We start from the raw sequence: 115,052 nt of genomic DNA on the forward strand, positions 1-115,052 counted from the left end.
GTTGTCAAGAAATCTTGACAGCCTCTTTTTATTTGTGTATTTTATTGCCTAAGGAGTTATTTATGATTGGAATTATCGGTGCCATGCAGGTGGAAATTGAGCAGCTGCTGCCTAAAATGAAAGGTATTACCAGCCATAAAATCAGCGGGGTTGTGTACCATCACGGCCGCCTGGCCGGCGTGGAATGTGTTTTGGCACAGTGCGGCATCGGCAAAGTAGCCGCCGCAGTCTGCGCACAGACCATGTTTTTGCGCTATCACCCGCAGGCCGTTTTGTGCGAGGGGGTTGCAGGTGGAATCGGAAAATCCATCCGCATCGGCGACCAGGTTGTTGCCTCTGCATTGGTTCAGCACGATATGGATACCTCTGCCGTGGGCGATCCGGTTGGCTATATCAGCGGTTTAGGGCAAATTGAGATGAATACTTCGAAAGAAATCTCTGATTTACTCTGTCGTTGTGCAGAAAAAGCACACCCCGGCCATGTACACCGCGGCGTTATTGCAACCGGCGACCAGTTTATCGCCGATCCGGCGCGCTTAAAGCAGCTGTCGCAAAAATTCGGCGCAGTTTCATGTGAAATGGAGGGCGGCGCGATTGCGCAGGTGTGCTGCATGGCGGGCATTCCATTTGCAGTGCTACGCTCTATTTCGGATAATGCCGATGACGATGCAAAAGTTGCGTATACTTCTTTCGTAAAAGTCGCAGCCCATCAAAATACCGAGGTGCTCTTGGCGGCGCTTCCTGGTTTGGCAGAGTGGGAGAAAACGCATGAAACTCATTGATATTACAAAAGAATTGTTCAGTACGCCGGTTTATCCGGGCGACCCGGAGGCCCGCCTGCATTTTGTGCGGCAGCTAAAAACCGGCGGCGACTGCAATTTGAGTGAGCTTTCTGCCGGTAGCCACAACGGTACGCACATGGATGCGCCGCTGCATTTTATTCCGGACGGTGCGGATATCAGTCAGGTCGCATTAGAACGCTGTCTTGGGCCGTGTGTCGTTGTACGCGAAGAGGGAATCCTCAGCCTGCAGCGTATGCAGGAAATCCTGCGCCAGGCGGGCAGCCCGGAGCGCCTGCTTTTGGCGGGGAAAGTTTTCCTTTCACGCGAAGCAGCTGTTGCTGCCGTAACGGGTGGCGTCAAACTGGTCGGTACGCAGCAGAGCAGTATTGCGCCGATGTCTGACCCCGCGGGACCGCACTGTGCGTTGCTTTCCGCGTCGGTCGCCGTGCTCGAAAATTTGGATTTGGAAACCGTACAGCCCGGAAAGTATTGGCTGTGTGCACTACCGCTGAAAAACCGCGGAGAAGAAGCGTCTATGGTACGTGCAGTGTTGATACAAAAATAAAGAACAGGAATGGCTGCTTTTACGCGCGCGTGCCATTTCTGTTCTTTATTTTTTAATAGCCGCGGTACAAAGCAACCACTTTGCCAAGAATGATGACTTCGCTGCTGTAAATAGGCGAAAACGCTGGGTTTTCCGGCTGCAGACGGACACGGTCCGCCTCTCGGAAAAAGCGCTTGACGGTCGCTTCGCCGTCAATCATGGCAATGACAATTTCGCCGTTTTCTGCTTCCGGCGTCTGCCGTGCAATGACAATGTCATCGTTGAGAATGCCGGCGTCTTTCATGCTTTCCCCATGTACATGCAGGGCAAAGTAGACAGCGTCTTCGCTGCGGCGGGGCGGGCAGTAGGGGACGTGCCCCTCAGTTTCCTCCACTGCAAGAATCGGCTGACCGGCGGCTACACGCCCAACAACCGGCACCTGCAGGATTGGGGCGGAATGGCCGCCGTCAGGCACAGTTAAGTGGATTGCACGGTTTAAGCCGGCATCACGGGTAATGTATCCCTCGCGCTCCAGCGTCTTTAGGTGCGCATGGACACTGGAGGTGGACTTTAGGCCTGTTGCAGCGCAGATTTCGCGCACAGTAGGGGGCAGGCCGGTTTGCAGGCGGCTTTTCAGGTAGTCGTAGACTTTCTGCTGGCTGGCGGTCAGCATGGCGGAATTCCCCCTTTTATCAGTTACCTGTAGTATACCATAAAGTCTTATAGAAAGCAAACGTTTGTTTGTAATTGCTTTTATTTATAAAAATTCATATACTATTAACAATTTTTAGGCTAATATGCTGTATACTATACGAGTAATCAAGTTCAGCGGAGCCGCACCGTTCACTTGATGTATGTTCTACCCTCCTCAATATACCCCTCAAGCTATTGAAAAAAACCGGGTGCCGCAGCCCGGTTTTTTTCTGTTTATTTTTCCAGTGCTGTGTATATTTTCCTGCCGCGCCGACCATACTATGGCTGGAGGTGGCAGGATTGAGCAGTGAAAATTATACCCCAAATGACGAACCGGAAAATGAAACCCAAACCGAATATACCCCGCGCAAAAAGCGCTCTGGTGCCGGGAAAGGGCCCTCTTCCGGAAAAAAGGGCTTTTACATTGCGCTGTCTATCTGTTTGGCAGCAGTCGCTGTGGCCGGCTGGACAACCTATGGCAGCCTGCACAAATATCAGCGGACAGCGATGGATACCCTGGAAAGCATTACAGAGAGCATAGCGCCCCAGTCAGAGAGCGGCTTTGCCGCGGCATCCTCTTCGCAGGCAGAAGTGCTGCAGAGCAGCCTGTCTGAAAAGAAGCCCGTGTCTTCCGCTTCCAGTAAAGCGGAAAGCAAGGCTGCAGCCGCCGCGGCAGCAAAGCCGCAGAACAGCCGCGCTACAGCAGTGGCAAAGCTGCGCAGCCCAGCGGCCGGCGCTGCAGTGCAGGCTGCTTTCAGTGAAACGCCGGTCTACTCAAAAACCATGCACGACTGGCGTGCCCACGCGGGAGTAGACCTGCGCGCGGAAAAGGGAACCGCTGTTACAGCTGCCGCAGATGGCACCGTAATTGCCGTCTCAAAAGCGGAAAACTTTGGCACCACCGTTCAGCTTTCTCATACGGGCGGGCTGGTCACTTGGTACTGCGGTTTGTCAGATGTGACTTTGCAGAAAGGGGATACCGTAAAAACCGGCCAAACGCTTGGCAAGGTAGGCGAGGTTCCCTGTGAAGCGGACGAAGCTTCGCATTTGCACTTTGCTGTACAAAAAGCCGGCGCGTTTATCGACCCAGCCCCATTCCTTAAATAAAAAGAATAGGATTCCTGCAAGTAGCAGCCCCAGGGTGCCCCGCCCTGCGGCTGCTTTTCTATTTGTTTGTGTTCTGCGGGCAGGTATGGTATACTATAGACGAAGAGAGTCATAATCAACAAAATCATACAAGAAATCACACGGCTGTTTGTTTACAAAATATACACTTTCCGTTTGAATTGCTGTTTCATTTGCATGGTATTTTATAAAAGGCCTTTGATTGAAAGAACTCTTTTAAGGCTTCAAGGAAGGAGTCCTGTGTTTTGGCAAGAAAGAAATCGGTACTTGTATGCGTCACCAATCAGCATGACTGCGACCGGCTGATTCGTACGGGAAAATACATTTCGCGCAAACTCGGGGTGGAGCTGCAGGTCTTGAGTGTGCAGTCGGCCAAAAGAGGCGGCACCCGTGAAAATTGTGAAGAGCTGGAGTATCTGCGGCAGGTCTCAAATGAGGCAAACGCAGAAATGACCGTATATTTTAATGACGAGGCTGCCTATACGGCGGCTGCATTTGCACAGCAGGCGGGCGCTGTGCATATTGTCACCGGTATGGCAGAGGACGGCGCAAATGGGTTTATCGATGTGCTGCACAGCCTGCTGCCCAAGATACCGATTTCCATGGTTACAAGAGACTGCAAGGTGCACAATATCTGTCCGGAAAATACAGAATGTGCACCGCGTGTGATTTATTTATAAAATATTAAAAAAGGAAGCGAAGGGCGCGCAAGCCCTTCGCTTTTTTGCTGCTTAACAGAAAATACGGCAAGGCAGAAGAAAGACCGCACTGCTTCCCCCCAAAAAAGCTGGTGCTAGTAGAACGGCAGTGCAGCCCTTTGCAGAGAAGCAGCTCATGCGCTGCCCTGTCAGCCAGCCGACTTCATCTTTTGCTGATTCAGCCTCGCATATTTTGCCTTTGTGGCTTGACCGCCGCGGATGTGCCGCTGCGCCTTGTTGACAGCCAAAACTTTCTGTACTTTTTGGTAGAGCTGCCGGTCGATCTGCTCTAAACGCTTTGTAACATCTTTATGTACGGTGCTTTTGCTAACGCCAAACTTTTTAGCAGCGGCACGGACAGTCGCTTTGTGCAAAACAATGTATTCCCCAAGCTCAACAGCTCTTTGTTCGACGATGCCTTTCATAAAACGCACCCTCCCGCTTTTCGTTATTGGATACTATGCGGGAATGGCGCCGTTTATGAAAGGCAGAGCCTGTGGCTGCATTCAAACGAGCCATGTATGCTTAAGAATCATTTCTGGCGTTGACAATATTTTTATTTTGAAGCAATGATACCAGAAGGATCGTGCGGCGTTTGGCGAACTGCTGCCAGAGCAGGGGATGCCGAACATTGTTCGCAGGAAGAACAGGGCAGTTACACTTTGCCCTGTTTCACGCGCTGTATCACATCAAAGAAATTAATCTGTTCCAGCATGGAAATTACTTCGCTAATAGATTTTTTATTGAATTTTTTTAAGATACTGTGAATCTGCGTTTTTACGGTGGTAAGTTCCACATGGCGAATGCTGCAGATTTCTGCTCGCGTTTTACCCTGCTGGGAAAGATAAAGAATATCCATCTCTGTATTGGTCAGTTGTGACGAAATTTGTAGAGTCATAATCAAGCTCACTTCGGAATTCTTGACGCGCTTAAATTCCCTGCGAATTTTATTGGCAATCATTGGGCGTATCGGGGAGCGGCCGTGATATGCGTCTATTACAGCATCGACGACCTCTGTGCTGGAGGCGTCTTTCAGCAGGTAATCCACCACACCCAGCTGAAACGCCTTGAAGACCGTGCTGTCGTCCGAGGAAACAGTCAGGATAATCATTTTTGTATTTGGCAGTTCCTGCAGGATTTCCTGCGTAGCATCCAGCCCGGCCCACTTGCTCTCCATTTCGATGTCCATTAAAATGACGTCCGGGTGAGAAACAGCTGCCATCATGACGGATTCATAGCCGTTTCCCGCACAGCCCACCACTGTGATACGCTCGTCTTTTGTCAGGCATTTGCAATAGCGCCGCTGTAAAGGCTCCATATCGTCTACAATCAATACCCTGATCTGTTCGCTCATGCTGCTCCTCACTTTGCTCTTAAAAATTTCTCAGCTTTCCGAAAATCCGACTTTGCAAAAAGACTTTCTCTCTCAGAAACCGCTGGAAGCAATATCGTAAATGCTGTACCTTCCCCTGGTGTGCTGCTCACGCTGATGCGCCCGGAATGTGCCATGATAATCTTGTGGCATAGGGAAAGGCCAATGCCCCAGTTCTTTGAAGCATTCTTTGTAGAATAATACGGTGTAAAGATTTTGCCAAGGTGTTCTTTGGCAATGCCGGTGCCATAGTCGCGCACAGTGATGACCGACCAGTGGGAATGACTTTCCACCGTGATGTCAAAGCGCTTTCGCTCAGCTGGCGCTGAAAACATGGCTTCGGCACCATTGGTCAGCAGATTGATGATGACCTGTGAAAAATAGTCGGCGTCAATCATGGCTTTGGGGCACGGCGACGGGATCTCCAGATGTACCACGAAAGGTTTCAGGTAGTCGGCAGTGTCAGACAGTGCCTTGCGGATGGGTACATCGACCGCGAGCGGCTTTAAACAAAGACGGTCATTTTCCACCAAGACGTGCATTTGGTCTATATGTTTTAAAATCTTTCGGCAGTCCCCGCTGATGTCCGTGAGTGCTTCGGCTTCTTCGCCGGGGCCGCCTACGGCGTCTTTTACATCGTCCAGCTGTGCCATGATGGAAATAATCTGATTTTTAATGTAATGGCTGAAAACGCTGGTGGCAATCGTGGCGGCATTGATTTCTTTAGAAATAGATTTGTTTATCGTTGTTACATGCTGCTGGTACGCCGCGTAGCGGCATATGCCAAACGTGATGACTGCCAAAGTACACAGCAGAACGTACGGGAAAAGATGATAAATCAGTGGGCTGCTCAAAAGACTGACTGTCAGGTAATCCGTAAAGTGCGCAATTTTAGAGACCTTTACAAGCAGCGCCGGTGCCCAGAGCAGCAGCAGCGAATAGTTGATGATAATGGAGAGAAAACTCGCAACAATCAGAAACATGTAGTGCTTAATCAGCTTGATTTGCTTTAACTTTAGATAGCTGTAACAGAGAATTGCCGCACTGAAGACAAGATAAAAAGCATTGACCGCGTGTGTTGCCTGCGACAGCACCCCGTAAAAAAGGTCGATCGCATCGGCCGAAACATAGTTGGGGTAGAGCACAAGATACGCCCACTGGTAAAAATCCGGGTCGTAAAGGACAGGCTGCAGAATCAGCGGCATCGCCAAAGCTGCCAACAGCTTTCCGCTGATCTTTTTCGGGGAAAAAGAGCCCGAAAAGACAACGCAGAAATAGAGAAACATCATACTGGAAAAGTTGATGATGCGGATAATCCAGTCCTGACTAAACGGTGCCAGCGCAAAATAATCCCATAAACGGCGCGAAACACCAAAATAATTTTGTATAACATTATAATAATAATTATCCCGCCCCAGATAGAGCATGAATGCGAGAATATCTGCCAAAAACGCAAAAAGGAGAATGGCAAGGTACCTGATGGACTTGCTCTTTTTGCTGACGGAAAAAAGAAATGCAGTCAGCAGGAACAGAAAGGGCAGAAACAGCAGCATCAGCGAACCTCTCTTTTCTAATTCTATAATATCCGTTTTGATGGCCCATATAGAAAGGGCTTTTCTTTTTGTACTGCAGTAATTAATAATTTTATTGTAACTTGTTAAAAAAAGCACCCGTTGTGCAGCATTCTTATTAATATCTGCACAAGTATAACATACCAAACTGAAAAAGACAAACCGCTCATCGGAGGAAATCAACCGGCATATCCCGCCATTTTTGGCGCAGAGGATGATATTCTTTCAACCTCTAAAAGCGGTATACGGCCTCAAAAAGGAGAAACGCCCACCGGATTTTGAAAAGCAGTCGAAGAAATACACAAATTTTATTACGAAGCAGAAGAAATATTTGGCCGAAAATTTATCAGCCTATGCAGATAGCATGGGATATGCTATGCTTTTAGCAGTTCCCGGGAAACACGGCGCGGAAAGCCGCGCAGAAAAACGGATGATTGGAATCCATTAACAGGAGGAAATGTTTATGAAACGGTTTTTGTCCGCTGTACTGGCTGCGGCAATGCTGATGACTGCCGCGGGGTGCGGAGCATCATCGTCATCGGGAGGGAACGCTTCCGGCAGCGTGCAGGGAAAGGTGACGTTAAATTATTATACTTGGAGTGATGAAAAGACTTATATCCCCCAAGAAGTGGCCGCCTTTGAAAAAGAAAACCCAAATATCAAAATCAACACCATTGTCATACCCAGCAGCGACTACGACCAAAAGATGCAGGTGCTGCTTTCTGGCGGCACTAACGTCGACCTTTTAGACGTGCGGACGATTCAGAAGTTGAGCGACTACTCAAAGGGAAACTCGATTGTGAATATGTCAGAGTTAATCAGCCGCGACAAGTTTGACACCAGCCCCTACGGCACGCTGTTTCAAAAGTACACACTCAACAATACCCATTATGGCCTGCCGGTGCGCGGCTCGTGCTGGATGCTGCTTTACAACAAAGATGTTTTTGACAAAGAGAAAATCGCTTACCCGGGGCAGATGACCTGGACGGAGTTTGAGGCGCTGGCGAAAAAAATGACACACGGCAGCGGCACCAGCAAGCAGTATGGCACCTACATGACGACCTGGGTGTACAACCAAATGGCTATACAAAAGGGCGTTTCTCTGCTCGACGACAACCCGGTCAGCGCCTTGTCGTATTCGCTCAAGGTGTTTAACCAAGTGTTCAATGTTGACAAATCCGCTATGGACGTGGCACAGCAGAAAGCCGTCAACGCCGACGCCGACGCCGAGTTTGAGTCTGGCAAGTACGCGATGATGATTAACGGCGACTGGACTTTCTCTATGCTGGACGCCGACATCAAGGCCGGCAAAGCCAAGCTGAACTATGATGCGGCCCCGCTGCCGGTGCCAGAGGGCGTGCAGGCGGGCACTTCGCACGGAACCGACTCCTTCGTTTCCATTGCCGCCAGCTCCAAAAACAAAGAGGCATGCTGGAAATACGCAAAGTTTCTGTGCGGCGAAAAAGGTGCGACAATTATGGCCCAGACCAAAAACTTCCCCGCTTATCACAGCGACGCGGTAAGAAATACCTATATTAAGGCCGTGGGCAAAGCAGGCGCAAAAACGGTATTTGACTCGAAAATGGTACAGGAAGCGCCGGCCAATTCACACCTTTCGGATATTACAGAGGCCTACAACGAGCAAGCAGAGCTCTATCTTCTCGGTGAAAAGTCATTGGATGACGCCATGAATACTTTTATAAAAAAGCGCAGCAGCATTCTGAATAAATCATAACCATCTTTTCATAGAGAGAGAAAGGGACAGGCTGCAAACCTGTCCCTTTCTGATATAAGCCAAACGCTACTTGTGTACGTAAGAAAGGAAACGAATATGAAGATATCTCAGATGACTTCCACACAGAAGCGGGAGTGGCGCAGCGGCATCTTCTTCCTGCTGCCAAACATCGGCTTCTTTTTCCTCTTTACATTTATTCCGATTATTGTCGGATTGATTCTCAGCTTTACAAACTACAATGGATTCAACCTGCAGACGATGAAGTTTGTCGGTCTGCGCAACTTTATCGAGCTTTTTCAGGATGACTATTTCCTGGTTGCTTTGCGGAACACGCTGGTTTACACCTTGGTCAGCGTACCGCTGACACTGCTTTGTGCGCTGCTGCTTGCGCTTGCGCTGACGGCACCCTTGCCAGGAAAAGGTATGTTTAAGACGGTGTTTTACTTTCCCTCTATCACCGCTATGGTCGCGGTGGCCATTGTGTGGGGAATGATGTTTAACCCGACCGGCGGGCCAATCAATAATTTTTTAACCTCCATCGGGGTACAGAATCCTCCCGGGTGGATCGTCTCTACAAAATGGTCGATGTTTTCGGTCGTAATCGTTTCTGTCTGGAAAAACGCCGGCTATTACATGATTATGATTCTCTCTGGTTTGCTGAGCATTCCCTCTGACTGCTACGAGGCGGCGAAGATCGACGGCGCCCACGGGTGGAAAAAGTTTTGGTACATCACCTGGCCACTGCTGTCGCCCACCATGTTTATGGTGACAATTTTGGCTGTCATCAGTTCTTTCCAAGTGTTTGATCTAGTGTATGTCATGACGCAGGGCGGTCCGGGCGACTCCACAAGCGTGTTGGTCTACCGCATTTATCAGGAGGGCTTTAAAAACATGAATATGGGCTATGCCTCTGCTATGGCGTACTTCTTGTTCCTCATTATTTTGATTTTTACATTAATTCAATTCAGAAGCCAAAAACAGACAGCGTCTGCACAGTAAAGGGGGGTGAAAAGGATGACAAGTTATACAAGAAGCAATACGCTGGGTAAGGCCAAAAAAACGGCCTCAAAGACTTTGATCTTTATTTTTCTGATGATTATGTTGATTATTATGGTGGTGCCGTTTTTGTGGATGCTTTCCGCATCCCTAAAATACAACCAAGAAATTTTCAGCAGCACCTCTTGGATTCCGCAGCACGCCCGCTGGTCGAACTACAAGGACGTCTGGACACAGATCAACTTCCCGGTCTATTACTTAAATACCATTAAACTTTCCGTTGTCATTACGACACTGCAGCTTTTCACCTGTTCCTGTGCGGCATATGCATTTTCCCGGCTGCATTTTCCCGGGCGTGACAAGCTCTTTCTAGTCTATCTTGCCACCATGATGGTTCCGTGGCAGGCGATTATGATTCCACAGTTTGTCATTATTAAATCCATGGGCCTTTACAATACACACTGGTCGCTGATCCTAGTGAACGCTTTCAGCGTTTTTGGCGCGTTTCTGCTGCGCCAGTTTATGCTTGGCCTGCCGACAGAGCTTTCGGAAGCGGCAAGAATCGACGGCTGCAACGAGTTCCAAATTTACTGGCGCATTATTATGCCGTTGACAAAACCATCTTTGGCGACGCTGACTGTTTTCACCTTTACCTTTGTGTGGAACGACTACTTGGCACCGATGATTTATCTCAGCGATGACAACCTGAAGACCATCCAGCTTGGCTTAACCTTTTTTCGCAGCACCTACAGCGCAGAATACGGTTTGATTATGGCCGGCACAGTCTGTTCCCTCATTCCGATTATTGCTATTTACGCGTTTGCACAGAAGTACCTTGTAAAAGGGGTCGCGTTTACCGGACTAAAAGGCTGAGACCCTCAGCACAGGAAAATGCGCTCTGGAAAGGAAATCAATATGGGCTTTCAGAAAAATTTTGTATGGGGCGCGGCAACTTCCGCATACCAGGTAGAGGGTGCTTTTCAGGAAAATGGAAAAGGGCTGTCCATTTGGGATGAATTCTGCAAAATCCCGGGTAGAATCCAAGGCGGGCAGACGGGACAAGTCGCGTGCGACCACTATCATCGCTTTAAACAGGACATTACCCTGATGAAAGAAATTGGAATCAAGGCCTACCGTTTCTCCATTTCGTGGACGCGTGTTTTGCCGCACGGCACTGGGGAAGTTAACGAGGCCGGATTGCAGTTTTATGAGGAATTGGTGGATGAACTGCTGGCAAACGGCATTATGCCCTATGCAACGCTTTTTCATTGGGATTACCCAGCGGAGCTGCAGCAAAAAGGCGGCTGGCTCAACCCGGAAAGTCCAGAGTGGTTTGAAAACTATGTGACGATTCTGGCCAAACGCTTCCGCGGGAAAATCAAGCACTACTTTACCATCAATGAACCTCAGTGCTTCATCGGGCTGGGGTACTCTAAAGGTGAACTGGCGCCCGGCCTGCGCTGCTCGGACAGCAACGTGCTCGCTATGGTGCACCATGTGCTGCTTGCTCACGGGCTGGCGGTGCGAGCCCTGCGCAAATACGGCGGGGACGGGCTGCAGATTGGCACCGCGCAGTGCGGGAAAAATTATGTGCCGGTTTCAGAAAGCGACGAAGATATCCGGGCAGCAAGACAGGCCACCTTTGCCGTGCCAAATACCATAGATGACCTTTTATTCAGTGTTTCCCTGTGGAGTGACCCGATTTTTAAGGGAGATTATCCACAGGCATATTATGAAAAATACGCAGATATCCTACCACTCATCAAAAGCGGAGATCTGGAGCTGATTCATCAGCCAATCGATTTTTACGGGCAGAATCTCTACTCTGCAACACTGGTGCAGGCGGAAAAAGACAGCTTCCGTTTCGCCGAGTTTCCCGCCGGAACGCCGCGAAATTCTGTAGGCTGGGCAGTTGTTCCAAGCGGGCCGTTTTGGTGCGCCAAATTTCTGTATGAAAGATACGGTAAGCCAATCTTTATCAGTGAAAACGGTATGGCGGCACACGATACGGTTTCTCTGGATGGCAGAGTGCATGACCCGAACCGCATTGATTACCTGCACCGGCATTTGCTGTCGCTGCAGAGGGCCGTCAAAGAGGGCATTGACGTTACGGGCTATTTCCAGTGGTCTCTGATGGACAACTTTGAGTGGACCAATGGCTATGCGGTTCGTTTTGGCATGGTCTATGTGGATTACAAGACGCAGCAGCGAATTTTAAAGGACAGTGCGCAGTGGTACAGTGATGTCATTGTGTGCAATGGTCAGAATTTGTGATCTAGGAATTTTTTGAACAAGCAGGGCGTCTCTGGAATTAAAATCGCCGGCAAATCCGAAGAAAGACTCGGCGTATACGCGACTTTTAATCTCTCTATTTTGAAATGAAAATGTCATCGATTTCGTGTATTTTTCTTCCATGTTAATACCATGATTTTCTCCGCCATCCTGTTAGTAGCTCCTGCAGAAAACGGCCCTGCCGTTGATGTCGGTTGCTTTTGTAATGGTGCGGTTTTTTAGTAAATGTTCCCGCAAAAACTGCAGTGCAGTTTCACACATGAGCGGAATGTCAATGTGAAAGTCAGTTGCACCAATAAAACCAATACAATACTATGATAGCCTTTGCTGACAAAATAATTGACCATTTGCGTAAGAATGGAATCAAGGTTTGGGCGCACCGCGTCAAAGGTGCTTTCATCCGGAGAAGTGCCGATGCAAATGCCGCTTTTCGTAATTTTTTTTAATGTTTCGAGTTCCTTGTGATTTATCCAGCCAATGACTAAGAAAGCCTGTATATCTTTGCTTACGGTTTGGATGCCGTCGCTTCGGGTATCCTTTGTCAGCTGAACATTATACTTTGGCGCTTGCTTTTCAATTTTCTGCAGCAGCGTCTGATAATAAACATCCTCCAGTTCTTCCTGTATTTTCGGCCAGCAGAGCAGCGCTGTATGGTCGATTTTCGGGAAGAACTGCTTTTTTATAGTGCAGTTCTTCTGCGGCAGTGCATTTAATATTTGGCTGCTGAAATCTTACATGGACGGTGTTTCTAAGGAGCTGGACGAGGCAGTATTTTGAGATGATTTTGTTGAAATGTCTTTCGGTAATCAAAATAGTAACTGGTATGGCATTGCTTCGCGGTGTAATCTGTTCTATCGGCACGGTGAGTTTGAGATGGTGAAAGACGCAATGGGGAAACTGCTGATAGAGTACAATAAAGTTTGCAATTTCGCGAAAGCATAGAGAAGCCACGGGCTCTAATGTTTGTCTATTGCATTTCACCTTCGTTGAAAAAATGATCGAACTTGACAAAAGCCAAGAGAAAAGTGAGAAGATTTTGCACAGCCGGTGGCGCAAGCCTAAAATTTATCCTCTTTCAAATAAATATTCTCCGTTCCTCAACGACCAGCTGACGAGTATGATAGATACCAGAAACAGCGTAATAACCATAGTACAGACAAAGATGCAAAGGCGCATATCCACTTTACCGGTGGATGTGCGCCTTTTGTTTTGGCTGTGGATGGATATTATAAAAAAATGATTTATTGTGGAGGTAAAAAGTTATGATGCACGGAGATATTACATCCAGCCCGGATACCCTTGGTTTGGCAGTTGTAAATTGGAAAATGCCGCGGCTGCACACCAAAGAGGGCATTCTGGAAAACTGCCATAAGATTAAGGACTATATCAAGGGACTCAAGACCGGCATCCCGGGACTGGACCTGATTGTGTTCCCAGAGTACAGCACACATGGCATTATGTACGATTTCGATGAAATGATGAAGCTGGCTGCGACCGATGATGGCGAAGAAGTGGAAATCTTTAAGCAGGCCTGCATTGAGAACAAGGTTTGGGGCGTGTTTTCTTTGACGGGTGAGCGCCACGAAGAGCACCCGAACAAGGTGCCCTACAATACACTGGTAATGATTAACGACAAAGGTGAAATTGTGCAGAAGTATCGGAAGATGCTGCCTTGGACACCGATTGAGGGCTGGTACCCGGGCAGCGGAACCTTTGTTTCCGAAGGACCAAAAGGAATGAAGATCAGTCTGATTATCTGCGATGATGGCAATTATCCGGAAATTTGGCGTGACTGCGCTATGCGCGGGGCGGAACTGGTCATTCGCTGCCAAGGCTATATGTACCCGGCCGAGCAGGAAGAAGTAAATGTGGTGCCGGTCATGGCGTGGTGCAACAATGTTTATGCGGCCGTTTCCAATGCGACCGGTTATGATGGCGTTTATTCCTACTTTGGCCACTCTTCTATCTGTGGCTTTGACGGACATATTTTGGGTATGTGCGGCGCGGAGGAAAACAGCTACCAGTATGCACAGCTTTCAGTCAGTGCCATACGGGATGCACGAGCAAACTGGCAGTCTCAGAACCATCTTTACAAGCTGTTGCACAGAGGCTATACCGGTACGCTGAACTCCAAGGAAAATCGCTTTGGCGAGCCGGAATGCCAGTTCGAATTCTACAGGAACTGGGTCAATGACCCGCTGGGTACACAGAAGAAAGTGGAAAGCATGACCCGTAAATTCCCTGGGGTCAAGTGGGCACCCATAGAGGGCATTCCGCACGAAGAATAAGGCCGGCCATACAAAACACATAGAAAACAGGAGATGATTGCAGTGAAGAAGGGTAGAAGATTGATTGCACTGGCGCTTGCGGCTGCGCTGGTTGCCATGCCGCTTTCCGCCTGCAGTGACAATGACAGTGACCACGCAGGAAGCAGCGGCAATACCATTAAAGTAGGAATTTTGTTTTCGGAAAGCGGCTCGACCGCACTGGTCGAAAAGACCATGACCAATGCGTGCAAAATGGCGTTTGATGAAATCAACAAGTCCGGCGGTATCAACGGGAAAAAAATTGAGTACATCCATGAGGACTATGCCTCGGATCCCTCCAAGGCTACTGAAAAAATGAAAACACTGATTGAAGAGGACAAGGTGGTAGCCACGGTTGGCTGCTACACCTCTGCCAGTCGTCAGGCAACGCTTCCCACTCTGAAAGAAGACAACTCTCTGCTTATTTATCCGACCTATACAGAGGGAGAAGAGGTACACCCCAATGTCATTTACGTGGGCTGTATGCCCAACCAGCAGGCAACGGAGTTTGTTCCCTATCTGCTGAAGAAATTAGGGAAAAAGGTTTACCTAGTCGGTTCTGACTATGTTTTCCCCAAAACCTGCAACAAGCAGGCACGTGCGCTGGTGAACATGTACGGCGGTTCCGTGGTGGGTGAATCCTATGTGCCGCTGGGCGGAACGGATTTTTCCACTGTCTGCGAAAAGATTAAGAAGTCCGGTGCCGACTTTGTGTATTCGGCAGTAATTGGTGACTCTAACACGGCGTTTTTCAAAGCTTTCAAGCAATATGGACTAGATGCTGCCAAGACGCCGATTTGTTCGATTGGCATTGACGAAAGCAATTTGCAGGCCATTGGCGCGGACTATGCGGAAGGGCACTATGCTTCTATGCCGTACTTTTCGTCACTGAATACTGCGGCATCCAAAAAATTTGTTCAGTCTTACAACAGCCTGTACAAGGATGGCACAAAAGTGACCGTGCTGACAGAGTCGGCTTATTCCAGCTGCTATCTGCTGGCCGCCGCGCTGAAGAAAACCAGCGATCCGTCAGACACTAACGCACTGATCAAATCTTTCAGCGGCATTACCTTTGATGCACCGCAGGGGCAGATTAAGGTAGACAAAGCAAATCACTCTACATGGGTTTTCTCACGCTTTGCCAAGATTCACAATGGGAATTTTGACATTCTCTATTCTTCTAAGAGCGCAGCCCGTCCCGAGCCGTGGCCGTCTATTTTGTATCCGCAGTATAAGAGCAGCAACTTCATGCCTAGCTGGAGCGACCCCAAGTGCTATCCGCAGTAAGTCAATAACAAAGTGCTGCAAAGCAGGCCCGCCTCTTTGCTTACTGTAAAAGCTGTGTCAGCTGTAAGCAGAAGCAAAGCGCAGAGCGCTTGCTTGCAGCATTTTTATATGGAGGGATGATGAATATGTCTGTTTTCCTGTCCCAACTAAGTAACGGCTTGAATCAGTCAGCCGTTCTTCTCATTGCAACACTGGGTTTGCTGATCATTTTTGGAATGATGGGCGTTATCAATATGGCACATGGGCAGATGATTATGATTGGCGGATTTTGTGCGTTCATCTTTACCAAGATGTTTCGGGCACCGTTCCTGCTGGCAGTTCTGCTTTCCTTTTGCTTTGCGGCAGCGCTGGGGGCAGCCATAGAGTTGACCGTTATCAAACGGCTGTACGAAAAACCAACCGAAACCATTTTGGCAACCTACGCAATTTCGGTCATTATTACAGAAGGTGCCAGAATGATATGGCCGCTGTCCCAAAACGTAGCAATGCCGCTGCCCGGTGTGCTGAAGTTGGGCACTGTGTCCATTCCTATTTATAACATCTTCATGGTGGCCATGGCGGTAGTGCTGCTGGTTATGACAGTGATGCTGTTTAAGAAAACAAAAATCGGCAGAAAAATCAGTGCCATTACACAGAATCGGGAAATGACCGAGTGCCTTGGCATCAACACCTCTGCAATCGATACGTTTACATTTTCCTACGGTGCTGGTTTGGCAGGCATTGCGGGCTGTGTGTTGGCACCGATGGTGGGCGTGTCCTACAATATGGGTTCGTCCTACCTGACAGACTCGTTTCTGACAGTGGTTTTGGGAGGTGTACAGTCTATGGTGGGTGCGGCGTTGTCCTCTGTACTGATTGGCGAAGGAAGAACGCTGCTGGCAGGGATCCTGAACGATACCTGGGGCATGATTCTGGTGTACTTTGCCATTATTGTCCTAGTACGATTCCGACCGGAAGGACTGTTTGCGAAAGAAAGGAGGTAGTGGAACATGATGCGTTCTGTTGCAGCTCGTCGATCTGACCGCCCGAAAAAGGTGCCGGTCAATCGCTTCATCGACTTAGTCTTGGTTGTGTTTCTGGCGCTGTTTCCGCTGTTTGCAAAAACTTTTCAGGTAGAGATGATGGGCAGATACATTGCATTGTCTATTTTTGCAGTTTCTTTGGACCTGTTGTGGGGATATATGGGCTTGCTCAGTCTGGGCCATGCAGTTTTCTTTGGCATCGGTGGCTATATGATTGGGCTCTGTTACCAGATCCAGCATGGGCTGCCGTCCTTTATGACCCGCGAAAAAATCACCCAGTTGCCGTGGTTCTACCTGCCGTTGAAAAATCCGGCGCTGGCGGTAATTCTCGGTATCGCCATCGCAGCGCTGATGGGTGCGCTGCTTGGATTCTTTGTGTTTTCCAGCAAAATTAAGGGCGTGTTTTTTACAATCATTACGTTGGCGCTGGCAACCATGTTTTATCAGTTCATTATTACAGAGCAAAAATACACCAATGGTTTCAACGGCCTGCAAAATATCCGGCGCTTTGCAGTGGGCAGTGGTGCCCCGCTGACGAAAAGACAATATTATTATGTAATTCTGGCCGTTGGCGTTGCGGTGTTTCTTTTCTGCATTTGGTTTACGAAGAGCCGTGTTGGAAAAGTGGCGGTGTCCATTCGTGAAAATGAGGAGCGCCTGCGCTATTTTGGCTACAAAACTTCACACTACAAAATTTTAATTCTCACCATTTCCTGTGCAATGGCAGGTTTAGCTGGCGCGCTATATGCACCGGCGACCAGTTCCATTACACCGGTCGATATTGGTGTTTCCGCGTCGACTGCCGTGGTCGTCTGGATTGCTGTGGGCGGCAGGGGAAACCTGACCGGTGCAGTGATCGGTACGCTGCTCATCAACTGGGCGCAGAGCTTGTTGTCGGACAAGTTCGCCAACGTGTGGCAGCTGATTCTGGGCGTGGTGCTGCTGCTCATCATTTTCTTTATTCCAGATGGTATCATTGGCCAACTTGTGAAACTGCAGAAACGCTGTGGAAAGCAGACACCCCATACAGAAAAAGTTGCACTACAAGAGAGCAGCACAGCGGAAAGCGAGGTGTTGTCGTAATGGAAGACGCTTTGCTGGATATTCGAAACCTTAGCATTTCTTTTTCCGGCTTTCACGCGGTTAGCGATGTCAGTATGCGGGTGAAGCAGGGCAGTGTCCATGTGGTTATAGGTCCCAACGGTGCCGGAAAAAGCACCTTAATGGATATGATTACGGGAAAATCTAAACCCACGGCCGGCCAAATTCTGTTTCACGGAAAAGACATTGCGGGTATGGATCCCGGCGTGATTGCGGCAAAGTATAAAATCGGGCGAAAGTTTCAGGGCCCCAATGTGTTTGACAACATGACCGTATATGAAAATGTTGAAATTGCACTGGCAGGGTACACCACAATTGCAAAAGCGTTTCGATACCGAAGAAATGCCGCGGTGAAGCAGGAAATTCAAAGAATTTTGCAGCTTGTCTGTCTGGAAACAGAGCAGGACAGGGTGGCTTCTGAACTTTCCCACGGGCAGCGGCAGTGGCTGGAAATTGGCATGGTGATGATACAATCGCCGGAGCTGATTGCGCTGGATGAGCCCGCTGCCGGCATGACCGATGATGAAACCTTTAAGACAGGTGAACTGATTAAGAAATTGGCAGGAAAGCACACGCTGCTGGTTATTGAGCATGACATGGATTTTGTGCAGCAGATTGCCGACTGTGTGACAGTCCTGAACCAGGGCAAGGTGCTTGCCGAAGGTACTTTTTGCGAGGTAAAGGAGAACCCGCAAGTCATTAAAGCGTATCTCCAAAATGATGAAGGCGAGGGGTACTGAGTGGACATTCAAGAGATTTATGTGAATTACGGAAAAAGCAGAGTGATCAACGGTATTTCCGCTACGGTGACCTGCGGGGACAAGTTGACAATTTTGGGGCGTAACGGCGTGGGAAAGACCACCTTTCTGAAGTCACTGATTGGTATCCTTCCGCTGGAATCCGGCAGCATTTCTCTGGATGGCCGCGACATTTCGAGGCAGCCGCCGCACCGCCGCTCTCGGCTGGGGATTGCTTATGTTCCTCAAGGACGTGAAATTATTTCGGACTTGACGGTGGAGGAAAACTTGGATTTGGGCGGTTACGCACACGTCAAAGACTTGGAAGCGCAAAAGAAAAAGGTACTTGCCTTTTTTCCAGCGCTGCAGGTACACCTCAAGCGAAAAGGCGGCGTCCTTTCCGGTGGGCAGCAGCAGCAGCTTGCCATTGCCCGTGCGCTGATGTCTAACCCGAAGCTTTTGCTTTTAGATGAGCCGACAGAGGGCATTCAACCTAATATTGTTGCAGAGCTGGCATCTATATTGGATCGTGTTCATGACGAAATGGGTGTGACCTTGGTTGTTGTGGAGCAGAACCTGAAGTTCGCCAGAAGGATTGCGGAGCATTACTTAATCATTCAAAAGGGCAAAGTGGTGTCTGCCGGTAAGATGAGCGGCCTGCAGGAGGAAACCGTGAAGAAGTACTTGGCGGTTTAAAGCAATCGAGAGGAGGTACATGATGGGAAAAGTCATTACGGTAACGCGTGAGTTTGGCAGTATGGGACGCAAGATTGCCATGGCTACGGCGGAAAAGCTGGGCTTTCGGTATTACGACAGGGACATTATAGAAATGACCGTGAAGGAACTGCACGGAAACCTGCAGGAACTTTCAGCAATGGAAGAGAAAGGAACGCCGCTGTTTTCCAGAATGGTATATCCGCTGGGTATTGGCAGCTCATCAATGCAGAACCAGCTGTACGAAATGGAGAAAAGCGTTATTATCGATTTGGCGGCAGCTGACGACTGCGTCATTGTTGGCAGATGCTCTGACTACATCCTGCGCGAGTGTAAGCATCCCAATATGCTGAATGTCTTTATCTATGCTCCTTATGATAAGCGTGTAGCATTTTCCGAAAATGAACTGAACTTAAGCTATGATCAGGCTAAGGCTTACATTGCTAAGGTTGACAAGGCAAGACGCGACTTTTACAAAATGCACACTGGTGTTTCGTTTCACTCAACCAAATACCGGCACATGATGCTGGACAGTTCCATTACCTCACATGGCAACTGTGCAGAAATCATCTGTGCAGCTGCCCGCGAAAAATTCGGTTTATAGTCGGTGAAATAAGAAAGAATGATGCACTGTGACGTTTCACCTAAGTTGGGGCACAAGGAAACAAATCTCATAAGGAAATAAATGAAAAAGAGCGGGCAAAACTGCCTGCTTATTTTTTCGTAGAAGGAATGATTCGCACAGGTAAAAGAGCAGAAAAATACTGCCGTCAAGTGGAGAATGCTTATGAGAAATCTACCACTTCACAAATTGTACTTTTTCATGTATGATAGAGGAAAGTAACACAAGGGTGTGTATATTAGGCAGAAATGCTTGGTGTACATACCCTTTTTATATGAAATTCTGCTGTAAAAAGGAGGCGGCACCATGCATAAGGTTATGCTGGTAGATGATTTCGAAATCTTCAGAAGTCAACTGAAACAGCAGGAAAGCTGGAAAAACCAGTCACAATTTTGTATTGCCGGGGAAGCGGACAATGGAGTGGAAGCACTGGAATATTTGCGGGGCCACCCAGTGGATATTTTAGTAACGGATATCAAGATGCCCAAAATGGACGGCATTGAACTTTTGCAGGCAGTGAAGGAGGAACGCCTGTGCGAATGTGTGATCCTTTTAAGTGAGTACGCAGACTTTGAGTATGCACGTGAAGGTATTGTTTTGGGTGCATTTGATTATTTGATCAAGCCAGTAAGTGATGGTACATTTTTGAATGCACTGAAACGAGCAGCAGATTTTTTAAGGCAATCCGCTGCCCGGCCGGAACTGCAGGATGCACTGTATGACGAGCGAAATGCCGTGATAAAAAGTATTCTGCAGGGCTCTGACCATTTTCAGGAAGCTGTAGCCCGGCTGTCGGAAAAATGTTACAGCATGGCAGACCAGGACTTCATCAAAAGCGGTGCTTTTTTGGCAAAAACCATTAAAAAAATTTATGCGGTGTTGGTGCAGGAAAGAAGCTGGCTGCCGCTTTTGGTGCCGGAGGTGGAGCACGTTTGCAGCGAAATTTTGCAGTGTGACACCATGTACATGGCACTGTCTATTTTTGAGGAATATATGCGCGAAGTTTATACCATCGTACATCTTTATGGTCCCCCGAATCTTCCAGAACTGTCTGCCAAAGTGGTCGCCTATGTGCTGTCTCATCCTTACGACAAACTTACGCTGGCACAAACGGCTGAAAAATGCTTTGTAAACAAAGCTTACCTGAGCCATAGGTTTAAAATAGATGTTGGAAAATCATTTGTAGAATATGTCGGATGTGTAAAAATGCAGATTGCCCGCAAGCTGCTGGATGAAGCAGACGTGACGATAGCTGAAGTTGCCGACCAGCTGCACTACGAGGATCCCAAATACATGAGCCGTTTATTTAAAAATTATTTCGGTATGGCACCGTCAGACTACAAAAAAACGCGGGAGAATTGTGAAAAGGAGTGAAAGAAATGCGGCTGCTGCGAAAAGTGCTTTCCATGATTCTGTGTTTCGGTTTGCTGATTGTCACATCAGGGTGCGGCAGCCAGAGAGCGGCCCAGTCGCTGCGGGGACAAGCAGGGGACAGTGTGGTCCGCGTGGGCATCTTGTTTTCCACAACCGGTTCTTCGGCTGTAACAGAAAAATCAATGATAGATGCGGCGTATTTGGCGTTTGATGAAATCAATAAGGCCGGCGGCATTCACGGAAAACGTGTGCAGTACATTCAGGACGACTATTGCTCCGATCCCTCTATGGCAGCCAAAAAAGCGGAAGAGTTAATCGTGCAGTACAAAGTGGCCGCCATTATTGGCTGTTACACCTCTGCCAGCCGTAAAGCGGTTTTACCGATTCTGTCAAAATATAATTGCCTGTTGATTTATCCTACCTATACTGAGGGCGAGGAGAGCGACTGGCATGTGATATACACCGGCGCGATGCCCAATCAGCAGGCGACGCAGTATCTGCCTTGGCTGATGAAGAAGCTTGGAAAAACGGTGTACCTGGTGGGTAACGACTACGTCTTCCCGGTAACCTGTAACAAGCAGGCAAAACGCTTGATTGAGAGAAACGGAGGTGTAATTTGCGGCGAAGAATATGTGAAAGCGGGTTGTTCTGATTTTACAGCAATTTTAAATGACATTAAGCGGAAAAAGCCGGACTTTATCTATTGCGATTTGGTTGGTGACTCGGTGATTTCTTTTTATAAGCAATATCAACGTTTTGGTCTGAACCCGGCGCAGTGTCCGATTGCTGCGATTACAGCGGATGAAATGAGCCTGCAGGAAATGGGGGCGGCGTGCGCGGAGGGGCACTATGCTTCTATGAATTATTTTTCGACACTGAATACATCTGCCAGTAAAAAATTTGTACAGAAATACAACGCTTATGCACACGACGGTTCTGTCATTACCAGTTTGGCAGAAACAACCTACGACAGCTGTTTCCTGCTTGCGAAAGCGGCCATGAAGGTGAAGAATCCGTATGATACAGATTCCCTGATACGCGCTTTTTCTGGGTTGGAGTTTGATGCCCCGCAGGGGAAAATCAAGGTGGACAAAAGCAATCACTGTACTTGGCTGTATTCCTGCTTTGCCAGTGTACACAATGGTACATTCCAGATTATCTATCGCTCTGCACAGGCCATTCAGCCGGAACCGTGGCCAGCTATTCTGTACGGCAGTTCCTTCTCCGGGAATCAGGTGAAACCATGAAATGCTGGAGCCGGGGAAAAATATGTATTTCCATAGCCTTGGGACTGCTGTGCTATGTGTTGTCTTATGCACCGGTAAAAATAGACTCGGCATATGACTTATACTTGCTGCCGGGTTTGCTGCTGCCGGCTGCGGTTGCGCTTGGGTTTGGCATGAAATATGCCTTTCTTTGCTGTGTGCCGGGTTTGGCAATGTTTTGTCCTATGGTTACGGTGCCTGCGGATGGGTGGGGCAGCTTTGTCACCAGTATGTTTCTGCTTCTGTGGGCGGTGGGATTGGGGTACTGCCGAGATAGAGTACAGAAAGGATTGCCGTTCCTTTCTATATATCTCTATCAGGCGGGTTTCACGGTCCTGTATTTGCAGCTCAATCGACCGCTGGTGAAGCAGGTGGTACCTTACAATCCGCCATTTTGGTACACCAGCTACGCATTTTCTTATTTGCCAGACAACTTAATTAACGCAAATGCTGTGATAATAGCGGAAACCTGTTTCATTTGTATAGCTGTGATGAACAGCGTAGTGGAACTGCCTAGAGTGAAACAGCTGTTGGGCGTGGAACGGAACGGCTTTGAAAAGAACAACACAGTAGTAGTGCTGCTGACGGGTGCGGCTGCACTGGCAGCGGCACTGCTGTCTACAGACGGCATTACAAACGGCATGATGTCCATTACTTTTACAGTCAACGTTTATCAAAGTACGATTGGCACGACGCAGTTTGCTTTGCTGAAGGCGGCAGCCGTGCTGACAGCAGGTGACTGCCTGCGGCATTATTTGGAGTACCACACAGCACAGGAGCAGAGGCAACAGCGGCTTGCCTTCAGCTTACAGGCGGTTTTTGAAGCAAGTGAAAAGCTGATTTGGTTTATTGATGTTCGTACAGAGAAAATATTGGTATGCAACACGAATGGAAGCGAATATTATGCGTCCAAATCGTGTGATGTCAGCGGGCAGCTGTTTTTTGATATGTTTTCGGATGAAGATGCCGTTTTGTGGCATGATTTTTTTGATACCGCGCAGAAAGAAGGACAGGCGGATGTCGAATACTATGACATGGCCGTGCGGCAGTACTACCGTGTGCAAATTTATTGCCTGAAATTAAGCGAAGGAAAATATGACTTTGCTGTTTTCGCAAAGAATATTACAGAAGAGATTCAGATGGAAGAGCATACACAAAAGCTAAACGAAGAGCTGGAAATCAAGGTGTTGGAACGTACACAAGAAATGCGGAGCGCTTACAACGAAATGGAAAAAATGTGCTACGTAATTGCACATGAGTTTAAGTCACCGGTTCGGGCCATTCACCTGTACAATGATGCAATTCTTCAAGAAATGGCCGGTGCCCTTACGCCAAAGGCACAAGAAGCTGCTGAAAAGATTAAAATGTACTGTGAAAAGAGCCTTGATATGATTAGTGAGTTTTTGCAGTACTCAAAGATCAAATCCAGTCGGCTCAAATTGGTGCGCGTCAGTATGAACAAACTCGTAGAAAATGTAATGACAGAACTTTGCATGGTGAACAGTGGACAGGATATACGACTGCAAATGCAGCGCCTGCCAAATGTTATGGGTGATGAGGTCTTGCTTCGCTGCTGCATTTACAATATCCTTTCCAATGCCATCAAATATTCATCGAAAAACACGTATACAGAAATTACTGTTTCCTATGCAGACCGCAAAGACGATTTTGTCTTTTATTTTCGGGACAACGGTGCTGGATTTGATATGAAATATGCCCAGAATATTTTTAAAATGTTTGGTCGTATGCACAAAGACTCCGAATTTGAAGGAAATGGAGTTGGCCTTGTAGCGGTGAAAAATATCATAGAAAAGCATGGAGGCCATCTTGCAATTACGGCTGAGGTGGACGCCGGGTGTATGGTTTCTTTTACATTGCCGAAATAGTAAGGATGCTTTTTGCTGTATTGACTTGATGATAATCCAAACTCGTTTTAGTTTACGCTCACCTTATGTATGGCCCTTTTGCAAACACTAAATCTTTCCTGTCGGTTTATTACGGAATTTTATAAAATTAAAATCTTTTGGTTATATGATTGTTCCTAGAATTACAATTTGTCCGTTTCAAAGAGAGGTGCAGGGGCTGGAATTCCTGTACCTCTCTTTTTTGCAGCTGCAAAGAGAGAAAGCAATGGAACAAACAACAGGTTTTTACGCAAAAATCTTAAAACCTGAATTTTTGATAGATAAGTAGGTTTTGTGGTACTTCATTTTTGCTATGATGAAAGCAGTCCTAAAATGAATTGCCAGCGGGAGGCTTGAATTTTGCGCGTCATCGTTGCAGACTTTGATTTAGCAAAGAATACACCCAAAAGAAAAGCAGGGACATTCCCCCAACAAATGAGGAGGATTTGTCCCTGCTTTTTTTACTGAATTTCAATGCGAAAGGTTTCGCTTACGCGGTTTCCTGCTCCCGGTTTCTATGCCTTTTTGCAGAGCGTGCAGCGCGGTGTTCCGCACGTTCTGCTTCTAGAATGGGCTGAAATCTCTTTACCTCGCTGACAATAACATTGCTCAGCAGAAGCATGCAGATTAAGTTCGGAATGGCCATGAGCGCATTCATAATATCTGAAAAGTTCCATACGATGTCGAGTGTCTGTGTTGCGCCGATGTAAACGACCAGAGAGAAGATAACGCGGTAGATAATGTTGTACTTCTGGTCTTTCGCAAGGTATTCAAAGGCTTTTTCACCGTGATATTCCCAGCCGATAATGGTTGAAAAAGCGAATAATATAATTCCAATCGATACCAGATACTTGCCAAATGGGCCAAGCACGCTTGAAAAAGCTGCCATAGTCAGAGCAATGCCTTTCAGCGGGGCTCCGTCTGCGCCCACGGAGCCAAGCACACCGGAAGATGCGATGGCAAGGCCTGTGATTGAGCAGACAACAATGGTGTCAAAGAAAGTGCCGGTCATGTTGATGTAGCCTTGACGTACGGGGTCGTCTGTCGTCGCGGCGGCTGCAGTAATGGCGGCGGAGCCAAGCCCCGCTTCATTTGAAAAGACACCGCGCGCAACGCCGTACCGAATGGCGTTCATGACAGATACCGTAATCGTACCGAGCATCCCGCCGGCCACGGCTTTTGGCGAAAAAGCCATGGTAAAGATCAGATATAAGCCGTGCGGCAGATTTTTCACATTCAGTAAAATAACTACGATTCCCGCAATGACATAAAAGACTGCCATGCATGGAACAATGACGGAGGAAATTTTTGAAATCCGCTTAATACCGCCGACGACGATTAAAAACACAAGCGCGGTGATTACAATGCCGGTGGCCATGGTCGGAATATTAAAGGTTTCCTGCAGCGCACCGGAAATGGAGTTGCCCTGCGTCATGTTGCCGATTCCGAAAGAGGCGAGCACCGCAAACAGCGCAAAGAGAAACCCCAGTGTTTTGCCGAATGTTTTGTTTTTAAAGGCATTTCTCATTGTGTACATTGGGCCGCCGGACATTTCACCTTTTGAGTTCGTTTCGCGGTACTTGATCGCCAGCATACATTCGCTGAATTTTGTAGTCAGGCCGAAAGCAGCTGAAATCCACATCCATACCAGGGCGCCCGGGCCGCCCGAAAACATGGCAGTTGCCACGCCGATGATGTTGCCGGTGCCAATCGTGGCGGCCAGTGCTGTCATTAAAGCGGAGAAAGGGGATACGTCACCGTGGCCGCGTTTGGTGGTGCGTGCCTCTTTGCTTAGCACGCTGTGTAAAGCATAGCCGAGATTGCGCCAGGGCATGAACTTTAATTTAATCGTTAAAAAAATTCCTGTTCCAACTAACAGGACCAGCATTACAGGCCCCCATACGAACGAATCAACGGAATCAATGATACTGCCGATTATTTTTTCCATGCGCATTCACTCCTCAGGGTAATTAATAGAACTTGCCGGATTCTTACAGAAAAATTCAAAATAAGAATTTGGGGAATAAAAATGACGCTGAAGTCGATTGACTTTTAAGCCAATCGACTTCAGCGTCGTCCTTATTGCAAAATTGTAAACTTTCATTCCATAAATGTCAATATGAAAATTTAATAAGATTTTCTGTGCACAGCGGATTGTACTGCAGGAATATTTCTGAAAAGCGGAAAAGGCAGACAGCGCAGGTTGGGAAGGAAGCGGCGGATATCCTCTTAGCAGGTTTGCCCAATGCTTAAAAAGTTTCACGCTGCCGGATGTGCACTGTATTTTAAGTTCAGCAGTGCATAAAAAAATTGGGTGCACCCAGTCAATCTGTATAGTTTAGAAACACGGGCCTTTACCGCCTCATTCAGCAATTTTACTTTATAACAGAATTTGCAGTGATATGGCTGTCACTCCTTTTGATATTTAGAAATCTTTTGGAAATAGGACTAAGAAAAGATAAGTAAAGATGGACTTCAATTACAATATGTGGTAAAAATGAATTAAATAGGAGGAACTGTTTTGGCTTTTTTTTGTTTTTTAATATGGGTAGTACTTACCATTATTGCGTGTAAATGCGCTAAAAATAGAGGTAGGAGTGCTGGAAAATGGTTAGTGTTTTGCTTATTTTTATCCCCCGTAATTGCGCTTGTGGCTATCTTCTGCTTAAAAGATTTGGAAAAGGAAGCTAAGGAAGAAGAACAACGAGCTATGCAGAATCAAATTAGTTCTCGCAGCTTTGTGCATTCTATGAATAACCTAGTTGTTTTACTTCAGCAGGGAATGATAAATGAACGTGAATTTTCAGATAAAAAGCTGAATTTGATGAGAGATCTTTTCTATATAATAGGCTCTTCTGAAAGTCCTGATGAATTTTTAGTTGCTTTAATTCCTTTTCTAAAAAATGAAATCATTACGCAAGATGAAATGGATATGTCATTCTGGGCATCAACACGGAAGGAAAAAAGGAGGTTCTGTCAATCACTGTAGGCGATAATGAAAGCTCCAAATACTGGCTGTCCGTATTAAATGAACTGAAGAATCGTGGGGTAAAGGATATCCTGATTATCTGTGCTGACAGTCTTAGCGGTATCAAAGAGGCAATCGCAGCTGCATTCCCGAAAACAGAGTATCAGAGATGCATTGTGCATCAGGTAAGAAACACTCTGAAATACGTTCCGGATAAGGACAGAAAAGCATTTGCTGCCGACTTAAAAACGATTTACCATGCTTCCGATGAAGAAAAAGCCAGACAGGCTCTGGATTGCGTCACCGAGAAATGGACCACAAAATACCCGAATTCCATGAAACGCTGGTATGATAACTGGGATGCAATAACGCCGATTTTCAAGTTCTCTCCGGATGTCAGAAAGGTCATTTACACGACCAATGCTATTGGAAGTCTGAATTCCACCTACCGGAAACTCAACCGTCAGAGAAGCGTATTTCCAAGTGACACAGCTCTCCTCAAAGCCCTGTATCTGGCAACTTTCGAAGTTACCACAAGATGGACTATGAGCATTCGAAACTGGGGACAGGTCTACGGCGAGCTTAGTATTATGTACGAGGGAAGACTCCCGGAATAATAGAATCTGTTAGCATGACGAGAAGGACGTTTTTGACGTCCGCTCTTGACATGCCCGAAATCATGTCGTATATATAATTTAAGAGCTGGAAACTTAATTTTAGCGCTTCCAGCTCAAGTATTAGCATAGAAGATTATTATTTACAGACTTTTTTCATAGCCTCATGGATGATGAAACTCGAAAGAGCATTTTGCAGACAAAACGAAAGAAGCCTCCTGTCGTAGGATATCACTACGACAGGAGGCTTCTTGATACACAGGTGTGCCAAACCTACCACAAAGTATTATAAATTCAATCTTTATTTTCCTTATCGTTTTCCTCTTCCCATTGCTTCTTTTTACGGTCATAACGCAAGCCTATGATAAGTGCAATCACTCCGGAAACGATAATTGTGCCAAGTAGTAATAAATCTGAGCTGGGTGTTGCCAGAAAATAATAAAAACTTACAAGAAAAGTTGGGATTCCTATAATGAATTGCGTAACAAATGACATATTCGGATGCTCTGAATCATGTTCGTCTTTTTTATAATGAAATGCTCCGATAGCTCCCATGCAAATAAGAAAGATTGAAAAACATACTAAAGGTAAATCTCTCATAAATCCCCCCCAGCGTCTCGAATAATTAGCACAGCCTAACTTCCGGCACCATTAAGTGAATGAAATTTTAGAATCAACCCCTGTTTTCTCTGACTATTTTCTTCCGAATTTACGGCGTTTTTCCGAAGATGACTGCCAAAAAAAATACAGCGACCAGCAAAACAGTTATAATATATTTATAGATCTTGTAAGCCTTGCTCGTCCTATCAGTAAACCATGTTATACCAATCGCACCAGAAAACATAACTGCAATCAAAGCTACCATTTGAGGACGTGACATGTTCCATATATGAAAATTTGCAACACATAAAAGTGTCAGACAAATGAGAATGACAATTCGACAGATAAATATTATAACTTTTTTCCACTTTTTCATAACTTTTCCACTTTTTCATTGATTTTTAATATGTAGTGACTGCCGTCACTGAATGGTCAATCCTGTAAACATATCGCATTCCCACTCTAGTCCTGTAGTATTTTACGGTTTGTACGGTTAGCCTCAAACCATGATTTGAATCATTTGGGATAAACAAAGTGGTGCCTCCTACAATCGTACTAATTGTGCCAATCACTCCACCGGCCAATTGAGCTCCTGGAATTCTTGCCACGATTAAACCAACAAGTCCTCCTACAGTAGCTGTTGTACCTATAGTATCTCTGATTTCGGCATAAGAGATGTACTCAGTACTATAAGAAGTTTCAGAATTTGTTGAGATCCCTCCGCTGTTCTTACTATTGTTTAGATGAACTGTTTGTCCCGTAAAAGATGAATAAATTGTATTGGTCAATTTATCATATCTTAAATAATTTTTCTCGCCTGTTTTTGTGTTTTGAATTGTGACCGTTTTTGCACTACCATTTTCCACAACGGTAACAAGTTCTGATGTTCCATTAGATTCTACCAATACCGAAGTATCACCAATCTTCTTAACAGAACAACTTACTTCCGACCGGCTTCCCGCTTCTTGAACGGAATTTACACTGGAACTTTCTGCTGCAAATGCAGGACTTCCAAGGGAAAATACCATTACAAACGCCAACACAAAGTTGCCTATCTTTCGGAATATCTTTGCCTTAATAAAGTTTAACTCCTTTCGTCAATCACAACAACTTCTCGAACGGTTCGCCACAACTAACTAATGCTATTATAGCATAATTGAGATGCCTATTCAACTGCATTTTTTCTGTTTTCTTACAATACTTTCTCTTCCGACGTCCGCCCGGCAGTCAATCCCAAGTTGATTCTTTTTGCATTAAGCGGCAGCAGCATGATAACAGAAGCGGAAAAGATAGGCCTGAGGACAGTGAGCGAGGTCTTTGCAGACAGAGCGTACGAAAATGACGGCACGCTTGTTGCACGGACAAAACCGGGTGCTGTGATTACGGATTCCGATGCTGGTATTTACATTCCAGTATGGAGAGATTAAAAGGGGCGGCTTTTTTATTTCAGTTTGACCTCGATTTGTTTGGTGGTTTCTAAATGACTTGCTGATTCATCAAGAAGGTATACCTTGAATCCTACTTTTTTAACATCATCTGGCTTTGTACTGTTCTTCCCGAAAAATGCGCCTGCACCGCTTTTACCGGGAAGGATTGTGAGTGGTACACCACTGCCAGTGGGCATCATTGTGTTGTCAATATACACATCTGTCAGTGCAACTGTAATACTCTTTGCTGATTTGTTCTTTACATTAAGTCCGATAAACAGTTCGCCATCCAGTCCCGCCTGATTAGACAGTCCTCCAAAACTAACATCCATTGTATTGTCCGAGTATACACCTTTTGATGTTGCTTTGTCAGAAGTGGTAGAAGATTTAACTTCATCTACACTGGATTTTGCAGCAGATGACGCGGAAACAGATGCCGTTGGCGTGTCCATTATTGTAGTGACGACTCCTACAATAAATATGGCTGCAACCAAACCACCTACTATTCCGCCAATAATTTTCCCCACAGATTTCTTCTTTGACTGCTCGTTTTTCATAAAAAATTCCCCTCTCATAGATTGACAAAATTAGCCAACCAACTATAATAATATTTGGGGATAGGCTCGCAAAATTATCCTTTTTACAAGTCCTTCGGTGTTACCGGCACTGGAGGACTTATTCTTTTTTACATCATAAATTAGTAGTAACCTGTTTTGCTACTCCAATTATTTGTTTACATTCCAGTATGGAGAGATTAAAAGGAACGATTGAAGCAGTTGCCGATGGCAACTATACCTATTTACATTCCAGTATGGAGAGATTAAAAGAGAGTGTATTTAGTGTCGCGGCGCGGCGCATTTTTGTATTTACATTCCAGTATGGAGAGATTAAAAGATTTTGCTTGCGGATTTATTAGCATACCCGGCTGTATTTACATTCCAGTATGGAGAGATTAAAAGCGTAAAGCTGGATTGTGTAATACACGTGCCATTACAATTTACATTCCAGTATGGAGAGATTAAAAGATTTTGCTTGCGGATTTATTAGCATACCCGGCTGTATTTACATTCCAGTATGGAGAGATTAAAAGCGTATACGCCGACCCCCCATGGAGTTATCATGACAAAATTTACATTCCAGTATGGAGAGATTAAAAGGCGTAACAGCGAGACAGTCAAGCGCTATAAAGTTGAGATTTACATTCCAGTATGGAGAGATTAAAAGCGACCTCATGAACGGGCTTGTTAATGGCATACGGTCATTTACATTCCAGTATGGAGAGATTAAAAGGCTTTTCCTCTAGTGCCTGCGTACTCTGCTTTAGGATTTACATTCCAGTATGGAGAGATTAAAAGCGCGTGCTACAAGTGCAATAGCATCTTTTAGCAACGATTTACATTCCAGTATGGAGAGATTAAAAGCGCGTGCTACAAGTGCAATAGCATCTTTTAGCAACGATTTACATTCCAGTATGGAGAGATTAAAAGACACACTATGCTCCGAAAGACCCAGTGCCCTTGCAAATTTACATTCCAGTATGGAGAGATTAAAAGGGGCTATCACTATAGTAGCTGCCCGGCGTTTGTCTCGATTTACATTCCAGTATGGAGAGATTAAAAGGGGGCACCGGGAAGTTATCCAGCCGGTGCATGATTGATTTACATTCCAGTATGGAGAGATTAAAAGAGTATGAGCTTGACCGCACGGCGCAGGGCGATTTCAATTTACATTCCAGTATGGAGAGATTAAAAGCGTTAGTATCACCGAAAGTATGAGTATCTGACATCATTTACATTCCAGTATGGAGAGATTAAAAGAATCATGCAGGGCGGCGAAATCCCCGGCTGGAAAATTTACATTCCAGTATGGAGAGATTAAAAGGCAAAGCGAGAGCGGAAAAGCAGAGCTGACGGTCTCATTTACATTCCAGTATGGAGAGATTAAAAGAACCAGTCGAATATAATTAAGCTGATTTTGCATGACATTTACATTCCAGTATGGAGAGATTAAAAGTTCTTCCATTTCTTCATATTCCTGCGTTCCATATTCATTTACATTCCAGTATGGAGAGATTAAAAGCTTAAGCTTTTATTATCAGCGTAGCCTTCACTGTCATATTTACATTCCAGTATGGAGAGATTAAAAGGCAGATAATAGACGATTTGCAAGCGAGCAAAGAGAGATTTACATTCCAGTATGGAGAGATTAAAAGGCTGTTTTGTTAACATCCTTAAGAGCCGTAGTTAGATTTACATTCCAGTATGGAGAGATTAAAAGTGTATTTGTTTAGATTTGTGCATGCTGACAAATTGTAATTTACATTCCAGTATGGAGAGATTAAAAGTGCTGGTCTTGAGTCGCGTCAATTACAACTTCGTCAATTTACATTCCAGTATGGAGAGATTAAAAGACCTGATTATCGCGTACTCAACATTTTCTTGATACTCATTTACATTCCAGTATGGAGAGATTAAAAGGACCCACAAAACAAGGCCAAAATTGATTCCGCAGTCAATTTACATTCCAGTATGGAGAGATTAAAAGTTGTAAAAAATGACGAAATTGTTTCAACCGGGTACAAATTTACATTCCAGTATGGAGAGATTAAAAGAATACACGTCACAACTCCCATCATGGAATGTCAGAAAATTTACATTCCAGTATGGAGAGATTAAAAGCGCCCACACAGTCAATTAGATTAAGCTTGTCTTTACCATTTACATTCCAGTATGGAGAGATTAAAAGAAAAATCCGCAGCATACAGCAGTCAGTACTGCGCAGATTTACATTCCAGTATGGAGAGATTAAAAGCAAAGCCGCGGGCATTTCTGCCCCGGACACTACAGGATTTACATTCCAGTATGGAGAGATTAAAAGGCGTGGCGGATTGTACGTGTAAAATACTACAAACTGATTTACATTCCAGTATGGAGAGATTAAAAGTGTGGCAGACCGTTTTTTTAGGCGTCCCTCATATGCGATTTACATTCCAGTATGGAGAGATTAAAAGCCGGATATCCAGCTTTAAAATCGCCCTGCGCTGTGATTTACATTCCAGTATGGAGAGATTAAAAGAAAAGATTTTTTGTTTCCATCTATGCTGCTGGTGCTATTTACATTCCAGTATGGAGAGATTAAAAGGGTTTGCTCCGGCCGCGAGTTCTGTCGATATCAACATTTACATTCCAGTATGGAGAGATTAAAAGGCGGCTGGGTTGACGACAAAACAAAAACAATTTACCGATTTACATTCCAGTATGGAGAGATTAAAAGTACTTTACCATTTTCGTAATCATTCAAAATTTCTGATTTACATTCCAGTATGGAGAGATTAAAAGTTTTTTTGCTTCTCACAAAACAGTTTTCAGTTACAATTTACATTCCAGTATGGAGAGATTAAAAGGACTCTCCCAAGCGAGGATGACGAAATAACGTTGTCATTTACATTCCAGTATGGAGAGATTAAAAGACTCTCCCAAGCGAAGCTGACGAAACAACGTTGTCATTTACATTCCAGTATGGAGAGATTAAAAGGCGTCCCAATCTGATTCTTCCCCGCTTCCTGCGATGATTTACATTCCAGTATGGAGAGATTAAAAGAAGCGTTTGGGAAGCGGTCAATCAGCTTTTGCCATGATTTACATTCCAGTATGGAGAGATTAAAAGCATTTGCTTGCTAACGTTAACAAGTTCCTTTACGGAATTTACATTCCAGTATGGAGAGATTAAAAGGTGCAAATTATGCTTGACCAGCTGCGAATTATTTAATTTACATTCCAGTATGGAGAGATTAAAAGGCCGTCCCTGTAATTTGACTGTCATCCATGCCTTTTTATTTACATTCCAGTATGGAGAGATTAAAAGGCAGATTTTTCAGATTTCCTGCCACATCCCCGGAAAATTTACATTCCAGTATGGAGAGATTAAAAGATGGTAGTAATCCATTATCCGGCTCGCACTCAAACATTTACATTCCAGTATGGAGAGATTAAAAGTGCGTGACTGGTCAGTTGACGCTAAGCAGCGCTTTAATTTACATTCCAGTATGGAGAGATTAAAAGGTCAGAAAATTCCTGCATAGATAACTGCGGGGGCAGTATTTACATTCCAGTATGGAGAGATTAAAAGTCAATTCAATACGCTTCTGCACTGTGTCCAGTTCTGATTTACATTCCAGTATGGAGAGATTAAAAGTTTCCACTTTTTTCGTCACCATCGAATGCTATTTCATTTACATTCCAGTATGGAGAGATTAAAAGGTCAATCAAATCCGCACGCGGATATATTAAATATCTGATTTACATTCCAGTATGGAGAGATTAAAAGGGTGTTACCGGCGCCGCTGGTGGCTTTTTTAGTTTCATTTACATTCCAGTATGGAGAGATTAAAAGACATTATCACCGTTACGGTTAACATATTGCCCAACATTTACATTCCAGTATGGAGAGATTAAAAGGAGTAGCATCCAACGATTCTAGCTGACCAGCCTCGATTTACATTCCAGTATGGAGAGATTAAAAGACATCAAAAATTGTGGACATACGTTTTACAAGCTCGCATTTACATTCCAGTATGGAGAGATTAAAAGTCAATCAAGGTCGCACATGGCTACATCAAATACTTGATTTACATTCCAGTATGGAGAGATTAAAAGCCTGAATGCCCATCCGTGTCTGCCTCGCTGTTTCGGATTTACATTCCAGTATGGAGAGATTAAAAGCTTCTCATAAATGTTCATTTTTGGTTTTTCCTCCTATTTACATTCCAGTATGGAGAGATTAAAAGCAGACTTAAAGCAGCAGAGTTGCTGGCAAAGAGATTATTTACATTCCAGTATGGAGAGATTAAAAGGCGCAGCAATGGCTAAAACTACAAGCCCAATCGTATTTACATTCCAGTATGGAGAGATTAAAAGCTGTGCTGTCTAATTCCTTCTGCGACTTTTTGAGCATTTACATTCCAGTATGGAGAGATTAAAAGTAGTTGAGGCTGAGCAACTTAAAGCTGTCAACGAGGATTTACATTCCAGTATGGAGAGATTAAAAGTGAAGTCAAGGGTTTGGACAAACTGCTGAAAAAGCATTTACATTCCAGTATGGAGAGATTAAAAGACATATAGCCCGACCGGACAGCAGATTGTTTTTCGATTTACATTCCAGTATGGAGAGATTAAAAGGCTGTCAACGAGGACGCTTACAAGCATGAGTACATATTTACATTCCAGTATGGAGAGATTAAAAGTGACCCAGCCGAGATAGCTAGCAAGCAGCGCCTGCAATTTACATTCCAGTATGGAGAGATTAAAAGTGTCTAACTACGGAATTGCTTTCCGCACAAACGCATTTACATTCCAGTATGGAGAGATTAAAAGATGCTATAATGCAGACTCCCGTCTGCATCGTAATAATTTACATTCCAGTATGGAGAGATTAAAAGCGCGGGTTGTCGCAGTCGAGCGAGATTGTAGTTGAATTTACATTCCAGTATGGAGAGATTAAAAGTTGACTATATCCCGCGTCACAGGTACGGGCTTGATATTTACATTCCAGTATGGAGAGATTAAAAGGCAAGAGTGCGTGCTGAGTGGTCATTTTTGATTGAATTTACATTCCAGTATGGAGAGATTAAAAGGAGCCTTAATAATCGTCCCAAAGGGGAATAGCTCACATTTACATTCCAGTATGGAGAGATTAAAAGCCTTGTCAGCGCCGCGGAAAAAAACTTGTTGACCTGTATTTACATTCCAGTATGGAGAGATTAAAAGAGCCAATTTGGGCAGAATACAATGATAAACGTGTAAACTATTTACAAATTATTCATATTATAGTACTTCCTGATTCATAATGCAAGCTATTCCTAGTGCTTTCTGCTGTCGTGCCCTTATCACTTTTTCCCGACCGGGGTTCGACAGATTTGTTATAAAAAATTTGACGTAACAGCAGATTCATCTTTTCCATAAAACTCTTTTGTTAGCCAACGTTCTTCTCGGCTTTTAAAGACAATCACCGAATCTAGATTTTTATCTGTCCACCGCAGCAGTTCTTGTTTCATACATTCCAGATGCGGCGGCGTAATATCTCCCTCAAAAACAGAGTCCTGTATATGTGTAAGATACTTTTTACAGATTTTAAAAATATTACGTTGCCTTTTTGCGCCATTTTTTTCTTCTGCAATATCGTAAACTAAAATAACATACAAATTTTTTCACCACCAGATTACAAAGGGTTTGTACAGCTTTTCTCCCATAATGTCTTTGATTAGTTTATAACATTCTAAGCGCATTAGGTACTGGTAAGAAACTCCTTTTTTAAGTTCACGGTGTCGAATGGTCGTTTTCAATCTGGCATCGAGCGCCTGCGCAATGATTTGCGAAGCTTTTTTCTTTAGATGCAAGCAGTTTAATTCTCGGGTGAAATCCTGCTCTGTTATTTGATTCTTATTTATTAAGGAAAAAAGCAGTCTGTCGCCTATCAATGGCTTAAAAATCTCAGAAATATCTAGGCTTAAAGAAAAACGCCGAATACCAGGTTCATGTAAAAAACTAACAGTCGGGTTTAACTGTGTGCGGTAGATTTCGCCCAAGCACCTGGCATATATCATCCCATTGATGAAAGAAAGCATGGTATTCATCATATTATCCGGTGGATGGCGTACTCGCTTTTTAAACTCTGCTTTGCTGCCGGTAATCTTTTCAAAGGCAGAATAATACAGTGTATGTATTTTTCCCTCATATCCCATAAGCTCAAGAATGTTGGCGGCACAGTCGGTCTGATCACGAAATATCTGCATCGCATTCATCGTTTCCTGCAAAGCAAGACCGCGGTTGTTATAGTATCGTAAGTTTCGCAAAATATTGTCAGTTGCTCCCTGCACAAAACCGCGTGCTAACCTCAATCTGTGGGTTTCATCCAGATAAGCTTGAACCTGCTGTACCAATACATTCCCGGCCAACAGATTTTCTTTAGGAAAATATGTTCCCACATAATTTGTATAATAATCAAAGAAATGAATCAAGACCCCATATTTAGAGATCAATTGAAGCATTTTGGTGTTGAAGTTCATTTCGGTCATCAGGTAAATGTCTGAAACTTCAGCAATTGGCAGACTCTTTTTTGTACCATCATAGGCTATGAATTCAAGGGTATTGTCATTTCTATGCAGTTCCCCGTTTGTGTAAATATAGATACTTCTTTTCATTTTACTTTACCTCATATAAAGCAAAGGTCATAGTATGCACATTTTTTACAGAATTTTTTGCCTTCGTATGCGGGTGGCAATTTTAGTGTCTGTATTTTTTTGATTTCCTGAATGGCGCAAGCTAAATTCTTTTCGTCATCTTCAGTAAGTTTAACCATCTCTGTGCGTTTAAGCAGGGGATAATCTATTTCGCCAGTCAGCTTTTCCACGCCGCGCTGTTTGAAACACCAAAGATAGTACTTTAGCTGCCAAATTCCGGCTTCTTCAATCGACCGGCTTTTTTTGACTTCATGTAAAATGCAACTTTTTTCGATATAGTCAACGGATATCAGGTTATCGAGCGTAATATGTTTTTCTGCTCTGCTGTAGGCTGTTTCATCAAGCAGCTTTCCAAGTTCGACATTTTCGTTGTTCTGCTCCATGTGCAGATTCTTACAGAAATAATACAGCTTGCGCTTACACACGAAGTAGTAGTAAACCATCATGCCGCTGATACGGCCATACATTTCACCGTTCTCTTCAATAGAATTCGGCATATTCCTCTTTCCCTTTTTTGTCCTTATATTTTGAGATTAGTCCTGCTCCGCTCTCAGTAGATTCATCAAAATCGTAGTTGCCATTATAAAGGCCGATTCGATTGTGCAAGAAAAAGTGGTCATTGCTTGCAGGCTCAATGTCCAGCCCCATATTGGGCACAGATACGGTATAATCCATGACCTTTTCGCGAGCCTTAATTTTTTCAGCTTTGCTTCCGTGCTGTATTTGTTTCTCGCATGCTGCCAAGACACCGTTTTTCTGCAGCTGTGCATAAATCTTTTTAGGCATAACTGTTGTTGAAGTTATATCGCGAAAATGTATATCTTCCTTAACGATAGCATACATTCTGTTTTCCTGAAGATACGTGTAAGTCTTTATAATCTTTTTACAGTAATCTGATTCTTTAATTTCAGGATTTTTCGTTTCATCATAAACAAGGTCAATCATATCGGCTTTATCGTCCTGCTGGTCGGTTTCCCGTAGCAGGCAGCCGTCATATTTTTGTACAGCAGCCAATGTGTACGCATACAGTTTTTCATCGATAATACAATGCGATGCTGAGCCGATATCTTTATTTGCAAGTATATACACGTTGGGTTCTTCCCCCAGGTCATACTTCCTATCGCGATATACGCGGCCCATACGCTGAAGTAAGGAATCAACGGTACACAGTTCTGTATACAGTACATCAAAATCAAGGTCCAGAGATGCTTCTACTACCTGCGTTGATACCCAGACACTGCAGGCTGGTTTTCTTTTGCTGTCATTCGGTGCAAATGCCTGTATCTTCTTTTCCAGTATTTTTCTGTGTTTGCGCAGATAACGGCTGTGCAGAATATTCACTTTGGCTCCCAGTTCATGCAGCTGTTCTCCGACTTCCTGCGCTTTTTTAACTCGATTGACCAGTACTAGAACACGCTTTGTTTTTGCCTGACTGCATATTTCCTCTAACGGAAAGTCGCTGCCTTTTAGCAGCTTAATGCGGTGGCGGTAGGGAACCGCTCCATGGAAATTTGGCAGTTCCGCTTTAGTTGGGCACGGAATTTTGTATCTTCTCATTAAGGTTATTAATATTTTAGGGAATGTAGCTGTCATGATACAAAAGTGTCCACCCAGGTCGCTGATGAAATGCAGCGCATACAGAATAGAAGCGATCAGTTCTGGCGAATACATTTGAATTTCATCGATTACCAAGTTTCCGCAGGCAAGCGCCGCGGCAGCAATTTCTGTGCCATTTGCCTTGTATACAAACCGAAACAGCTGGTCAATCGTGCAGACTGTCAGCGGCGCCGTAAAGAGACTGGCAAGCTGGTATTTTTCCAATGCCTGTTCATCATTTTGATTTTCGCTTTTATTCCCGCCTGCTGTTTGTTCCAGATAAACCGCCCGGGCATCTCCATGCAACACAGCAGCTTTGCTGTAACCTATATTCCGGGTGTTAGTTATTCTTTCGTAAATGGCATTGATGCTTGCTTTGAGCGGCAGGGTGTAAAAGCCTTTTTGGCCGTCAAGCCATAAAAGGGCCCCTTCGGTTTTGCCGCAGCCGGTGCTTGCCTGTACAATGACATTTTGTCCCTTGTGTTCTTTCAGGTATTTTTGTACAGGGTGAAGCGAAAAGCCATGTCCTTTCATAAATGCAACTGTCTTCTCAGAATACAGCCTGCCGTCCTGATCATTGATTCTTTCTTCCACCGGTATGCCTGCACTTGCGCAGTAGTCGATTCGGTTCAGCATTCCTTTCAGTTTGATAAACTGTTCCTGCTTTTTGTCCTCCAGCCACTCGTCGCTGACAAAGTCGATAGATGAAATAAATTCTGTTTGCAGTTCCTTTGTTAAACCGTTAATCTTTTGGATATGGTTTGCCGCCTGCACATCGCGCCAGCGCTTGGCCAGAACTTTTTCAATATAATTGGAAAGAATGCTTTTATAGTTCCCGATAACAGCTTCCCGCGCATGGTGGTAGAAGACTATCTTTATCAGCAACTCCATTTCATCTTTGTTAAAAAGGAGATCATCCATAAAATAATCAATATCCAAAAAAGCAGGACTTAAATAATTGTGCGGGAACTCAGTACCCTGTTCGGCGATTGCAGGTTTACCAACTGCTTTTAAAATTTTATTTTGAAAATGCGCATCCATTTTTCCCATATCATGGAATACAACTGCCCAGTATAAAATTCTCCATTCCCTTTTAGAAAGCTTATCCTGATAAATCCTTTTCAAATCCTGATAGCATGTTAGACAGTTGCTGATGTGTTCCTGCAGAGTTTGCTTTTCTGCACTTTTCGCATAGATTACCAAAAAATTCCTCCTTCAAAAAAGATAAACGCTATCCACCTTTTCAGCAGATAGCGCTCTCTTTACGCCGGAAACACCGGAATAACTTCTCTGCCGGCATACGGCATATTTTTGATTGTAATCGGCCTTCTGTCAGTAAGCAGGCGCCCACCTTTTCCAATGACGGTTTGTCGCCCCGCATAGCGTGCAGAAACGGTTTCGTGCCAATTACGTAGATTTAAATTGGATATGGTATAGGCTTTATGCAGCCGGTAAATTGTACCACTAGGAGTAAATGAAAGACGAACCGTTTGCTGCAGCGTCTTTTCAATTTTTTCGGGTATCCATGCGGAGCAGTCAAGCTGAATTCTGTCTTCTTTTACTGTCTCCTCCTGCAAATCCGTTATCTGCACATCGTCTATATGCAGCAAATCTTCCCAGCGGCCGAGATTCAAGTAATTTTTCGGATAAGTCAAACCGTGCGCAATAGTTTCACACAGTGCGTCTTCTTCCGGAATAATGTGCAGAATCAGTTTTACATCAGTGAGCAGCTCTACACTGCCAAGTCCGCGTGTCATGCCATAGTTGTGGCCATCCTTTTGCATTAGGACATTCTGTCTGCCTTTTTCATATAGCATTTTGCTGCTGAATTCATAGCGCGTGTACTGGTCCTGCACGCTGCTCGCAAAGTCTCCCTGAATGCTGACTTTCATAGGCTTGTACTCGGTGAATCCGCAGGCAGCATGTACCATGCCGATAGCTGTGGAGTAAGGCGGGAGTGGGTAGCTCTCTTTAATCATCAGGCTCTGTGGCATCCGGTAGGATACCATGTTTTGTTCGGCCAGCACTCTAACAGCCCGCATAATCATCCTCCACCTGTTTTTTAAGCTTGTTAAAGAATTCTGCAATACTGATAGGTGCAAGTTCTTGCTTAATTTCTTCGCTGTTGCTAAATGTTCCGTCAATGTAGCCGACCAAAGTCGGCTCATTTACAGCCTCTCTTGTTTCGGCCAGCACGGGAATTTCCAGTTTGCTGCCGGTAAGTTTCAGGCGGTTTTCAAAAAATGGCGATTTGCGCTCGTACACGCCGCCAATGGCAAACACTGGTGCAAGGTTTTCTCTGCGGCCTTTAATATCCCTGTAAAGAAATTCCACACAGTCGAGAAACTCTTTTACACGCTTGCAGCGCTCTTCATTTGGCAGGTTGGTGTCATCATTTTTGTCAACCCCCACACGGTCAAGGTCGATCGTAATGGTATAAGCGTAAAAGGAATGGTGAATTTCGCTTTGCGCAATCGAATTGTCTGCATCCACACGTTTGGAAAGCCCCATGTTAGTAAGGAAATCCATATCTGCAGCATACGGTTCTAAAGAGACAGCATTGCTCAGCCGAACAACCGCAGGGCGCGTATTGGCATTGCTACCCTTTATTGTTTTCATGTAGCCAAAAAGGTCCACTTCCGGATAATCTTTGACAGAAGAAGCTGGCTGAAACTGAACAACTGTTTTTTCTCCGCTGCCAGAGGCTACAACCGGTGTTGTGCCCCACTGCAGTTGCTGAATCATACTGTAGCGCAGTGCCTGACGGGAAATATATGTGTAGTTTTTTCCGCCTGCACGTGTCATGTGCTTGAGGGAAGAAATATTGCCAGCGCCCTCCCCATAGTTTCCGCTTTCTGCCTCGAAAATCATGCTTAAAGTAAGTCCGCCCTTTTTCATTTATTTGTCCTCGCTTTCATTTTCTGTGTTTGTATCGGTTTTACTGTTTTCTTCTGGTTTAGCACTGCTGTTAAGGCCCTGTATAAAGGCATGACCAATAACTGGGAATAATTCTGTGTCTTGAATTGCATTGCAGAATACTTTTGGAATCGTCAGTCCAAGGGAGATATACTGCCTTGTCATGGTATCCATGAAAAGTTTATAGTCATCGCTCTGCAGTGCATTCAGCAGACGGTAAGTAACCCCAACTAAGCGCTTTTCGTTTGCTCTTGTTTTTCCACTGTTCGGATTCACAGCCTGAACGGTTTTTCTAAGAGCTTGACCCGCTTTGTAGGCTGTCCATTTGTAACTCTTTTCCATTCTCACGGTCTCCTTATCCTTATTTCTTCCAAACATTTCTATTTGTATATCGAGTACCCAGCTGTAAATGCCGAAACCGTAGCCGTTTTTCAGGGATTCGCGATAACCGCTCAGCATCATTCCGTAAAGCTCCTGGTTGTTGAGTACACGCTCCAGCGTTCTGTGGAATAAATGGGAATTTGCTTTTAACAACTTCTCAAAAGTCAAATTTAAGTTCTGAAAGGCAATGAGCATGTCAGCTGTCAGGTTGTTGACTGTGTAATGGGCATTGGAGCAGCGTACGACCTGAATATTTTGCACCTGATTCTTTGCTTCTTTTTCCTCTGCTGTTAGGGTGAATCGATTGATAACAACTGCAAAGGGATCGTCTTTTAGCTCTTCGCTGACATCTTTAAAGTTGTTTGCACTTTTTAGTGCCTTAATGCTGCGGCAGTCATTGACAAACACGCCCTCGTGTGCAAAAGTTGAAAAGCCAAGCGGTACGCAGGCGTAAACCAGCATACAATACGGGCACATCATAATATCCGGTTTATAATTCCAAAAGCTGTCTGTTTTCCGCTTGACATCTGGCACGGTTTCGTTTACCCATGCAGTTGACGATGCACCAGACTGCAGTGTCCTTCCGCATTGAAAACAGTCTATTGACTTCTTACCTTTTTTAGTCTTATACTTTTGAATAGCATCAAGAAAATAATCGTTAAAGGCTTGCTCAAATGGCTCTTTGTTTTTTTGCTTGTGTAGAAAAGAAACGCCTGTCCAATACTCCTGTACACGGGTATAGATAATATCTTTTAAAAGGAGTACATATCTGACATCTTTATTTTTGAGCTGTTCGTCAATCTCTTTCAGCTTAGACAGCTGCTTTTGCGGGTCTGCTTCATTTTTAATGCTTTTTGCAGTTGCTAAAAAGTCATAATTTATGCCATAGTGCGTTTTAAGGATTTCAAATCCGGCCTGATAGGAATTTCGTTTCAGTTTTGCATAGAGTAAGCTGATACAACTGCTCAGCTTTTTTGTGTAATTTTCGCTTTGTCTGGCATTTTCCGAAGTGATGTACGCAAGTTCATCCATTAGATTTTTATATACCGTGTCATTTCCGTACTGCTCAATAAGTTTCTCAAAATATGCTTTTGTAAATTTTTCTGAAAAAGCCTCCGGCTGCACATAAATGCTGCAGCCGTTTTCACCGGTCCGGTAATAGCAGTGCTCGTCTGTTTGTTCCATTCGGTCAAGTACTCGTGCACAGCCAAGCAGGCCCGCATTGTACAGGGCATCGTTGGCGTACAGGTACACTTCCTCTTCGGATCTCTCTACGTCTGACAACTTCTCACCTCCCATTATCTTTGCTGTAGAATCTGCAGCAGTCCATATCCGGCGCTGCAGCGCGAGCCAAGTCCATTCTCATACAGTTCATACAGTAGCTCTGGTGAGCCACTGATTGTCGCCGTTCCTACGCTGCATTCAATTTTTTGCCGGTAATGTAGGACCACCGTCTTCCTCATATGCAGTGGCAAAAAATGAAATGTTTTCAGCATTTCATCTGTAATGCTGTGGTTTCCGCGAAAGCGGCGAATGAGCTGCTCCCGCAGCTTTTCCTCAAAATCTGGCTGCGCCACAGAGGCATAGTGCTCTTTTTCTCCTTCTTTTACCCGAACACAGATCGGAGAAAGTGCTTTTACAATCAGTGACGTATTGTGCACCAATTTTTCCGGCGGCATATAAAGCTTTGTCAGCGTCATCGTGTTTCCGCTTGGCAGTGGCCAGTTTTTTCCTTTGCGGCAGCAAAGAGCGTTGTACATTACAATGCCGGTTTGCACATCTCCGCTGCTGAAGGTTATCTGGATGTGAGTGTTGCACGCCGGCAAAAGGATTCTGTCTTTTTCAAACTGAATCTCATGCGGAAAGCCAACTGCAAAACACAGAGGCTTTGTTGCAGCTGTTCCGTCGTAAAACTCTTTGAAAAATTCGCCGCCGCTGTAATCAGAAAGCCCTTTTTTAAAAAGGGATAGAACCGTGGGCCGGTAGTCTAGTGGAAACTGCGGTTCCTTGAGTTCCAGCTGTCCTATAACTCTCAAAATTTTCGTTCCTCCTTATTACAACTCCATGAGTTATTTCATATGTACTTTGAGTGAGCGATTGGCTTCATTATAGCACGAATTTTTCAATTTTCAAGCACATTCCCATATTTCCTGCAAATTTTTAATTTGCAGTCAGTTCATTTTTAGGGTATACTACTTATGCAATATTAATTTCTCCTGCAAAAGGAATGTAAAGTGAGTAAATTCCATGTATTTTTAATTTAATCTCTCCATTTTGGACAGAGGCCTGCAGCTTTTTCTGCGGGCCTCTTTTGCAAGCAAAATAATATGGAAAACTGTCACTTCCTTTTATCATAGTGCATTTTATGTACAATAAATGGTACTTATAAAAATAATTTGCTCATAACTGCACGCAAGTCCGCTCACCCGCAAAAAGACGCAGCGCAGACCTTTTCCTTGTGGCCTGAACTGCGTCTTTGCATTTGTACAGAATTGTGCTGTATTAAAAGTCTGGTATTCTAATTATAAATTCCGGTCATTGCACACCATGACATTCCTGTACCACTGTGCACTGCCTTTTGAAATCTGCTGCTGCGTCTTGTGATTCACATAAACGATACCGAAACGAACCTCGCAGCCATGGGCCAATGTCGTGCGCTGCCATGCTGCATCTTTCGTACCGAAATTTGGCGCACCAGAAGCTCCCGCTTAGAGCGACTGCTCAGTCGATAGAATTTCGCGGCGTTCCGGCGGGAAGCAGGGTGGAAGATAGCTGCTCTTTTCTCCCTGGGGACGATGATTTTTCAAACTTTTCTTTTTTGAAAGGATGCGGTATAGTATAGAAAATCAATTTGGAAAAGTGAGGAGATTCGCTGTGGCAGATTATTTTATAAAAACGGACGGAACCAATTTTTCGGTGGACGGGCAGGACTTTGTCATGCGTGGAATCGGGCTTGGCAGCTGGATGAACTTGGAGCACTACATGATTGGCATTCCCGGCTCTGAGCAGCTGATTCGCCAGACGCTACGCCAGACCTTGGGCGCGCAGGAGGCGGCCGCGCTGCTGCACAGTTACCTGACCTGCTTTGTCGGGGAGGACGATTTTCGCTATTTAAAAAGTATCGGCATCAATTCCATTCGTATTCCCGTAAACTACCACTATTTTCTGGACGACGAAAATCCGCAGCAGCTGAAAGACGAGGGCTTTCTCTACTTGGACCGCGTGGCAAAGCTCTGCGCAGCCTATCAGATTTATATGATTATCGACCTGCACGCCGCGCCCGGTGCGCAGAACCCCGACTGGCACAGTGATAATGCCGTCGGTATTCCGCTGTTTTGGCAGTATCAATGCTTTCGGGAACAGGCTGTGAAAATTTGGGCGCATATTGCGGCGCACTACCGCGGCAACCCGTGGGTTGGTGGGTATGACATTTTAAATGAGCCATTTTTCATCCCCGACAAAGAGGACCTCAATACCTATTACGCCGCGTGCATCAGGGCAATCCGTGAGGTGGATTCTGACCACGTCATCTTTCTGGAAGGCGACCACTTTGCGATGGACTTTTCTACCCTGCGCTGCCTGGAAGACGCAAACCTTGCGCTGGAGTTCCATTATTACCCAACTGTTTGGAATCCGCAGGTCATGGACCCCGATTTCCCGGAAGCAAAGCGGCAGGACATCTTAAAGGAAACTTTTGCAAAGCAGGCGGCGATCCGCGAAAAGTTCCAGCGCCCCATCTGGTGCGGGGAGCTGGGCTGCGAGTTTAAGAAAGACAACATGGCCTTTATGCGCGGCCTTGACCAAAGTATGCTGGACCTCTGCGAAGCAAGTCATGTTTCGTGGACGCTCTGGAACTACAAAGATGCACAGGTCATGGGGCTGGCTGTCCCTAAAGACGATTCGCCCTGGATGCAGTGGACGGCGCCGATTCGCCAGGGGTGGACACAGGACAAAGAAAAAGACTGTGCACAGGGCGTTCTGCATTTCCTAGAGCAGAGTGGCTTTTCGCCGATTTCTGAAGACCTAAATTACCAAATGCAGTTCCGGCTGCGCGCAGCTTTTCAAAAGATTTATTGCGAGCAGCTGCTGGTGCCCGCACTGCAGGCGCTTTCTCCTGCACAGCGGAAAGCCCTGCCTACGTCTTTCCAATTCCAAAACTGCCAAATCTGCAAAGAGATTGAGTCGCTCCTTCGCTCCTACACAGGTGCGTGAGCAGTATTAAAAATGAAAGACTGGAAAAAGAGACTGGAACCCCCAAAGCAGGTTTCAGCCTCTTTTTTCGATGAACGGTCGCCAGCAAATAAAGCAGAGTCGTAAAAAAGATATGATATCAGAAAAACAGAAGTTTAGATTGCACTTCACGGTTTTAAAGAAGGGCTGAGATAGGAACTGCTTTGCAGGAAACAGGCCCGAAAGAAGAGCCCGCTTTGCATGTCCTTCGCATACAAAGCAGGCTTTATACGGCTGAAATTTTAAATGCTGCGGAAAACCTGAATGTAGTCAAACAGCACTTCGGCAGTTTTTGCAATGCCCATTTTACTGCTGCTGATACATAGATCATAGCCGCGCGAGTCGCCCCACTTGATATCGCTGTAGTGGTTGTGATAGGCTTTTCGCTTGTGGTCAACGCTGCGTATGCGCGCAGCCGCGACGTCTTCTTCAAAGCTGTACTCTTCCATCATGTGGTGAATTTTATACTGGAGCGGAGCAAGGACAAAAATGCGCACCGTATTCGGATTGTCACGCAGCAGGTATTCGCCGCAGCGGCCTACCAAAACGAAAGATTCACCTGCCATGGCCCGGCCTTTGATGAATTCAAACTGCTTTTCTGCCACGTTTTCTTCCAGAGAATTTGAGTAGCTGCCGATTCTACGGTATGTAAGGTAGTTGACGGGCTTTTCGTCCAGCTGCTCTACCATATCTTTGTCGTACCCGCTGGTCAGCACGGCAGCTTTAATCATATCTTTGTCGTACAGTTTAATTTGCAGCTTTTCTGCAAGTATCTGCGCAATGGTGTGGCCGCCGCTGCCGGCTTCACGGCCAAGGGTAACAATAATCTGCTTTTTCATAAACACAGCCTCCCTTTCTGCAGTTTATGCGGATTACAGATAGATCTTAAACAGACACAGCATGGAAGCTCCCACTACCAGCAGGGTTGCGGGAACACAGTATTTGCAGTACTGCCCCCAGCTGATTAAGTGTCCCTCTTTTGCGGCAACGGAGGTGCCCACAACATTGGCAGAGGCGCCTATCGGTGTTGCATTGCCGCCAAGGTCAGTGCCAAGCGAAAGAGTCCACGCAAGGATAGCCAGCGGTACATTTTGTGTGGCTGCTATTGAGCGGATGACTGGGACCATGGTGGCCGCAAACGGGATGTTGTCGATAAAGGCGCTGGCCGATGCGGAAATCCACAGGATAATTGCCAGCATAATCATCATATTGCCATGGCTTGCGGAGCTGATAAAGGAAGCAATCGAGGCAAGCACACCGGTCTTTTCCAGACCGCTCACCGCGACAAACAGACCGATGAAAAACAGCAGGGTCTTGTAATCTAGGTGCGTAAAAATGTATTTGGTATTTTCTTTCCCCGAAGTAAGGAAGGTGCACAAAACAGTCAGCGCCGCGACAATCACGCCGATAAAGGCAACACTCAGGGTTGTTTGTGCGTGCGTAATCAGCAGCACAACAGCTGTGATAAAAATCAGCGTGGCACAGGAAAAGGCTGCTTTGTTGGTAATGGCCCCGGCCGGCTGAGGGTAAGCTGTGGTCTGCGTGCGGTTGTTTTCACTTTGTTTCAGTTCTTTGCGGAAGCAAAGCCAGAAATACAGAAGCGTCAGCAAAAAGCAGATGCCTACAATCACGCCAGTGTTTGAAATAAAATCAGAGAACGTATAGCCTAGGCTCGTGCCGATAATAATATTTGGCGGGTCGCCGCACATGGTGGCTGCGCCGCCTAGGTTTGAGCAGAAAATTTCTGAAATAATCATTGGTACAGGGTTAAATTCCATTACTTTTGCAATCTCTGCAGTAACCGTTGCAAAAAACAGCACAACGGTAATGCTGTCGATAAACATAGAAAGTACAGCGGACATCACCATAAAGCAGATGAGCAGCGGCACGGTATGATAATGTACCTTTTTTGCGACCAGCAGGCAGATCCAGCGGAAAAATCCCGCTTTGCCCAGGCCCTCCACCATAATCATCATGCCGCAGATAAAAATAATGGTAGACCAGTTAATGCCGGAAGTCGCACCGGAAGATTTGCCGTACCAAAAGCCTTTCGTAGCAAGGCACTGCAGGTTCAGTGTTTCTACGACCGCTGTACCGCTGTGCATGCACAGCCCAAAGACTACGGCCAGCACCAGTGCACCGCTTACCAGGGTCACCATGTGCCGCTCGAATTTGTTGAGGATGATCAGCAGGAACATACCTAGAAAAATGATAATTGCGAGAATTTCTGCAACCATGTTGCACCAACACCTCCATTTTCACGAAAGGAAAACATACCCATGTGGCTGCCTTTCTCTTTCGTATATCCCTGCTCATGATAGTGCAAAAAGAATATAAAAGTCAAGCAAATAAAGAATTATTTATGTAAAATATAAGAATTTTTAATAAAATATTTGCCGCAAAAAGGAAAAAGGAAGAACCAAAACAAACAGGCCGCCCCAAAGCGGCCCGGCGGCCTGTACAAAAAAGCGGCAGCCGTTTGGCCGCCGCTTCTGTATTTTTACTTTGGTCCGGTTTCGTTTGCTGCGGTTACAGCGGCTGTCTCTTTTTCCGCTAAGCCGCGGTGACTGAGGGCGTTTGAAATAGAGCTGACAGACTGCGCGTATTCCATGGGGGTCATGCCGGTTTCGCGGCGGAAACACTGCGTAAAATAAGAGGCATTGCTGAAAGACAGGCACTCGGCGATTTCCGAAAAGTTTCGCTTGCCCTCGCGAATCAGCTGCTTTGCTACGCTGATTTTCATACGGTTGAAATACTGCATAATGCCGCAGTTCATGGATTTATGAAACAGCTGCTGCATACAGGAGCGGCTGATGAGCACGGCGGCGGAAATCTGCGGCACCGTCAGCCGCTCAGAAACGTGGCACTTTAGGTACTCGAAAATGCGGTTGAGCTGTTCGCGCTCTTTAGAGGACGACACAGCAGCAGAGGGGGAGGCCCCGGCGGGCAGCAGAGCGGCCTGTACCACTGGCAGGTGGGCCTGCTTGCGGCAAAGCTGAATCAGCAACTCTTCTAAATAAATGCAGATAAGCTGTTCGCTGCCGAACTCTGACTGCGGGGAGCGCTGCACCTGCTCGACAGAGGGCAGATTCAGCGGTGTGGAAAAGGCACTGCGCGCTTCCATAATAATTTTAGAGAGCAGCACCTTTTCTGTATCGTCAATATGAAACAGCCCCCTGCGCAGGCGGTCCATTTCCGGCGAGGTGCAGACAAAGGACGCGACAACCAGGTCGGGGGCGGTGCCCTGTATGGCTTTTAGCGCGTGAAACTCCATCGGTTCATGAAAGATCATGTCGCCTGTCTTTAAAATAACCGTTTTGTCTGCGGCGCGCACTTCGACACAGCCGCGGTCTACATAGAGAAATTCCCAAAAGTTGTGCTCTTCCCCTAAGAAACAAAAATTCTTGGCGTACTCAAAATAATGAATGGTGATGATTTCATTTATTTGAAAGGGCAGCTTCATCTGCGTGGTAAGGTAGGCCATGGGTCCCGCTCCTTTCTGCTGCAAGTGAATTATGCCGGAAAATGCGTTTCACTTTGCTTTTGCTTTTATTATAGGGACAAAACTTTAAAAAAGCAACTTTTTTGCATAATCGTCCGTGCACAGCATCAGCATGATTAGACATATACAACGGAAAGCATCTCGTACAATTTATTTTTTTATCTAAATACTGCAAAAATTGCTAAAAAAAGCAGATGGAAAAGCGACACTCGGACAATTTTAACTGAATCTCGGACAATATTCTATGGAAACACATTCTGCATATCCGTATACTGAATATTGAAGAAAAGATGTCGAAAATGAAATTGCTGCATGCAAAATATTCATTTTTCAGATGCCTTTGGAAAAGACTGAATGGAGGAAAAATGAAAATGGGTAAAAAACTGACTGTCGCTTTTGCGGGACTTGGCAACCGGGGAAAAGATACCTATGCGCCAACCGTAAAACTCTTTTCCGACCGCATGGAGATGGCGGCTATCGCCGATATTGACCCGGCAAAGGTAGAGGATGTCGCCAAAACGTACGGGATCCCCAAAGACCGCTGCTATACAAGCGTCGAGGAAATGCTCGCACAGCCAAAGCTTGCCGATGCCATGTTTATTACAACCCAGGACCGCCAGCATGTCAAGCAGGCGGTTGCTGCACTGAGAAAAGGCTATGACCTGCTGATGGAGAAGCCGATTTCGCCGGTTTTGGATGAGTGCCGCGAGATAGTGCGGGTGGCAAAAGAGACTGGCCGCAAGGTTGTCATCTGCCATGTGCTGCGGTACACACCTTTTTATATGAAACTCAAAGAGATACTGGACGCCGGCACCATTGGCGATGTGGTTTCCATTATGGGCATTGAAAACGTCTGCTACTGGCACCAGTGCCATTCCTTTGTGCGCGGCAACTGGCGCAATTCCGACCAGACCAGCCCCATGATTCTGCAGAAATGCTGTCATGATATGGACCTGTACCTTTGGCTTGCCAACAAAACTTGCAAGAGCGTTTCCTCTTACGGCGATACCTATCTCTTTAAAGAAGAAAATGCGCCGGAGGGCGCCGCCCTGCGCTGCATGGATGGTTGCAAAGCAAAAGAAAACTGCCCCTTTGATGCAGAAAAGATTTACTTGACCAATGAAGATACCGGAATTCTGCATGGTCACGACGGCTGGCCGTGCGAGGTGCTGGCAATGCATCCGACCGAGGAGAAAATCCGCGAGGCAATCCGCACCAGTCCTTACGGCCGCTGTGTTTTCCACTGTGATAACAATGTAGTGGACCATCAAGTGGTTAACTTGGAAATGACCGACGGCACAACCATGAGCTTTACCATGTGCGCATTTACTGCACAGGGCGGCCGCTATGCAAAGTTTATGGGTACAAAAGGTGATATTATCGCCGACCTGGGCAAAAATACCATAGATATCGGCGTGTTTGGCAAAAAACGCGACGTTATCGATGTTTCTAAATTGGCAGAGGACTTTTCCGGCCATGCCGGCGGCGACAACCAGTTGGTGCGCGAGTTCCTTGACATGGAACTCGACGGCAAGGTCGCCTCCAACATCACGTCACTTGAGCGCTCTATGGAAAGCCACTATATTGCCCTTGCGGCAGAGCGTTCCCGCTTGCGCGATGGCGCGGTGGTCACCCTAGAAGAAATGCGCAGTGATACCTAAAAAGCTGTCGGCTGCAGCTTGCAATCGCAGAATGAAAAGAGTTTGTGTGCGGAAATTCGGATGAAAAAGAATAAGCGGCTTAAAATCAGGCTCTTATAAAACAATTCACGCAAAGAGAAAGGAAGCAACGAATATGAAAAAGGCAATCAAATCCGTCATTGCTGTAGCACTTGCTTCGACAATGGCAGCAACAGCGCTGGCCGGCTGCGGCGCGGGCAGTTCCTCCGGTTCCGCAGCCTCTGCAGGCGGCTCCGGCGAAAAAGTTACGCTGAACCTCGGCTATTGGGACAACGAACGCCAGGGCGATACCATGAGAAAACTGGTTGCAGCCTACACCAAAGAAAATCCGAATGTAACCATCAACCTGCAGTACACGCCCTATAAAGGCGGCGAGTATTGGACAAAGCTGGACGCTTCTATGAACGGCGGCACTGCCCCGGATGTTTTCTGGATGAACTGCCTGCACGCAAAGAAGTACGTAAACGGCAATATGCTGGAGCCTCTGGACGATGCGCTGAAAGCGGCCAATATCGATGTCACCAAAGACTTCCCGACTGCCTTGTCTCAGATTTATACCTTTAACAGCAAGGTCTACGCTGTACCGAAAGACTTTGATACCAACGCTGTTTGGTACAACAAAGAAATTTTTGACGCGGCAAAGGTTCCTTACCCGAAAGACGGCTGGACCTGGGAAGATATGGTCGCCACCGCGAAAAAGCTGACAAATTCCTCTAAGGGCATTTACGGCATTGCTTCTCCGCTGGATTTCCAGACCTGCTACTGGAATACGATTTTTGCAAACGGAGGTTCCATTGTCTCCAGCGATTCCAAGTCAACCCTGTACAGTGATGCAAAGACCATGGGCGGCATTCAGCCATGGATTGACCTGATTCTCAAGGACAAGGTTTCCCCAGATATCAATACTTTGACCGATAACTCCGCCGATTCCCTGTTTGAGTCCGGCAAACTGGCCATGTGCTATGGCGCTTCTTATATGATCGCCGAGTATTTGAGCAGCGACACCATCAAGGGAAAAGTCAACCTGGTCAGCCTGCCCACCCTCAACGGCAGCAAGGGCAATGTCATCAACGGCCTGGGTTATGCTGTTTACAGCAAGTCTAAGCAAAAAGAAGCGGCCAAAAAACTCGCTGCATGGCTCGGCTCTGCAGAAGCACAGAAGATTCAGGGCGAAGTCGGCGCTGTTATTTCTGCCCGCAACGATGCACAGCAGTACTTTACCAAGACGCAGCCGTCTCTGAATCTGCAGGTTTATATCGACGCTGTCGCAGACTCGAAGCCGCTGCCGACCCTCACGGTTTCCAGTGAACTGTTTGACAACGAGTCCAAGTACCTGAAGCAGGCATGGGCGGGCACGATGACGCTGAAAGATGCGTGCGCAAAACTGGACGCAGATAACAAGACACTGCTCGAAAAAGAAAAGTAAGATAAAGGAGATGTGCGTCACATGAGCATCCCAAATGGACAGGCGCAGGGCTTGGTCCGACAAAAAAATAAAGCAAAATACCGCGGGTGGCTGTGCGCATATCTGTTTATTGCGCCCCTGATGATTGGTTTGATTGTGTTTTACATCATTCCTTTCATACAAAGTGTTCTTTACAGCTTTACAGATATCGACAGCTTTAATAATGCCACGTTTATCGGTATGGCAAATTACCAGAAGATGTTTACCGACCCGGACATGTGGCGCTCCCTCGGCAATACCCTTTTGTGGGTTGTTATTACAGTGCCAATCGGCATTCTGCTTTCGCTGATTGTCGCCGCGCTGCTAAACACAAACATCAAGGGAAAGTCCGCCTACCGCACACTTTACTTTCTGCCTGTGGTCACCATGCCCGCAGCCATTGCCATGGTGTGGAAGTGGATTTTTAACGGACAGTTTGGTATTCTCAATCAGTTTCTTGCGCTGTTTGGCATACCGGCGCACAACTGGATCACCGACCCAAAGTATGCCTTTTGGATGGTGATGATTGTCGGTATCTGGAGCGCCATGGGCTACAATATGGTTATCCTGCTTGCCGGTATGCAGGGCATTTCCGGTTCATACTATGAAGTGGCCTCGATTGAGGGCGCCAATCCCTTTCAGCAGTTTTTCAAAGTGACTCTTCCTCTTTTGACCCCGACTCTTTTCTTTGTCCTTTTAACTTCTATTATCAGCGGTTTCCAGGTTTTCGATATCATCTACATGATGATCGGAAAGGGCAGCCCGGCATACGAATCCACCCAGACGATTCTGATGCTGTACTACCGCAACGCCTTTGACTACTCGAATAAGGGCTATGCTTCGGCGGTTGCCGTATTCCTGTTCCTGATTATTCTGGTCATTACCGCGGTACAGATGAAGCTGCAGAAAAAGTGGGTAAATTATGACTGAGGCCGCTGGCCCCGGGCAGAGAAAGAAGAGGAAGTGAAAACATGAAACTCAGAAAGAGAGGACGGATCGTAGTCCACATTATTCTGCTGCTTGGTTTGATCATCGTAGTGTTTCCCTTTATCTGGATGCTCCTGACCTCTTTCAAGACACATGCAGAAGCTGTGCAGGTCCCTCCGTGTATTTTCCCAAAGCATTTGAATCTGGAAGGTTACACAAAGATTTTTACTGAACTTCCATTTTTACAAGTCTACTGCAATACCATTATTTCCACAATCGTAACCGTGGTGGCGCAGGTTGTGCTGTGCTCTATGGCGGGTTATGCGTTTGGCCGGCTGGAGTTCCCCGGCAAAAACGTCATCTTCCTGCTGATTCTATCCGTTTTAATGGTTCCCGGGCAGATTTTCTTAGTCCCGCAGTACCTGATTATCATGCACATGGGCCTGCTGGATACCATTGCGGCGCTGTTCCTGCCAAACCTGTTTAGTGCATTTGGTACCTTCCTGCTGCGGCAGTTCTTTATGTCGCTGCCCAAAGAGCTGGAAGAGGCCGCTGTGCTGGACGGCTGCAATCAGTTCCAGACTTTCGGCAAGATTATGCTGCCGCTGGCAAAGCCCGGCATTGTCTCTCTGGTGATTTTCACCGCGAAGTTCGCATGGAACGACTTCATGTGGCCGCTGATTGTCAACACTTCGCTGGATAAGACCATTTTGGGCCCGGCGCTGTCGGCGCTGCAGGGGCAGTACACAAACGACTATACCGGCCAAATGGCGGGCGCGGTTCTGTCGGTTATTCCGATTGTTATTCTGTTCTTCATTTTCCAAAAGCAGTTTATCGAGGGTGTCGCGCAGGCCGGAATCAAGGGCTGAGCTTTTGTTTTCGGCTGCATCGCAGTCGCTTTTGAAAATTTAAATTTTCCGAAAGATATCCGCTTCATGCAGCATGGGGCGGATATCTTTCGGCAAAAAAAAGGGGAGGAAATTTCGTTGTTAACGATTGATGCAATTCGGCAGGCACAGGCCAATATGAAAGACGTTGTGCGCAAAACGGACCTAACGCCTGCTTTTGATCTGGACCCCGAAAATCAGGTGTACCTGAAAGAAGAAAACCTGCAACTGACCGGCTCCTTTAAAATCCGAGGCGCTTTCAATAAAATCTCGATGCTGTCGGATGAGGAAAAGGCGCGCGGCGTGATTGCGTGCTCGGCCGGCAATCACGCACAGGGCGTGGCGCTGGCTGCCACAAAGCGGCAGATTCAGTCGACCATCTGCATTCCGTCCTGTGCTCCGATTTCAAAAATCGAAAAGACCAAACGCTACGGCGGTGAAGTCTGCTTAGTCGACGGCGTGTACGACGATGCCTATGAAAAAGCCTGCGAAATTCAAAAACAGAGCGGTGCGGTTTTTATTCATCCCTTTAATGACGACGACGTGATTGCCGGACAGGGTACTATTGGGCTTGAGATCTTAGAGCAGCTGCCGCAGACCGATGCGGTTGTAGTGCCGGTGGGCGGCGGCGGCCTGATTTCAGGGGTTGCGTTTGCGGTAAAAGAATTGAATCCCGCCTGCAAAGTTTACGGGGTGCAGGCAAGCGGCGCCGCCGGCATGGTACACGCCCTGCAGCACGGCGGACCGCAGGCACTGGACCGGGTCTCTACCTTTGCGGACGGCATTGCAGTGAAGTGCCCGGGCAGCCTGACCTATCAGTACTGTAAAGAATACGTGGACGACATTGTCACTGTGACAGACGACGAAATTGCCACAGCGGTTTTGCAGCTGATCGAGCAGGACAAGGTCATTGCAGAGGGCGCGGGAGCTGCCGCTGTTGCGGCGGTGATGTACCACAAGATTCATACCCGCGGCAAAAATATTGTCTGTGTGGTTTCGGGCGGCAATATCGACGTCACCATTCTTTCCCGTGTCATCAAGCGCGGCCTGCTCAAGCAGGGCCGCATTGGCCGCATTCAGGTCGATATTGTTGACAAGCCCGGCCAGATTATGGACATCTCCACCATCATTGCACAGTTTGGCGGCAACATCCTCAGCATCTACCACGACCGCAACGCTGCAGCCAGTGGGATTGACTATTGCTTCCTTTCGTTCTATATTGAAACAAGGAATATGACACACTACGAGGAAATCTGCGATGCAATTTCCAATGCAGGGTATCATATTGTCTCAAAGTAAGCAAAAAGCTGCTCAAAACCATCGACACGAAAGGAAGGAAACACATATGACAGAAAAAATCTATACCAAAGACGCACCGGCGGCCATCGGCCCCTATTCACAGGCTATTGTCTGCGGCAATACCGTTTATGCCAGCGGACAGATTCCGATTATTCCGGCAACTGGCAAAATCGCCGAGGGCGATATCACCGTACAAAGTGAGCAAGTCATGAAAAATATCGGCAATATTTTAAAGGCAGCCGGTACTGACTTTACAAAAGCAGTAAAAACCACGTGCTTTCTCGCTGATATGGGCGACTTTGCCGCATTTAATGAAGTATACGGCAAATATTTTACAGGCAAGCCGGCACGCTCTTGTGTAGCGGTTAAGAGCCTGCCAAAAAATGTGCTGGTCGAAGTAGAAGTCATCGCGGCAAAATAAACCGCTTTGCTGTGTAAAAGAAGGCGCCCGCTGCAGGTTCTTTGCAGCGGGCGCCTTCTTTATTCTTTTTTAGAATTCCACAGCTTTGTAGGGATACTGCCTGCCGGAAAGGAAATTGATGCCCAGCCCCAGGCATACAGCGACAATCGCAAGCCACACCCCGACATTGGGCAGCAGCTTGCAGCCGTATGCGGCAATCATCGGCGCCTGCATAAAAAGGACGAAAGAAACAAGAGTCAGTGTCTTGCCATGCCGGTAGTTTTCCGGTGAGTCAAAAGATTTTTTCGGAAAGCGCAGGCGCATGATTTGGTCTGCCAGCAGCCCAAAAGTCAGGCACCAAAAACTTGCCAGCAAGCCGCAGCCCTTTGCCAGCAGGTTTACCGGAAAGAAAACCGGAACCGCCGCGCAGAAAAACACAATGGAAACAATCCGCAGCCTTTTCTTCATATAGACCAGCCTCCCTCAGCAACCTGCCGCAGGCCGAAATGCCGCGTCAGCACTTCCGTATATCTTGTTATAAACATAAAAAGAGAGGTTTGTCAAGCCCCGTGGCAGGCAGAAAAGGATTCCTTGCCGCGTATTTCACAGTAGTTGCCTAAGAAATGGAAGCGCGGCAGTTCTTCCTGCAGCGAGCAGAGCAATTCCAGCACCGCCGGGTCGCGCACGTTTCCGGTAAAATCCAAGTAAAAATCGTACTCGAAATCTTTGCCCTCAATCGGCCGCGACTCAATTTTCGTCAGGTTCATGCCAGCTGCGGCAAAGCGGGAAAGCACGGCGTTTAGGCTGCCGGTGACGTGGGCAACGTTGAAGCAGAGGCTGATTTTTTCCGCATGGTCGGGAATGCAGAGCTGCCGGCTGATGACGACAAAGCGCGTGGCGTTGTTGTCAGCGTTTTGAATATCGCGGGCCAGTACTTGCAGGCCGTACTTGCGCGCGGCGCTTTCGCTGCAGACCGCCGCGGTTTTGGGGTCGCCCGCGGCGGCTTCTGCCGCGGCAGAGGTGCTGCTGACCGTCAGAAGCGGCAGGTGCAGTTCCGAGAGCCGCTGCGAGCATTGCCGCAGTGCAATTTCCTTAGACTGAATACAGGAAATACCCGCAAGGCTGCCGCCCTTTGCGGCGAGGCATTGGTGTACCCGAATGGTCTTTGCCGCAATGATATAGAAGCAGTACTGCATCAGCAGGCTGTACACTTCGCTGACACTGCCCGCACTAGAGTTTTCCACGGGAACCACGGCAAGGCCGGCACTGTCTGCTTTGATACATTGAAAGATTTCATCAAAGCGGCTGCAGAATTTTACTTCTGCCTGCGGATACAGCGCCGAAACAACGCTGTGGCTGTACGAGCCCGGCCCGCCCAGGCAGGCGACTGTTTTGGGGCAGGCGGGTGCTTTTGGCGCGGCGGAAATCGCTTTGCGCAACGTTTCGCCGGAGCCGAGCATGCGGTGCTGCAAAGCGCGACTTTCGCTCATAATCGTGCGGTAGACAATGCGCGCGGCACCGCCGTACACGCCGGCTTCTTTTGAAATGCGGTCTAAGATTTCCTCTTCTCGTGCGGCGTTGTACACCGGCGTCTTATCCCGCTGCTTCACCTCTGCCACTTTTTTGGCGCAGTCCATGCGCTTGATGAAAAGGGGCAGCAGCTGACTGTCTATCTGGTCAATTTCGCGGCGAATTTCTTTGAGTTCCATTTTGTACACTCATTCCTTTACACTCTGCTCTAAAATACCGTCAAGATTTATAAGCGCCAGCGCGGCGGCGGCCTCTGCAACCGGCACAGCGCGCGGTACAATGCAGGGGTCATGCCGGCCGTGTATGGTCAACACGGTGTCTTTGTGTGCGGTGAGGTCAACACTCTGCTGTTCGCGTGCAATAGAGGGCGTGGGCTTAAACGCTGCGCGGAATACAATCGGCATGCCGGTAGTGATGCCGCCCAAAATACCGCCTGCGTTGTTTGTGCGCGTTTTTACGGTGCCGTCCGGGGCATAATAGTAGGGATCATTGTTTTCGCTGCCGCGCAGCTTTGCCGCACCGAAACCTGCGCCGAACTCCACGCCTTTGCAGGCAGGAATACCGAAGAGTATGGAGGAAAACAGGCTCTCAATGCCGCCAAACATGCCCTCGCCGCCAAGACCTGCGGGCACCCCGAGGCAGGCGCACTCTACCACGCCGCCAATGCTGTCCTGCTTTTGCCGGGCTGCCTCAATTTCGCGGTACATAGCTTCTTTTTTAGCGTCGCTGAGGACCGGAAAATAAGCAGCATGAAGCGTTTCCAGTACAAAAGGGGAAATATCGGAAAGCGGAGCGTCGCTGACATTGCCGACCGAGAGCGCGTGGGCGCCAACCAAAATACCGCGCCGGGCAAGGATTTGGCTGCACACGGCGCCGGCAAATACCAGCGGGGCGGTCAACCGGCCGGAAAAATGCCCGCCGCCATGGATATCGTTGTGCCCTTTGTATTTTACCCATGCCGGGTAGTCCGCGTGCCCGGGCCGCGGCACCGCGAGCAGATTACCGTAGTCGCCAGAGCGGGTGTTGGTGTTTTCAATAACGGCACACAGCGGCGCGCCGGTGGTGACGCCATTTAAAAGACCGGAAAGGACATGCGGCGTGTCGGCTTCTCTGCGGGGGGTGCTTGCTTTGTCACGTCCCGGCGCGCGGCGGGCCATCTGCTGCTGTACCTGTGCGGGGTCAATGGTTTCCCCGGCGGGCAGTCCCTCCAGCACACAGCCGATAGCAGGGCCATGGCTTTCCCCAAAAATGCTGATTTTGATGCGGTTACCCCACGATGACATCTGCATTTCCTCCTAATGACTGATAAACTGAAAAGAATTCCGGCCAGCTTTTCTGTACTGCCTGCGCGTCCGTCACGGTGACAGATCCCTCTGCGCGCAGCGCGGCAATGGCGGCAGCCATTACGATGCGGTGGTCGCTGCAGCCGGAAACCGTGCCGCCGGAAACCGTGCCGCCCCACAGGGTCAGGCTGTCGGCCGTCTGCTCGGCGCGTACCCCCAGCGCTTTGGCCATCTGCGCCATGGCGGCGAGGCGGTCGCTTTCTTTCAGGCGTAGGCGGGCGGCGTTGTACAGGCGTGTACGTCCTTGTGCGAAAAAGCCCATGACGGCTAAAATCGGCGCAAGGTCGGGTATTTGGCCGACATCTATTTCCGCTCCCGCAAGCGGACCGGGCTGTGCAGTTAAAATGCCACCCTGCCAAACAAGCTTTGCGCCAAAGAGCCGGAGCAGCGGCTCGATTGCGCGGTCGCCCTGTGCGGACTGCGGGTTTAGGCCGGAAAGCAACACAGAACCGCCCAATGCGCCGGCCGCCAGCAAAAAGGCGGCCTGGCTCCAGTCGCGCTCGACCGAAAGCTGCCGGGCGCGGTACTGCTGCCCGCCGGGCACGCGCCAGCCATTCTCCTGTGGGATAACCGCAATACCGAATTGTTTCAGCATGTCACAGGTCATCTGTACGTACGCGGCGCTCTGCAGCGGCGAGGTCAGCCGAATTTCACTTTCGCCGGAAAGCAGTGGCAGCGCAAATAAAAGGCCGGTGATAAATTGACTGGAAACATCGCCCGGCAGGGAATAGACCCCGGGCAGAAGCCTGCCAGAAACGGTAAGGGGCAGGCCGCCTGTGCTTTTGCAGGAAAGGCCGTGCTGTGGCAGCAGGTCAAGGTAGATGCCCAGCGGGCGCTGCGGCAGCCGCCCGCAGCCCGTAAACACAGCGGAAATGCCCAGCGCCCCCACAATGGGAATCAGAAAGCGCAGGGTAGAACCGCTTTCAATACAAGAAAGCGTAACAGCCCCTTTTGGCGAGCAAAGGGGGCCGCTTACGGTTAAAATTTCGCCGTCCTGCTTTACTTTTGCCCCCAGAGCTTTGATGCAGCCGATGGTTGCCTGCATATCGGCGCTGCTGCCAATAGGGGAGAGAATGCTTTTACCCTGTGCGAGCGCGGCGCAGAGAATGGCACGGTGGGCGGCGCTTTTGCTCGGCGGCGGTGCGGCCGTACCTGAAAGTACAGCAGGGGAGAGTACGGCGCGGCTCACGACAAATCCTCACAGCGTGCTGCAAATTCTGTACGCGGAAGTTCCTTTACAAAGCAGCTGCCGATTTCCCGCAGCAGCACAATTTTCAGGCCGCTGCCGCTGCTCTTTTTGTCGTGCGCGGTGGCTGGCAGCAGTTCTTCTATTGTTTCAGTACAGGAAACAGGCAGACCGTATTTTTGCAGCAGGGCGGCAATCCTTTTGGTGGTGCCGGGTTTGGTAATGCCTGCTTTTTCGCTTATACGGGTCATCAATACCATGCCAACGCCCACTGCCGCACCGTGAGAAAGGCCGTGGTAATTCTGCAGCATTTCTAGTGCGTGGCCAAAAGTGTGCCCAAAGTTTAAAATAGCCCGTTCGCCTGTGTCGCGCTCATCGTTTTCCACTACCTGCCGCTTAATATCGACACAGGTGTAAATAACAGAAGCAATCTGGCTGTGGCAGTCGGCCTCTTCCAGGCGCGCAAACAGCGCGCGGTCGCGGATGCAGCCATACTTAATCACTTCCCCCATGCCATCGGCAAAGAAAGCGGGGGGCAGGGTAGTGAGTGACTGCGGGTCTATAAGGACCAGCGCGGGCTGATGAAAAGCGCCGACCAGGTTCTTGCCCACAGGCAGGTCAACGCCGGTCTTGCCGCCGACAGAGGAATCCACCTGTGCCAAAAGACTGGTGGGAATCTGGATAAACGGAATGCCGCGCAGCCAAGTCGCCGCGGCAAAGCCGGTCATGTCGCCGCAGACCCCGCCGCCCAGTGCTACAGCAAAATCTGTGCGGGTAAGGTCCGCACCGGAAAAAGCTTTGTAAAAATCGGAAATCGTAGAAAGATTTTTGCTTTGCTCACCGGCGGGAAAAACCGTAAGCGAAACCTGAAAGCCCGCTTTTTCGAGGGAAGCCTGTACTGCGGCGGCGTACAGCGGGGCAGTGTTGGTGTCGGCAATTACCGCCGCACGCTCCGCTTTTGGCAGCAGCGCCTTGGCGCGTGGGCCTATCTCGGTCATACAGCCGTTTTCTATGATGATTTCGTAAGAAGGAATTGTGTGTACGGTCAAATTCATTCTCCCAGCTCCTCTTTTACAAGCCGGCCGCGCCGCAGCAGCGCCTCCAGCCTTTTTTGGTCGCCGCCGGCGACAGCGTCGCGGATATCGGACAGGTTTTTGATTAGGGTATTCAGTTCTTCGTTCAGGGCGGTTTGGTTGTCGAGAAACAGCTCAGACCACATGACCTCATTGATATTGGCGACCCGCGAAACATCGCGGTAGCTGCCGGCGGAAAAGCCCCGGTGCTCAAGGCAGCGCGGGCTCATCACATAGGCGCAGGCCAAGGCGTGCGGCACCTGGCTGGTGAAGGCAATCAGCTGGTCGTGGTGTTCTGGCGTAGTAGAGACACAGCGGCCGAAACCCAGCCGGAAAGCGGTCTGCCGCAAAAGTTCACAGGCCCACTCTGGCGCGCCGCAGGGCACCAGGATATAACTTGCCCCGCGGAAAAGGTCTTTGCTGGAAGCGGAAAAGCCGTGCTTTTCCGTGCCCGCCATGGGGTGAGCACCACAGTAGGGAAAGCCGCCCTTTTCTGCTAAGGCGCGCAGACCTTTGCAGACCTTTGTCTTTATGCCGCAGACATCGGTTAAAACCGTGTGCTTGCCAAAAGCGGAAAGATGCGCCGCAGTAAAGTCGAGGTCTGCCTGCGGATACAGGCAGAGGTACACAATGTCGGCTTCCTGCAGGTCCTGCTCATCGCCCTCTTTTGTGACGGCACCGCAGGCGAGGGCGGACTCTATGGCGGCGGGGTCCGAGTCAATGCCGGCTACATGGCAGTCCGTGTATGCCGAAAAAGCTTTGGCGAGGCTGCCGCCTATTAGCCCCAGCCCCACAATGACAATTTTCATGAAAAGCCAGCTCCTTCCCGTGAAACTTTACAGGGTCTTGCCAAACAGCGGCGCTACCTGCTTAAGCCGTGCGGCAACATGGTCAAATTGGTCGGGCGTTAAGGACTGAGCACCATCGGAAAGGGCCTTTTTCGGGTTGTTGTGCACTTCGATAATCAGGCCGTCCGCGCCGGCGGCGACTGCAGCCATTGCCAGCGGCTCTACCAGCCAGGAAATGCCGCCCGCATGGCTTGGGTCGACAACTACCGGCAGATGCGACAGCTTTTTGAGAATCGGCACCGCCGAAATATCCAGCGTGTTGCGGGTGTAGGTTTCATAGGTGCGAATGCCCCGCTCACACAGAATGACGTTGTCATTGCCGCCGGCCATAATGTATTCGGCAGCCATCAGCAGTTCTTCAATGGTAGCGGAAAGGCCGCGCTTGAGCAGAATCGGCGTTTTGATATGGCCCAGCTCGCGCAGCAGGTCAAAGTTCTGCATATTGCGTGCGCCTACCTGAATGATGTCCACGCCTTCTTTTAAGAAAAGGTCAATCTGCCGTACGCTCATCAGTTCGGTGACAATGGGCATGCCGGTTTCTTTTTTCGCGTAGTTCAAAAGTTCCAGCCCCTGCTCCTTGAGGCCCTGAAAGGCATAGGGGCTTGTGCGTGGCTTGTAGGCGCCGCCGCGCAGAAACTGTGCGCCGGCCTTTTTGACACGGCGGGCAATTTCGGTAATCTGCTCTTTTGACTCTACACTGCAGGGGCCGGCCATCAGTGCCAGTTGCCCACCGCCCACGGAAAGGCCGTTTGGCAGGGTGACTACGGTATTACTCGGGTGAAACTTTCGATTTGCCTTTTTGTAAGGCTCCTGTACGCGCTTGACGGAATCGACAATTTCGTTTGCGCCGATGTTGTCAATATCAATGGCGGCGGTGTCGCCGATAAGGCCCAGTACTGTGCTCTGTGCGCCGACCCAGGTGTTTACAGAGACACCGTAGGTGTCTTCCAGTTCGTTGATGAATTCGGTGCGCTGGTTTTCTGTACAGCCCGGTTTTAAAACGATAATCATTTGTTATTCCTCCTGAAAGTCATTTGCAGCAGCCTACGGAATCATAAAAAAAAGACGGAGCTGCTGCCAACTCCGTCTGAAGCTTATACAAACCAAATCTAAAAAACAGTCTGCACCTTTATAGGGAAAGCTTCTGCCAGAAATTTGCACACAGCAAAGCGGCCCGGGCAAAAAAATGACCGGGATAAAAGCTGCTAAATCGATGTGTGCAGGAAATCAGCATAGGGGAAGCTCCTTTGTGCAGAATTGCCCGAAACCGGGCTTTTTCTAACTATAATACACAGAATGCGGGTTTGTCAATATATTTTAGCAATTTAAAGCGAAAGATTTATGGATTGGAGAGCAGCGCAAAAATCTGCTCTGACACTGTACGGCTGTCTTCCGCGTGCACGGTAAAGTCGGCCGCCGCCTGGTAAAGGGGCATGCGCTGGTCGTAAAGTGCCCGCATCACCTCGGCACGGTTGGGCTTTTCCAGCATGGGGCGGGAATGGTCACCCGACAGACGGTGCTGCAGCACTGCATAGGGCGGCCGCAGCAGCACAATCAGGCAGGTCTCGCGCAGAATCTCAGCATTCAGCGGATTTGCCAGCATACCGCCGCCGGTGGCGATGACCAGGCCGGCTTTCCGCGAAAGGGTGCGGCAGGCCTCGGTTTCGCGGGCGCGAAACCAATTTTCGCCATAGCGGGCAAAAAGCGCCGGCACCGGCATGCCCTCCTGTTCTTCAATGTAGCGGTCAGTATCGACAAAGGTGCGGCCCATGCGCTTGGCAAGCAGATGCCCGGCTGTGCTTTTGCCGCTGCCCATAAACCCGCACAGCACGACATTGCCAAACTGCTGCCGCATGGCCTGCTGTGCCTCGGTGATAATCGGCGAAACGTCTTTGCTTTGGAAATGGCACCCGAGCCAGATTTCCTCTGCTGCTGCTGCCTGCCATACCAGCATGCCCATGCCGCTCACCGCAGGAATACCCAGTTCTTCTGCATACTTTATCAGCATCGGGACACCCGGATTGTACACCGCATCAAATACGGCGCCTGCCCGTGCGGCAGTTTCCTTTTCGACCGGGCTTACGGCAAGATTGGGATACATGCCGGCACTGGTGGCGTTTACTAGAAGGGCATACCGCTGCTTTCCCTGCCGCAGCGAATTTTCATCTGTAATTTGTATGCCCTGCGGGCAGCGTACAGAAAATGCCGAAAGGGCGGCCTGCGGGAAGCCCTTTAAAAAAGCCGCTTCACGCGCGGCACGGCGCGCTTGTTTCTGCTGAAGCTGTGCGGCGGTGTCCGCTGCAGCGGGTGTTTCCTCTGCATGGCGGCGCATCAAGACCGTAAGGCCCGTGACTTTTGGTGCACGCAGAATTTCGTTTGCCATAACGCGGGCAACGCCGCCGCAGCCCAAAAGCAGCACCTGCCCCGCGAGCGGAATCCCCGCTGCGGCGAGTGCACGGGTAAAGCCGATGCCGTCCGTTGTGTAGCCGGTGGTTTCCCTGCCGCAGACTTTTACGGTATTCACGCTGCCGAAAGCGGCCGCGTCACCGCCCACTTTGGTCAGCAGGGGAAGAACAGCCTGTTTGTGTGGAATGGTGACATTAAAGCCGTCTAGTTTGCAGAGCGTGTCGGCAAAGCGTGCCGAAAGCTCTGCTGGCGGAATATCCAGTTTGGTGTAGCTGCCGGCAGCGCCGGCAAGCTCCAGCAGGCGGCTGTGAATAAACGGCGACATGGTGTGGCCGATAGGGTGGCCGATGACGGCGAATTTTTTTTGCTGCATACAGGTTTCCTCCCAGACTAAAAATTGCCATGGTTAAGCAGAAAAATTTGCGAAAGATATTGACAAAGAGGCGCTTTGCTAATAGTATGATGGATAGAATAAATCCAGGGACTGCTGCCCGGTGCAATTATTATACCGTTGCCCGGCCGGTTTTGTCCATAACGGAAAGCAAGAGGAGGGAAACCAATGGTACTGGAAAAGGTCAAGCATATCCTTGCTGAGCAGTTTGATGTAGAGGAAGACGAAATCACCGCAGAAACAAGCATCGCCGATGATTTGGGAGCCGATTCGCTGGATGTTGTGGATTTGCTCATGTCGCTTGAAGACGAGTTTGAGGTCGAGATTCCGGATGAAGAAATCGAAAACCTGAAAACAGTCGGTGACGTGGTCAATTATATTGAAGAAAACATGTAAAATGCCAGATTATGTGCCGCTGCCTTGCGTCTAGGGGCAGGCGGCCTTTTTTTGTCCTGCGGTGCGGCGGCGTTTTGGTTGCAATTCCGGCAGGATTTATCTATAATAGGTTTATTCTACTTTTGGCAGAAGCGGCCCTTCGGCGGGCCGGGAAAAAGAGAAGGAGCAGATAAATTGGGCGATTTTGGATTTCTAATAAACGGCATGGCAAACCTGAATTGGAAGATGCTGGTCATGTGGGCGATTGGCGGGCTGCTGATCTGGCTTGCGGTCAAGAAGGACTTTGAGCCCTCTCTGCTGCTGCCCATGGGTTTCGGCGCCATTTTGGTAAACCTGCCTTTCAGCGGTGTTTTGGGCAGCAACGGCATTATTCAGTGGCTGTTTCATGTGGGCATAGAGGCAAGTGAGGCCATGCCGCTGCTTTTGTTTGTGGGTATTGGCGCAATGATCGACTTTGGCCCGCTGCTGAGCAATCCGCGCATGTTCCTGTTTGGCGGCGCCGCGCAGGTGGGTATTTTCCTGACAGCGGTGCTGGCAGTGCTGCTGGGCTTTCCGCTCAACGACGCGCTGAGCTCCGGCATTATTGCCGCAGCAGACGGCCCAACCTCCATTCTGGTTAGTCAGCAGCTGAATTCTCACTACAAGGGCGCCATTGCGGTGGCAGCCTACAGCTATATGGCGCTGGTGCCTATCATTCAGCCGGCGGCGATTAAGCTGGTGACAACGAAAAAAGAGCGCATGATCCGCATGCCGTACCGGCCCTCTGCTGTATCAAAGACTACACGAATTCTGTTCCCGATTATTGTGACAGTAATTGCCGGCCTAATTGCGCCGGAAAGCGTGGCACTGGTGGGCTTCTTGATGTTTGGCAATCTGCTGAGGGAGTGCGGCAAGCTCGACAGCCTGAAAGAAACTGCAGCCGGGCCGCTGGCAAATCTGATTACTATCTTTTTAGGTATTACGGTTGCTTTTCAAATGCGTGCAGAGGAGTTTTTAAGCTGGGGTACGCTGATTATCATGGGGCTTGGCCTTTTCGGCTTTTTCTTTGATACAGTCGGCGGTGTCCTGTTTGCAAAGCTTTTGAATGTCTTCTTGCCCAAAGAGAAAAAGATGAATCCCATGGTCGGCGCGGCGGGTATTTCCGCGTTTCCGATGAGCGCGCGCGTTATCCAGAAAATGGCGCTGAAAGAGGACAACCAAAATCATATCCTAATGCACGCGGTCGGCGCCAATGTAGCGGGCCAGATAGGCTCGGTCGTGGCGGGCGGCATTATTTTGAACCTTGCGCATACCATGCTGGGGGTGTTGTAATATGTTTACTGTTTTAGCGGCTCTGCCGCTGGATTTTCAGAGCCTGATGGGCTTTGTCAAAAGCGCGGACGTTGCGGCGGTGCTCTGGCTGCTCTTAAAGGGTATGGTGGGCGTGCTGCTGGTGATGGCGGTGCTTTTGCTGGTAGTGGTCGTGCTGGATAAGCTGACCGGCCGGAAAAAGAAACAGAAGAATAAAAAAGAGAAATCCGCCTGACCTTTCGGTGCGGAAGCAGATAAAAGGAGAAAACTATGGCACAGCAGAAAAAACTGGTAGAAGAAATTACACCGATGGAGGAAGACTTTGCCCGCTGGTACACCGATGTGGTCAAAAAAGCGGAGCTGATGGATTACAGCAGCGTAAAGGGCTGCATGATTATCGAACCTTACGGTTATGCAATCTGGGAAAATATGAAGGCTATTTTGGACAAGCGCTTTAAGGAACTGGGGCATGTAAATGTCTGTATGCCGCTGCTTATTCCAGAAAGCCTGCTGAATAAGGAAAAAGACCATGTCGCGGGCTTTGCCCCCGAGGTCGCGTGGGTGACACAGGGCGGCAACGAGAAACTGGAAGAGCGCCTGTGCATCCGCCCCACCAGTGAAACGCTTTTCTGCGAACACTACAAAAAGATTATTCACTCTTGGCGCGACCTGCCAAAGCTTTATAACCAGTGGTGCAACGTGGTCCGCTGGGAAAAGACGACCCGGCCGTTCCTGCGCACAAGCGAATTTCTTTGGCAGGAGGGCCACACCATGCACGCCACAGCGGAAGAAGCGCAGGCCGAGACTCTGCGTATGCTGGACGTCTACACCGAATTCTTTGAAAAAGTGCTGGCCATTCCGGTTATCCGCGGGCGCAAGACCGAAAGCGAGAAATTCGCGGGCGCTGTGGCAACCTACACCATTGAGGCCATGATGCACAACGGCGTTGCCCTGCAGGGCGGCACCAGCCATTACTTTGGCGACGGCTTTGCAAAAAATTACGGGATTACCTATACAGATAAAAACAATCAGCTCAAGACCCCGTTCCAGACCAGCTGGGGCGTTTCCACCCGTATGATCGGCGGTATTATCATGACCCACGGCGATGACAGCGGCTTGGTCCTGCCGCCGGCGGTCGCACCGATACAGGTTGTCATTGTGCCTGTGGCACAGCACAAACCCGGTGTGCTGGAAAAAGCAAATGAACTGTATGAGCAGCTGAAAGCGGCCGGCTTGCGCGTAAAGCTGGACGACAGCGAGCAGTCCCCCGGCTGGAAATTTGCACAGTATGAAATGCTTGGCGTGCCGGTCCGGCTGGAAATCGGCCCCAAAGACATTGCAAAGCAGCAGTGTGTCCTGGTGCGCCGCCCCGACCGCAATAAATCCTTTGTGCCGCTTGACGGCTTGACGGACGCGGTAAAGACAGAGCTTGCACAGGTGCACGACATTCTGTACAGCAATGCTGAAAAGAATCTGCAGAGCAAGACCAGCATTGCCCGCACCCACGAGGAGTTCCTCGACATTGCGGCAAACCACCCCGGCTTTATCAAGGCGATGTGGTGCGGCGACCCGGCTTGCGAGGAAAAGCTGAAAAACGAAACCGGCGGCGTGAAGTCTCGCTGCATTCCTTTCGAAGAAGAGCATCTTGCCGACACCTGCGTCTGCTGCGGCAAACCTGCAAAACATATGCTTTACTGGGGCCGTCAATACTAAAGTACAATGAAATTCCGCAGGCCCGTTTTGCAAAGGAAGGGAAAACAGATGAAAAAATCCTCCTTACTGAAGATCTGTGCAGCCGTTGGTGCGGCTGCTGCGCTTTATGATTTATTTGGCAGGTCCTCTAATGTTATGCTGACCGGCGCAGGGTATGCGGGAATTTTGTCAAAGGACGACAAACCCTATGCTGCCTTTGCCTGCACCGGCATGCGCCCGCACACCGTTGCCCACCTTACTGCGCGCACCTGCGGCTGGGTCTGCGCTTCCAGCGCAAAAGATGCTTTGCGCAAACGCGAAAAGGAGGCTGCACAGAAGAAATGATCAATTTGCTGTACGGCACCAATGCCGGCTATTGTGAGCAGACGGCGGTCTCTATGCGCTCGGTGTTTGAAAACAACCGCAGCGAGGAGTTTTGTGTTTACCTGCTCTGTGAAGATGTACCGGAAGCGCTGCAAAAGAAAATGTGCAGCGTCGGCGATGACTTCGACAATGTCAAAATTGTCTGTATGGACCCCAAACCTTTTGTAGCACCGATGCTGCGCGAATTTCACCTGCACACCTGGCGCGGCAGCAGCGTGCAGTACATTTACGCCTGCCTGTGCGATGCGTTTCCTGCGCTGGACCGTATCCTTTGGCTGGATGGCGATATTGTCTGCAACGGCTCTCTGCAGGAGCTGTGGGCAACCCCCATGCAGGGCGCCTGCCTTGCCGCCGGGCTGGACTGCACACCGTTTCTGGCATTCTATGTAGACCGTGTCTTTTACCAGACGCCTTTCTATTTTAATGCGGGCGTCCTGCTGTTTGATCTAGCAGCCTGCCGCCGCCATGAATTGCAGCAGCGCTGCCGAAATGTGCTGCGTGGCTGCGGCCAAAAGCTGCAGTACTGCGACCAGTCTATGCTGAATCTTGCCCTGCCCGCGCATTTAGTGCATCGGCTGGGCCTGCGCTGGAATTATCCGGCCGGCGTGCCGCAGACTTCCATGGCCTGTGTTTCAGCGCGCTCTACCGCACAGAAAAAGACGTTTACCTACCAGGAACTTAATGACGCGCTGGGCGACATTCGGCTGATTCATTATATTGGCGGTTCCCTGCCGGCAAAGCCGTGGTTTCAGGCGTATGCCTCTCCTTTCAAGCCGGATTACCTGAAGTACCGCGCACGCACGCCGTGGAAGGACGAGCCGCTGAAACCGTGGCCGAAAAAGAATGTGAAAGACGCCTTTGTCACCGGCTTTTCAAAGACGTGGGATACTCCGGTAACAGGCGCCTTGGTGTGGATGTACCAAAGCCTGCACGGCTGGGGAAGAAACGTAAAAAAAGAATTAGAAAACGAAAAATAATGCTTGCATTCTCAAAAGCCTTATGGTATTATAATCAAGTACGACTGCAACAGATATGCGTTGAAGCGGGAGGTTGCGGCCCTGATGTGGCCGGTTTTTCCGTGGAGTATGTCCGATTTTAAACCGGGCGAGAGAGAATCTTGGGCAGCAGGCCCCTTTGGGGAGCATTGCGCTCAGACGTTTTTGAAAGCACCCGGGTCCCCCGTCTTTTGGGAGATCCGGTTTTTCAATGGGCCGGGAAGAAACACCCGGAACAGTGTTTAAAAACAACGTCACCTGCCAGACAGGCTCTATCCGCCAACTACAATAAGGAGGCGATCCAAGTGGCAGTCAAAGAAAAAATGAGGATCCGTATTAAAGGGTATGACCATCAGCTGGTCGATCAGTCTGCTGAGAAAATCGTGCAGACAGCTAAGCGCACAGGCGCCCGCGTAAGCGGCCCTGTACCGCTGCCGACCGAAAAGCAGATTATCACAATCCTGCGCGCTGTTCATAAGTACAAGGACAGCCGTGAGCAGTTTGAAATGCGCACGCACAAGCGCCTGATCGATATCCTCAGACCGTCCAATACCACAGTTGAGGCCCTGATGGGCCTTGAGCTCCCCGCCGGTGTTGAGATTGAAATTAAACTGTAAGGCACTGCTTTACAAGTAATCGACCCTCAACCAACCGAGCAGCCCGCCACAGGGCTGTGTGCGGCCGAGGTCATGTTGGCATAAGGCCAACCAATAACCTGCATAGGAGGAACAAACATGCAAAAAGGAATCATCGGTAAGAAAATCGGCATGACGCAGATTTTCGATGCAAAGGGAAATGTTATTCCGGTCACTGTCATTGAGGCCGGCCCCTGCGCAGTTACCCAGAAAAAGACCGCCGAAAACGACGGCTACGACAGCGTACAGCTTGGCTTTGGCGAGCTGAAACCCAGCCGTATGAACAAACCCCTGAAGGGCCACTTCGACAAGGGCGACGTTGCCCCGAAGAAGACCCTGCGCGAATTCCGCCTGAACGATGCCGCTTCCATGAATGTGGGCGACATTGTCAAGGCAGACGTCTTTGCAGAAGGCGACCGCGTGGATGTACAGGGCACCAGCAAGGGCAAAGGCTGGGCCGGCGTTATTAAGCGCTGGAACTTCAGCCGCTTAAAGGAATCCCATGGTACCGGCCCTGTCGGCCGCATGGGTGGTTCCACAGGCTGCTGCTCCGACCCGTCCCGTGTATTCCCGGGCAAGAAGCGCTCTGGCCATTTGGGCGCCGTTACCACAACCGTGCTGAACCTGACAGTTGCCAAGGTCGACGCGGAAAATAACCTGATCGCCATCAGAGGCGCAGTGCCCGGCCCCAACGGCGGCATCGTCTGCATCCGCGACAGTGTTAAAGCGAAGAAAGCGTAAGGGAAGGAGGAACCGCAATGCCTAAGATCGCAGTAAAAGATATGACCGGTAAAGAGGTTGGCACCATTGACCTTTCCGAGTCCATTTTCGGGATTGAACCCAATGTCAACGCCATGCACGACGTTGTAAAGAACCAGCTCGCAAACCGCCGTCAGGGTACCCAGAGCGCTCTGACCCGCAGCGAGGTTTCCGGCGGCGGCAAAAAGCCGTGGCGCCAGAAAGGTACAGGCCATGCACGCCAGGGCTCCACGCGGGCTCCCCAGTGGACCCACGGCGGCATCGTTTTTGCGCCAAAGCCGCGCGACTACAGCTACGCCTTAAACAAAAAGGTGCGCCGCTTAGCTATGAAGTCCGCTTTTTCCAGCAAGGTAAAGGACAACGAGATGATCGTGCTCGACAGCATCTCGTTGGATACTTTCCGTACAAAGACTGTTGTAGAAATGCTCAAAGCGCTTGGCGCCGACAAGCACGTACTGCTGGTTTTGCCGGAAAACAATAAGACTGTCATCGCTTCCGCACGCAATATTCCCGGCGTGAAGACCGCCCTGACCAACACCCTCAATGTTTACGACATTCTCAACGCCGATAAATTCATCGTCGTAAAAGATGCCGTAGCCCAGATCGAGGAGGTATACGCATAATGACTGCACATGAGATTATTTTGCGGCCTGTCATTTCCGAAAAGGCAATGAACGGCATCGCAAATAAGACTTATACGTTTCAGGTCGCACCAAATGCAACAAAGATTGATATTAAAAACGCTGTAGAGGAAATCTTCGGCGTCAAGGTGCGCAAAGTGAATACCCTGCACGTCCGCGGCCATCTGCGCCGCCAGGGCCGCAGCCAGGGTTACACCCCCGCCTGGAAGAAAGCCGTTGTTGCTTTGACACCAGACAGCAAAGCCATCGAGTTCTTTGAGGGCATGCTGTAAAAGACACAGCAGCTTGGTCTTTCGGCAACGTATGGGGAGCGGGCTGCTCTCTTTCGCCCGCCCGGCAGCAGTGCCGCCGCCCTTTTCTTTAAAGGACGCCCCGCAAAGCCAATTTTAAGGAGTGTGAAACCAGAGAATGGCTATTAAGAACTTTACACCCAGCACCCCGTCCCGCCGCAATATGTCGATGACGGATTACGCTGAGCTTTCCAAGAACGGCCCCGAAAAGAGCCTCCTGGATACCAATAAAAAGAACGCCGGCCGCAACAGCTATGGCCGCATCACCGTCCGCCACCGCGGCGGCGGCAACCGTACAAAGTACCGTGTCATCGACTTCAAGCGTCAAAAAGCTGACGTGCCTGCAACTGTACAGAGCATTGAGTATGACCCGAACCGCTCCGCTTTCATTGCATTGCTGCAGTACGAAGACGGCGACAAAGCTTATATCATTGCGCCAAACGGCCTGAAGGCGGGCGACAAAGTCGTTTCCGGTGCAGCTGCCGATATTAAACCCGGCAATGCACTTCCGCTTTCCAGTATTCCTACCGGTACCTACATTCATAATGTAGAGCTTTATCCCGGCAAGGGCGCTCAGCTGGCACGTGCCGCAGGCATTATGGCACAGCTGATGGCTAAGGAAAACGGCATGGCGCTGCTGCGCCTGCCTTCCGGTGAGCTGCGCAACGTGCCCGATACCTGCATGGCCACAATCGGCCAGGTCAGCAACATCGACCACGAAAATGTAAAGATCGGCAAAGCCGGCCGCAAGCGCCACATGGGCTGGCGCCCAACCGTCCGTGGTTCTGTTATGAACCCGAACGACCATCCGCACGGCGGCGGCGAAGGCAAAGCACCAATCGGTCATCCCGGTCCTATGACCCCTTGGGGCAAGCCTGCACTGGGTTACAAGACCCGTGCACGTCATAAAGCTTCCAACAAGATGATTGTGAAGCGCAGAAACGGCAAATAAGGCCTAGAGAAAGGAGCTTTTAAACATGAGCAGAAGCATTAAAAAGGGTCCTTTTGTAGAGCCTGGCTTGCTGAAAAGGATTCAAGCAATGAATGCTGCCGGCGAAAAGAAGATCGTAAAGACCTGGAGCCGCGCATCCATTATTTTCCCGGAGTTTGTCGGCCACACCATCGCTGTGCATGACGGCCGCAAGCATGTTCCGGTGTATATCACAGAAGATATGGTCGGCCATCGCCTCGGCGAGTTTGCGCCTACCCGTACTTTTAAAGGTCACAACGGCAGCAAGACGACTATCCCGACAACAGGAGCAGGTTCTGCCCCGACAACACCACCAACTAACGGCTGAAAGGAGTGTATCACATGGAAGCAAGGGCTAATTTGAAATACGCCCGTATTTCCCCGCGCAAAATGTCCATCGTGCTGGACCTTATCCGCAATAAACCTGCGGATGAAGCTATGGCTATCCTACAGAATACCCCGAAGGCCGCCTGCGAGTATCTGTCAAAGCTGCTTAAGTCGGCTGTGGCAAATGCAGAGCAGAAGAGCATGGACGTTTCCCAGCTGTATGTGTCTCAATGCTATGCGTGCCCGGGTCCTACCCTCAAGCGCATTCGTCCGCGTGCACAGGGCCGCGCGTACCGGGTCCTGAAAAGGACTTCTCACGTGACACTTGTGCTCAAGGAAAAAGAATAAGGCAGAGGAGGTTACACAATGGGCCAGAAAGTTAATCCGCACGGTTTACGTGTCGGCGTTATTGATGATTGGGATTCCCGCTGGTATGTCAACGACAAAGAGTTTGGCGATACCTTAGTGGAGGATTATAACCTGCGCAAGGTGCTGAAAAAGCAGTTGTATGCGGCAGGTGTACCGAAGATCGAAATTGAAAGAGACGCCTCTAAAGTGCGCGTTCACATTCACTGCGCAAAGCCGGGCATGGTTATCGGCAAGGGCGGTTCAGAAATCGAAAAACTGCGTCTGCAGTGCGAAAAGATTCTGGGCAAGCCCGTGTCTATCAACATCATCGAGGTCAAGAACCCCGATGTCAACGCTCAGCTGGTCGCCGAAAACATTGCACAGCAGCTGGAAAAACGTACGTCTTTCCGCCGCGCTATGAAGCAGTGCATCGGCCGCGCTATGAAGATGGGCGTCAAGGGCATTAAAACACAGGTTTCCGGCCGCTTGGGCGGCGCGGAAATTGCCCGCAGAGAGCAGTACCACGATGGTACCATCCCCCTGCAAACCCTGCGCGCAGACATCGATTATGGTTTTGCCGAGGCTGCCACTACCTATGGCCGCATCGGTGTGAAAGTTTGGATTTATCGGGGCGAAGTTTTGCATGACACCCGCCGTACGGCTGCCGCCAACAACGACAAGCCGGCACAGCGCCGTGCGCCCCGTCGGGAAGGAGGCCGCAAATAATGTTAATGCCCAAGCGCGTTAAATATCGCAGAGTTCACCGCGGCCGCATGACCGGCAAGGCCTATCGCGGCAACAAGGTGACTTACGGTGATTACGGCCTGCAGGCACTAGAGCCCGCATGGATCACCGCAAATCAGATTGAGGCGGCCCGTGTCGCCATGACTCGTTACTGCAAACGTTTCGGCAAGGTTTGGATCAAGATTTTCCCTGACAAGCCTTATACCAAGAAACCGCTTGAAACCCGTATGGGCAAAGGTAAAGGCGCCCCAGAGTACTGGGTAGCCGTAGTAAAGCCCGGCCGCGTCATGTTTGAAATCGGCGAGGTTCCGGTCGAGACAGCCAAAGAGGCCCTTCGTCTGGCGGCCAGCAAGCTGCCCATCAAGACGAAGTTCGTTTCAAAGAAGGAAGAGGAGGTTGCCCAGTAATATGAAAGCTTCTGAAGTTCGTGAAATGACAACTGCAGAGCTCGAGAGCAAGCTCAAAGACTTGAAAGAGGAGCTCTTCAACCTCCGTTTCCAGCTTGCGATCAATCAGCTCGACAACCCGATGCGTATTTCCGCTGTCAAAAAAGACATTGCCCGCATTAAAACCGTTATGCGCGCCAATGAGCTTAAAGAAGACAGCGCCAACGCGTAACCGGAAGGAGGAAACATCGTGAGCGAAGCAAGAAACAACCGGAAAACAGAGGTTGGCACCGTTGTCAGCAATAAAATGGACAAAACTGTTGTTGTTGCCATCAAAGACAGCGTAAAGCATCCGCTGTACAAGAAGATTATTAAGCGTACTGTTAAACTGAAAGCACATGATGAAAACAACGAGTGCAACATCGGTGACCGCGTGCGTGTAATGGAAACCCGCCCGCTGAGCAAAGATAAGCACTGGCGTCTTGTGGAGATTATCGAGAAGGCAAAATAATCTGGTTTTGCCTTGAACAAAGGAGGAACGCACTGTGATTCAACAGCAGACTTACCTCAATGTTGCCGATAACACCGGCGCGAAGCAGCTTATGTGCATCCGCGTGCTCGGCGGTACCGGCAGAAGGTATGCAAATATCGGTGACGTCGTGGTCGCTTCCGTAAAGAAAGCTACCCCGGGCGGCACAGTGAAAAAGGGCGACGTCGTAAAGGCAGTTATTGTTCGTTCTGCCACCGGTGTTCGCCGTGACGACGGCAGCTATATTCGTTTTGACGACAATGCAGCCGTACTGATTAAAGATGATAAAAACCCGCAGGGCACCCGTATCTTTGGGCCAGTGGCACGTGAGCTGCGTGACCACGACTATCTGAAGATTCTGAGCTTGGCCCCGGAAGTGCTGTAAGGAGGTGTCACAGGATATGGCAAATAAAGTGCATGTAAAAACCGGTGACACTGTTGTGATGCTCTCTGGCCGCGATGTCGGCAAACAGGGAAAAGTCATGGCTGTCAGCCCTAAAGAGGGCAAGGTTATCGTTGAAAAGCTGAACATGGTCACCAAGCACGTCAAACCCCGCAAAATGGGCGACGAAGGCGGCATTGTAAAGGGCGAGGGAGCTGTCTATGCTTCTAAAGTCCAGTTGGTGTGCCCCAGCTGCAAAAAGCCTACCCGTATCGGTCATAAAATCGCGGCGGATGGCACCAAGACCCGCATTTGCAAAAAATGCGGCAAAGAGCTGTAAGGGAGGAGGACACTATGGCTAGACTGAAAGATTACTACAAGAGTGAGGTCGCGCCCGCCCTCATGAAGAAATTCTCTTACAAGAGCGTGATGCAGATCCCAAAGCTTGACAAGATCGTTATCAATGTCGGCGCAGGCGAGGCCAAGGAAAACCCGAAGGTCATCGATTCAATCATGAATGACCTCATGGCAATTACCGGCCAGCGTCCGCAAGTGCGCACTGCTAAAAAGAGCGTTGCAAACTTCAAACTGCGCGAAGGCATGAAGATCGGCGTAAAGGTTACCCTGCGCGGCGACCGCATGTATGAGTTTATGGACCGCTTCTTTAATGTGGCCCTGCCCCGCGTGCGCGACTTCCGTGGTATTAACCCCAACTCTTTTGACGGCCGCGGCAATTACAACCTCGGCGTAAAAGAGCAGCTGATTTTCCCGGAAATTGAGTTTGATAAAGTCGATAAGGTCCGCGGCATGGACATTTGCTTTGTTACAACCGCGAAAAACGACGAGGAAGCCCGCGAACTGCTTTCGCAGATGGGCGCCCCGTTCGCAAGATAAGGAGGGTTTCCTGTGGCAAAAACATCAATGAAAGTAAAGCAGCGCCGTCCTGCTAAGTATTCTTCCCGTGAATACAACCGCTGCAAGATCTGTGGCCGGCCGCATGGCTACCTTCGTAAGTTTGGCATCTGCCGTATTTGCTTCCGTAACCTGGCCTATAAGGGCGAGATTCCGGGCGTAAAAAAGGCAAGCTGGTAAACAGCAAGGAGGTAACGGCATGCAGATTACAGATACAATCGCAGACCTGCTCACCCGTATTCGCAACGCAAGCTCAGCTAAACATCAGACAGTGGAGATTCCCGCTTCCAATATGAAGAAATCCATCTGCCAGATTTTAAAAGATGAGGGCTACATTAAGAACTTCAGCGTTGCCGCTGACGGCAAACAGGGCGTCATTAAAGTAGAACTGAAATACACCGAAAACCGCGCGCCGGTTATTACCGGCCTCAAGCGCGTCAGCAAGCCCGGCCTGCGCATCTATTCCAGCGCAGAGGAGCTGCCCCGCGTCATGAAAGGCCTGGGCGTTGCAATTATTTCCACCAGCCAGGGCGTTATGACCGACCGTGCGGCCCGCAAGGCCAATATCGGCGGCGAAGTGCTCGCATTCATTTGGTAAAGAAGGGGGTGCAGATATGTCTCGAATTGGAAGAAAACCTGTAAATATTCCCGCAGGCGTTGACGTGAAAATCAACGGCAGCGAAGTCACAGTAAAGGGCCCCAAAGGCTCTCTGACAAAAACGTTCCATCCGAATATGAAAATCGAGATGGAGGGCAACGAGATTCTCGTCTCACGCCCAAATGATACAAAAGAGAATAAATCGCTGCACGGCCTGACCCGCAGCCTCATCCAGAATATGGTTGACGGCGTAACACAGGGCTTTAAGAAAGACCTGGAAGTTCGCGGTGTAGGTTACCGTGCAACGAAAAAGGGTAAGAATCTGGTTATGAACCTGGGGTATTCCCATCAGGTCATCGTGCCGGAAGTCGATGGCATTTCCATTGACGTTCCTTCGGCAAACCAGATCACGATTTCCGGCCCTGACAAGCAGCAGGTTGGTCAGTTTGCCGCGGAAGTCCGCGAAAAACGCCCGCCTGAGCCGTACAAGGGCAAAGGTATCCGCTATGTCGGTGAGTTTGTCCGTCACAAGGAAGGCAAAGCCGGCAAGGGCGCTAAGAAGTAACTGAAGGAGTGAAAATCATATGGTGAACATGGCTGACAAAAACGCTGCCAGACTGCGCCGCCACCGCCGTGTGCGCGGCAAGATTTCCGGCACCCAAGAGTGCCCCCGCCTGAATGTGTTTCGCTCTACCAAAAACATCTACGCCCAGGTCATTGACGATATCAATGGGACCACGCTTTGCGCGGCCTCTACTCTGGACAAAGAGTTCGATGGTAACGGCGGCAACAAAGACGCTGCACGTCAGGTTGGTAAGCTGATCGCGAAACGTGCCGCGGAAAAAGGAATTAGCGAGGTCAAGTTTGACCGCGGCGGCTATTTATTCCACGGACGTGTGAAAGAACTGGCTGACGGCGCCCGTGAGGGCGGCCTCAAGTTCTGATAAAGGAGGAGAAACGATTGGCTAGATTCGACAGACGCAAAGAAGACGATGAATTTAAGGAGCACGTAGTTGCTATCAACCGTGTTTCCAAAACCGTAAAAGGCGGCCGTATCTTTAAGTTTGCTGCGCTTGTAGTTGTCGGTGACGGCAAGGGTACAGTTGGCTTTGGCATTGGCAAATCCGGCGAAGTTCCGGACGCTATTCGCAAAGGTATTGAGGACGCTAAGAAGAACCTGATGAAAGTCGCAACCCGCGGCAGCACAATTCCGCACGAGATTATCGGTGTCTTTGGTGCCGGCCGTGTGCTTATGAAGCCCGCTGCCCCCGGTACCGGCGTTATCGCCGGCGGCCCGGTGCGTGCAGTTATCGAGGCTGCAGGTATTCACGACATTCGTACGAAGGCACTGCGTTCTAACAATCCGTGCAATGTGGTGCGTGCAACGATTGACGGTCTTTCCAAGCTGCGTACAGCTGAACAGGTTGCTGCGCTGCGCGGCCGCTCTGTCAGCGATATTCTGTAAGGAGGGCGCAACATCATGGCACAGGTAAACATTAAACTGGTCAAAAGCCTGATTGGCGCACAAAAAGACCAGATCGCCACTGCGCAGTCCCTTGGCCTGCGTAAAATCGGTGATTCCACCGTACAGCCTGACAACGTGCAGACAAAGGGTAAGGTGCATAAAATCACCCACCTCATCGAGGTAACAAACGCTTAACAAGCAAGGAGGTGCGAGTAATGAAACTGAATGATTTAACTGCAGTACCGGGCTCCACACGCGTTGCAAAGCGCATTGGCCGCGGCCATGGCACCGGTCAGGGTAAAACCGCCGGTAAAGGCCAGAAAGGCCAGAAAGCCCGCTCCGGCGGCAGCATTCGCCCCGGCTTTGAGGGCGGCCAGATGCCTCTGCAGCGCCGTATTCCAAAGCGCGGTTTTCACAATGTTTTCGCAAAATCCATTGTCACAGTAAATGTCGGTACTCTTGACAAAAAATTTGACGACGGGGCTACTGTAGATGCAGCTGCTCTGCTGAAAGCTGGTGTCATTAAGTCTGCCCTTGACGGAGTCAAAGTACTCAGCAACGGCCAGATGACAAAGAAGCTTACTGTGAAGGCAAGTGCTTTCTCTGCTGCGGCAAAAGAAAAGATTGAATCTGCAGGTGGGAAGGCCGAGGTGATCTGAGTTGTTCAAAACAATAAAGAACGCTTGGGGCATTCCGGAACTTCGTAAGAAAATTCTTTTCACACTGTTTATTATCATCGTTTTCCGTTTCGGTGCAGTTATTCCAGTGCCGTTTCTGAATTCGACTGCTCTGCGCAGCATTATGAACAGCTCCGCCGTCAACAGTACGGCGCTGGGCTATTTGGATATGTTCTCCGGCGGCGCGTTTTCCAACGCAACGCTGTTTGCAATGAGCGTAACGCCCTACATCAACAGCACCATCATCATGCAGCTGTTAACGGTTGCTATTCCGGCACTGGAGCGCATGGTGAAGGACGGCGGCGAAGCAGGACGTAAAAAAATGGGCCAAATCACCCGTATTGTGGCGATTGCACTTGGCTTATTCCAGGGCCTTGCCTACTACTTCTATCTGCGTAACGCCGCTTACGGCGGAACAGCAATTGTCAAGTATACCTCGGGCGGCGCTGGTGTATTTACCGCTTTCATTATTGTCCTCGTCTTTACAGCCGGTACGGCTTTAATGATGTGGATGGGCGAGCAGATCAACCAGAAGGGTGTCGGCAACGGCATCTCTATTCTGCTGTTTGCAGGTATCGTATCGCGCATGCCGTCGATTATCGGCAATTTGGGCACATACCTGAATTTGGCGTGGACGAATGGCACCGAAAACGGCAAGTACTTCTTCCTTGTCCCGCTGTGGGTCATCGTTTTCTTGGCTCTGATGTGGGTCATCGTGTTTATGAATGACGCTGAGCGCCGCATTCCGGTGCAGTATGCAAAGCGGGTCGTCGGACGCAAGCAGTACGGCGGCCAGGCCAGCCATATTCCGATTAAGGTCGGCATCGGCGGCGTTATGCCTATCATTTTCGCAAGCTCGATTCTTTCGATTGTCCCGACCATTCGTTTCTTTATCGGCGACAATAAGGACTTGGGCAGCTTCTGGAACGGATTCTTTTCAGCATTCTCCAGCACAGGCTGGGTTTACTGCATTCTGTATGTGATTTTAATCATTGCATTTGCTTATTTCTACACGGCGATTCAGTACAACCCGATGGAGATGGCAAACAATCTGCGCCAGAGCAACGGTACCATTCCGGGGATTCGTCCCGGCAAGCCTACTTCCGATTTCATCAGCAAAGTTCTTTCCAAAATCACATTTATTGGCTCTGTATTCCTTGCAGTAATCGCTTTACTGCCGATTGTTTTCGCTAACGCGACCGGGATGCACAACCTCTCTATGGGCGGTACTTCTATTATCATCCTTGTCGGTGTTGCTTTGGAGACTGTGAAACAGCTGGAAAGCCAAATGATGATGCGTCATTATAAGGGCTTCCTTGATTGAGAAGGAGTTTAGCATGAATCTGATTTTATTGGGCGCGCCCGGCGCCGGAAAAGGTACTCAGGCAGAGACAATCTGCAACAAACTGCATATTCCGGCAGTTTCTACCGGAAATATGATTCGAGAAGCACTGAAAAGCGGAACCGAAATGGGGCTTGCCGCCAAGTCTTATATGGACAAAGGCGACTTGGTTCCGGATGAAGTCGTAATCGGCATTGTAAAAGACCGCCTAAAGCAGGATGACTGCAAAAACGGTTTTGTGCTGGACGGCTTCCCGCGCACCATTCCCCAGGCCGAGGCTCTGGATAACATGGGCGTAAAGATTGACAAGGTCATCGAAATACATGTAGCAGATGACCGCATTGTCGCCCGTATGTCCGGACGCCGTGTCTGCCAAGACTGCGGAGCCAGCTACCACATGCTTTACAAAAAGCCAAAGGTAGAGGGCAAATGCGATGTCTGCGGCGGCACCCTTGTTCAGCGCGCGGATGACCACCCCGATACCGTGCTTGCACGGCTGAAGGAATATCACACAAAGACCGAGCCCCTGAAGAATTATTATGAAAAACAGGGTAAGTTGGTCGTTGTAGAAGGTCAGGAAGATGTGGCTGACACTTCCCGGCTGACGATTGCAGCAATCGAGGCGTAAAGTATAGTATGATCATCTTAAAAACCAGTAGGGAATTAACTTGTATGAAACACGCCGGCCGCATTGCGCAGAATGCGCTGAAGCTGGCTGGCTCACTGGTGAAACCAGGTGCTTCTACCTGGGAGATTGATAAGGCGGCCCATGATTATATTGTGGGCGAGGGGGCTGTTCCCAGCTGCCTTGGGTACGGCGGTTTTCCGGCTACCTGCTGCATTTCTGTAAACGATGTGGTTGTCCATGGCATACCGAGTAAGACCACTATTCTCAAAGAGGGCGACATTGTCAGTATTGACTTGTGCGCTACTTATGAGGGCTTTGTGGGCGATAACACGTGGACTTATCCCTGTGGGAAAGTCAGCAAAAACGCCCAGGATCTTATGGATGCAACCCGCGAGAGCCTGTTTAAGGGCATTGAGGCTGCAAAGCCCGGCAACCGTATTGGCGATGTCGGCAGCGCAGTCCAGCGGTATGCCGAAGCTCGCGGTTACTCGGTGGTACGGAACTACACCGGCCACGGAGTAGGCGCGAATATGCACGAAGACCCCAGTGTCCCTAATTACGGCACGCCCGGCCGCGGCGTGCGCCTGCTGCCAGGTATGGTCATTGCCATAGAGCCCATGATTTGTGAGGGTACCTATGAAGTAAAGACTCTGCCGGACGGCTGGACAACAAAAACGCGCGACGGCAAGCTGGCCGCTCACTTTGAGCACACAGTTGCTGTTACCGAGTCTGGTCCTGTCATTCTTACCCAGGGTGATTGAGGTGGCCAGCATGGAGTTAAAGCGCGGTTCGGTGGCCCGCAGTGCAGCGGGGCACGACAAAGGCAGCTTTTGCGCGGTGCTTTCCCTTATGGGGCCGTATGCCCTGGTGAGTGACGGCAGACGCCGCACTTTGGAAAAACCAAAAAAGAAAAAGCTGATTCACCTTTTTGCTACCCGCACGGTGTTACCGGAAGAAGCCCTGCACAGCAACCGATCTCTTCGGGCGGCTCTTCGGCCGTTTTGCGGCAAGGGCAGTTTCATGCCAGAGGAGGCTGATTTGTAATGTCAAAGCAGGACGTTATTGAAACCGAGGGTACCGTAGTAGAGGCTCTGCCAAACGCAATGTTTAAGGTAGAGCTGCAAAACCACCACATGATTTTGGCCCATATTTCCGGCAAACTGCGTATGAACTTCATCCGCATTTTGCCAGGCGATAAAGTGACCGTAGAGATGTCTCCCTACGACCTGACCCAGGGCCGCATTACGTGGCGTACCAAGTAAGATACAAGAAGATTCCTACCAAGGAGGGTACACCCATGAAAGTAAGACCTTCTGTTAAAAAAATGTGCGAAAAATGCAAGATCATCAAGCGCAAAGGCAAAGTCATGGTGATCTGTGAAAACCCGAAGCACAAACAGCGTCAGGGCTAAGTGACGCGATTATCATTTTGGAGGTGCAACCAATATGGCTCGTATAGCAGGTATTGACTTGCCAAGAGACAAGCGCGTCGAGATCGCCTTGACTTATATCTATGGCATTGGCCGCAAGACCGCCACAGACATTTGTGCGGCAACCGGCGTAAATCCTGATCTGCGTGTGCGCGATATGAACGAAGACGACGCCGCAAAGCTCAGAGAATATATCGATCACCACTGCCGTGTCGAGGGCGACCTGCGCCGCGACGTGGCATTTGACATCAAACGTTTAAAGGAAATTAACTGCTACCGCGGCATCCGCCACCGCAGGGGGCTGCCTGTACGCGGCCAGCGTACAAAGACCAACGCCAGAACCTGCAAGGGCCCGGCTAAGACCATGGCGAACAAGAAGAAGTAAAGGAGGGTTTCACATGCCAGCAAACAAAGGCGCAGCCGCTAAAAAAACAGCAGCAACCCGCCGCCGCCGTGAACGCAAGAATATCGACCGCGGCGCTGCGCATATTCAGTCTACTTTTAACAACACCATTGTGACCATTACCGATTTGCAGGGCAATGCTGTCTCGTGGGCAAGCTCCGGTGAGTTGGGCTTCCGCGGCAGCAGAAAGTCTACCCCCTTTGCCGCCCAGACCGCAGCTGAAACTGCCGCTAAGGGAGCAATCGAGCACGGTATGAAGACCGTTGACGTCTACGTCAAGGGCCCGGGCTCCGGCCGTGAGGCCGCTATCCGTGCACTGCAGAATGCAGGCTTGGAAGTTACAATGATTAAAGATGTAACTCCTGTGCCCCATAACGGATGCCGTCCTCCCAAAAGAAGACGTGTATAGTCAACAGGAATTCATAAAGGAGGAATACGACGTATGGCCAGAAATACGCAGCCTGTCCTGAAGCGGTGCAAGACCTTGGGCATTAGCCCAGCCGTGATGGGCATCAATAAAAATACAATCCGCAACCCCAAACAGGGCCGCCGCAAACAGAGCGAATATGCCATGCAGCTCAATGAGAAGCAGAAGGCAAAGTTCGTTTACGGAGTACAGGAAAGACAGTTCCGTCATTACTATGAGGTAGCAGCAAAGACCACCGGTGTCACCGGCGAAAACCTGCTGCGCCTGCTGGAGCGCCGCCTGGACAACTGTGTCTATCGTTTGGGCTTTGCCAACACCCGCCGCGAGGCACGCCAGATGGTTACCCATGGCCACATTACTGTAAATGGCAAGCGGGTCGACATCTGCTCTTACCTTATCAAGGTGGGCGATGTAATCTCCATTGCTGAAAAGAGCCGCTCTTCTCAGCATGTCAAGGATATTCTGGAGAAAAATGCCGCTACTGCTGTGCCAAAGTGGATGCAGATTAGCCACGACACAATAGAGGGCAAGATCATTGCCATGCCCGAAAGAAGCGACATTGACTTTGATATCAATGAAACGCTTATCGTTGAGTTGTACTCCAAGTAATGCCCTGCAGGCACATGACACAGTATGGCAGAGTTTTCCGCTGTATGTCTAAGGAGGTTGCTTAATGATCGAGATAGAAAAGCCCAAAATTGAAATTGCAGACGTATCTGATGACGGCAACTACGGTAAGTTTGTTGTGTCGCCGCTAGAGCGCGGCTTTGGTACGACCCTGGGCAACAGCCTGCGGCGCGTGCTGCTTTCTTCCCTGCCGGGTGTTGCGCCCACCTCAATTAAAATTGACGGTGTCGTGCATGAGTTTTCTACTATTCCCGGTGTAAAAGAAGATGTAACAGAAATTGTTCTGAATATCAAAAACCTTACGGCAAAACTGCACTGCGACGGCCCCAAAACCGTTGAAATTTGTGCAGAAGGCCCCTGTAAGGTTACGGCAGATTCCATTAAGTGTGACAGTGAAGTGGAAATCCTGAACCCAGACCTGCATATTGCTACTTTGGGCGAGGGCGCAAAGCTTTATATGGAAATCACACTGGATAAGGGGCGCGGCTATGTGCCCTCTGACCGCAACAAGCAGAACATGGCCGCCAATGTAATTGGCGAGATTCCTGTGGATTCCATTTATACGCCGGTGTACCGGGTTAATTTCAATGTAGAAAATGCCCGTGTCGGTCAGCGCATCGATTACGACAAGCTGACCCTGGAGGTTTGGACAAACGGTGTCATTACCGCGCAGGAGGCTGTTTCTCTGGCAGCGAAGTTCCTTACCGAGCACCTGAATTTGTTTGTGAACCTGTCTGATAAAGGCAGCAACGCAGAGATTATGGTAGAGAAAGACGACAAGGATAAGGAAAAGGTCCTGGATATGACAATTGAGGAACTTGACCTGTCCGTGCGCTCTTTCAACTGCTTAAAACGTGCCGGTATCAACACAGTGGGCGACCTTGTCAACAAGTCGGAAGAAGACATGATGAAGGTGCGCAACCTTGGACGTAAATCGCTGGAAGAGGTCATCTGGAAGATGGCTTCTCTTGGGTACAATCTGCGCAAGGACGATGAATAATTTCCTATCCCATAGGTTAAAGGAGTGACATTCGATGCCAGGAACCAGAAAGCTCGGCAGAGCGACTGACAGCCGTACCGCGATGCTGCGTGCAATGGTGACTTTTCTTTTAGAGAATGGCAAAATCGAAACGACCGTCACCCGCGCCAAAGACGTTCGTGCTATGGCCGAGAAGATGATCACGATTGCCAAAAAAGACACCCTGCACAACCGCCGCCTTGTAATGGCATTCATTACCAAGGAAGCTGTTACTAACAAGCTCTTTACCGAGATTGCTCCGCAGTATGAGGACCGCAACGGCGGCTATACCCGTATTACAAAAATCGGGCCGCGCCGCGGCGATGCCGCACAAATGGCAATTATTGAACTGGTCGAAACTGCAAAGCCCGCTTCTGAAGAAGCGAAGCCTGCCCCTGCAGCAAAACCTGCTGAAGATAAAGAGGATAAATAAGCGCCTGCAGCAAGGTGCTTATAGAAATGCCCGCTGGCAGCTTGACTGCCGGCGGGCATTTCTGCTTTTCAAGTAGTTTTTACAGTTCATGATAATAGACGTAAATGGATTCGTAGTGCCCGTCTTTCATCAGAAAGCCTTTTGGAATTTCACCCACGCAGTGAAAGCCGAGACGCTCGTATAAATGGCGCGCAGAGGTGTTGTCCGCGACAACCGCATTAAACTGTAAAATACGGAAGTGCTTTTTTGCCTGCTGCAGGCAGTCTTGCACCAGCTTTTCGCCGATGTGCAGACCGCGGCAGCTTTTGTCTACTGCAAAACTGGCGTTGCAGATATGACCGCACCGCCCTACATTGTTAGGGTGCAGAATATACAGGCCCAGGACTCTGCCACTCTCTGTATCAACAGCGGCCGCTGAGGAAGTCTGCTGCGCAAAAAAAGCCTTTCCAGTTTCGGTGGTCAGCAGGTCGGTTTGCGGAAAGGCAATGCCATCCGCAACAACCTGGTTCCAAATTTCAATCATCTGCGGAAGATCGGTTTCTGTGTAGTTCCTAATTTGAAGCTGCATCTGTTTTCAGATATCCTTTCTGTTTGTCGGAATCATCAGTATTTGAAAGTACCGTCAGTCTTTTTCCGTGTTGTGCACCCAGTTCGGAATAATGCCGAGCCCGGGCGTTTGGTTTAAGACAATTCGGTTTTCCAAAAACTGCGGACCACCGGTGTAGGGGTTCGTTTTGCACAGGCTGGGTCCGTCTAAGTCTACGCGGGTAATGATGCGTTTGCCGGCGGCTAAGTGCGCAGCAGCGCTTACGGCCAGGCTGCTCTCGAGCATACAGCCCATCATGCAGCAAACGCCGCAGCTTTCAGCAATGGAACAGATCTGCAAGGCACCGTAAATGCCGCCTGTTTTCATCAGTTTTAGGTTCAGAAAATCAGCTGCGCCCTGTTGCAGAACCGCCAGCGCGTCCTGAACGGAAAAAACACTTTCATCTGCCAGAATCGGTGTAGAAACGCTGCGGCGTACAAAGGCCATGCCGGGAATATCCTGTGCGGCTACCGGCTGCTCGATAAGTTCCAAGTTAAGGCCGGCGTCCTCCATGCTGCGAATGACCCGCACGGCCTGCGGCGGGGTCCAGCCCTGGTTTGCGTCTACGCGCAGGGCAATTTCTGGCCCGACCGCTTTGCGGATTGCGGTAAGGCGGGCGAGGTCCTCTTTCGGGTCAAGGCCCACCTTAACCTTTAAAACGCGAAAGCCGCGTTTTACGGCAGCCATACTGTCAGTAGCCATTTCTTTGGGGCTGTTTACGCTGATAGTCAGGTCGGTTTCCAGTTCTGTTTTGCTGCCGCCGAGCAGGCGGTAAAGCGGCAGTCCCAGTTCCTGTGCACGCAGGTCATACAGCGCCATGTCCACTGCAGCTTTGGCGCTGGTGTTGTGCAGCAGGGCTGTATGCAGGGCATGCATGGTGCCGTCAAAGTCGCCTAAGTCGCGGCCAATCAGGGCGGGACGGATAAATTCTTCGACGGCACAGCGAATCGAGCCAATGGTTTCGCCGGTGATCGGCGCGGTGGGCGGCGCCTCACCAAAGGCGCGGCGGCCGTCGTCAGTGGTGACAGTCACCAGCACGTCGCGCACGGCGGTAACTGTGCGCAGTGCCGTTTTAAAAGACGTGCGCAGCGGTACGGAAAAAATAGAAGTGTGGATATCGGCAATTTTCACGGGAAATCTCCTTTCCGGGTGAGCGGTTGTTTTTTATGAAACAGAGGCAGGGAATGCCTGCAGAAATTATTGCCTTATGCCAATATGGTAGCCTTTTTTCGCTGTACTGTCAAATTCTTTGCAGAGATATTATGATATCCTGCAGAAAAGTATTTACTGCGGCCCAAAGGCTTTTTTGGTGCTTGCGTATAGGCCGGGGCACTGGTATAATGGTACAAATACAGCGAATGCAGGAGGAAGACTATGCTGACAGAGCAGAAAAAACAGTTTATCGAATTTATGATGGACGCAGATGTGCTGCGCTTTGGCGACTTTGTAACCAAAAGCGGCCGTAATACGCCGTACTTTGTCAATACCGGAAACTACCGCACGGGCAGGCAGGTGGCCGGCTTAGGCCGCTTTTATGCTGCATTGGTGCATGCTACCGGCTGCAGCTTTGATGCCATGTTTGGTCCTGCCTACAAGGGTATTCCGCTGGTTACGGCCTGTGCAGGTTCGCTGTATACACAGTACGGTGAGGACAAGCCGTATTTCTTTAACCGCAAAGAGGCAAAAGACCACGGCGAGGGTGGCAGCCTGGTCGGCTACCGGCCAAAGGACGGCGACCGCGTCATTATTATCGAAGATGTGATTACCGCGGGTACGGCTGTACGCGAAACCATGCCGATTTTAAAGGCAGCCGCGGATGTTTCCTGCAGGGATATGTTCATTTCTGTTAACCGCTGCGAAGTGGGCCAGCACGCGGGAAAAACCGCCGTGATGGAGGTACAGGAAGAGTTTGGAATTCAGGTACATGCACTGGTGACGGTGCGCGATATCCGCGAATGGCTGGGCCAGCATGGCGGGTATGAGGCGCTGCTGCCCAAAATGGATCAGTACATGCAGCAATACTGTATTTAGAACAGCAAAATGAACAAAAGTCCGGCAGAAACAGATGCAGGTAAGGCCTGTGTCTGTTTTTCTTATACTTTTTTAGAGTAAACACAAGGGAGAGAGTCATGCGCTTTTTTTGGAAGTACTTAAAACACTATAAGGGATGGTGTCTGCTGGATTTCCTTTCGGTTTTCGGCTTTGCCTTAACCGAACTTGGCATACCGACCTTGGTGGCACAAATGATAGACGGCGGCGTGATGAAAAACGACCTCGGCTATATCCGCAAGATCTGGGTGACCATTCTGATTATTTCTGTAATCGGCGTGGCTGGTACTATTTTAATGGGCTATTGCTGCTCACGTATTTCTACCAGTGCGGCAGCGGATATGCGCAGCGATGTCTTTGCGAAGGCACAGACCTTTTCAAATACCGAATTTGCAAAATTCGGCGTTTCTTCTATGATTACCCGCACCAACAATGATGCGTTTCAGGTGCAGATGTTTTTAAATATGCTGCTGCGCACGGCTCTGATGACACCGGTCATGTTGACCGTCAGCTATATTATGACGCTGCGCGCCTCTATGCAGCTTTCCCTGATTGTGGCGGCGACTATTCCCGTGATTGTCGTGGGGGTCATTGTGGCTGCACGGCTGAGCAAACCCCTCAGTGAAAAGCAGCAGGCTTCACAGGACAGCATGAACCGTATTACCCGCGAAAATCTGACGGGTATCCGCGTAGTGCGCGCTTTTACCAATGATGCCTATGAAGAAAAGCGCTTTGCAGGGGAAAACAAAAATTACGCCAAGAATTCGCGCAATCTGTTTTTGCTGATGTTTATGACCCAGCCGGTTTTCTTTCTGGTGATGAATGCCGCAAGCCTGCTTATTTATTGGCACGGTGCGCAGCTTTTGGGGATCGGTCAGCTGCAGATAGGGCAGCTTGCCGCTTTTATGGATTACCTATTTCACGCCATGATGTCGACCATGCTGTTTTGCACGGTGTTTATGATGTACCCGCGCGCAGCAGTGAGTGCCCGGCGTATGCAGCAGGTACTGGACACCGAGCCGCTGGTGAAAGACCCCGCCGCGGGCGTCACGCTTTCCGGCCCAGTCACGGACCTTTCCTTTTCTCATGTGACGTTCGTTTACCCTGACGGTGACGAGCCAGTTTTGCAGGACGTTTCATTTACGGCAAAAAGCGGCCAGACCATTGCCTTTGTCGGCAGCACTGGTTCGGGGAAAAGCACACTGGTCAATCTGATTCCCCGCTTTTATGATGTGACCAGCGGCAGCATTACGATTAACGGTACGGATATCCGCAAATACAGCATGGAGTCCCTGCGCAGCGTCATGGGCTTTATTCCACAGAAAGCGTTTCTGTTTCAAGGCAGCATTGCCGACAATATTCGCTTTGGTAAGCCGAACGCGACCCAGACAGAAGTGGAACATGCCGCAAAAGTGGCGCAGGCATACGACTTTATTATGGATAAGCAGGGCGGCTTTGATGAACCGATTGAGGAAAACTCCGCAAATACTTCCGGCGGGCAGCGGCAGCGGCTTTCCATTGCGCGGGCAGTGGTGCGCGGCGCCCAGATTTATGTGTTTGACGACTCGTTTTCTGCACTGGATTTTCGCACGGACGCAAACCTGCGCGGGGCACTGAAAAAGGAAACACAGAATGCGGTTGTCATCATTGTTGCACAGCGGATTTCAACTATTTTGGATGTGGACTGCATTGTGGTGCTGGATGAGGGCCGTGTGGTCGGCATGGGCCGGCACAAAGAGCTTTTAAAAACCTGCCCGATTTATCACGAAATCGCGGCCTCGCAGTTGAGCGAAAAAGAGCTGACAGGTTAAAGTGAAAAGGAGTGGCTATGAAACAGAAGAAAAAAAGGAAGGTGGGTTCTCTGCGCCTGCTGAGCCCGTACTTTTCGCCGCACAAATGGGCTTTCTTTGCGGCGGTTCTCATGATTATTGTGCAGAGTATCTGCTTTGCCCTGATGCCCACAGTAGAGGGCGGCATTACGACCCAGCTTGCTGCCGATGTGGTGGCTATTACAAAAGGAACGCCCGGGGCGGGCATTCATTACGATATTGTATTCCATATTATTTTCGTTTTAATTATTATTTATGCTATTAAAACCGCTACCGGCGCGCTGTCGATTGTCAGCATTACAGTGGGTACACAGGGCACGATGCAAACTGTGCGCGATGCTTTGCAGAAGAAGATTCACACGCTGCCTGTCAGTTATTTTGACAGGCACCCTTATGGCGATGTGCTGAGCCGCATTACCAACGATGTCGACACCATCTCGAATGCTTGCCAGGAAACCCTGCTCAATATTATCAGCGGCGTGCTGTCGCTGACTTTATCCCTGGTGATGATTTACCGGATTCAGCCGGTCATGGCGCTTGTGGCCACGGCAATTATTCCGGCGGCGCTGCTGATTACCTGGTTTGTTGTAAAAAAGAGCCAAAAGCAGTTTCATCTGCAGCAGGACGCGGTCGGCGAACTCAACGGCCGTGTGACGGAATTATACACAGGGTATCATGAAATCATATTATACAATAAGCAGAAAGATGCCGTAAAGGATTTTAATGCAGTCAACGGCCGGCTACAGCACCACGCGTTTCGTGCTCAGTTTCTTTCCTCTATGATGTCGCCGCTCATTTCTTTGGTGACGTACCTTGCCATTGGCACCGCGGCGGCACTGGGCTGCAGCTATGTACTGGCGGGTACGCTTACCTTGGGCGCGCTGCAGGCATTTATTCGGTATGTCTGGCAGATTAATGACCCGCTCTCGCAGGTTTCGCAGATGTCAAACCAGATTCAGGCAGCCTTTGCAGCAGCGGGGCGTGTGACAGACTTTTTGAGTCAGCCGGATGAGATTCCCGAGTCGGCAGAGCCGGCGGCACTGGGCCAAGTGAAAGGGCAGGTCTCTTTTGAGCATGTCAGCTTTGGCTACGGCGAGGGCGAAATTATCCACGACCTCAGCTTTTCCGTGCAGCCCGGCCAGATGGTTGCCATTGTGGGACCGACTGGTGCCGGAAAGACAACGCTGATCAATCTGCTGCTGCGCTTTTACGACCCCGCCGGCGGGCGCATTTTGCTGGACGGAAAAGATATTCGTACGCTGCGGCGAAATGACCTGCGCTCTGCTTTCGGCATGGTGCTGCAGGACACGTGGCTGTTTTCCGGCAGCATTTCAGAAAACTTGAAGTACGGTCGCTTAGATGCCCGACAAGATGAAATCATTGCCGCTGCAAAGGCGGCTAATGTGCACCACTTTATCCGTACCCTGCCAGAGGGCTACCACATGAAGGTCAACGAAGAGGGCAGCAATATTTCACAGGGCGAAAAGCAGCTCTTGACCATTGCCCGTGCGCTGCTGCGCGACCCGCCTATTCTGATTTTAGATGAAGCTACTTCCAGTGTCGATACACGGTTGGAAAAGCGCCTGCAGGACGCGATGAAAAACCTGTTGAAAGGACGCACCAGTTTTGTCATTGCGCACCGGCTCTCTACAATCCGCAGTGCAGACCTGATTTTAGTACTCAAAGACGGCCGGATTGTCGAGCAGGGCACACACGATAAACTGATGGAGAAAGGCGGCTTTTATCAGCAGCTTTACAACGCACAGTTCGCACACATCAGTCTGTAAAAAAGAGGCAGTACCCGAAAAAAGGGTGCTGCTTTTTTATTTGTGTAAAAAATGATTTGAATTTTTTACAGCGCACTGGCTGCTGCCCAACACGAAGAATAACGGAAGCACAATGGTACAGGAAACTACCCCCAAGAGTCATTGCATAGGAAAGATTCCATTCCGAGAGCCTGCCGAAAACAGCAGCGGATATGTGAATTTGCTCAAGGCCATGTGCATTCTTTTTCCTCTATATTAATAGGTTTCGTTTACACTGCAGCCAGATAATTGTCAATAAAAAAGAGCAGCTCTGTTTTTCATAGAGGCTGCTCTTTTATAAAAACCCCAGCGGGGATTGTTTTTAGTCTGCCATGACTTTAGAGCCGGTATTCCGACCATCTCTAAAGCACCCGGCAGTAATCAAATGATGTAGCTTTACGCGGCGCGCAAAGGATATTGTACGATATTTGGTTCGCGTGATTTGTCGTTTCCGGTTGTTCTCTTGGAACAATTTTATAGTACAAAAGATTCATGTACGAAATATGAACGAGCGATAAACAATTAACAAGGTTTGGCTAAAGCTTGTGTGAAGCTTTTTTGGAAAATGAGTGATATCACTAAAGACTCTTTGTGCAAAAATTTTGGGTACTTTGCACGATATCCAGGCAGTAAAAAACCTCTTCGCAGATATGGCTTGCAAAGAGGCAGAAATTTTATTTTAAGTGTTTTTCAATTAAAAAGCGTGGGCGGCGTTTCACTTCCCCGTAGATTTTGCCAATATATTCGCCCACAATCCCCAGACACAGCATTTGAATGCCGCCCAAAAGCCAGATGGAGCAGACAATGGCGGTCCACCCCGCGACAGTGTTGCCGGTAAAGTGCGAAATCAGCGCGTAAATAAGCCCCACTACAGAAATCAGTGCAACAATAAAACCAATATTGCTGATGATTTTCAGCGGCTTTACGCTGAAAGAGGTAATGCCGTCCATTGCAAAGTTGATCATTTTTTTCAGCGGATACTTGCTTTCGCCGGCAAAGCGCTCGTGCCGGTTGTAATAGACGTAGTCGGTGCGGTAGCCGATCAGCGGCACAATGCCGCGCAGAAACAGGTTTACTTCTTTGTATTCAGAAAGAGCCTGCAGGGCGCGCTTGCTCATCAGGCGATAGTCGGCGTGGTTAAAGACAATATCCACACCCATTTTGCTCATCAGCTTATAAAAGCTTTCGGCGCTGGTGCGCTTAAACCAAGTGTCGGTGTCGCGCTTGTTGCGTACACCGTAGACGACATCGCACCCCTCTTGAAACTTCTGTACAAACTGCGGCAGTACGTTGACATCGTCTTGCAGGTCGGCGTCCAAGCTAATGGCGCAGTCGGCCTCGTCTTTGGCGGTCATCAGACCAGCCAGCAGGGCGTTTTGGTGGCCGCGGTTGTGGGCAAGCTTCAGCCCGTTTACCAGCTCGTTTTCACCGTGAAACTGCTCAATTAGCTGCCAGGTGTGGTCTTTGCTGCCATCATCTACCAGAAGCATTCGGCTTTTGTCGTCGGCAAGGCCTACTTTCATCATCTTTTGAAGCTGCTGTGTCAGCTGCTTTACGGTTTCGGGCAGCACAGCCTCTTCATTATAGCAAGGAACTACGAGATAAACTGTAGACATATTTTCCCTCTTTTTCATTATCGTTATAAGATTACTTTTAAATTTTAGCACAGTCCTGCGGATTTTACAAGAATTTGGAAACCCTGCTTTTGTATAAATGAAGTTTATCACGGCCGGCTGCCGCTTATATGGAAAGAAAGCGAAAAGCAGGTGAAAAGACAGACAGTTTTTTGCTGTACGCTGGTTACAGATGACAGCTGTGCAGAAAGAACATCTCTGCCAAAGCGCTTTTTGTCACAGCCTTTGCCGGCGGCATAAGATAGAAGGGGCTTTCCCCAGAAAGGAGATTTTTTGCAATGGAAGAAATTATGTCTGGACAGTCCTGTGCCACCCAGCCGCTGCCGCCTATTCCCAAAGATACGGCTCTGGCAATGGCCTATGTACCGTTTCAGAAATTTGAAAATTTGTATCAGCCGGAAGAGGGGCTTGATTCCGGTACCCTGTTTCGCGATTTGCATAAACCGTTTTTAGGGGGCGCGAAAAAATGACAGAGCAGCAGCGCCTGATGCGTAAAATCTGTGCCGGCAGGTTTGCTATTTGGGAACTCAAAATTTTTTTAGATACTCATCCAGACAACTGCGATGCTGTAAAACGCCTGGAAGAGTACCAAAAACAGACGGCCGCGCTGATTGAGCAGTACGAAAAAGAGTATGGTCCCCTGAACCAGAGCGATGCTGCCACCAGCCGCTGGGCGTGGGTGCAGGAGCCATGGCCGTGGGAAACACAGGAACAAAAGGAGGCGAAAAGCTGATGTGGAACTATGAAAAGCGGCTGCAGTACCCCATCAACATCAAGAATCCGGATCCCAATATGGCGCGAATCGTGTTAGCACAATATGGCGGTCCCCACGGTGAATTGGGAGCTTCTCTGCGGTATATTTCACAGCGGTATGTAATGCCTTACCCGGAATTGAAAGCCATTCTTACGGATATCGGTACAGAAGAACTTGCACACCTTGAAATGGTCAGCGCCATTGTGTACCAGCTGACCCGTAACCTGACCCCCGAGCAGATTAAAGCCGGCGGATTTCAGGATTACTTTATCAACCATACGACCGGCATTTTCCCGACGGATGCTTCCGGCGTGCCGTTTAGCGCCCTGACCATTGACTCGGCGGGCGACCCAATTACCGACTTGCATGAAGATTTAGCTGCAGAACAAAAAGCACGTACAACCTACGACAACATTCTGCGCTATGCAGATGACCCGGATGTGCGTGACCCCATTAAGTTTTTGCGCCAGCGTGAAGTTGTGCACTACCAGCGCTTTGGTGAAGCCCTGCGCATTGCGACCGACCATTTGGACAGCAAAAATTTCTATGCGTTCAATCCGGCATTTGACCAGAAAAAATAGCCGTGCGTAAAGGGCCATGTCCCTAAAAAAGGACACTTCTGCTTGTCTTTCACAGCAGAGGTGCCCTTTTGTTTCTAAGTCGAATTGCTATAAATAAAGCGATATATGCAAAGACTCAGTTTACAGATGCTGCAAACTGAATGTTGATTTGTGCATTGTTAGTGACAGCGGACAGGTGCTTTGTCTGGCCTGCACAGGCCCAGTCGCTGGGCAGGGTGCTGCTTGCGTTGTTTGTATGACTGTGAATTTCATATTCTCGCAGGTCACCGTAGATGACTGCCTGCAGAGCGCCGTTGCTTGACTTCAAAGCAATATCATCTGAGACAATTTGGTTTGCCCGGACAGCACCGTTGCAGGTGCGCAGAGAGAGATGTGTAGGGAAGCGGCAGCTTTCTGCTTTAATGGGGGCATTGCTGCTTTTTGCGCTGCAGGTGCTGCCGCAGTTGTCCTGCAGATGAATGCGGCCATTGGAAGTACATACCTGCAGCGCGGTGCAGTGCGTGCGGCATACGCTGATGGAAGCATTGCTGCTTGTGAAGCTGGCGCTGCGGATATCCCGCAGGCCTTCGGCTTCAATTTTTCCGTTGCTGGTGTGTATGGTAAGGCCGGTAAATCCTGCGGGTACGCGTACAAGAATGCTGCGGGGCCCATGCAGCAGGTCACGCCAATGAAAGAGCCGGGGCTTTATCGTCTGTAAAAAACGGAAAACGCCGTTTTCTTCCGTAATGGTGAGTTCATCGCACTCCAAAGGAGTAAAAAGAACCTGCAGCGGACCATCGACTGCTTCCTGTACAGTAATGTGCAGGTTTTCCGCCTGTACCAGCACAGCGCTGACCAGCCCTTTTGGCGTATAGATTTTTTGCCCTGCGGCTGTGGGCTGCGGTGCGTCCTGCCTGGCTTCCGCGCAGATTTGAGCGGCAATTTCTTTTGGCGGGCCAAAGTCTTGAATGACGGCTTCTTCGGACTTTCCACTTTCGATTCCATCGCAAATCAATTCGCCGTAGTACTCCAAAATACGGCGGCGCTCTTCTTCACTTAAGCTGGTAAGGCCGAGGGCGAGTTCCTTTAAAAAAGTTTCTTTATTCATGTTCTGCTCCTTCCACAAAGGTGTAAATTTTCTTCATTTCGTCGGCTTCATTCAAAAAATCGCGGACTTTCTGCAGCCCGGGTTCTTCAATTCTGTAGTACTTGCGTGTGCGGCCGTTGTAGGCTTGCTGATAGGTAGAGACACAGCCGCTGGCCTCTAACCTGCGCAAAATCGGATACAAGGTTGACTCGGAAACGGCAATACATTCGGAAATATCATTGACAATGCGGTATCCGTACGACGGCCCGCGCTTTAAAACCGCCAGTACACAGACGTCGAGAACGCCTTTCTTTCTCTGTACATTCACGCTGTCACCTTCCTTAATACTGTGCATAACATAGTGTGTAATACATAGTATATATAAATCTTATGGTATGTCAAGTCCTTTTTGCAAAAAAAGTAACTAAAAAAAGGCCGCCCTGGTTGGCAGGGCAGCCAAAAAGCAGCGCAGAACAGCAAAGCATGATGAGCTGTAAAAAGTATGGAATTGGTTATAAGTGTGCGGCACAAATATTTTCAAGAAGCAAACCATGCACGAAAAAGCAGCCGCAGAGCCGGCTCAAAATCCTCCTGATGCACCCCGCCATAGCCGAGAATCAGCTGATGCTCTGATGCAGCAGAGGGGTCGCTCCAAAAAGGCTTGGTAGCGTACACGCCGACCCCCAGCGCTTTGGCACGCGAAACGAGTTCTTCCGAAGGCAGTGTCGTCTTTACGTTCACTAGAAGGTGCAGACCGGCATCTTTTCCGGAAATCTGAATTTTGTCGCCGAAAATCCGTCTGACAGTTTTTAAGAAAGCCGCTTGTTTTTCGGCGCAGCAGTGGCGCAGGCGGCGAATGTGCCGTTCCAGGCCGCCGCTGTTAATAAAGCGGGCCAGAGTCAGCTGATTTGCCAGTGGCACCTGGCACAGGTAAAAGCCGCAGACAGAAAGATAGCGCTGCAGCAGCTGCTGCGGCAGAACGAGGTAAGAAATGCGCAGTCCCGGCGACAAAACTTTCGAAAAAGTACCCATGTAAATAACACAGCCGCTGCGGTCAAAAGATTGCAGGGAAGGTACAGAATTGGAAAAATACCGCAGTTCACTGTCGTAATCGTCCTCAATCAGGTAAGCGTGGTTTTTTTCTGCCCAGTCGAGTGCGGCCATGCGCCTGTTTGCGGGCAGAACTGCGCCGGTCGGAAATTGATGGGACGGTGTCAGATACAGCAGACCGGCGCTGCAGCCGGTCAGCAGGTCTGTTTGCAAACCGTCATGGTCTGTTTTGAGTGGTATGACACGGAAGTGATTGGCAAGCAGCAGATCTTTGGCACCTGTGTAGCCGGGCTCTTCAATAGCAGCGGAACACTTGGCCGGGTCAAACAGCTTTAGCAGCAGCTCCAGATTCATCTGCACCCCACAGCTGATTATAACCTGTTCCGCCTGACAGTGAACACCGCGGGAACGGAAAAGATAGGCGGCAATTGCTTCCTGCAGCTGCGGCTCTCCGCGCCTGGCAGGGTAGGCCGCGTATTTTTGTGCGGCGATGTCATTCAGTACACTGCTGTACAGCTTTTTCCATGTTTTCAGAGGGAAAAAGCTTGGGTCAAGCAGTGGGTACCAGAAATCGTATAGCATAGGCTTTGCAGGTGGCAGAGAAGGAGATGCTTTTTCTTTTGGCGGTCTTGGATTGTCTGCCGCCACCGGGTCGATTGGCTCTACCTCAAACCCTGAGCAGGGGTGCGGCGTAATATATCCTTCAAGGACCAGCTGCTGATAGGAAAGATCTACCGTGTTGCGGCTGATGCCAAGATCTTTGGCGAGCTGCCGGGTTGCCGGCAGGCGGCTGTGTGCGGTATATCTTCCAGAAAGAATATCACTTTTAATGCAGGTGTATATCTGCAGGTAAAGGGGAGTCTTGCTGCTTTTATCAATGCAAATCATTAGACGTCACTTCCTTTTTTGGCTTTTTTCTATTGTAGCGCCCTGTACAGAGGAAATCAATTCTATAATTGGCACCTACAAAAATATTTAAATTGGATATTTCAATCATACCAGGGGCAGCGTATAATACAACTCAAATAAAGGCGCTGCTTTACAGCAAGTGCTTTTATCAAATCTATTTTTCCAAAATAAGACAGAGCGGTCTTGCCTTTTACGCAAAAGCGTTGGGGCAGTACCGCTCTTTTTTATTTACACAGGCCGGGCAATGACGCCGTTTCTGCTTTGCGCAGAAATGGCGTTTTCTTTTTGCCACAAACTGATTTGTCCTAATTGAAGGGGGAACCATCATGGAAAAATCGAAGTTTAAGAAAGTGCTGAATGAAAAGGACATCCTTGTGATTGCGTTTGGCGCCATGATTGGCTGGGCGTGGGTTGTCAGCACAGGCGACTGGATTAAAAATGCCGGCACCATCGGTACAATACTTGCGTTTCTTTTGGGCGGTATTATGGTCTACTTTGTCGGGCTGACCTATGCCGAGCTGACCCCGGCAATGCCGCAGTGCGGCGGTGAGCACGTCTTTAGTTACAAAGCACTTGGCCCGACTGCTTCGTTTATCTGTACCTGGGAGATTATCCTTGGCTATGCTTCTGTGGCAGCTTTTGAGGCGGTTGCTTTTCCCACAGTGCTGACGTGGCTGATTCCTAATTTTCTGCAGGGCTACATGTACACCATCGGCGGCTTTAAAGTATATGCCAGCTGGGTTGCAGTTGCGGTAGTTGTTGCGCTGCTGATTACGCTGCTCAACATTGTTGGTACGAAAACCGCGGCGGTTGTGCAGTCTGTTTTAACAGCGGTTATTGCTGCCGCAGGTATTCTGCTGGTGGTTGGTTCGCTGAAATCGGGCAATATTTCTCTTGTAAAGTCCACTGCATTTGCTTCACAGACCGGTTCTAAGTATTCAAATTTTGGCGGTATTTTGACCATTGCTGTAATGACTCCGTTTTACTTTGTTGGGTTTGATGTTATTCCGCAGGCTGCCGAGGAAGTAGATGTTCCTTACAAAAAACTTGGCAGAATCATGTTGCTTTCCATAGTCCTTGCACTGGTGTTTTATGCAGCGATTGTCTTTGCGGTTGGCTATGTGCTGCCGCTGAGCAAAATGTCTGAGGGCAGCTTGCCGTCTGCAGATGCCATTCAGCTGGCTTTTCACAGCAGCGCTATGGCAAAGGTGCTGATTATCGGCGGCATGTCCGGCATTATCACTTCCTGGAATTCTTTCCTCATCGGCGGCAGCCGCGCGGCCTACTCCATGGCCGAGTCAAAAATGCTGCCGGCGTGGTTTGGCAAGCTGCATAAGAAATACAAAACACCGGTCAATGCAATTTTGTTTATCGGCGCAATTACTGTCTTGGCACCGTTCTTTGGCCGCAAGATGCTGACCTGGATCGTTGATGCGGGCTCTTTGGCTGTGTGCATTGCGTACATGATGGTTGCACTTTCGTTTTTGGTGCTGCGCTATAAAGCACCGGAAATGAACCGCCCCTATAAAGTGAAACATGGCAAGCTGGTTGGCGTAATTGCTGTCGTCATGGCGAGCTTTTTCATTGTCCTTTATGTAGTTCCGCTGCCATTTGCAAGTTCTGCGCTGGTTTGGCAAGAATGGCTTTGGTTTGGTGTCTGGGCGGCATGCGGTGTATTCTTCTATTTCCACTGCAAGTCGGTGTACGGCGAAAAGTTTGCCTCTCATGTAGATGTAGAGCTGGATGCCAGTCTGATGTAAAAATTCAATATTTTGAGATTCTATTATGAAATAAAGGAGTATGACAAAAATGGATACCAATATTGATTTTCTGTACTTAGGCGAAGAAGATATGCTTAGGGCCGGCGTGACAGATATGAAAAGCTGCGTTGATACTATGCAGGATGTTTTCTCTTTAATGAGCAAAAATGACTATCGAATGGGTGGGCCAAGCGGCAACGATCATGGGATTAAGCTGGAGTTTCCTAAAACGTCTGACATTGCGGATATGCCGCTGGATGGTCCAGACCGGCGCTTCTTTGCCATGCCGGCGTATGTGGGCGGTCAGTTCCATATGTGCGGCATCAAGTGCTATGGCTCCAACCAGGAAAACCGTGCCACTGGGTTGCCGCGGTCGATTTTGATGCTGACACTTATGGACCCCGAAACCGGCGCGCCTAGGGCATATATGTCTGCAAATGTACTCAGCGCCATGCGCACAGGTGCAGTGCCCGGTTTGGGTGTGCGTCTGCTCTCTGCAAAGAATCCTAAAGTCGCTTCCATTATCGGCCCGGGTGTCATGGGAAAGACCGCTATTGACGCATTTGTCACCGAACAGCCGGGAATTGATACTCTGAAAGTGAAAGGCCGCAGTCAGCACGGAATCGACAGTTTCATCGATTTCTGCAAAAAGCGTTATCCAAGCATTCAGAAATACATTGTCTGTAAAGATTACGAGGAAGCCTGCCGAGACGCGGATCTTATCTGCTTTGGCACCAGTAATGCACCAAAATTTGAGGACAATCCCTATGTCAAGGGAGAGTGGCTGAAGCCCGGTGCCCTGCTCATCAGCACCTCTGCACTGCTGATGGATGGCGACTTCCTTGCTGACAAGTCAAAATGCAAGCTGGTCTCTGACAACTACAAGATGTATGCTGGCTGGGGCGCGGGCAAACCGTTTCCAACACAGAAAAGTGTGTCCACTTTAATCGGCATGCTGTTTTACGACCTTGTTACCGCCGGAAAACTGAAAGCAGAGGATATTACAGATATCGGCGATATTATCAATGGCTATAAAGAGGGCCGCACTTCAGAAGAACAAGTTATTGTTTATGCGGTTGGTGGTATGCCGACAGAGGATGTCGGCTGGGGCTGCCGCTGTCTGCAAAAAGCAAAGCAGCTTGGCGTCGGACAAAAACTGAACCTTTGGGAGCAGCCGGAGCTTGCCTGACAACCGGCGCGGCGAAATGGAAAAACAGGGGGTACAGCAAAGTGAAACGGATTACAGAACATCCGATTCTCGGGAAAATCGAAAAAGGGCGGGAAATTACATTCACCCTTGACGGGAAAACGCTGAAAGGCTACGAGGGAGAGCCAGTGGCGGCGGCGCTCAAAGCAAACGGCGTGATGATACACCGCTATACGGCAAAGCAGCACAAACCGCGCGGCATTTTCTGTGCGATTGGCCGCTGTACAGACTGTGTAATGGTGGTAGACGGAAAGCCTAATATTCGCACCTGCATTACACCGCTCAAAGAGGGCATGCGGGTACAGACCCAGTATGGCACAGCGGCAAAAAGCGGGGTGAAAGGATAAATGGAACGGTATGACCTGATTATTGTCGGCGCTGGTCCTGCCGGGCTGAGTGCCGCCGCAGAAGCCGCTAAGCGGGGCATGTCTGTCGCTGTATTTGATGAAAATGCCAAGCCCGGCGGACAGTTGTTTAAACAGATCCACAAATTTTTCGGTTCTAAAAAACATAAAGCAAAGGTGCGCGGCTATAAAATCGGCGAAGAACTGCTGGCCGAGATCGCGGGTGGCGCCGATGTAGCGCTGAATTCGCCAGTTGTGGGCATTTATCCCGAGAAAGAGGTCGTGGTCCGCCGCGGGGAAAAGATTGTGCACTACAAAGCGGACAGTATCATTGTCGCTACAGGGGCTTCGGAAAACATGGTTCCGTTTGATGGGTGGACTCTGCCGGGGGTAATCGGCGCAGGTGCCGCGCAGACCATGATGAATCTGCACGGAGTCAAGCCGGGCGAAAAGATTTTGATGCTTGGCAGCGGAAACGTCGGCCTTGTCGTCAGCTTTCAGCTTTTGCAGGCAGGGTGTGAAGTCGAGGCTTTGGTCGACGCTGCCCCGCGTATTGGCGGGTACGGCGTACATGCGGCAAAGGTTGCCCGCTGCGGTGTGCCTTTTTACTTATCCCATACCATTACAAAAGCAGAGGGCTCCGATTGTGTGACAGGTGCAGTAGTCAGTCAAGTGAATGAGCACTTTCAGCCAATTCCCGGCACTGAAAAGCATTTTGATGTGGACACCATTTGTGTTGCAGTCGGTCTTTCACCTATGTCGCAGCTGCTGATGATGGCGGGCTGCCGAATGACAGATGACCCCAAGCGCGGCGGGCAGGTGCCGGTCTGCGGAAAATACGGTGAAACGTCTGTTCCGGGCGTTTATGCGGCGGGCGATGTTTCTGGAATTGAAGAAGCAAGTTCTGCCATGATAGAGGGCCGTATGGCTGGCATTTGTGCGGCGCAGCACCTCGGTTTCTGTACAGATGAAGCAAAACAAAAGTCGCTTGAAGCGTTGGAAAGTGACCTTGACGACTTGCGGCAGGGGATGTTTGCCCCTAAAAACCGCGGTAAAAAAATTGAGAAAACAGACGAAGGCATTGCAATTTCCAGGACCCTTTTAACAAAGGGGCACATTACCGCGCAAGAAGCGGAGCGTTTTCCGGGTGTCGTGCATGAGGTCGGGGTCCATCCGGTTATGGAGTGTACACAGAATATTCCCTGCAATCCGTGTCAGGATGCGTGCCCAAAACACTGTATTAAAATTGGAAAGAATATTACGGCTTTGCCGCAGATAGACCCGGCCGTACAGTGCATTGGCTGCGGGATGTGTGTGGCTTCCTGTTCTGGACAAGCAATTTTTCTGCTGGATGAAACCTATGAAAAAGGCTTTGCTGCGGTTACTTTACCCTATGAGTTCCTGCCTCTGCCTGCAAAAGGCGCCTGCGGCAAAGCGCTGGACCGGGCGGGAGCGCCTGTGTGTGATGCCGAGGTGATCGGGGTTAAGACTTCACCGGCATTTGACCACACTGCCCTGCTGACAATCAAAGTCCCGCAGGAGAAAGAAATGGATGCCCGTTTCTTTAAGGAGGGTATTTCAAAATGATTTACGCCAATAACAGGTCAGCAGCGATTGGGCCGTTTGTGCCGGCAGCAGACGACAATTTGATTATCTGCCGCTGCGAAGAGGTAACCAAGGGCGAAATCCGCCAAGCGGTGCATGATGGAATGTATACCCTGCCTGAAGTGCGGCGCTACCTGCGCTGTGGAATGGGGCTGTGCCAGGGGCAGACCTGCGGTAAGCTGGTGAAAGGTATTATTGCGCGCGAGCTTGGCGTCAGACCTTCGGAGCTGGAGCCGGCCACAGGGCGCGCGCCGATGCGCCCGACAGAGATGAAAATTCTGGGCAGCGAAGAAGGAGGGGAAGACTGATGAATCAATCCTCTGATGTTGTCATTATCGGCAGCGGCATTGTCGGTAGCGCCACGGCCTATTACCTTGCAAAAAAGGGCGTTTCAGTAACGGTACTTGAGGCTTCGGACGCGATTGGCAACGGCGGTTCTTCCCGGAACGGCGGCGGTGTGCGTCAGTCCGGCAGGGATCCGCGCGAGCTGCCCCTTGTTATGTGGGGCATTCAAAATATCTGGCCGTCACTCGGCGAAGAGCTTGATACCAATGTGGAGTATACGCAGAAAGGAAACCTGCGCCTGGGCAAGACGGAAGCCCACCTAAAGTCTTTGCAGAATCTGACGGACCGTGCGGTTGCCTGCGGGCTGGATGTGCGTATGATCAGTGGGGACGAAGTCCGCCAAATCAATCCCTATCTTTCGCACGAAGTCATCGGTGCCAGTTGGTGCCCGACCGACGGCCACGCAAACCCGCTGACCACGACACTCGGATACTTTAAAACTGCGCGCCGGCTTGGGGCACAGTTCATTACCGGCGAACCGGTTTTGAAAATCAGAAAAGAAAAAGGCAAAGTACACGAAGTGGTTACTCCGGATGGCACTTTTACGTGCGGGAAAGTGCTTGCGGCGGCGGGTTATGATACACGTACGCTGACCGCGCCGCTGGGTGTTGATATCCCGATGCGAAAGAAAAAGTCCGAATGCCTTGTTACAGAGGCAGAACCGCCCCTGTTTGCGCAGATGCTCGGTACAGCCGAGGCCGATTTTTACGGTCATCAGACAAAGCATGGCTCTTTTGTTTTTGGCGGTTCTACCGGCCTTGAGCTTTACGGACCGGATGATGGACCAGCACAGGGTTCTACGAGTCTGTCTGCGCCGTGTACCTGCCGCGGCATTATGAAGTATTTCCCCGCACTTTCCGATGCGAAAATTGTACGCACATGGGCCGGCTGGACGGATGTATGTGCCGATGGCATTCCAGTTATCGGTCCGGCAGACGGCGTGCCCGGGCTGTACATTGCCTGCGGTTTTACCGGACATGGCTTTGGCATTGGGCCGGCTGCTGCCTACAGCATTGCTGAAATGATGACTTGCGGCACCCCGCCGGTCGATATGAGACCTTTTCGTTGTGCCCGCTTTAAAGCAAAGATTTAAGATTACCCTATATATAACAAGGCGGCCCCCCGGTACAGGATATCTGTACCGGGGGGCCGCCTTCATAAAGCTATGATTGGCAGATGTGTGCAACAATTTTTGACCAGGTCTTTTTCATGCTTTGAAACTGCCGGTTATGTTCCGGCACTTTTTCCGCGTAGTGCTGCATATCTTTGCGCAGATTTTCAAAGCCATAGTTGTTAAAGTAAGCGCAGATATAGGGCAGGGTCTGGTCTAGGTTTTCGAGAGAACTTTTCATGATGTCAGAAAAGTTTTTCGGCTGTGTCAGGTAGGTGTACAGTGGCTTGTAGCGTGCCCAGCCGATGCAGGCCTTGTAAAAGCGGGAGTTGGCCGCTTTTGAGTCATACATGGTTATCTTTTTCAGGGAAAGCGGCAGCACTCCTTTGAGCAGCGACCCGTAAAACGAGAAGCCGTCATGAAAGGTATATACAGGAATGCGTTTGACGTTGTAGCTGCCAAGGCAGGTGCTCAAGATGCTGTCTTCGCCGCGTGCGCCCGGCGGATTGTAAAAAGGCAGCACCCGCGCCGGGTCTGTCAGGTTGATGCCAAGGTTGCTACCGCTGATGAATTTGGCACCGGCGGCTTCCGGTACAAGCTCTGCCTGGTGCGTGCGCAAGACCTGCTTGTCGGCGTAGGTGACACCGCCGCAGCGAATCAGGCGGCTGACGTCCTGCCGCTTTAGGACATCACTGCTAAGGGCATCGGTAAACTGGTAAAAGATGTTTTCCGGCAGAATGCCGTCAAACTCGATAGCTGGAATCGGGGTTAAGTACCCGCAGTGGTAGCCGTAAGTGATATCGGAAAACTGCAGGTATTTCATGTGCTTTTCCAGTACATGCTGTCCGCTCCACAGGGTGGCCCCGTCCGACTCTGTTACGGCGAGCGGGTACTCGTCATCGTCCAAAAAAATGAGGCCGTCTACTTTTTCCCGCAGCGCTTCAAAAAGAATGATGTTTCGCTGTACGGCGTAGCCGGTACCAAAAGCCTGGTCAATCTCTTCTTTAGGAATGCCCGTTTCCTTTACCAAATGCTCCTTTTCGGTTTGGATATCCTCCGGGCCGATAAAGCGGCACTTATAAAACGGCTTGCGTTCCTCTGCAGTCAGGTTGTCAAAGTCGGCCCGTGTAGTGTTGCTGTAGGTGGGGTCATAGGCGACAAACAAAGAGATAAGCAGGTTGTGGTCAGAGAGAAAATGCGTTTCCTGCAGGTGATAAATATAGGAGCGCAAAACATTTTGAAACCCAATGCGGCCGGTTGCAAAGCCGATTGCCACATGAACTTGTCCGTTGATCATCTTTTTTCCTTCTTTCTGCTGCAGTGAATTAAAAAACAAAAAGCTGCTTTTCTATGTAAAATTCTTTACTATAATTATACAACGAGAAAGAAGAAAATGCAAAATATGGAAGAGCAGAACAGAAATCGCAGCAATTTTTCTGTTGTTTGTCTGCTGGAATGACCCACGAGAAGCAAAGGAATTTTTTGAACCGGCAGACATGAAAAAGGAGTGTCCCAAAACAATAGGGCTTTATTGCTTGACAGTGCAAAAACGGTGTGCTATAATCGACCCAACAAATTAAATATTTATGTGTGTAGTACCGTTTGGGAAGCGGATGTATTTTATGTATCCGATTAACAAGGGTGCTGCTCCAAAGGAACTTGTTTTTTCTGCGTATACGTGGAATAAAAAGTCGTTATGGAGAGTGGGAGCGTTTCTGTCGTTTAGAGATGCTGGTCCCTCTGTATAGCGGCTTTTCTTTGTCCCTCGGCTTTTTTTGCAAAAAGAATAATGGAACCAATTTTAAAAGACAAAGGCGTCATTCAAATGGCGCCTTTGCTTTTTTTGTACCCAAAAAATGTTAGATTAGATTTTATCAAAGAGTTTTAGAAATTAAATGAACATTAACCAAAGGAAAGGAATGATTCGTATGAAAACAAAAAAGTATGGCTATATTCTTTTGCTGCCGTGCTTTTTATTTCTGGTTGTTTTTTTAATTCTTCCACTATTTGCTATGCTGTTGTCTACGATCTTTAACCAGGGACAGTTTACGTTTAAGGGCTATTACAGTATGCTGAAAGATTCTTACTTCCAACAAGTCTTTTGGCGAAGCCTTAAGCTAAGCCTCATCAGTACAGTGGTTTGCGCGCTGTTAGGTTTTCCGGTTTCTTATTTTATCTCGAAACTGACACGAAGAAAAGGACTGTATATTGCGCTGGCCCTGTTTCCGCTAATGACCAGCCCCGTTGTACGCTCTTTCAGCTGGATGGTTATATTGGGGAAAAAAGGAATGATAAACACGGCGTTAATGTCTGCCAATATTATCAGCAGCCCGTTGAGCATGCTTTATAATGAATTTTCGATCGTTATGGGCTTTATCCAGCTAATGCTGCCAATGATGATTCTTTCACTGGTCGGCGTAATGGAAAATATAGACGACGACTTGATATGTGCTGCTGGCAGTTTGGGCGCATCACAAACTAAGGCTTTTTGGAAAGTGATCTTTCCACTAAGCAGCCCGGGGCTTATCAGTGGCAGCGTGCTTGTGTTTTGCGGATGCTTAACCGCATATACCACCCCGCAGCTGCTAGGCGGCTCTAAATCGCGGGTCTTGTCAACGCTCATTTATCAAAATGCAATGTCGCTGAATGATTGGGTGAGTGCCTCTATCGTTGCGGTCATTATGATTGTCGTTTCTGTTACAGTAACAGAGTGTATCAATAAACTTGCACAGAAAACAAGTTCTGTGTCATGAGTAGGAAAGGATGAATAAATGATGCCACTGCTGCATCTTGAGAACATTTCTGCCGGATATGGTGAAAATATTATTTTAAAGCATTTTCATTTGTCCGTGGAAAAGGGAAAGCTGGTCTCTTTGCTGGGGCCGTCTGGCTGTGGAAAGACGACGACACTTCGGCTGATTGGTGGCTTTTCAGAGCCGGTCGAGGGAAAAATTATGTTTGATGGCCATGACTATACAAAGCTTCCTGCACACAAAAGGAACTTTGGGTTTGTTTTTCAAAGCTACGCTCTTTTCCCTAATATGACTATTTTTGATAATGTGGCTTTTGGCCTAAAAATGAGAAAGATAGGTAAGGACGAAATCCAAAGAAGCGTTCCCAAAATACTGGAAACGGTAGACCTGAAGGGATATGAAAATCGTTTTCCAAAGGAACTTTCGGGCGGCCAGCGTCAGCGTGTGGCCCTAGCTAGGGCATTGGTGATACAACCTAGTCTTTTGCTGATGGACGAGCCTCTTTCCAATCTGGATGCAAAGTTGAGAATCAAAATGCGTGTGGAAATCCGCCGTATTCAACAGCAGCTTGGCATTACGACCATTTATGTTACGCATGATCAGGAAGAGTGCTTTGCTATTTCAGATGAAGTAGCTATTATGAATAAAGGCGTAATTGAGCAGATGGATTCGCCAGAAAACATTTATAAATATCCCAAAACAGAATTTATTGCACGCTTTGTAGGATTTGAAAATTTCTTTACGCTGACGAAAGCAGATATTCCGGGAAAATATCGCGCAGTGGACCAGTCGGTGTTTGCGGTGAAAGACGAAGCTGAAGGAACGCACTTTAAAGCATGTATTCGCCCGGAAGATGTAAAAATGCGGCCGGCAGATACATCTGGCGAGAATCTTGTAAAGGGTAAAATAAAAGTAGCTACCTACTTGGGTAAGCAGTACCAATATAATATTGAAACAAAGCTTGGCGGTTTGGTTGTGAAGTCAGAAGAAGAAAATCATAAAATCAATGAAAATGTAGCGCTTTCTATTCCGCCCGAAAAGATGATTCTAATCAAATCCAACGACTGATATCCCTTTTGGGGGTTCAGAAATATTTAGGAGGGCAAAACTATGAAAATCCGCAAAATAACCATGACGGCAACTGCAGCGCTGCTTGCAGCTGCAACACTGACGGCGTGCGGCGGCCAAGTAGCTTCTTCCGCTGCATCCGTCACCGCTGCGGGATCCGCCACTGCTTCTGCAAGTAAAAGCGGCGCGACCGAGACACTAGTCGTTTCAACCTGGGGCTTTAATTCTGACAAAGAAAAAGAAAATGTATATGAGCCTTTCGAGAAAAAGTACAACTGCAAGGTCGTGGTTGAAGAAGGCAACAACGGCGAGCGCCTTGCAAAATTGGAACAGAACCCTTCCGCTTATGATGTTGTAAACTTTGCCGATTATTATGCACTGCAGGCGATTCAGAAAGGCCTGATCGCAAAACTTGACAGAAGCAAATTAACCAACTTGGATAAAATTTACGACAAAGCAAAAACACCCAACGGCAGCGATTATGGACCTGCCTTTACCTTTAACCGAATGGGTATTATGTATGATAAGAAGACTGTGAAAACACCGATTACTTCATGGAAAGACTTGTGGCGCTCTGACCTAAAGGGCATGATTGCCATTCCCGACATCAGCACTACCACCGGCCCCATGATGCTGAATATCGCAGCCAATCAGCTTGGCAGCAAGCTCTCTGTTGATAATACAGACAAGGTTTTCAGCAAGCTGAAAGAAATGGCTCCCAATGTTGTAAAGTATTATTCTAAATCTTCCGATGTTGTTAACATGTTTAACCAGGGCGAAGTTTCGGTTGCTGTACTGCAGGACTTTTCTTCTGCAACGATTCGCAAGGCTTCCAGTGATTTTGTTTGGGTAGACCCCTCTGAGGGCACATGGGGATGTTGCAATGTTTCCAACATCTCTTCTGGAAGCAAACACAAAGAATTGGCACAAAAGTACATTGACTTTTTACTTGACAAAGATGTGCAGAAAAATGAAGCAGCCGGTACGGGCAATGCACCGGTGCGCTCGGATGTAAAGCTGACAGCACAGGAAAGCCAGTCGATGACTTATGGTCAGAAGCAGGTTGATTCCATTCAGTACCCGGATTGGAACCTGTACATGAAAAACAGCAAAACATGGACAGACCTTTGGAACAAAGATTTAAATACCGAGAGCGGGAAATAATCTGCCAGGTGCCCTAAAAGCTCTTTGCTGTTTTCGCTGCAGAGATATGTGCTGCAAAAGGCATAGGGCAATATAACGGATAGACTTAAAAATCGGCTGGTAATCTTTTTGCCAGCCGATTTTTAAGATGATGCCCATAAGGAGGCCGTAAAATTGAAACACAATTATTTTGTTAGTATTATTACCGCGCTGGTTTATATTTTTCTGATTGGTCCGCTGTTTATCATTGCGGGCGCTTCTTTTGGCACAGAGGAATATCTGCAATTCCCGCCCAAAGGTTTTACACTACACTGGTTCCAAAATATTTTAGAGGTTGGCAACTTTCTGCCTGCTTGTGCGGTCAGCATCGAGATAGCCATTTTGGCAACAGTGATTGCACTGCTTATCGGTGTGCCGTCTGCTTATGCATTTAGCCGCTTTTCATTTCCGGGCAAGAAAGTAATGAATATTATTTTTCAGTCGCCGATTCTGGTTCCGGGCATTGTAATGGGCTTTATTCTCATGCGCTATATCATTGTACAGTTTAATCTTCCGGTCCTTTTAAGTCTGCTTGTCGGCCATACGTTGCTTGTTATTCCCTATGTTATGCGCAACGTCTGCGCCAGCTTAAGTAATTTTGACCCCTCTGTAGAAGAGGCGGCAATGAGCCTGGGGGCAAACCGCGCTGTTGTGATTTGCAGAATAGTCCTTCCAAATATCAAGTCCGGCATACTGGCGGCGTGCATCCTTTCAATTGTAAATTCCTTTAACAATGTCCCACTTTCTGTTTTTCTTTCCGGGCCTGGCGTGACGACACTGCCGATTTCTATGCTCAACTATGTCGAGTATCACTTTGATCCGACCGTTGCGGCGCTGTCTACAGTTTTAATGCTTGTCACGGTTGTCATTATGTTGATTGTAGATAAAACGCTGGGCTTGAAGTCGATTGCCTGATGTAAAAGCCGGCCCAAAAAGGAGTGTAAAGTGGATGCTGCAGGCTGACCTGTTGATAAAAAATGTGAAAGTCTTTAACAGTGCCTTTAAGCACTTTTATGACAGCGCTGTTGCCGTGCGTGCGGGGCGCATTTTATATGTAGGTACACAGGCACTGAATCAAATAGAAGCGAAAGCCACAGTCGACGGTGGCGGCCAGTATCTGGTGCCGGGTCTGATTGACATACATTTACATATTGAAAGCTCTATGATTACCCCGCCTGCATTTTCTGAGATGCTGCTGCGAAATGGTGTAACCACCTGTGTGGCGGAGCCGCATGAAATTGCGAATGTTTTTGGCATGGATGGTGTTTTGTCTTTCCTCGCCCTTTCTCAAAAATGTGCCGCAGATATTTTTTACGGAATACCCAGTTCTGTGCCCTCTACAGCTCTGGAAACCAGTGGCGGAACAATCGGAACAGAGGATTTGCACCGATTGCTTCAGGACCCGCGGGTGCTTTGTCTAGGAGAGGTTATGGACTGCCGCACTCTGGTACAGTATCCGGATTCCCACATTGCCCAAATGGTAGCCGCTATGCAGCGAGAACGCAATATGCCAATTATTGAGGGTCACTGCCCGCGCTTCAGGGGACTTGCGCTTGCTCGCATCCTGTTTTGCGGGGTGGATTCTGACCATACAGAACAGACACCGCAGGGCATGCGGGAGCGTATTGCAAACGGCATGTTCGTCGAGATTCAAGAAAAGTCGCTTACACAGGAAATCATTGATTTTTGCGTAAAAAATCCGGTGGGCGGGCATTTCTGCTTTGTTACAGACGACGTTATGGCGGACCAACTGCAGAAAGGGCATCTTAATCGGCTGGTGCGGAAAGCAATCGCGTTGGGTATGCCGCCGGAAGATGCCATTTACGCCGCCAGTGCCTCGCCTGCCGCCCGTATGAATCTGCGCGACCGTGGTTCAGTGGCACCCGGAAAACTTGCAGATTTTCTTTTGCTGGATGATTTGCGGCAGTTTCGAGTGAAACAGGTGTACAAGCGTGGTGTGCTTGTAAAAGAAAACAAAAAGGAAAATAAAGCTGCTGGTCACTTCTTTCCGGAAAGATTTTATCACAGCGTACACCTGCCTCTGCGCACAGAAAAGGATTTTCTTGTGTTCACACCCCCAGGAAGCCAAGCAGTACACTGCCGCGTCATAGCCGTGCAGCCGGGAACTACTTTTACAGAAGAACAGATTGTGCGGCTGCCTGCAACACAGGGCCGCCTAAACTGGAAAAGTAATTCTCAGCTCTGCTTAGGTACAGTGTTTGAGCGCCACCACGGCAGCGGCCGTGTTGGTATGGGGCTGTTGACCGGCAGCTGCCTGCACGCCGGGGCAGCGGCAACTAGTTACGCGCATGACCATCATAACCTTTTTGTTGTCGGCAGAGATGAGCGGGACATGGCTCTCGCCGCCAATATGGTTATTAAAAACGGCGGGGGGATCTGTGTCGTCAGGGATGGGAAGGTACTGGAGCTTGTTCCGTTGGCAGTGGGCGGTATCCTTTCAGAGGAGCCGGCTGAGCAAGTCGGCAGGAAGGTGGCCTGTGCCACAGCGGCTTTGCGCGCTTTGGGCTGGCAGCATGAAAATCCGATTATGTCTTTGTGTACGGTGAGTCTACCTGTCAGCCCAGCACTTAAATTGACAGACCGCGGATTGGTGGATGTACAGGGCGGGCATATTGTGCCCCTGTTTTTGGAAGAGGAATAACAAATGATTGAACATGAAATAGCAAAGCGGTGCCGCGTACTGTTGACCGCGCCTGCCGTACAAAAGACATTAAAGCAGCTGCAGGCTTGGGATGAGAATACCTTACAGGAACAAATTGAAATTTGCGAAATTACTGCCGCTCCGTTTCATGAACAGCAGCGTGCGGATTTTTTTCTTGGTAAGCTGCAGCAAATCGGTTTGCAGGAGATCCATAAAGATTCCGCAGGCAATGTCCTGGGCAGCAGTGCCTGCGGAAATGATGGGAAATTGCTGATTGCGGCGCATTTGGATACCGTCTTTGCCCAGGGAACCGATACCAGAGTAAAAAGAGCCGAGGGCCGGCTGCACGCTCCGGGTTTGGTAGATGATTCGCGCGGGTTAGCAGAGGTACTAGCGGTCGCTCGTGCATTGCAGTACAGCGGAATCAAGACATGGCGCAAAGTCGTTTTTTGCGGGGATGTGGGCGAAGAGGGAACAGGCAACCTGCGCGGTGTACGGCATATTTTTCAGCATACAAAAGGAATCTCCGGTTTTGTTTCACTGGATGGCTTTATGGACCCTGCTGCTATTACTTATCTGGGCATGGGCAGCAAGCGGTACGAGGCTACCTATACGGGCCCGGGTGGGCACAGCCTGTACAATTTTGGCAGGCCCAGCGCAGTGCACGCCGCTGGGCGCGCAATCGCAAAAATCGCCGAGCTGCCTTCTCTGCCCGGCACAACCTTTACGGTGGGCACGGTAAAAGGCGGCTCTGCGGTGAACGCTATTGCGGCAAAAGCCGGCATGCAGATTGACCTGCGCGGAGAGAATCCGCAGAATTTGAGCAAACTTGAGCAGGCAGTACAGAAATGCCTAAAAAGTGCCGCGCAGGACGAAAATAGCCGCTGGAAGAGCAAGTCAATTCAACTGAAAGTAGAAGAAATTGGGAGCCGGCCGTGTGGTGTACAACCGGCTGATGCTGATATTGTTGTGGCTGCTGCATGCGCGACAAAAGCGGTCGGCCTGACGCCGCGTCTGGAGCCCCCAAGCAGCACGGACAGCAACATTCCCATTTGTTTAGGAATTCCTGCGGTAACATTAGACTGTGGGGGGAAAGCTGGCGGTACACATTCTTTTTCAGAGTGGTTTTTGCCGCGGCAGTCTTTCCTTGGGCCGCAACGCGCTTTTTTGCTGGTGCTGCTGTTGTCTGGCGCTGAGGGGATTATCCCGCCGCTGCTCTGATTTGCCTTTTAACTTAACAGAATGGGAGGAAACCGCCTGTGCATTTTTCCGCAGAGACTTATCTGATCCTTTGTCCCATGCTCTTTTTGGCTGCTTTTGTAGATTCATCTGCTGGGGGCGGCGGCCTTATCTCTATTCCGGCGTATTTATTTGTTGGTGTTCCTATCCATTTTACATACGGCACTAATAAATTTACGTCTGGCATGGCTGCGCTGCTTTCGTCTTCTCAGTATATTCGCCATGGAAAAGTACCGGGTAACGCCACTGCGGTATCAGCGGCGGGTGCGCTGGTCGGCGCGGTCGCCGGGGCTAGGCTGGCATTGTTTTTAAGTGACTATGTATTGCGCGTTATTTTAATCTTTGTGCTTCCGGCAGCGGCTGTGTTTATGCTGCTAAATAAAAACAGCCTTAAAGCTTCAAATAAAAATGACGGTCTGCCCGATAAGAAGCTCTACCCGCGCGCGCTTCTCATCGGTTTGCTCTTGGGTATGTATGATGGTTTCTTTGGTCCGGGAACAGGTACGTTTTTAATTCTTGCCATGACAGCTCTTCTTGGCTACGATCTGATTACGGCCTGCAGCAGCGCGAGGGTGGTCAATCTGGTTTCTAATCTTGCGTCACTTTTTACTTTTATAGCGGGTGGAAAAGTGCTGTGGCAACTTGCAGTACCGGGTGCCTGCTGCTCAGTCGTTGGCGGTTATTTCGGTTCAAAATGTACACTGAAATATGGCTCTAAATTTGTTCGGCCCATCATCTTTATTGTCATTTTTCTGCTTCTTATCAAAATGATTGTCGGATTTGTACAGGGATCCTCTCTATGATTCAAAAGGACTGGAGGTTGTCAGACATGGATGCTAAAATGGTACATATGCTTTGTGAATCTGTGGAGGCACAGGCAAAAGAGCTGCGGGAGGCTTCTCACAGCATTTGGGCGCATCCGGAAACGGGCTATCAAGAGACATATGCATCGGCTCTGTTGTGCAAGCTGCTAAAAGGCAGAGGGTTTGCTGTAGAAACGGGCCTTGCCGGAATGAGCACTGCCTTTTGCGCGAAAAAAGGAGAAGGTCCGTTCCATATTCTATTTGTCGCCGAGTATGATGCCCTACCGCGGCTTGGGCACGCGTGCGGGCACAACCTTTTTTGCTGCTCTGCGGTTGGCGCTGCCGCCTCACTTTCACAGTGGCTGACAGCCAGCGGCATCAAGGCATCTGTAACAGTTGTGGGCAGCCCAGCGGAGGAAGGCGGCTGCGTTGAAAACGGCAGTGGAAAAGTACCGCTTGTTGCATCCGGTCTGTTTGACCATGCTGACCTAGCTATGATTGCGCATGCGGATGGAACAAATGTGATTGAGCGGCGGCTGTGTGCCGGCGCAAACTTGGAAGTCCATTTTACGGGGCGCGCGGCCCATGCGGGTGGTGCACCGGAAAAAGGAATCAATGCACTGACAGCCGGTATGCTGACGGTGAATAATCTAAATGCACTGCGACAGCAGTTTCTGCCGGGCATGACAGCAAACCCGGTTATCACAGACAGCGCAGCGCTGCCGGGTACGATTCCGGACGATTGCCATATGAAAATCAATGTACGCGCTTCCTCTAAAAAAGACTTAACTGGTCTGCTGCAAAAGGCAAAAGACTGCTGTAATGCGGCAGCGCTTGTTACCGGATGCAACTGCACAATGCACCTGTGCAGCTTTCCAACGGAAGATATGGCTCCAAACCACGCAATAGGGATGGTTTGGAAAGAGGCGCTTGAGCAGATGCATATCTCTGCAGTACAG

Annotated in this window: 119 protein-coding genes, 3 pseudogenes and 1 CRISPR repeat array (1 of these 123 cut by a window edge); of the genes and pseudogenes, 87 read left to right on the plus strand and 35 right to left on the minus strand. The window is 49.0% G+C overall.

From position 1 onward, the window contains the following. Positions 1-62: 62 nt before the first annotated feature. Positions 63-782 (plus strand): 5'-methylthioadenosine/adenosylhomocysteine nucleosidase, encoded by a 720-nt coding sequence (locus LKE53_00140; protein ID MCH3971175.1) that lies wholly within the window; start codon positions 63-65, stop codon positions 780-782. After that, positions 769-1,347, plus strand: coding sequence for a cyclase family protein (locus LKE53_00145; protein ID MCH3971176.1), 579 nt, complete (start codon positions 769-771; stop codon positions 1,345-1,347). The genes LKE53_00140 and LKE53_00145 overlap by 14 nt, the downstream gene beginning before the upstream one ends. Before the next feature lie 52 nt (positions 1,348-1,399). On the opposite strand, the gene lexA is transcribed toward LKE53_00145, so the two are convergent. Continuing rightward, positions 1,400-1,999: a transcriptional repressor LexA gene (lexA, locus tag LKE53_00150; protein ID MCH3971177.1), complete on the minus strand. Its 600-nt coding sequence runs from the start codon at positions 1,997-1,999 to the stop codon at positions 1,400-1,402. A gap of 320 nt (positions 2,000-2,319) precedes the next feature. Between lexA and LKE53_00155 the strand changes: the two genes are divergently transcribed. Beyond that, positions 2,320-3,126 carry a M23 family metallopeptidase gene (locus LKE53_00155; GenBank protein MCH3971178.1) on the plus strand — a complete coding sequence of 269 codons (807 nt, stop codon included), beginning with the start codon at positions 2,320-2,322 and terminating at the stop codon, positions 3,124-3,126. A 263-nt stretch (positions 3,127-3,389) separates the two neighbouring features. After that, positions 3,390-3,824: a hypothetical protein gene (locus tag LKE53_00160; protein MCH3971179.1), complete on the plus strand. Its 435-nt coding sequence runs from the start codon at positions 3,390-3,392 to the stop codon at positions 3,822-3,824. Between the two features lie 167 nt (positions 3,825-3,991). Here the strand turns inward: LKE53_00160 and spoIIID are convergent, their stop codons facing one another. From spoIIID to LKE53_00175, 3 genes are all read right to left on the minus strand, one after another. Beyond that, positions 3,992-4,267: a sporulation transcriptional regulator SpoIIID gene (gene spoIIID / locus LKE53_00165; GenBank protein MCH3971180.1), complete on the minus strand. Its 276-nt coding sequence runs from the start codon at positions 4,265-4,267 to the stop codon at positions 3,992-3,994. Between the two features lie 230 nt (positions 4,268-4,497). Further along, positions 4,498-5,196 carry a response regulator transcription factor gene (locus LKE53_00170; protein ID MCH3971181.1) on the minus strand — a complete coding sequence of 233 codons (699 nt, stop codon included), beginning with the start codon at positions 5,194-5,196 and terminating at the stop codon, positions 4,498-4,500. 8 nt (positions 5,197-5,204) lie between these two features. Then, entirely contained in the window at positions 5,205-6,767 is a 1,563-nt protein-coding gene (locus LKE53_00175; GenBank protein ID MCH3971182.1) for a HAMP domain-containing histidine kinase, read from the minus strand. Positions 6,768-6,999: 232 nt separating this feature from the next. Here LKE53_00175 and LKE53_00180 point away from each other — a divergent pair, with 232 nt between their 5' ends. The 5 genes from LKE53_00180 to LKE53_00200 all read left to right on the plus strand — a co-directional run bounded on the left by LKE53_00180 (position 7,000) and on the right by LKE53_00200 (position 11,790). After that, on the plus strand, positions 7,000-7,233 hold the full coding sequence (locus LKE53_00180; GenBank protein ID MCH3971183.1) for a hypothetical protein: 234 nt from the start codon (positions 7,000-7,002) through the stop codon (positions 7,231-7,233). Positions 7,234-7,248: 15 nt separating this feature from the next. Continuing rightward, positions 7,249-8,520, plus strand: coding sequence for a sugar ABC transporter substrate-binding protein (locus LKE53_00185; GenBank protein ID MCH3971184.1), 1,272 nt, complete (start codon positions 7,249-7,251; stop codon positions 8,518-8,520). A gap of 96 nt (positions 8,521-8,616) precedes the next feature. Continuing rightward, on the plus strand, positions 8,617-9,519 hold the full coding sequence (locus LKE53_00190; protein ID MCH3971185.1) for a sugar ABC transporter permease: 903 nt from the start codon (positions 8,617-8,619) through the stop codon (positions 9,517-9,519). Positions 9,520-9,534: 15 nt separating this feature from the next. Continuing rightward, on the plus strand, positions 9,535-10,389 hold the full coding sequence (locus LKE53_00195) for a carbohydrate ABC transporter permease (GenBank protein MCH3971186.1): 855 nt from the start codon (positions 9,535-9,537) through the stop codon (positions 10,387-10,389). Between the two features lie 42 nt (positions 10,390-10,431). After that, positions 10,432-11,790 (plus strand): GH1 family beta-glucosidase, encoded by a 1,359-nt coding sequence (locus LKE53_00200; GenBank protein ID MCH3971187.1) that lies wholly within the window; start codon positions 10,432-10,434, stop codon positions 11,788-11,790. Positions 11,791-12,381: 591 nt separating this feature from the next. Here LKE53_00200 and LKE53_00205 read toward each other — a convergent pair. After that, complete coding sequence (locus LKE53_00205; protein MCH3971188.1) at positions 12,382-12,864, minus strand: hypothetical protein; 483 nt, start codon at positions 12,862-12,864, stop codon at positions 12,382-12,384. Positions 12,865-13,070: 206 nt separating this feature from the next. On the opposite strand from LKE53_00205, the gene LKE53_00210 reads away from it, so the two are divergent. The 10 genes from LKE53_00210 to LKE53_00255 all read left to right on the plus strand — a co-directional run bounded on the left by LKE53_00210 (position 13,071) and on the right by LKE53_00255 (position 24,122). Beyond that, positions 13,071-14,096, plus strand: coding sequence for an aliphatic amidase (locus LKE53_00210; GenBank protein MCH3971189.1), 1,026 nt, complete (start codon positions 13,071-13,073; stop codon positions 14,094-14,096). A 42-nt stretch (positions 14,097-14,138) separates the two neighbouring features. After that, positions 14,139-15,401, plus strand: coding sequence for a transporter substrate-binding domain-containing protein (locus LKE53_00215; GenBank protein ID MCH3971190.1), 1,263 nt, complete (start codon positions 14,139-14,141; stop codon positions 15,399-15,401). A 125-nt stretch (positions 15,402-15,526) separates the two neighbouring features. After that, the gene (gene urtB, locus LKE53_00220) at positions 15,527-16,384 is read left to right on the plus strand and encodes an urea ABC transporter permease subunit UrtB (GenBank protein ID MCH3971191.1); all 858 of its coding nucleotides are present in this window, start codon (positions 15,527-15,529) and stop codon (positions 16,382-16,384) included. 6 nt (positions 16,385-16,390) lie between these two features. Further along, positions 16,391-17,506, plus strand: coding sequence for an urea ABC transporter permease subunit UrtC (urtC, locus tag LKE53_00225; protein MCH3971192.1), 1,116 nt, complete (start codon positions 16,391-16,393; stop codon positions 17,504-17,506). After that, positions 17,506-18,264, plus strand: a complete 759-nt coding sequence (gene urtD / locus LKE53_00230; protein MCH3971193.1) for an urea ABC transporter ATP-binding protein UrtD — start codon at positions 17,506-17,508, stop codon at positions 18,262-18,264. The genes urtC and urtD overlap by 1 nt, the downstream gene beginning before the upstream one ends. Further along, positions 18,265-18,957, plus strand: a complete 693-nt coding sequence (gene urtE / locus LKE53_00235; GenBank protein ID MCH3971194.1) for an urea ABC transporter ATP-binding subunit UrtE — start codon at positions 18,265-18,267, stop codon at positions 18,955-18,957. 22 nt (positions 18,958-18,979) lie between these two features. Continuing rightward, entirely contained in the window at positions 18,980-19,579 is a 600-nt protein-coding gene (locus tag LKE53_00240; protein ID MCH3971195.1) for a cytidylate kinase-like family protein, read from the plus strand. 324 nt (positions 19,580-19,903) lie between these two features. Then, on the plus strand, positions 19,904-20,971 hold the full coding sequence (locus LKE53_00245; GenBank protein MCH3971196.1) for a response regulator: 1,068 nt from the start codon (positions 19,904-19,906) through the stop codon (positions 20,969-20,971). Between the two features lie 5 nt (positions 20,972-20,976). Then, positions 20,977-22,218: a transporter substrate-binding protein gene (locus tag LKE53_00250; GenBank protein ID MCH3971197.1), complete on the plus strand. Its 1,242-nt coding sequence runs from the start codon at positions 20,977-20,979 to the stop codon at positions 22,216-22,218. Next, complete coding sequence (locus tag LKE53_00255) at positions 22,215-24,122, plus strand: ATP-binding protein (GenBank protein ID MCH3971198.1); 1,908 nt, start codon at positions 22,215-22,217, stop codon at positions 24,120-24,122. The genes LKE53_00250 and LKE53_00255 overlap by 4 nt, the downstream gene beginning before the upstream one ends. A 508-nt stretch (positions 24,123-24,630) precedes the next feature. On the opposite strand, the gene LKE53_00260 is transcribed toward LKE53_00255, so the two are convergent. Next, the gene (locus LKE53_00260; GenBank protein ID MCH3971199.1) at positions 24,631-26,088 is read right to left on the minus strand and encodes a sodium:alanine symporter family protein; all 1,458 of its coding nucleotides are present in this window, start codon (positions 26,086-26,088) and stop codon (positions 24,631-24,633) included. 573 nt (positions 26,089-26,661) lie between these two features. On the opposite strand from LKE53_00260, the gene LKE53_00265 reads away from it, so the two are divergent. Beyond that, entirely contained in the window at positions 26,662-27,129 is a 468-nt protein-coding gene (locus tag LKE53_00265) for a hypothetical protein (protein ID MCH3971200.1), read from the plus strand. Continuing rightward, a pseudogene (locus LKE53_00270) lies at positions 27,072-27,725 on the plus strand (IS256 family transposase). Before LKE53_00265 ends, LKE53_00270 begins: the two are co-directional and overlap by 58 nt. Before the next feature lie 291 nt (positions 27,726-28,016). On the opposite strand, the gene LKE53_00275 reads toward LKE53_00270, so the two are convergent. Both LKE53_00275 and LKE53_00280 read right to left on the minus strand, forming a co-directional pair. Further along, complete coding sequence (locus tag LKE53_00275; GenBank protein ID MCH3971201.1) at positions 28,017-28,322, minus strand: hypothetical protein; 306 nt, start codon at positions 28,320-28,322, stop codon at positions 28,017-28,019. 401 nt (positions 28,323-28,723) lie between these two features. Continuing rightward, positions 28,724-29,362: a hypothetical protein gene (locus tag LKE53_00280; protein MCH3971202.1), complete on the minus strand. Its 639-nt coding sequence runs from the start codon at positions 29,360-29,362 to the stop codon at positions 28,724-28,726. A 186-nt stretch (positions 29,363-29,548) separates the two neighbouring features. Here LKE53_00280 and LKE53_00285 point away from each other — a divergent pair. Then, positions 29,549-29,716 (plus strand): annotated as a pseudogene (locus LKE53_00285) (LamB/YcsF family protein). 47 nt (positions 29,717-29,763) lie between these two features. Here the strand turns inward: LKE53_00285 and LKE53_00290 are convergent. The 9 genes from LKE53_00290 to cas6 all read right to left on the minus strand — a co-directional run bounded on the left by LKE53_00290 (position 29,764) and on the right by cas6 (position 43,915). Continuing rightward, complete coding sequence (locus tag LKE53_00290; protein MCH3971203.1) at positions 29,764-30,306, minus strand: hypothetical protein; 543 nt, start codon at positions 30,304-30,306, stop codon at positions 29,764-29,766. A gap of 174 nt (positions 30,307-30,480) precedes the next feature. After that, positions 30,481-35,514: direct repeats of the CRISPR family, unit length 30 nt; unit sequence ATTTACATTCCAGTATGGAGAGATTAAAAG. A gap of 152 nt (positions 35,515-35,666) precedes the next feature. Next, positions 35,667-35,948, minus strand: a complete 282-nt coding sequence (cas2, locus tag LKE53_00295; GenBank protein MCH3971204.1) for a CRISPR-associated endonuclease Cas2 — start codon at positions 35,946-35,948, stop codon at positions 35,667-35,669. A 6-nt stretch (positions 35,949-35,954) separates the two neighbouring features. Further along, on the minus strand, positions 35,955-36,947 hold the full coding sequence (cas1b, locus tag LKE53_00300) for a type I-B CRISPR-associated endonuclease Cas1b (GenBank protein MCH3971205.1): 993 nt from the start codon (positions 36,945-36,947) through the stop codon (positions 35,955-35,957). 11 nt (positions 36,948-36,958) lie between these two features. Next, positions 36,959-37,453 (minus strand): CRISPR-associated protein Cas4, encoded by a 495-nt coding sequence (cas4, locus tag LKE53_00305; GenBank protein ID MCH3971206.1) that lies wholly within the window; start codon positions 37,451-37,453, stop codon positions 36,959-36,961. Positions 37,454-37,466: 13 nt separating this feature from the next. After that, positions 37,467-39,785: a CRISPR-associated helicase Cas3' gene (cas3, locus tag LKE53_00310; protein ID MCH3971207.1), complete on the minus strand. Its 2,319-nt coding sequence runs from the start codon at positions 39,783-39,785 to the stop codon at positions 37,467-37,469. A 59-nt stretch (positions 39,786-39,844) separates the two neighbouring features. After that, complete coding sequence (gene cas5, locus LKE53_00315; GenBank protein ID MCH3971208.1) at positions 39,845-40,624, minus strand: CRISPR-associated protein Cas5; 780 nt, start codon at positions 40,622-40,624, stop codon at positions 39,845-39,847. After that, complete coding sequence (cas7i, locus tag LKE53_00320; GenBank protein ID MCH3971209.1) at positions 40,611-41,480, minus strand: type I-B CRISPR-associated protein Cas7/Cst2/DevR; 870 nt, start codon at positions 41,478-41,480, stop codon at positions 40,611-40,613. The genes cas5 and cas7i overlap by 14 nt, the downstream gene beginning before the upstream one ends. Further along, positions 41,481-43,163: a type I-B CRISPR-associated protein Cas8b1/Cst1 gene (gene cas8a1 / locus LKE53_00325; protein ID MCH3971210.1), complete on the minus strand. Its 1,683-nt coding sequence runs from the start codon at positions 43,161-43,163 to the stop codon at positions 41,481-41,483. Between the two features lie 14 nt (positions 43,164-43,177). Further along, on the minus strand, positions 43,178-43,915 hold the full coding sequence (gene cas6 / locus LKE53_00330) for a CRISPR-associated endoribonuclease Cas6 (protein ID MCH3971211.1): 738 nt from the start codon (positions 43,913-43,915) through the stop codon (positions 43,178-43,180). An 838-nt stretch (positions 43,916-44,753) separates the two neighbouring features. Between cas6 and LKE53_00335 the strand changes: the two genes are divergently transcribed. Beyond that, positions 44,754-46,091, plus strand: coding sequence for a glycoside hydrolase family 5 protein (locus tag LKE53_00335; protein MCH3971212.1), 1,338 nt, complete (start codon positions 44,754-44,756; stop codon positions 46,089-46,091). A 260-nt stretch (positions 46,092-46,351) separates the two neighbouring features. Here LKE53_00335 and LKE53_00340 read toward each other — a convergent pair whose 3' ends face one another. From LKE53_00340 to LKE53_00350, 3 genes are all read right to left on the minus strand, one after another. Next, a complete protein-coding gene (locus tag LKE53_00340; GenBank protein ID MCH3971213.1) occupies positions 46,352-46,948 on the minus strand; it encodes a cytidylate kinase-like family protein in 597 nt (198 codons plus the stop codon). A 33-nt stretch (positions 46,949-46,981) separates the two neighbouring features. Continuing rightward, on the minus strand, positions 46,982-48,346 hold the full coding sequence (locus LKE53_00345) for a citrate transporter (GenBank protein ID MCH3971214.1): 1,365 nt from the start codon (positions 48,344-48,346) through the stop codon (positions 46,982-46,984). Positions 48,347-48,609: 263 nt separating this feature from the next. Then, entirely contained in the window at positions 48,610-49,593 is a 984-nt protein-coding gene (locus LKE53_00350; GenBank protein ID MCH3971215.1) for an AraC family transcriptional regulator, read from the minus strand. A gap of 389 nt (positions 49,594-49,982) precedes the next feature. Here LKE53_00350 and LKE53_00355 point away from each other — a divergent pair, with 389 nt between their 5' ends. The 6 genes from LKE53_00355 to LKE53_00380 all read left to right on the plus strand — a co-directional run bounded on the left by LKE53_00355 (position 49,983) and on the right by LKE53_00380 (position 56,268). Beyond that, positions 49,983-51,272, plus strand: a complete 1,290-nt coding sequence (locus LKE53_00355; protein ID MCH3971216.1) for a Gfo/Idh/MocA family oxidoreductase — start codon at positions 49,983-49,985, stop codon at positions 51,270-51,272. Positions 51,273-51,405: 133 nt separating this feature from the next. Then, complete coding sequence (locus LKE53_00360; protein MCH3971217.1) at positions 51,406-52,716, plus strand: sugar ABC transporter substrate-binding protein; 1,311 nt, start codon at positions 51,406-51,408, stop codon at positions 52,714-52,716. Positions 52,717-52,737: 21 nt separating this feature from the next. Then, positions 52,738-53,664 carry a sugar ABC transporter permease gene (locus tag LKE53_00365; protein MCH3971218.1) on the plus strand — a complete coding sequence of 309 codons (927 nt, stop codon included), beginning with the start codon at positions 52,738-52,740 and terminating at the stop codon, positions 53,662-53,664. 41 nt (positions 53,665-53,705) lie between these two features. Beyond that, entirely contained in the window at positions 53,706-54,530 is an 825-nt protein-coding gene (locus LKE53_00370; protein ID MCH3971219.1) for a carbohydrate ABC transporter permease, read from the plus strand. Between the two features lie 117 nt (positions 54,531-54,647). Next, positions 54,648-55,847 carry a threonine ammonia-lyase gene (gene ilvA / locus LKE53_00375; protein ID MCH3971220.1) on the plus strand — a complete coding sequence of 400 codons (1,200 nt, stop codon included), beginning with the start codon at positions 54,648-54,650 and terminating at the stop codon, positions 55,845-55,847. Positions 55,848-55,893: 46 nt separating this feature from the next. Then, positions 55,894-56,268: a RidA family protein gene (locus tag LKE53_00380; protein MCH3971221.1), complete on the plus strand. Its 375-nt coding sequence runs from the start codon at positions 55,894-55,896 to the stop codon at positions 56,266-56,268. A 69-nt stretch (positions 56,269-56,337) separates the two neighbouring features. On the opposite strand, the gene LKE53_00385 is transcribed toward LKE53_00380, so the two are convergent. The 8 genes from LKE53_00385 to LKE53_00420 form a co-directional block, all read right to left on the minus strand. Then, complete coding sequence (locus LKE53_00385) at positions 56,338-56,715, minus strand: hypothetical protein (protein ID MCH3971222.1); 378 nt, start codon at positions 56,713-56,715, stop codon at positions 56,338-56,340. 92 nt (positions 56,716-56,807) lie between these two features. Further along, positions 56,808-57,956 carry a chorismate mutase gene (locus LKE53_00390; protein MCH3971223.1) on the minus strand — a complete coding sequence of 383 codons (1,149 nt, stop codon included), beginning with the start codon at positions 57,954-57,956 and terminating at the stop codon, positions 56,808-56,810. 9 nt (positions 57,957-57,965) lie between these two features. Then, positions 57,966-59,060, minus strand: a complete 1,095-nt coding sequence (gene aroC, locus LKE53_00395) for a chorismate synthase (GenBank protein ID MCH3971224.1) — start codon at positions 59,058-59,060, stop codon at positions 57,966-57,968. Continuing rightward, positions 59,044-60,309: a 3-phosphoshikimate 1-carboxyvinyltransferase gene (gene aroA, locus LKE53_00400; GenBank protein MCH3971225.1), complete on the minus strand. Its 1,266-nt coding sequence runs from the start codon at positions 60,307-60,309 to the stop codon at positions 59,044-59,046. Before aroA ends, aroC begins: the two co-directional genes overlap by 17 nt. Further along, positions 60,306-61,361 (minus strand): 3-dehydroquinate synthase, encoded by a 1,056-nt coding sequence (gene aroB, locus LKE53_00405; protein ID MCH3971226.1) that lies wholly within the window; start codon positions 61,359-61,361, stop codon positions 60,306-60,308. Before aroB ends, aroA begins: the two co-directional genes overlap by 4 nt. Beyond that, complete coding sequence (locus tag LKE53_00410) at positions 61,358-62,188, minus strand: prephenate dehydrogenase (protein MCH3971227.1); 831 nt, start codon at positions 62,186-62,188, stop codon at positions 61,358-61,360. The genes aroB and LKE53_00410 overlap by 4 nt, the downstream gene beginning before the upstream one ends. 27 nt (positions 62,189-62,215) lie before the next feature. After that, complete coding sequence (gene aroF / locus LKE53_00415; GenBank protein ID MCH3971228.1) at positions 62,216-63,238, minus strand: 3-deoxy-7-phosphoheptulonate synthase; 1,023 nt, start codon at positions 63,236-63,238, stop codon at positions 62,216-62,218. A gap of 328 nt (positions 63,239-63,566) precedes the next feature. Continuing rightward, entirely contained in the window at positions 63,567-65,006 is a 1,440-nt protein-coding gene (locus LKE53_00420) for a hypothetical protein (GenBank protein ID MCH3971229.1), read from the minus strand. A gap of 186 nt (positions 65,007-65,192) precedes the next feature. On the opposite strand from LKE53_00420, the gene acpP reads away from it, so the two are divergent. The 38 genes and pseudogenes from acpP to rplQ all read left to right on the plus strand — a co-directional run bounded on the left by acpP (position 65,193) and on the right by rplQ (position 85,673). Further along, positions 65,193-65,420 carry an acyl carrier protein gene (gene acpP / locus LKE53_00425; protein MCH3971230.1) on the plus strand — a complete coding sequence of 76 codons (228 nt, stop codon included), beginning with the start codon at positions 65,193-65,195 and terminating at the stop codon, positions 65,418-65,420. Between the two features lie 225 nt (positions 65,421-65,645). After that, positions 65,646-66,731: a sodium ion-translocating decarboxylase subunit beta gene (locus LKE53_00430; GenBank protein ID MCH3971231.1), complete on the plus strand. Its 1,086-nt coding sequence runs from the start codon at positions 65,646-65,648 to the stop codon at positions 66,729-66,731. 1 nt (position 66,732) lies between these two features. Continuing rightward, a complete protein-coding gene (locus LKE53_00435) occupies positions 66,733-66,945 on the plus strand; it encodes a hypothetical protein (protein MCH3971232.1) in 213 nt (70 codons plus the stop codon). Between the two features lie 35 nt (positions 66,946-66,980). Continuing rightward, on the plus strand, positions 66,981-68,423 hold the full coding sequence (proS, locus tag LKE53_00440; GenBank protein MCH3971233.1) for a proline--tRNA ligase: 1,443 nt from the start codon (positions 66,981-66,983) through the stop codon (positions 68,421-68,423). Between the two features lie 48 nt (positions 68,424-68,471). Next, positions 68,472-68,747 carry a hypothetical protein gene (locus LKE53_00445; GenBank protein ID MCH3971234.1) on the plus strand — a complete coding sequence of 92 codons (276 nt, stop codon included), beginning with the start codon at positions 68,472-68,474 and terminating at the stop codon, positions 68,745-68,747. After that, complete coding sequence (locus LKE53_00450; GenBank protein ID MCH3971235.1) at positions 68,744-69,763, plus strand: glycosyltransferase family 8 protein; 1,020 nt, start codon at positions 68,744-68,746, stop codon at positions 69,761-69,763. Before LKE53_00445 ends, LKE53_00450 begins: the two co-directional genes overlap by 4 nt. A 323-nt stretch (positions 69,764-70,086) precedes the next feature. Beyond that, positions 70,087-70,398, plus strand: a complete 312-nt coding sequence (rpsJ, locus tag LKE53_00455; protein MCH3971236.1) for a 30S ribosomal protein S10 — start codon at positions 70,087-70,089, stop codon at positions 70,396-70,398. Positions 70,399-70,515: 117 nt separating this feature from the next. Beyond that, the gene (gene rplC, locus LKE53_00460; protein MCH3971237.1) at positions 70,516-71,157 is read left to right on the plus strand and encodes a 50S ribosomal protein L3; all 642 of its coding nucleotides are present in this window, start codon (positions 70,516-70,518) and stop codon (positions 71,155-71,157) included. 17 nt (positions 71,158-71,174) lie between these two features. Beyond that, on the plus strand, positions 71,175-71,798 hold the full coding sequence (gene rplD / locus LKE53_00465) for a 50S ribosomal protein L4 (GenBank protein MCH3971238.1): 624 nt from the start codon (positions 71,175-71,177) through the stop codon (positions 71,796-71,798). Beyond that, on the plus strand, positions 71,798-72,088 hold the full coding sequence (rplW, locus tag LKE53_00470; protein ID MCH3971239.1) for a 50S ribosomal protein L23: 291 nt from the start codon (positions 71,798-71,800) through the stop codon (positions 72,086-72,088). Before rplD ends, rplW begins: the two co-directional genes overlap by 1 nt. 136 nt (positions 72,089-72,224) lie before the next feature. Then, the gene (gene rplB / locus LKE53_00475) at positions 72,225-73,058 is read left to right on the plus strand and encodes a 50S ribosomal protein L2 (protein ID MCH3971240.1); all 834 of its coding nucleotides are present in this window, start codon (positions 72,225-72,227) and stop codon (positions 73,056-73,058) included. 25 nt (positions 73,059-73,083) lie between these two features. Continuing rightward, positions 73,084-73,404 (plus strand): 30S ribosomal protein S19, encoded by a 321-nt coding sequence (rpsS, locus tag LKE53_00480; GenBank protein ID MCH3971241.1) that lies wholly within the window; start codon positions 73,084-73,086, stop codon positions 73,402-73,404. A gap of 14 nt (positions 73,405-73,418) precedes the next feature. Further along, the gene (gene rplV, locus LKE53_00485) at positions 73,419-73,751 is read left to right on the plus strand and encodes a 50S ribosomal protein L22 (protein MCH3971242.1); all 333 of its coding nucleotides are present in this window, start codon (positions 73,419-73,421) and stop codon (positions 73,749-73,751) included. An 18-nt stretch (positions 73,752-73,769) separates the two neighbouring features. Then, positions 73,770-74,477 (plus strand): 30S ribosomal protein S3, encoded by a 708-nt coding sequence (gene rpsC, locus LKE53_00490; protein ID MCH3971243.1) that lies wholly within the window; start codon positions 73,770-73,772, stop codon positions 74,475-74,477. After that, the gene (gene rplP / locus LKE53_00495; GenBank protein ID MCH3971244.1) at positions 74,477-74,902 is read left to right on the plus strand and encodes a 50S ribosomal protein L16; all 426 of its coding nucleotides are present in this window, start codon (positions 74,477-74,479) and stop codon (positions 74,900-74,902) included. Before rpsC ends, rplP begins: the two co-directional genes overlap by 1 nt. Position 74,903: 1 nt before the next feature. After that, entirely contained in the window at positions 74,904-75,113 is a 210-nt protein-coding gene (gene rpmC, locus LKE53_00500) for a 50S ribosomal protein L29 (protein MCH3971245.1), read from the plus strand. Positions 75,114-75,131: 18 nt separating this feature from the next. Beyond that, complete coding sequence (rpsQ, locus tag LKE53_00505) at positions 75,132-75,392, plus strand: 30S ribosomal protein S17 (GenBank protein ID MCH3971246.1); 261 nt, start codon at positions 75,132-75,134, stop codon at positions 75,390-75,392. A gap of 34 nt (positions 75,393-75,426) precedes the next feature. Continuing rightward, on the plus strand, positions 75,427-75,795 hold the full coding sequence (gene rplN, locus LKE53_00510; GenBank protein MCH3971247.1) for a 50S ribosomal protein L14: 369 nt from the start codon (positions 75,427-75,429) through the stop codon (positions 75,793-75,795). Between the two features lie 16 nt (positions 75,796-75,811). After that, a complete protein-coding gene (gene rplX / locus LKE53_00515) occupies positions 75,812-76,132 on the plus strand; it encodes a 50S ribosomal protein L24 (GenBank protein MCH3971248.1) in 321 nt (106 codons plus the stop codon). Positions 76,133-76,146: 14 nt separating this feature from the next. Continuing rightward, complete coding sequence (gene rplE, locus LKE53_00520) at positions 76,147-76,686, plus strand: 50S ribosomal protein L5 (GenBank protein MCH3971249.1); 540 nt, start codon at positions 76,147-76,149, stop codon at positions 76,684-76,686. Positions 76,687-76,698: 12 nt separating this feature from the next. Then, positions 76,699-76,884: a type Z 30S ribosomal protein S14 gene (locus LKE53_00525; protein ID MCH3971250.1), complete on the plus strand. Its 186-nt coding sequence runs from the start codon at positions 76,699-76,701 to the stop codon at positions 76,882-76,884. A gap of 19 nt (positions 76,885-76,903) precedes the next feature. Further along, positions 76,904-77,302 (plus strand): 30S ribosomal protein S8, encoded by a 399-nt coding sequence (rpsH, locus tag LKE53_00530; protein MCH3971251.1) that lies wholly within the window; start codon positions 76,904-76,906, stop codon positions 77,300-77,302. Between the two features lie 16 nt (positions 77,303-77,318). Next, positions 77,319-77,867, plus strand: coding sequence for a 50S ribosomal protein L6 (gene rplF, locus LKE53_00535; GenBank protein MCH3971252.1), 549 nt, complete (start codon positions 77,319-77,321; stop codon positions 77,865-77,867). A 19-nt stretch (positions 77,868-77,886) separates the two neighbouring features. Then, on the plus strand, positions 77,887-78,246 hold the full coding sequence (gene rplR, locus LKE53_00540; protein ID MCH3971253.1) for a 50S ribosomal protein L18: 360 nt from the start codon (positions 77,887-77,889) through the stop codon (positions 78,244-78,246). 17 nt (positions 78,247-78,263) lie between these two features. Beyond that, the gene (gene rpsE, locus LKE53_00545; protein MCH3971254.1) at positions 78,264-78,767 is read left to right on the plus strand and encodes a 30S ribosomal protein S5; all 504 of its coding nucleotides are present in this window, start codon (positions 78,264-78,266) and stop codon (positions 78,765-78,767) included. Between the two features lie 15 nt (positions 78,768-78,782). Then, complete coding sequence (rpmD, locus tag LKE53_00550; protein ID MCH3971255.1) at positions 78,783-78,962, plus strand: 50S ribosomal protein L30; 180 nt, start codon at positions 78,783-78,785, stop codon at positions 78,960-78,962. Between the two features lie 20 nt (positions 78,963-78,982). Further along, positions 78,983-79,426 (plus strand): 50S ribosomal protein L15, encoded by a 444-nt coding sequence (rplO, locus tag LKE53_00555; GenBank protein MCH3971256.1) that lies wholly within the window; start codon positions 78,983-78,985, stop codon positions 79,424-79,426. A 1-nt stretch (position 79,427) separates the two neighbouring features. Then, complete coding sequence (gene secY, locus LKE53_00560; protein ID MCH3971257.1) at positions 79,428-80,768, plus strand: preprotein translocase subunit SecY; 1,341 nt, start codon at positions 79,428-79,430, stop codon at positions 80,766-80,768. A 13-nt stretch (positions 80,769-80,781) separates the two neighbouring features. Beyond that, complete coding sequence (locus tag LKE53_00565) at positions 80,782-81,414, plus strand: adenylate kinase (GenBank protein ID MCH3971258.1); 633 nt, start codon at positions 80,782-80,784, stop codon at positions 81,412-81,414. Between the two features lie 8 nt (positions 81,415-81,422). Further along, positions 81,423-82,175: a type I methionyl aminopeptidase gene (gene map, locus LKE53_00570; protein MCH3971259.1), complete on the plus strand. Its 753-nt coding sequence runs from the start codon at positions 81,423-81,425 to the stop codon at positions 82,173-82,175. A gap of 10 nt (positions 82,176-82,185) precedes the next feature. Continuing rightward, positions 82,186-82,458, plus strand: a complete 273-nt coding sequence (locus LKE53_00575) for a KOW domain-containing RNA-binding protein (protein ID MCH3971260.1) — start codon at positions 82,186-82,188, stop codon at positions 82,456-82,458. Further along, positions 82,458-82,676 carry a translation initiation factor IF-1 gene (gene infA / locus LKE53_00580; GenBank protein MCH3971261.1) on the plus strand — a complete coding sequence of 73 codons (219 nt, stop codon included), beginning with the start codon at positions 82,458-82,460 and terminating at the stop codon, positions 82,674-82,676. The genes LKE53_00575 and infA overlap by 1 nt, the downstream gene beginning before the upstream one ends. Before the next feature lie 35 nt (positions 82,677-82,711). Further along, positions 82,712-82,825: a 50S ribosomal protein L36 gene (rpmJ, locus tag LKE53_00585; GenBank protein MCH3971262.1), complete on the plus strand. Its 114-nt coding sequence runs from the start codon at positions 82,712-82,714 to the stop codon at positions 82,823-82,825. 34 nt (positions 82,826-82,859) lie between these two features. After that, positions 82,860-83,228: a 30S ribosomal protein S13 gene (gene rpsM / locus LKE53_00590; GenBank protein ID MCH3971263.1), complete on the plus strand. Its 369-nt coding sequence runs from the start codon at positions 82,860-82,862 to the stop codon at positions 83,226-83,228. Between the two features lie 13 nt (positions 83,229-83,241). After that, positions 83,242-83,655 (plus strand): 30S ribosomal protein S11, encoded by a 414-nt coding sequence (rpsK, locus tag LKE53_00595; protein ID MCH3971264.1) that lies wholly within the window; start codon positions 83,242-83,244, stop codon positions 83,653-83,655. A 33-nt stretch (positions 83,656-83,688) separates the two neighbouring features. Further along, on the plus strand, positions 83,689-84,282 hold the full coding sequence (gene rpsD / locus LKE53_00600) for a 30S ribosomal protein S4 (GenBank protein ID MCH3971265.1): 594 nt from the start codon (positions 83,689-83,691) through the stop codon (positions 84,280-84,282). 64 nt (positions 84,283-84,346) lie between these two features. Next, a complete protein-coding gene (locus LKE53_00605; protein MCH3971266.1) occupies positions 84,347-85,300 on the plus strand; it encodes a DNA-directed RNA polymerase subunit alpha in 954 nt (317 codons plus the stop codon). Between the two features lie 34 nt (positions 85,301-85,334). Continuing rightward, positions 85,335-85,673 (plus strand): annotated as a pseudogene (gene rplQ / locus LKE53_00610) (50S ribosomal protein L17). Positions 85,674-85,830: 157 nt separating this feature from the next. On the opposite strand, the gene LKE53_00615 reads toward rplQ, so the two are convergent. Then, on the minus strand, positions 85,831-86,319 hold the full coding sequence (locus LKE53_00615; GenBank protein MCH3971267.1) for a GNAT family N-acetyltransferase: 489 nt from the start codon (positions 86,317-86,319) through the stop codon (positions 85,831-85,833). A gap of 54 nt (positions 86,320-86,373) precedes the next feature. Next, entirely contained in the window at positions 86,374-87,468 is a 1,095-nt protein-coding gene (locus LKE53_00620; GenBank protein ID MCH3971268.1) for a dipeptide epimerase, read from the minus strand. A gap of 243 nt (positions 87,469-87,711) precedes the next feature. Here LKE53_00620 and pyrE point away from each other — a divergent pair, with 243 nt between their 5' ends. From pyrE to LKE53_00635, 3 genes are all read left to right on the plus strand, one after another. After that, on the plus strand, positions 87,712-88,368 hold the full coding sequence (pyrE, locus tag LKE53_00625) for an orotate phosphoribosyltransferase (GenBank protein ID MCH3971269.1): 657 nt from the start codon (positions 87,712-87,714) through the stop codon (positions 88,366-88,368). A gap of 98 nt (positions 88,369-88,466) precedes the next feature. Continuing rightward, the gene (locus LKE53_00630) at positions 88,467-90,197 is read left to right on the plus strand and encodes an ABC transporter ATP-binding protein/permease (protein ID MCH3971270.1); all 1,731 of its coding nucleotides are present in this window, start codon (positions 88,467-88,469) and stop codon (positions 90,195-90,197) included. Positions 90,198-90,214: 17 nt separating this feature from the next. Then, positions 90,215-92,002 carry an ABC transporter ATP-binding protein/permease gene (locus tag LKE53_00635; GenBank protein ID MCH3971271.1) on the plus strand — a complete coding sequence of 596 codons (1,788 nt, stop codon included), beginning with the start codon at positions 90,215-90,217 and terminating at the stop codon, positions 92,000-92,002. A 692-nt stretch (positions 92,003-92,694) separates the two neighbouring features. On the opposite strand, the gene LKE53_00640 is transcribed toward LKE53_00635, so the two are convergent. Next, positions 92,695-93,636, minus strand: a complete 942-nt coding sequence (locus LKE53_00640; GenBank protein ID MCH3971272.1) for a glycosyltransferase family 2 protein — start codon at positions 93,634-93,636, stop codon at positions 92,695-92,697. A gap of 296 nt (positions 93,637-93,932) precedes the next feature. Between LKE53_00640 and LKE53_00645 the strand changes: the two genes are divergently transcribed. From LKE53_00645 to LKE53_00655, 3 genes are read left to right on the plus strand one after another with little or no spacing between them, the layout of a single operon-like run. After that, positions 93,933-94,124 carry a spore coat associated protein CotJA gene (locus LKE53_00645; protein MCH3971273.1) on the plus strand — a complete coding sequence of 64 codons (192 nt, stop codon included), beginning with the start codon at positions 93,933-93,935 and terminating at the stop codon, positions 94,122-94,124. Beyond that, positions 94,121-94,387 carry a spore coat protein CotJB gene (locus LKE53_00650; protein ID MCH3971274.1) on the plus strand — a complete coding sequence of 89 codons (267 nt, stop codon included), beginning with the start codon at positions 94,121-94,123 and terminating at the stop codon, positions 94,385-94,387. Before LKE53_00645 ends, LKE53_00650 begins: the two co-directional genes overlap by 4 nt. Continuing rightward, complete coding sequence (locus LKE53_00655; GenBank protein MCH3971275.1) at positions 94,387-94,989, plus strand: manganese catalase family protein; 603 nt, start codon at positions 94,387-94,389, stop codon at positions 94,987-94,989. The genes LKE53_00650 and LKE53_00655 overlap by 1 nt, the downstream gene beginning before the upstream one ends. 115 nt (positions 94,990-95,104) lie before the next feature. Here the strand turns inward: LKE53_00655 and LKE53_00660 are convergent, their stop codons facing one another. The 3 genes from LKE53_00660 to LKE53_00670 form a co-directional block, all read right to left on the minus strand. After that, on the minus strand, positions 95,105-96,076 hold the full coding sequence (locus tag LKE53_00660; GenBank protein ID MCH3971276.1) for a DUF1700 domain-containing protein: 972 nt from the start codon (positions 96,074-96,076) through the stop codon (positions 95,105-95,107). Beyond that, on the minus strand, positions 96,069-96,383 hold the full coding sequence (locus LKE53_00665; GenBank protein MCH3971277.1) for a PadR family transcriptional regulator: 315 nt from the start codon (positions 96,381-96,383) through the stop codon (positions 96,069-96,071). Before LKE53_00665 ends, LKE53_00660 begins: the two co-directional genes overlap by 8 nt. Before the next feature lie 209 nt (positions 96,384-96,592). After that, positions 96,593-97,993 (minus strand): PLP-dependent aminotransferase family protein, encoded by a 1,401-nt coding sequence (locus tag LKE53_00670; protein ID MCH3971278.1) that lies wholly within the window; start codon positions 97,991-97,993, stop codon positions 96,593-96,595. A gap of 347 nt (positions 97,994-98,340) precedes the next feature. On the opposite strand from LKE53_00670, the gene LKE53_00675 reads away from it, so the two are divergent. Genes LKE53_00675 through LKE53_00700 form a run of 6 tightly spaced genes read left to right on the plus strand, consistent with a single transcriptional unit; the run spans position 98,341 to position 104,368 of the window. Continuing rightward, complete coding sequence (locus LKE53_00675) at positions 98,341-99,774, plus strand: APC family permease (protein ID MCH3971279.1); 1,434 nt, start codon at positions 98,341-98,343, stop codon at positions 99,772-99,774. Positions 99,775-99,823: 49 nt separating this feature from the next. Then, entirely contained in the window at positions 99,824-100,963 is a 1,140-nt protein-coding gene (locus LKE53_00680) for a tyramine oxidase subunit B (protein MCH3971280.1), read from the plus strand. Positions 100,964-101,004: 41 nt separating this feature from the next. Further along, the gene (locus LKE53_00685) at positions 101,005-101,328 is read left to right on the plus strand and encodes a (2Fe-2S)-binding protein (GenBank protein ID MCH3971281.1); all 324 of its coding nucleotides are present in this window, start codon (positions 101,005-101,007) and stop codon (positions 101,326-101,328) included. Continuing rightward, the gene (locus tag LKE53_00690; GenBank protein ID MCH3971282.1) at positions 101,329-102,912 is read left to right on the plus strand and encodes an FAD-dependent oxidoreductase; all 1,584 of its coding nucleotides are present in this window, start codon (positions 101,329-101,331) and stop codon (positions 102,910-102,912) included. After that, entirely contained in the window at positions 102,909-103,238 is a 330-nt protein-coding gene (locus LKE53_00695; GenBank protein ID MCH3971283.1) for a (2Fe-2S)-binding protein, read from the plus strand. Before LKE53_00690 ends, LKE53_00695 begins: the two co-directional genes overlap by 4 nt. Further along, complete coding sequence (locus LKE53_00700) at positions 103,238-104,368, plus strand: FAD-binding oxidoreductase (GenBank protein MCH3971284.1); 1,131 nt, start codon at positions 103,238-103,240, stop codon at positions 104,366-104,368. The genes LKE53_00695 and LKE53_00700 overlap by 1 nt, the downstream gene beginning before the upstream one ends. A 70-nt stretch (positions 104,369-104,438) precedes the next feature. On the opposite strand, the gene LKE53_00705 is transcribed toward LKE53_00700, so the two are convergent. Further along, entirely contained in the window at positions 104,439-105,683 is a 1,245-nt protein-coding gene (locus tag LKE53_00705) for a hypothetical protein (GenBank protein ID MCH3971285.1), read from the minus strand. Positions 105,684-106,314: 631 nt separating this feature from the next. On the opposite strand from LKE53_00705, the gene LKE53_00710 reads away from it, so the two are divergent. From LKE53_00710 to LKE53_00745, 8 genes are all read left to right on the plus strand, one after another. After that, positions 106,315-107,139, plus strand: coding sequence for an ABC transporter permease (locus LKE53_00710; protein ID MCH3971286.1), 825 nt, complete (start codon positions 106,315-106,317; stop codon positions 107,137-107,139). A gap of 21 nt (positions 107,140-107,160) precedes the next feature. Beyond that, positions 107,161-108,207 (plus strand): ABC transporter ATP-binding protein, encoded by a 1,047-nt coding sequence (locus LKE53_00715; protein ID MCH3971287.1) that lies wholly within the window; start codon positions 107,161-107,163, stop codon positions 108,205-108,207. 42 nt (positions 108,208-108,249) lie between these two features. Continuing rightward, positions 108,250-109,371, plus strand: coding sequence for an ABC transporter substrate-binding protein (locus LKE53_00720; protein ID MCH3971288.1), 1,122 nt, complete (start codon positions 108,250-108,252; stop codon positions 109,369-109,371). A gap of 153 nt (positions 109,372-109,524) precedes the next feature. Beyond that, positions 109,525-110,304, plus strand: coding sequence for an ABC transporter permease (locus tag LKE53_00725; protein ID MCH3971289.1), 780 nt, complete (start codon positions 109,525-109,527; stop codon positions 110,302-110,304). Positions 110,305-110,338: 34 nt separating this feature from the next. Continuing rightward, positions 110,339-112,051: an amidohydrolase family protein gene (locus tag LKE53_00730; GenBank protein MCH3971290.1), complete on the plus strand. Its 1,713-nt coding sequence runs from the start codon at positions 110,339-110,341 to the stop codon at positions 112,049-112,051. Between the two features lie 3 nt (positions 112,052-112,054). Beyond that, the gene (locus LKE53_00735) at positions 112,055-113,272 is read left to right on the plus strand and encodes a M20/M25/M40 family metallo-hydrolase (protein ID MCH3971291.1); all 1,218 of its coding nucleotides are present in this window, start codon (positions 112,055-112,057) and stop codon (positions 113,270-113,272) included. 38 nt (positions 113,273-113,310) lie between these two features. Continuing rightward, positions 113,311-114,093: a TSUP family transporter gene (locus LKE53_00740; protein MCH3971292.1), complete on the plus strand. Its 783-nt coding sequence runs from the start codon at positions 113,311-113,313 to the stop codon at positions 114,091-114,093. Positions 114,094-114,119: 26 nt separating this feature from the next. Then, on the plus strand, positions 114,120-115,052 hold the 5' portion of the coding sequence (locus LKE53_00745) for a peptidase dimerization domain-containing protein (GenBank protein MCH3971293.1). Its footprint extends 279 nt past the window's final position; 933 of the gene's 1,212 nt are visible here — the first part of the coding sequence; it begins with the start codon at positions 114,120-114,122; its stop codon lies off the right edge, out of view.

The sequence above is a fragment of the Oscillospiraceae bacterium genome, from assembly GCA_022483045.1.
GTDB lineage: Bacteria > Bacillota > Clostridia > Oscillospirales > Acutalibacteraceae > Caproicibacterium.

Excerpts from the sequence above, each read along its gene's own strand:
- LKE53_00140 (MCH3971175.1), top strand. The coding sequence starts at position 63 with ATGATTGGAATTATCGGTGCCATGCAGGTGGAAATTGAGCAGCTGCTG.
- LKE53_00145 (MCH3971176.1), top strand. The coding sequence starts at position 769 with ATGAAACTCATTGATATTACAAAAGAATTGTTCAGTACGCCGGTTTAT.
- lexA (MCH3971177.1), bottom strand. The coding sequence starts at position 1,999 with ATGCTGACCGCCAGCCAGCAGAAAGTCTACGACTACCTGAAAAGCCGC.
- spoIIID (MCH3971180.1), bottom strand. The coding sequence starts at position 4,267 with ATGAAAGGCATCGTCGAACAAAGAGCTGTTGAGCTTGGGGAATACATT.
- LKE53_00170 (MCH3971181.1), bottom strand. The coding sequence starts at position 5,196 with ATGAGCGAACAGATCAGGGTATTGATTGTAGACGATATGGAGCCTTTA.
- LKE53_00175 (MCH3971182.1), bottom strand. The coding sequence starts at position 6,767 with ATGCTGCTGTTTCTGCCCTTTCTGTTCCTGCTGACTGCATTTCTTTTT.
- LKE53_00180 (MCH3971183.1), top strand. The coding sequence starts at position 7,000 with ATGATATTCTTTCAACCTCTAAAAGCGGTATACGGCCTCAAAAAGGAG.
- LKE53_00185 (MCH3971184.1), top strand. The coding sequence starts at position 7,249 with ATGAAACGGTTTTTGTCCGCTGTACTGGCTGCGGCAATGCTGATGACT.
- LKE53_00190 (MCH3971185.1), top strand. The coding sequence starts at position 8,617 with ATGAAGATATCTCAGATGACTTCCACACAGAAGCGGGAGTGGCGCAGC.
- LKE53_00195 (MCH3971186.1), top strand. The coding sequence starts at position 9,535 with ATGACAAGTTATACAAGAAGCAATACGCTGGGTAAGGCCAAAAAAACG.
- LKE53_00200 (MCH3971187.1), top strand. The coding sequence starts at position 10,432 with ATGGGCTTTCAGAAAAATTTTGTATGGGGCGCGGCAACTTCCGCATAC.
- LKE53_00210 (MCH3971189.1), top strand. The coding sequence starts at position 13,071 with ATGATGCACGGAGATATTACATCCAGCCCGGATACCCTTGGTTTGGCA.
- urtB (MCH3971191.1), top strand. The coding sequence starts at position 15,527 with ATGTCTGTTTTCCTGTCCCAACTAAGTAACGGCTTGAATCAGTCAGCC.
- urtC (MCH3971192.1), top strand. The coding sequence starts at position 16,391 with ATGATGCGTTCTGTTGCAGCTCGTCGATCTGACCGCCCGAAAAAGGTG.
- urtD (MCH3971193.1), top strand. The coding sequence starts at position 17,506 with ATGGAAGACGCTTTGCTGGATATTCGAAACCTTAGCATTTCTTTTTCC.
- LKE53_00240 (MCH3971195.1), top strand. The coding sequence starts at position 18,980 with ATGGGAAAAGTCATTACGGTAACGCGTGAGTTTGGCAGTATGGGACGC.
- LKE53_00245 (MCH3971196.1), top strand. The coding sequence starts at position 19,904 with ATGCATAAGGTTATGCTGGTAGATGATTTCGAAATCTTCAGAAGTCAA.
- LKE53_00250 (MCH3971197.1), top strand. The coding sequence starts at position 20,977 with ATGCGGCTGCTGCGAAAAGTGCTTTCCATGATTCTGTGTTTCGGTTTG.
- LKE53_00255 (MCH3971198.1), top strand. The coding sequence starts at position 22,215 with ATGAAATGCTGGAGCCGGGGAAAAATATGTATTTCCATAGCCTTGGGA.
- LKE53_00260 (MCH3971199.1), bottom strand. The coding sequence starts at position 26,088 with ATGGAAAAAATAATCGGCAGTATCATTGATTCCGTTGATTCGTTCGTA.
- LKE53_00275 (MCH3971201.1), bottom strand. The coding sequence starts at position 28,322 with ATGAGAGATTTACCTTTAGTATGTTTTTCAATCTTTCTTATTTGCATG.
- LKE53_00290 (MCH3971203.1), bottom strand. The coding sequence starts at position 30,306 with ATGAAAAACGAGCAGTCAAAGAAGAAATCTGTGGGGAAAATTATTGGC.
- cas1b (MCH3971205.1), bottom strand. The coding sequence starts at position 36,947 with ATGAAAAGAAGTATCTATATTTACACAAACGGGGAACTGCATAGAAAT.
- cas4 (MCH3971206.1), bottom strand. The coding sequence starts at position 37,453 with ATGTATGGCCGTATCAGCGGCATGATGGTTTACTACTACTTCGTGTGT.
- cas5 (MCH3971208.1), bottom strand. The coding sequence starts at position 40,624 with ATGCGGGCTGTTAGAGTGCTGGCCGAACAAAACATGGTATCCTACCGG.
- cas7i (MCH3971209.1), bottom strand. The coding sequence starts at position 41,480 with ATGAAAAAGGGCGGACTTACTTTAAGCATGATTTTCGAGGCAGAAAGC.
- LKE53_00340 (MCH3971213.1), bottom strand. The coding sequence starts at position 46,948 with ATGAAAAAGCAGATTATTGTTACCCTTGGCCGTGAAGCCGGCAGCGGC.
- LKE53_00345 (MCH3971214.1), bottom strand. The coding sequence starts at position 48,346 with ATGGTTGCAGAAATTCTCGCAATTATCATTTTTCTAGGTATGTTCCTG.
- LKE53_00350 (MCH3971215.1), bottom strand. The coding sequence starts at position 49,593 with ATGGCCTACCTTACCACGCAGATGAAGCTGCCCTTTCAAATAAATGAA.
- LKE53_00355 (MCH3971216.1), top strand. The coding sequence starts at position 49,983 with ATGGGTAAAAAACTGACTGTCGCTTTTGCGGGACTTGGCAACCGGGGA.
- LKE53_00360 (MCH3971217.1), top strand. The coding sequence starts at position 51,406 with ATGAAAAAGGCAATCAAATCCGTCATTGCTGTAGCACTTGCTTCGACA.
- LKE53_00365 (MCH3971218.1), top strand. The coding sequence starts at position 52,738 with ATGAGCATCCCAAATGGACAGGCGCAGGGCTTGGTCCGACAAAAAAAT.
- LKE53_00370 (MCH3971219.1), top strand. The coding sequence starts at position 53,706 with ATGAAACTCAGAAAGAGAGGACGGATCGTAGTCCACATTATTCTGCTG.
- LKE53_00380 (MCH3971221.1), top strand. The coding sequence starts at position 55,894 with ATGACAGAAAAAATCTATACCAAAGACGCACCGGCGGCCATCGGCCCC.
- LKE53_00385 (MCH3971222.1), bottom strand. The coding sequence starts at position 56,715 with ATGAAGAAAAGGCTGCGGATTGTTTCCATTGTGTTTTTCTGCGCGGCG.
- LKE53_00390 (MCH3971223.1), bottom strand. The coding sequence starts at position 57,956 with ATGGAACTCAAAGAAATTCGCCGCGAAATTGACCAGATAGACAGTCAG.
- aroC (MCH3971224.1), bottom strand. The coding sequence starts at position 59,060 with ATGTCATCGTGGGGTAACCGCATCAAAATCAGCATTTTTGGGGAAAGC.
- aroB (MCH3971226.1), bottom strand. The coding sequence starts at position 61,361 with ATGAATTTGACCGTACACACAATTCCTTCTTACGAAATCATCATAGAA.
- LKE53_00410 (MCH3971227.1), bottom strand. The coding sequence starts at position 62,188 with ATGAAAATTGTCATTGTGGGGCTGGGGCTAATAGGCGGCAGCCTCGCC.
- aroF (MCH3971228.1), bottom strand. The coding sequence starts at position 63,238 with ATGATTATCGTTTTAAAACCGGGCTGTACAGAAAACCAGCGCACCGAA.
- LKE53_00420 (MCH3971229.1), bottom strand. The coding sequence starts at position 65,006 with ATGCAGCAAAAAAAATTCGCCGTCATCGGCCACCCTATCGGCCACACC.
- acpP (MCH3971230.1), top strand. The coding sequence starts at position 65,193 with ATGGTACTGGAAAAGGTCAAGCATATCCTTGCTGAGCAGTTTGATGTA.
- LKE53_00430 (MCH3971231.1), top strand. The coding sequence starts at position 65,646 with ATGCTGGTCATGTGGGCGATTGGCGGGCTGCTGATCTGGCTTGCGGTC.
- LKE53_00435 (MCH3971232.1), top strand. The coding sequence starts at position 66,733 with ATGTTTACTGTTTTAGCGGCTCTGCCGCTGGATTTTCAGAGCCTGATG.
- proS (MCH3971233.1), top strand. The coding sequence starts at position 66,981 with ATGGCACAGCAGAAAAAACTGGTAGAAGAAATTACACCGATGGAGGAA.
- LKE53_00445 (MCH3971234.1), top strand. The coding sequence starts at position 68,472 with ATGAAAAAATCCTCCTTACTGAAGATCTGTGCAGCCGTTGGTGCGGCT.
- LKE53_00450 (MCH3971235.1), top strand. The coding sequence starts at position 68,744 with ATGATCAATTTGCTGTACGGCACCAATGCCGGCTATTGTGAGCAGACG.
- rplC (MCH3971237.1), top strand. The coding sequence starts at position 70,516 with ATGCAAAAAGGAATCATCGGTAAGAAAATCGGCATGACGCAGATTTTC.
- rplD (MCH3971238.1), top strand. The coding sequence starts at position 71,175 with ATGCCTAAGATCGCAGTAAAAGATATGACCGGTAAAGAGGTTGGCACC.
- rplW (MCH3971239.1), top strand. The coding sequence starts at position 71,798 with ATGACTGCACATGAGATTATTTTGCGGCCTGTCATTTCCGAAAAGGCA.
- rplB (MCH3971240.1), top strand. The coding sequence starts at position 72,225 with ATGGCTATTAAGAACTTTACACCCAGCACCCCGTCCCGCCGCAATATG.
- rpsS (MCH3971241.1), top strand. The coding sequence starts at position 73,084 with ATGAGCAGAAGCATTAAAAAGGGTCCTTTTGTAGAGCCTGGCTTGCTG.
- rplV (MCH3971242.1), top strand. The coding sequence starts at position 73,419 with ATGGAAGCAAGGGCTAATTTGAAATACGCCCGTATTTCCCCGCGCAAA.
- rpsC (MCH3971243.1), top strand. The coding sequence starts at position 73,770 with ATGGGCCAGAAAGTTAATCCGCACGGTTTACGTGTCGGCGTTATTGAT.
- rplP (MCH3971244.1), top strand. The coding sequence starts at position 74,477 with ATGTTAATGCCCAAGCGCGTTAAATATCGCAGAGTTCACCGCGGCCGC.
- rpmC (MCH3971245.1), top strand. The coding sequence starts at position 74,904 with ATGAAAGCTTCTGAAGTTCGTGAAATGACAACTGCAGAGCTCGAGAGC.
- rplX (MCH3971248.1), top strand. The coding sequence starts at position 75,812 with ATGGCAAATAAAGTGCATGTAAAAACCGGTGACACTGTTGTGATGCTC.
- rplE (MCH3971249.1), top strand. The coding sequence starts at position 76,147 with ATGGCTAGACTGAAAGATTACTACAAGAGTGAGGTCGCGCCCGCCCTC.
- rpsH (MCH3971251.1), top strand. The coding sequence starts at position 76,904 with ATGCAGATTACAGATACAATCGCAGACCTGCTCACCCGTATTCGCAAC.
- rplF (MCH3971252.1), top strand. The coding sequence starts at position 77,319 with ATGTCTCGAATTGGAAGAAAACCTGTAAATATTCCCGCAGGCGTTGAC.
- rplR (MCH3971253.1), top strand. The coding sequence starts at position 77,887 with ATGGTGAACATGGCTGACAAAAACGCTGCCAGACTGCGCCGCCACCGC.
- rpmD (MCH3971255.1), top strand. The coding sequence starts at position 78,783 with ATGGCACAGGTAAACATTAAACTGGTCAAAAGCCTGATTGGCGCACAA.
- rplO (MCH3971256.1), top strand. The coding sequence starts at position 78,983 with ATGAAACTGAATGATTTAACTGCAGTACCGGGCTCCACACGCGTTGCA.
- LKE53_00565 (MCH3971258.1), top strand. The coding sequence starts at position 80,782 with ATGAATCTGATTTTATTGGGCGCGCCCGGCGCCGGAAAAGGTACTCAG.
- map (MCH3971259.1), top strand. The coding sequence starts at position 81,423 with ATGATCATCTTAAAAACCAGTAGGGAATTAACTTGTATGAAACACGCC.
- LKE53_00575 (MCH3971260.1), top strand. The coding sequence starts at position 82,186 with ATGGAGTTAAAGCGCGGTTCGGTGGCCCGCAGTGCAGCGGGGCACGAC.
- infA (MCH3971261.1), top strand. The coding sequence starts at position 82,458 with ATGTCAAAGCAGGACGTTATTGAAACCGAGGGTACCGTAGTAGAGGCT.
- rpmJ (MCH3971262.1), top strand. The coding sequence starts at position 82,712 with ATGAAAGTAAGACCTTCTGTTAAAAAAATGTGCGAAAAATGCAAGATC.
- rpsM (MCH3971263.1), top strand. The coding sequence starts at position 82,860 with ATGGCTCGTATAGCAGGTATTGACTTGCCAAGAGACAAGCGCGTCGAG.
- rpsK (MCH3971264.1), top strand. The coding sequence starts at position 83,242 with ATGCCAGCAAACAAAGGCGCAGCCGCTAAAAAAACAGCAGCAACCCGC.
- rpsD (MCH3971265.1), top strand. The coding sequence starts at position 83,689 with ATGGCCAGAAATACGCAGCCTGTCCTGAAGCGGTGCAAGACCTTGGGC.
- LKE53_00605 (MCH3971266.1), top strand. The coding sequence starts at position 84,347 with ATGATCGAGATAGAAAAGCCCAAAATTGAAATTGCAGACGTATCTGAT.
- LKE53_00615 (MCH3971267.1), bottom strand. The coding sequence starts at position 86,319 with ATGCAGCTTCAAATTAGGAACTACACAGAAACCGATCTTCCGCAGATG.
- pyrE (MCH3971269.1), top strand. The coding sequence starts at position 87,712 with ATGCTGACAGAGCAGAAAAAACAGTTTATCGAATTTATGATGGACGCA.
- LKE53_00630 (MCH3971270.1), top strand. The coding sequence starts at position 88,467 with ATGCGCTTTTTTTGGAAGTACTTAAAACACTATAAGGGATGGTGTCTG.
- LKE53_00635 (MCH3971271.1), top strand. The coding sequence starts at position 90,215 with ATGAAACAGAAGAAAAAAAGGAAGGTGGGTTCTCTGCGCCTGCTGAGC.
- LKE53_00640 (MCH3971272.1), bottom strand. The coding sequence starts at position 93,636 with ATGTCTACAGTTTATCTCGTAGTTCCTTGCTATAATGAAGAGGCTGTG.
- LKE53_00645 (MCH3971273.1), top strand. The coding sequence starts at position 93,933 with ATGGAAGAAATTATGTCTGGACAGTCCTGTGCCACCCAGCCGCTGCCG.
- LKE53_00650 (MCH3971274.1), top strand. The coding sequence starts at position 94,121 with ATGACAGAGCAGCAGCGCCTGATGCGTAAAATCTGTGCCGGCAGGTTT.
- LKE53_00655 (MCH3971275.1), top strand. The coding sequence starts at position 94,387 with ATGTGGAACTATGAAAAGCGGCTGCAGTACCCCATCAACATCAAGAAT.
- LKE53_00660 (MCH3971276.1), bottom strand. The coding sequence starts at position 96,076 with ATGAATAAAGAAACTTTTTTAAAGGAACTCGCCCTCGGCCTTACCAGC.
- LKE53_00670 (MCH3971278.1), bottom strand. The coding sequence starts at position 97,993 with ATGATTTGCATTGATAAAAGCAGCAAGACTCCCCTTTACCTGCAGATA.
- LKE53_00675 (MCH3971279.1), top strand. The coding sequence starts at position 98,341 with ATGGAAAAATCGAAGTTTAAGAAAGTGCTGAATGAAAAGGACATCCTT.
- LKE53_00680 (MCH3971280.1), top strand. The coding sequence starts at position 99,824 with ATGGATACCAATATTGATTTTCTGTACTTAGGCGAAGAAGATATGCTT.
- LKE53_00690 (MCH3971282.1), top strand. The coding sequence starts at position 101,329 with ATGGAACGGTATGACCTGATTATTGTCGGCGCTGGTCCTGCCGGGCTG.
- LKE53_00695 (MCH3971283.1), top strand. The coding sequence starts at position 102,909 with ATGATTTACGCCAATAACAGGTCAGCAGCGATTGGGCCGTTTGTGCCG.
- LKE53_00700 (MCH3971284.1), top strand. The coding sequence starts at position 103,238 with ATGAATCAATCCTCTGATGTTGTCATTATCGGCAGCGGCATTGTCGGT.
- LKE53_00705 (MCH3971285.1), bottom strand. The coding sequence starts at position 105,683 with ATGATCAACGGACAAGTTCATGTGGCAATCGGCTTTGCAACCGGCCGC.
- LKE53_00710 (MCH3971286.1), top strand. The coding sequence starts at position 106,315 with ATGAAAACAAAAAAGTATGGCTATATTCTTTTGCTGCCGTGCTTTTTA.
- LKE53_00715 (MCH3971287.1), top strand. The coding sequence starts at position 107,161 with ATGCCACTGCTGCATCTTGAGAACATTTCTGCCGGATATGGTGAAAAT.
- LKE53_00720 (MCH3971288.1), top strand. The coding sequence starts at position 108,250 with ATGAAAATCCGCAAAATAACCATGACGGCAACTGCAGCGCTGCTTGCA.
- LKE53_00730 (MCH3971290.1), top strand. The coding sequence starts at position 110,339 with ATGCTGCAGGCTGACCTGTTGATAAAAAATGTGAAAGTCTTTAACAGT.
- LKE53_00735 (MCH3971291.1), top strand. The coding sequence starts at position 112,055 with ATGATTGAACATGAAATAGCAAAGCGGTGCCGCGTACTGTTGACCGCG.